Source organism: Aestuariimicrobium sp. T2.26MG-19.2B (assembly GCF_950101875.1).
GTDB lineage: Bacteria > Actinomycetota > Actinomycetes > Propionibacteriales > Propionibacteriaceae > Aestuariimicrobium > Aestuariimicrobium kwangyangense.
In genome coordinates this window covers 1,428,531-1,541,668 of sequence record NZ_CATNLW010000001.1, presented here as the reverse complement: position 1 = coordinate 1,541,668, position 113,138 = coordinate 1,428,531, and the positions used below count along the sequence as shown (strand labels likewise).

General features: G+C 68.7%; 108 protein-coding genes, 1 tRNA gene and 1 riboswitch (2 of these 110 cut by a window edge). Of the genes, 43 read left to right on the top strand and 66 right to left on the bottom strand.

Features of this window, described 5'->3' with window-relative positions:
- From QQZ11_RS06925 to QQZ11_RS06860, 14 genes are all read right to left on the bottom strand, one after another.
- Positions 1 to 70, bottom strand: partial view of a GerMN domain-containing protein gene (locus tag QQZ11_RS06925; RefSeq protein WP_284549501.1) — the beginning only. 977 nt of this gene lie to the left of the window's left edge; 70 of the gene's 1,047 nt are visible here — the first part of the coding sequence; its start codon is at positions 68 to 70; its stop codon lies off the left edge, out of view.
- Positions 70 to 615 carry an RNA polymerase sigma factor gene (locus QQZ11_RS06920; RefSeq protein ID WP_245558931.1) on the bottom strand — a complete coding sequence of 182 codons (546 nt, stop codon included), beginning with the start codon at positions 613 to 615 and terminating at the stop codon, positions 70 to 72. The genes QQZ11_RS06925 and QQZ11_RS06920 overlap by 1 nt, the downstream gene beginning before the upstream one ends.
- Before the next feature lie 109 nt (positions 616 to 724).
- Positions 725 to 1,765 (bottom strand): c-type cytochrome biogenesis protein CcsB, encoded by a 1,041-nt coding sequence (gene ccsB / locus QQZ11_RS06915; RefSeq protein ID WP_022911132.1) that lies wholly within the window; start codon positions 1,763 to 1,765, stop codon positions 725 to 727.
- Entirely contained in the window at positions 1,762 to 3,348 is a 1,587-nt protein-coding gene (gene resB, locus QQZ11_RS06910; protein WP_284549500.1) for a cytochrome c biogenesis protein ResB, read from the bottom strand. Before resB ends, ccsB begins: the two co-directional genes overlap by 4 nt.
- Positions 3,348 to 4,073, bottom strand: coding sequence for a cytochrome c biogenesis CcdA family protein (locus tag QQZ11_RS06905; RefSeq protein WP_446698839.1), 726 nt, complete (start codon positions 4,071 to 4,073; stop codon positions 3,348 to 3,350). Before QQZ11_RS06905 ends, resB begins: the two co-directional genes overlap by 1 nt.
- A gap of 47 nt (positions 4,074 to 4,120) precedes the next feature.
- Positions 4,121 to 4,732, bottom strand: coding sequence for a TlpA family protein disulfide reductase (locus QQZ11_RS06900; protein WP_284549498.1), 612 nt, complete (start codon positions 4,730 to 4,732; stop codon positions 4,121 to 4,123).
- 2 nt (positions 4,733 to 4,734) lie between these two features.
- Positions 4,735 to 5,406, bottom strand: coding sequence for a histidine phosphatase family protein (locus QQZ11_RS06895; RefSeq protein ID WP_446698818.1), 672 nt, complete (start codon positions 5,404 to 5,406; stop codon positions 4,735 to 4,737).
- Entirely contained in the window at positions 5,403 to 6,779 is a 1,377-nt protein-coding gene (gene hemL / locus QQZ11_RS06890; protein WP_284549494.1) for a glutamate-1-semialdehyde 2,1-aminomutase, read from the bottom strand. The genes QQZ11_RS06895 and hemL overlap by 4 nt, the downstream gene beginning before the upstream one ends.
- A 17-nt stretch (positions 6,780 to 6,796) precedes the next feature.
- Complete coding sequence (hemB, locus tag QQZ11_RS06885; RefSeq protein WP_284549493.1) at positions 6,797 to 7,822, bottom strand: porphobilinogen synthase; 1,026 nt, start codon at positions 7,820 to 7,822, stop codon at positions 6,797 to 6,799.
- Positions 7,823 to 7,865: 43 nt separating this feature from the next.
- Positions 7,866 to 9,440 (bottom strand): uroporphyrinogen-III synthase, encoded by a 1,575-nt coding sequence (locus QQZ11_RS06880; protein ID WP_284549492.1) that lies wholly within the window; start codon positions 9,438 to 9,440, stop codon positions 7,866 to 7,868.
- A gap of 10 nt (positions 9,441 to 9,450) precedes the next feature.
- Positions 9,451 to 10,461, bottom strand: coding sequence for a hydroxymethylbilane synthase (gene hemC / locus QQZ11_RS06875; protein WP_022911140.1), 1,011 nt, complete (start codon positions 10,459 to 10,461; stop codon positions 9,451 to 9,453).
- The gene (gene hemA / locus QQZ11_RS06870; RefSeq protein ID WP_284549490.1) at positions 10,458 to 11,825 is read right to left on the bottom strand and encodes a glutamyl-tRNA reductase; all 1,368 of its coding nucleotides are present in this window, start codon (positions 11,823 to 11,825) and stop codon (positions 10,458 to 10,460) included. The genes hemC and hemA overlap by 4 nt, the downstream gene beginning before the upstream one ends.
- Positions 11,822 to 12,274 (bottom strand): glutaredoxin family protein, encoded by a 453-nt coding sequence (locus tag QQZ11_RS06865; protein ID WP_284549488.1) that lies wholly within the window; start codon positions 12,272 to 12,274, stop codon positions 11,822 to 11,824. Before QQZ11_RS06865 ends, hemA begins: the two co-directional genes overlap by 4 nt.
- Before the next feature lie 21 nt (positions 12,275 to 12,295).
- The gene (locus tag QQZ11_RS06860) at positions 12,296 to 12,397 is read right to left on the bottom strand and encodes a 30S ribosomal protein bS22 (protein WP_002550589.1); all 102 of its coding nucleotides are present in this window, start codon (positions 12,395 to 12,397) and stop codon (positions 12,296 to 12,298) included.
- Between the two features lie 149 nt (positions 12,398 to 12,546).
- Here QQZ11_RS06860 and QQZ11_RS06855 point away from each other — a divergent pair, with 149 nt between their 5' ends.
- Positions 12,547 to 13,143 (top strand): DUF1707 SHOCT-like domain-containing protein, encoded by a 597-nt coding sequence (locus tag QQZ11_RS06855; RefSeq protein ID WP_284549487.1) that lies wholly within the window; start codon positions 12,547 to 12,549, stop codon positions 13,141 to 13,143.
- A 303-nt stretch (positions 13,144 to 13,446) separates the two neighbouring features.
- Here QQZ11_RS06855 and proC read toward each other — a convergent pair whose 3' ends face one another.
- The 3 genes from proC to QQZ11_RS06840 all read right to left on the bottom strand — a co-directional run bounded on the left by proC (position 13,447) and on the right by QQZ11_RS06840 (position 15,872).
- Positions 13,447 to 14,295, bottom strand: coding sequence for a pyrroline-5-carboxylate reductase (gene proC, locus QQZ11_RS06850; RefSeq protein ID WP_284549485.1), 849 nt, complete (start codon positions 14,293 to 14,295; stop codon positions 13,447 to 13,449).
- Positions 14,292 to 15,314: an aspartate-semialdehyde dehydrogenase gene (locus QQZ11_RS06845; protein WP_284549484.1), complete on the bottom strand. Its 1,023-nt coding sequence runs from the start codon at positions 15,312 to 15,314 to the stop codon at positions 14,292 to 14,294. The genes proC and QQZ11_RS06845 overlap by 4 nt, the downstream gene beginning before the upstream one ends.
- Positions 15,315 to 15,383: 69 nt before the next feature.
- The gene (locus tag QQZ11_RS06840; protein WP_284549482.1) at positions 15,384 to 15,872 is read right to left on the bottom strand and encodes a hypothetical protein; all 489 of its coding nucleotides are present in this window, start codon (positions 15,870 to 15,872) and stop codon (positions 15,384 to 15,386) included.
- A 341-nt stretch (positions 15,873 to 16,213) separates the two neighbouring features.
- Here QQZ11_RS06840 and QQZ11_RS06835 point away from each other — a divergent pair, with 341 nt between their 5' ends.
- Positions 16,214 to 16,711, top strand: coding sequence for an O-acetyl-ADP-ribose deacetylase (locus QQZ11_RS06835; RefSeq protein WP_284549480.1), 498 nt, complete (start codon positions 16,214 to 16,216; stop codon positions 16,709 to 16,711).
- An 18-nt stretch (positions 16,712 to 16,729) separates the two neighbouring features.
- Here the strand turns inward: QQZ11_RS06835 and QQZ11_RS06830 are convergent, their stop codons facing one another.
- From QQZ11_RS06830 to QQZ11_RS06815, 4 genes are all read right to left on the bottom strand, one after another.
- A complete protein-coding gene (locus QQZ11_RS06830; RefSeq protein ID WP_284549478.1) occupies positions 16,730 to 17,632 on the bottom strand; it encodes a glucose 1-dehydrogenase in 903 nt (300 codons plus the stop codon).
- A 90-nt stretch (positions 17,633 to 17,722) separates the two neighbouring features.
- A complete protein-coding gene (locus QQZ11_RS06825; RefSeq protein WP_284549477.1) occupies positions 17,723 to 18,517 on the bottom strand; it encodes a CPBP family intramembrane glutamic endopeptidase in 795 nt (264 codons plus the stop codon).
- A gap of 5 nt (positions 18,518 to 18,522) precedes the next feature.
- Positions 18,523 to 19,428, bottom strand: coding sequence for a proline dehydrogenase family protein (locus QQZ11_RS06820; RefSeq protein WP_284549475.1), 906 nt, complete (start codon positions 19,426 to 19,428; stop codon positions 18,523 to 18,525).
- 90 nt (positions 19,429 to 19,518) lie between these two features.
- Positions 19,519 to 20,460, bottom strand: a complete 942-nt coding sequence (locus QQZ11_RS06815) for a sugar phosphate isomerase/epimerase family protein (RefSeq protein ID WP_284549473.1) — start codon at positions 20,458 to 20,460, stop codon at positions 19,519 to 19,521.
- A gap of 121 nt (positions 20,461 to 20,581) precedes the next feature.
- On the opposite strand from QQZ11_RS06815, the gene QQZ11_RS06810 reads away from it, so the two are divergent.
- The 3 genes from QQZ11_RS06810 (at position 20,582) to disA (ending at position 23,784) form a co-directional block, all read left to right on the top strand.
- Complete coding sequence (locus tag QQZ11_RS06810; RefSeq protein WP_284549471.1) at positions 20,582 to 21,220, top strand: VOC family protein; 639 nt, start codon at positions 20,582 to 20,584, stop codon at positions 21,218 to 21,220.
- A 64-nt stretch (positions 21,221 to 21,284) separates the two neighbouring features.
- Positions 21,285 to 22,733 (top strand): DNA repair protein RadA, encoded by a 1,449-nt coding sequence (radA, locus tag QQZ11_RS06805; protein WP_284549470.1) that lies wholly within the window; start codon positions 21,285 to 21,287, stop codon positions 22,731 to 22,733.
- Positions 22,726 to 23,784, top strand: coding sequence for a DNA integrity scanning diadenylate cyclase DisA (gene disA / locus QQZ11_RS06800; RefSeq protein WP_284549468.1), 1,059 nt, complete (start codon positions 22,726 to 22,728; stop codon positions 23,782 to 23,784). Before radA ends, disA begins: the two co-directional genes overlap by 8 nt.
- Before the next feature lie 5 nt (positions 23,785 to 23,789).
- Here the strand turns inward: disA and QQZ11_RS06795 are convergent, their stop codons facing one another.
- Positions 23,790 to 24,542: a hypothetical protein gene (locus QQZ11_RS06795; RefSeq protein ID WP_284549466.1), complete on the bottom strand. Its 753-nt coding sequence runs from the start codon at positions 24,540 to 24,542 to the stop codon at positions 23,790 to 23,792.
- Between the two features lie 77 nt (positions 24,543 to 24,619).
- Between QQZ11_RS06795 and QQZ11_RS06790 the strand changes: the two genes are divergently transcribed.
- The 9 genes from QQZ11_RS06790 (at position 24,620) to QQZ11_RS06750 (ending at position 33,151) form a co-directional block, all read left to right on the top strand.
- On the top strand, positions 24,620 to 25,513 hold the full coding sequence (locus tag QQZ11_RS06790) for an A/G-specific adenine glycosylase (protein WP_284549464.1): 894 nt from the start codon (positions 24,620 to 24,622) through the stop codon (positions 25,511 to 25,513).
- 208 nt (positions 25,514 to 25,721) lie between these two features.
- A complete protein-coding gene (locus tag QQZ11_RS06785) occupies positions 25,722 to 26,651 on the top strand; it encodes a carbohydrate ABC transporter permease (RefSeq protein WP_284549462.1) in 930 nt (309 codons plus the stop codon).
- Positions 26,648 to 27,544, top strand: a complete 897-nt coding sequence (locus tag QQZ11_RS06780; RefSeq protein ID WP_284549461.1) for a carbohydrate ABC transporter permease — start codon at positions 26,648 to 26,650, stop codon at positions 27,542 to 27,544. Before QQZ11_RS06785 ends, QQZ11_RS06780 begins: the two co-directional genes overlap by 4 nt.
- Before the next feature lie 67 nt (positions 27,545 to 27,611).
- Positions 27,612 to 28,958 (top strand): ABC transporter substrate-binding protein, encoded by a 1,347-nt coding sequence (locus QQZ11_RS06775; protein WP_284549459.1) that lies wholly within the window; start codon positions 27,612 to 27,614, stop codon positions 28,956 to 28,958.
- 25 nt (positions 28,959 to 28,983) lie between these two features.
- A riboswitch (TPP riboswitch) is annotated at positions 28,984 to 29,092 on the top strand.
- A gap of 42 nt (positions 29,093 to 29,134) precedes the next feature.
- Positions 29,135 to 29,812, top strand: coding sequence for an ECF transporter S component (locus QQZ11_RS06770; RefSeq protein WP_284549457.1), 678 nt, complete (start codon positions 29,135 to 29,137; stop codon positions 29,810 to 29,812).
- A gap of 24 nt (positions 29,813 to 29,836) precedes the next feature.
- Positions 29,837 to 31,267, top strand: coding sequence for an ABC transporter ATP-binding protein (locus QQZ11_RS06765; protein ID WP_284549454.1), 1,431 nt, complete (start codon positions 29,837 to 29,839; stop codon positions 31,265 to 31,267).
- Positions 31,264 to 32,016 carry an energy-coupling factor transporter transmembrane component T family protein gene (locus QQZ11_RS06760; RefSeq protein WP_284549452.1) on the top strand — a complete coding sequence of 251 codons (753 nt, stop codon included), beginning with the start codon at positions 31,264 to 31,266 and terminating at the stop codon, positions 32,014 to 32,016. Before QQZ11_RS06765 ends, QQZ11_RS06760 begins: the two co-directional genes overlap by 4 nt.
- The gene (locus QQZ11_RS06755) at positions 32,016 to 32,543 is read left to right on the top strand and encodes a cobalt ABC transporter (protein WP_284549450.1); all 528 of its coding nucleotides are present in this window, start codon (positions 32,016 to 32,018) and stop codon (positions 32,541 to 32,543) included. Before QQZ11_RS06760 ends, QQZ11_RS06755 begins: the two co-directional genes overlap by 1 nt.
- 35 nt (positions 32,544 to 32,578) lie before the next feature.
- Positions 32,579 to 33,151 (top strand): hypothetical protein, encoded by a 573-nt coding sequence (locus tag QQZ11_RS06750; protein ID WP_284549449.1) that lies wholly within the window; start codon positions 32,579 to 32,581, stop codon positions 33,149 to 33,151.
- 27 nt (positions 33,152 to 33,178) lie between these two features.
- Here QQZ11_RS06750 and QQZ11_RS06745 read toward each other — a convergent pair whose 3' ends face one another.
- Both QQZ11_RS06745 and QQZ11_RS06740 read right to left on the bottom strand, forming a co-directional pair.
- Positions 33,179 to 34,066, bottom strand: a complete 888-nt coding sequence (locus QQZ11_RS06745) for a TIGR01777 family oxidoreductase (protein ID WP_284549448.1) — start codon at positions 34,064 to 34,066, stop codon at positions 33,179 to 33,181.
- Positions 34,067 to 34,098: 32 nt separating this feature from the next.
- Entirely contained in the window at positions 34,099 to 35,841 is a 1,743-nt protein-coding gene (locus QQZ11_RS06740; RefSeq protein WP_284549446.1) for a pyruvate dehydrogenase, read from the bottom strand.
- Between the two features lie 40 nt (positions 35,842 to 35,881).
- Here QQZ11_RS06740 and QQZ11_RS06735 point away from each other — a divergent pair, with 40 nt between their 5' ends.
- From QQZ11_RS06735 to QQZ11_RS06720, 4 genes are all read left to right on the top strand, one after another.
- Entirely contained in the window at positions 35,882 to 36,784 is a 903-nt protein-coding gene (locus QQZ11_RS06735; RefSeq protein WP_284549445.1) for a phosphatase PAP2 family protein, read from the top strand.
- Positions 36,785 to 36,833: 49 nt separating this feature from the next.
- Positions 36,834 to 37,547, top strand: coding sequence for a PIG-L deacetylase family protein (locus QQZ11_RS06730; RefSeq protein WP_284549444.1), 714 nt, complete (start codon positions 36,834 to 36,836; stop codon positions 37,545 to 37,547).
- Positions 37,548 to 37,622: 75 nt separating this feature from the next.
- Positions 37,623 to 38,495: a phytanoyl-CoA dioxygenase family protein gene (locus QQZ11_RS06725; protein WP_284549443.1), complete on the top strand. Its 873-nt coding sequence runs from the start codon at positions 37,623 to 37,625 to the stop codon at positions 38,493 to 38,495.
- Between the two features lie 60 nt (positions 38,496 to 38,555).
- Entirely contained in the window at positions 38,556 to 39,041 is a 486-nt protein-coding gene (locus QQZ11_RS06720) for a glutathione peroxidase (RefSeq protein ID WP_284549442.1), read from the top strand.
- 25 nt (positions 39,042 to 39,066) lie between these two features.
- Here the strand turns inward: QQZ11_RS06720 and QQZ11_RS06715 are convergent, their stop codons facing one another.
- The gene (locus QQZ11_RS06715) at positions 39,067 to 39,714 is read right to left on the bottom strand and encodes a DUF4386 domain-containing protein (protein WP_284549441.1); all 648 of its coding nucleotides are present in this window, start codon (positions 39,712 to 39,714) and stop codon (positions 39,067 to 39,069) included.
- 136 nt (positions 39,715 to 39,850) lie between these two features.
- Between QQZ11_RS06715 and QQZ11_RS06710 the strand changes: the two genes are divergently transcribed.
- From QQZ11_RS06710 to QQZ11_RS06700, 3 genes are all read left to right on the top strand, one after another.
- Positions 39,851 to 40,498: a TetR/AcrR family transcriptional regulator gene (locus tag QQZ11_RS06710; RefSeq protein WP_284549440.1), complete on the top strand. Its 648-nt coding sequence runs from the start codon at positions 39,851 to 39,853 to the stop codon at positions 40,496 to 40,498.
- A 74-nt stretch (positions 40,499 to 40,572) separates the two neighbouring features.
- Positions 40,573 to 41,979, top strand: coding sequence for an HNH endonuclease signature motif containing protein (locus QQZ11_RS06705; protein ID WP_284549439.1), 1,407 nt, complete (start codon positions 40,573 to 40,575; stop codon positions 41,977 to 41,979).
- Between the two features lie 94 nt (positions 41,980 to 42,073).
- A complete protein-coding gene (locus tag QQZ11_RS06700; protein ID WP_284549437.1) occupies positions 42,074 to 42,454 on the top strand; it encodes a hypothetical protein in 381 nt (126 codons plus the stop codon).
- A 2-nt stretch (positions 42,455 to 42,456) separates the two neighbouring features.
- On the opposite strand, the gene QQZ11_RS06695 is transcribed toward QQZ11_RS06700, so the two are convergent.
- From QQZ11_RS06695 to QQZ11_RS06665, 7 genes are all read right to left on the bottom strand, one after another.
- Entirely contained in the window at positions 42,457 to 43,176 is a 720-nt protein-coding gene (locus tag QQZ11_RS06695; RefSeq protein WP_284549435.1) for a hypothetical protein, read from the bottom strand.
- Complete coding sequence (locus QQZ11_RS06690) at positions 43,173 to 44,057, bottom strand: hypothetical protein (RefSeq protein ID WP_284549434.1); 885 nt, start codon at positions 44,055 to 44,057, stop codon at positions 43,173 to 43,175. Before QQZ11_RS06690 ends, QQZ11_RS06695 begins: the two co-directional genes overlap by 4 nt.
- Entirely contained in the window at positions 44,054 to 45,970 is a 1,917-nt protein-coding gene (locus QQZ11_RS06685) for a hypothetical protein (protein ID WP_284549433.1), read from the bottom strand. The genes QQZ11_RS06690 and QQZ11_RS06685 overlap by 4 nt, the downstream gene beginning before the upstream one ends.
- Before the next feature lie 317 nt (positions 45,971 to 46,287).
- Entirely contained in the window at positions 46,288 to 47,247 is a 960-nt protein-coding gene (locus tag QQZ11_RS06680) for a PD-(D/E)XK motif protein (protein WP_284549431.1), read from the bottom strand.
- Complete coding sequence (locus tag QQZ11_RS06675; RefSeq protein ID WP_284549429.1) at positions 47,244 to 49,871, bottom strand: Z1 domain-containing protein; 2,628 nt, start codon at positions 49,869 to 49,871, stop codon at positions 47,244 to 47,246. Before QQZ11_RS06675 ends, QQZ11_RS06680 begins: the two co-directional genes overlap by 4 nt.
- 35 nt (positions 49,872 to 49,906) lie before the next feature.
- Complete coding sequence (locus QQZ11_RS06670) at positions 49,907 to 50,287, bottom strand: very short patch repair endonuclease (RefSeq protein ID WP_284550187.1); 381 nt, start codon at positions 50,285 to 50,287, stop codon at positions 49,907 to 49,909.
- A 17-nt stretch (positions 50,288 to 50,304) separates the two neighbouring features.
- On the bottom strand, positions 50,305 to 51,756 hold the full coding sequence (locus QQZ11_RS06665) for a DNA cytosine methyltransferase (protein ID WP_284549425.1): 1,452 nt from the start codon (positions 51,754 to 51,756) through the stop codon (positions 50,305 to 50,307).
- 705 nt (positions 51,757 to 52,461) lie between these two features.
- On the opposite strand from QQZ11_RS06665, the gene QQZ11_RS06660 reads away from it, so the two are divergent.
- A complete protein-coding gene (locus QQZ11_RS06660) occupies positions 52,462 to 53,994 on the top strand; it encodes an FG-GAP-like repeat-containing protein (RefSeq protein ID WP_284549423.1) in 1,533 nt (510 codons plus the stop codon).
- An 81-nt stretch (positions 53,995 to 54,075) separates the two neighbouring features.
- On the opposite strand, the gene QQZ11_RS06655 is transcribed toward QQZ11_RS06660, so the two are convergent.
- Positions 54,076 to 54,738 carry a DUF6766 family protein gene (locus QQZ11_RS06655; RefSeq protein ID WP_284549421.1) on the bottom strand — a complete coding sequence of 221 codons (663 nt, stop codon included), beginning with the start codon at positions 54,736 to 54,738 and terminating at the stop codon, positions 54,076 to 54,078.
- A 372-nt stretch (positions 54,739 to 55,110) separates the two neighbouring features.
- Here QQZ11_RS06655 and QQZ11_RS06650 point away from each other — a divergent pair, with 372 nt between their 5' ends.
- Positions 55,111 to 56,304, top strand: coding sequence for a zinc-dependent alcohol dehydrogenase (locus tag QQZ11_RS06650; protein ID WP_284549419.1), 1,194 nt, complete (start codon positions 55,111 to 55,113; stop codon positions 56,302 to 56,304).
- Positions 56,305 to 56,369: 65 nt separating this feature from the next.
- Here the strand turns inward: QQZ11_RS06650 and QQZ11_RS06645 are convergent, their stop codons facing one another.
- Entirely contained in the window at positions 56,370 to 58,871 is a 2,502-nt protein-coding gene (locus QQZ11_RS06645) for an ATP-dependent Clp protease ATP-binding subunit (RefSeq protein WP_022911183.1), read from the bottom strand.
- Between the two features lie 164 nt (positions 58,872 to 59,035).
- Here QQZ11_RS06645 and QQZ11_RS06640 point away from each other — a divergent pair, with 164 nt between their 5' ends.
- The 5 genes from QQZ11_RS06640 to QQZ11_RS06620 are packed head-to-tail and all read left to right on the top strand — an operon-like array spanning position 59,036 to position 63,179.
- The gene (locus QQZ11_RS06640) at positions 59,036 to 59,788 is read left to right on the top strand and encodes a DUF4129 domain-containing protein (RefSeq protein ID WP_284549418.1); all 753 of its coding nucleotides are present in this window, start codon (positions 59,036 to 59,038) and stop codon (positions 59,786 to 59,788) included.
- On the top strand, positions 59,785 to 60,291 hold the full coding sequence (locus QQZ11_RS06635; RefSeq protein ID WP_284549417.1) for a hypothetical protein: 507 nt from the start codon (positions 59,785 to 59,787) through the stop codon (positions 60,289 to 60,291). Before QQZ11_RS06640 ends, QQZ11_RS06635 begins: the two co-directional genes overlap by 4 nt.
- Before the next feature lie 5 nt (positions 60,292 to 60,296).
- On the top strand, positions 60,297 to 61,268 hold the full coding sequence (locus QQZ11_RS06630; RefSeq protein WP_284549416.1) for an AAA family ATPase: 972 nt from the start codon (positions 60,297 to 60,299) through the stop codon (positions 61,266 to 61,268).
- A gap of 16 nt (positions 61,269 to 61,284) precedes the next feature.
- Positions 61,285 to 62,625, top strand: a complete 1,341-nt coding sequence (locus tag QQZ11_RS06625; protein ID WP_284549414.1) for a DUF58 domain-containing protein — start codon at positions 61,285 to 61,287, stop codon at positions 62,623 to 62,625.
- Positions 62,622 to 63,179 (top strand): hypothetical protein, encoded by a 558-nt coding sequence (locus QQZ11_RS06620; RefSeq protein WP_284549412.1) that lies wholly within the window; start codon positions 62,622 to 62,624, stop codon positions 63,177 to 63,179. Before QQZ11_RS06625 ends, QQZ11_RS06620 begins: the two co-directional genes overlap by 4 nt.
- Before the next feature lie 81 nt (positions 63,180 to 63,260).
- On the opposite strand, the gene QQZ11_RS06615 is transcribed toward QQZ11_RS06620, so the two are convergent.
- Positions 63,261 to 63,578 (bottom strand): histone-like nucleoid-structuring protein Lsr2, encoded by a 318-nt coding sequence (locus tag QQZ11_RS06615; RefSeq protein WP_026378220.1) that lies wholly within the window; start codon positions 63,576 to 63,578, stop codon positions 63,261 to 63,263.
- Positions 63,579 to 63,752: 174 nt separating this feature from the next.
- Between QQZ11_RS06615 and QQZ11_RS06610 the strand changes: the two genes are divergently transcribed.
- Entirely contained in the window at positions 63,753 to 64,916 is a 1,164-nt protein-coding gene (locus QQZ11_RS06610) for an NADH-quinone oxidoreductase subunit D-related protein (RefSeq protein ID WP_284549410.1), read from the top strand.
- Positions 64,917 to 64,979: 63 nt separating this feature from the next.
- Here the strand turns inward: QQZ11_RS06610 and QQZ11_RS06605 are convergent, their stop codons facing one another.
- From QQZ11_RS06605 to QQZ11_RS06570, 8 genes are all read right to left on the bottom strand, one after another.
- Entirely contained in the window at positions 64,980 to 65,651 is a 672-nt protein-coding gene (locus QQZ11_RS06605) for a hypothetical protein (RefSeq protein WP_157438993.1), read from the bottom strand.
- Between the two features lie 74 nt (positions 65,652 to 65,725).
- Positions 65,726 to 66,244: a DUF3180 domain-containing protein gene (locus QQZ11_RS06600; protein ID WP_284549408.1), complete on the bottom strand. Its 519-nt coding sequence runs from the start codon at positions 66,242 to 66,244 to the stop codon at positions 65,726 to 65,728.
- Positions 66,241 to 66,780: a 2-amino-4-hydroxy-6-hydroxymethyldihydropteridine diphosphokinase gene (gene folK, locus QQZ11_RS06595; protein WP_284549406.1), complete on the bottom strand. Its 540-nt coding sequence runs from the start codon at positions 66,778 to 66,780 to the stop codon at positions 66,241 to 66,243. Before folK ends, QQZ11_RS06600 begins: the two co-directional genes overlap by 4 nt.
- A complete protein-coding gene (gene folB / locus QQZ11_RS06590) occupies positions 66,770 to 67,138 on the bottom strand; it encodes a dihydroneopterin aldolase (protein ID WP_284549404.1) in 369 nt (122 codons plus the stop codon). Before folB ends, folK begins: the two co-directional genes overlap by 11 nt.
- A gap of 2 nt (positions 67,139 to 67,140) precedes the next feature.
- Positions 67,141 to 68,007, bottom strand: a complete 867-nt coding sequence (gene folP, locus QQZ11_RS06585) for a dihydropteroate synthase (protein WP_284550185.1) — start codon at positions 68,005 to 68,007, stop codon at positions 67,141 to 67,143.
- Positions 68,008 to 68,033: 26 nt separating this feature from the next.
- Positions 68,034 to 68,612, bottom strand: a complete 579-nt coding sequence (gene folE / locus QQZ11_RS06580; protein WP_284549403.1) for a GTP cyclohydrolase I FolE — start codon at positions 68,610 to 68,612, stop codon at positions 68,034 to 68,036.
- 7 nt (positions 68,613 to 68,619) lie between these two features.
- Complete coding sequence (gene ftsH / locus QQZ11_RS06575) at positions 68,620 to 70,713, bottom strand: ATP-dependent zinc metalloprotease FtsH (protein ID WP_342395064.1); 2,094 nt, start codon at positions 70,711 to 70,713, stop codon at positions 68,620 to 68,622.
- A gap of 114 nt (positions 70,714 to 70,827) precedes the next feature.
- Positions 70,828 to 72,201: an NAD-dependent succinate-semialdehyde dehydrogenase gene (locus QQZ11_RS06570; RefSeq protein WP_284549402.1), complete on the bottom strand. Its 1,374-nt coding sequence runs from the start codon at positions 72,199 to 72,201 to the stop codon at positions 70,828 to 70,830.
- Between the two features lie 92 nt (positions 72,202 to 72,293).
- On the opposite strand from QQZ11_RS06570, the gene QQZ11_RS06565 reads away from it, so the two are divergent.
- Both QQZ11_RS06565 and QQZ11_RS06560 read left to right on the top strand, forming a co-directional pair.
- A complete protein-coding gene (locus tag QQZ11_RS06565) occupies positions 72,294 to 72,656 on the top strand; it encodes a YidH family protein (protein ID WP_022911197.1) in 363 nt (120 codons plus the stop codon).
- A gap of 2 nt (positions 72,657 to 72,658) precedes the next feature.
- Positions 72,659 to 73,018, top strand: coding sequence for a DUF202 domain-containing protein (locus tag QQZ11_RS06560; RefSeq protein ID WP_022911198.1), 360 nt, complete (start codon positions 72,659 to 72,661; stop codon positions 73,016 to 73,018).
- On the opposite strand, the gene hpt is transcribed toward QQZ11_RS06560, so the two are convergent.
- From hpt to dacB, 4 genes are all read right to left on the bottom strand, one after another.
- The gene (hpt, locus tag QQZ11_RS06555) at positions 73,009 to 73,533 is read right to left on the bottom strand and encodes a hypoxanthine phosphoribosyltransferase (protein ID WP_446698838.1); all 525 of its coding nucleotides are present in this window, start codon (positions 73,531 to 73,533) and stop codon (positions 73,009 to 73,011) included. The two genes, QQZ11_RS06560 and hpt, sit on opposite strands and share 10 nt — an antisense overlap.
- 135 nt (positions 73,534 to 73,668) lie before the next feature.
- Entirely contained in the window at positions 73,669 to 74,745 is a 1,077-nt protein-coding gene (gene tilS / locus QQZ11_RS06550) for a tRNA lysidine(34) synthetase TilS (RefSeq protein WP_284549399.1), read from the bottom strand.
- Positions 74,745 to 75,767: a zinc-dependent metalloprotease gene (locus tag QQZ11_RS06545; protein ID WP_284549398.1), complete on the bottom strand. Its 1,023-nt coding sequence runs from the start codon at positions 75,765 to 75,767 to the stop codon at positions 74,745 to 74,747. Before QQZ11_RS06545 ends, tilS begins: the two co-directional genes overlap by 1 nt.
- Positions 75,767 to 77,212, bottom strand: a complete 1,446-nt coding sequence (gene dacB, locus QQZ11_RS06540) for a D-alanyl-D-alanine carboxypeptidase/D-alanyl-D-alanine endopeptidase (RefSeq protein WP_284549396.1) — start codon at positions 77,210 to 77,212, stop codon at positions 75,767 to 75,769. Before dacB ends, QQZ11_RS06545 begins: the two co-directional genes overlap by 1 nt.
- 68 nt (positions 77,213 to 77,280) lie before the next feature.
- On the opposite strand from dacB, the gene QQZ11_RS06535 reads away from it, so the two are divergent.
- Complete coding sequence (locus QQZ11_RS06535) at positions 77,281 to 77,841, top strand: inorganic diphosphatase (protein WP_022911203.1); 561 nt, start codon at positions 77,281 to 77,283, stop codon at positions 77,839 to 77,841.
- Between the two features lie 315 nt (positions 77,842 to 78,156).
- The gene (locus tag QQZ11_RS06530) at positions 78,157 to 79,206 is read left to right on the top strand and encodes a TRM11 family SAM-dependent methyltransferase (protein WP_284549394.1); all 1,050 of its coding nucleotides are present in this window, start codon (positions 78,157 to 78,159) and stop codon (positions 79,204 to 79,206) included.
- 21 nt (positions 79,207 to 79,227) lie between these two features.
- Here QQZ11_RS06530 and QQZ11_RS06525 read toward each other — a convergent pair whose 3' ends face one another.
- Positions 79,228 to 80,277, bottom strand: coding sequence for an acetylxylan esterase (locus tag QQZ11_RS06525; protein WP_284549392.1), 1,050 nt, complete (start codon positions 80,275 to 80,277; stop codon positions 79,228 to 79,230).
- Between the two features lie 57 nt (positions 80,278 to 80,334).
- On the opposite strand from QQZ11_RS06525, the gene QQZ11_RS06520 reads away from it, so the two are divergent.
- A complete protein-coding gene (locus QQZ11_RS06520; RefSeq protein ID WP_284549391.1) occupies positions 80,335 to 80,817 on the top strand; it encodes a SixA phosphatase family protein in 483 nt (160 codons plus the stop codon).
- Positions 80,818 to 80,836: 19 nt separating this feature from the next.
- On the opposite strand, the gene QQZ11_RS06515 is transcribed toward QQZ11_RS06520, so the two are convergent.
- The gene (locus QQZ11_RS06515) at positions 80,837 to 81,703 is read right to left on the bottom strand and encodes a zinc ribbon domain-containing protein (protein ID WP_284549389.1); all 867 of its coding nucleotides are present in this window, start codon (positions 81,701 to 81,703) and stop codon (positions 80,837 to 80,839) included.
- A gap of 139 nt (positions 81,704 to 81,842) precedes the next feature.
- Here QQZ11_RS06515 and QQZ11_RS06510 point away from each other — a divergent pair, with 139 nt between their 5' ends.
- Positions 81,843 to 83,225, top strand: a complete 1,383-nt coding sequence (locus tag QQZ11_RS06510; protein ID WP_284549388.1) for an ammonium transporter — start codon at positions 81,843 to 81,845, stop codon at positions 83,223 to 83,225.
- Positions 83,222 to 83,560 (top strand): P-II family nitrogen regulator, encoded by a 339-nt coding sequence (locus QQZ11_RS06505; RefSeq protein ID WP_022911209.1) that lies wholly within the window; start codon positions 83,222 to 83,224, stop codon positions 83,558 to 83,560. The genes QQZ11_RS06510 and QQZ11_RS06505 overlap by 4 nt, the downstream gene beginning before the upstream one ends.
- Before the next feature lie 88 nt (positions 83,561 to 83,648).
- Here the strand turns inward: QQZ11_RS06505 and QQZ11_RS06500 are convergent, their stop codons facing one another.
- From QQZ11_RS06500 to topA, 9 genes are all read right to left on the bottom strand, one after another.
- The gene (locus QQZ11_RS06500; RefSeq protein ID WP_284549386.1) at positions 83,649 to 84,995 is read right to left on the bottom strand and encodes a flavin monoamine oxidase family protein; all 1,347 of its coding nucleotides are present in this window, start codon (positions 84,993 to 84,995) and stop codon (positions 83,649 to 83,651) included.
- A 124-nt stretch (positions 84,996 to 85,119) separates the two neighbouring features.
- Positions 85,120 to 85,192, bottom strand: a tRNA-Thr gene (locus QQZ11_RS06495).
- 109 nt (positions 85,193 to 85,301) lie between these two features.
- Complete coding sequence (locus QQZ11_RS06490; protein WP_284549384.1) at positions 85,302 to 86,978, bottom strand: alpha/beta hydrolase; 1,677 nt, start codon at positions 86,976 to 86,978, stop codon at positions 85,302 to 85,304.
- Between the two features lie 21 nt (positions 86,979 to 86,999).
- Entirely contained in the window at positions 87,000 to 88,013 is a 1,014-nt protein-coding gene (locus tag QQZ11_RS06485) for a DoxX family protein (RefSeq protein WP_284549383.1), read from the bottom strand.
- A 104-nt stretch (positions 88,014 to 88,117) separates the two neighbouring features.
- Positions 88,118 to 89,371 (bottom strand): DNA polymerase III subunit delta', encoded by a 1,254-nt coding sequence (locus tag QQZ11_RS06480; protein ID WP_284549382.1) that lies wholly within the window; start codon positions 89,369 to 89,371, stop codon positions 88,118 to 88,120.
- Between the two features lie 146 nt (positions 89,372 to 89,517).
- Positions 89,518 to 92,061, bottom strand: coding sequence for a DEAD/DEAH box helicase (locus QQZ11_RS06475; protein ID WP_284549380.1), 2,544 nt, complete (start codon positions 92,059 to 92,061; stop codon positions 89,518 to 89,520).
- Positions 92,058 to 92,723, bottom strand: coding sequence for a dTMP kinase (tmk, locus tag QQZ11_RS06470; RefSeq protein ID WP_284549379.1), 666 nt, complete (start codon positions 92,721 to 92,723; stop codon positions 92,058 to 92,060). Before tmk ends, QQZ11_RS06475 begins: the two co-directional genes overlap by 4 nt.
- Positions 92,720 to 94,135: a hypothetical protein gene (locus QQZ11_RS06465; RefSeq protein WP_284549378.1), complete on the bottom strand. Its 1,416-nt coding sequence runs from the start codon at positions 94,133 to 94,135 to the stop codon at positions 92,720 to 92,722. The genes tmk and QQZ11_RS06465 overlap by 4 nt, the downstream gene beginning before the upstream one ends.
- 2 nt (positions 94,136 to 94,137) lie before the next feature.
- Complete coding sequence (gene topA / locus QQZ11_RS06460) at positions 94,138 to 96,933, bottom strand: type I DNA topoisomerase (protein ID WP_284549377.1); 2,796 nt, start codon at positions 96,931 to 96,933, stop codon at positions 94,138 to 94,140.
- Positions 96,934 to 97,166: 233 nt separating this feature from the next.
- Here topA and QQZ11_RS06455 point away from each other — a divergent pair, with 233 nt between their 5' ends.
- The 5 genes from QQZ11_RS06455 to QQZ11_RS06435 all read left to right on the top strand — a co-directional run bounded on the left by QQZ11_RS06455 (position 97,167) and on the right by QQZ11_RS06435 (position 102,682).
- Positions 97,167 to 98,495, top strand: a complete 1,329-nt coding sequence (locus tag QQZ11_RS06455) for a VCBS repeat-containing protein (RefSeq protein ID WP_284549375.1) — start codon at positions 97,167 to 97,169, stop codon at positions 98,493 to 98,495.
- Between the two features lie 189 nt (positions 98,496 to 98,684).
- Positions 98,685 to 99,686, top strand: coding sequence for an ABC transporter ATP-binding protein (locus QQZ11_RS06450; RefSeq protein ID WP_284549374.1), 1,002 nt, complete (start codon positions 98,685 to 98,687; stop codon positions 99,684 to 99,686).
- Complete coding sequence (locus tag QQZ11_RS06445; protein ID WP_284549372.1) at positions 99,683 to 100,537, top strand: ABC transporter permease; 855 nt, start codon at positions 99,683 to 99,685, stop codon at positions 100,535 to 100,537. Before QQZ11_RS06450 ends, QQZ11_RS06445 begins: the two co-directional genes overlap by 4 nt.
- An 8-nt stretch (positions 100,538 to 100,545) precedes the next feature.
- Positions 100,546 to 101,346, top strand: a complete 801-nt coding sequence (locus QQZ11_RS06440) for an ABC transporter permease (protein WP_284549370.1) — start codon at positions 100,546 to 100,548, stop codon at positions 101,344 to 101,346.
- Between the two features lie 88 nt (positions 101,347 to 101,434).
- On the top strand, positions 101,435 to 102,682 hold the full coding sequence (locus QQZ11_RS06435) for an FG-GAP repeat domain-containing protein (RefSeq protein ID WP_284549368.1): 1,248 nt from the start codon (positions 101,435 to 101,437) through the stop codon (positions 102,680 to 102,682).
- Positions 102,683 to 102,713: 31 nt separating this feature from the next.
- On the opposite strand, the gene QQZ11_RS06430 is transcribed toward QQZ11_RS06435, so the two are convergent.
- Positions 102,714 to 104,231: a DUF7059 domain-containing protein gene (locus QQZ11_RS06430; protein ID WP_284549366.1), complete on the bottom strand. Its 1,518-nt coding sequence runs from the start codon at positions 104,229 to 104,231 to the stop codon at positions 102,714 to 102,716.
- 120 nt (positions 104,232 to 104,351) lie between these two features.
- Between QQZ11_RS06430 and QQZ11_RS06425 the strand changes: the two genes are divergently transcribed.
- Positions 104,352 to 106,643, top strand: a complete 2,292-nt coding sequence (locus QQZ11_RS06425) for a DEAD/DEAH box helicase (protein ID WP_284549364.1) — start codon at positions 104,352 to 104,354, stop codon at positions 106,641 to 106,643.
- A gap of 45 nt (positions 106,644 to 106,688) precedes the next feature.
- Here QQZ11_RS06425 and QQZ11_RS06420 read toward each other — a convergent pair whose 3' ends face one another.
- Together QQZ11_RS06420 and QQZ11_RS06415 are read right to left on the bottom strand one after the other, a co-directional pair.
- Entirely contained in the window at positions 106,689 to 108,071 is a 1,383-nt protein-coding gene (locus QQZ11_RS06420) for a VOC family protein (RefSeq protein WP_284549362.1), read from the bottom strand.
- Between the two features lie 80 nt (positions 108,072 to 108,151).
- The gene (locus QQZ11_RS06415) at positions 108,152 to 109,483 is read right to left on the bottom strand and encodes an MFS transporter (RefSeq protein ID WP_284549360.1); all 1,332 of its coding nucleotides are present in this window, start codon (positions 109,481 to 109,483) and stop codon (positions 108,152 to 108,154) included.
- A gap of 80 nt (positions 109,484 to 109,563) precedes the next feature.
- On the opposite strand from QQZ11_RS06415, the gene QQZ11_RS06410 reads away from it, so the two are divergent.
- A complete protein-coding gene (locus tag QQZ11_RS06410) occupies positions 109,564 to 110,223 on the top strand; it encodes a helix-turn-helix domain-containing protein (protein ID WP_284549359.1) in 660 nt (219 codons plus the stop codon).
- Here the strand turns inward: QQZ11_RS06410 and QQZ11_RS06405 are convergent.
- The 5 genes from QQZ11_RS06405 to QQZ11_RS06385 form a co-directional block, all read right to left on the bottom strand.
- Entirely contained in the window at positions 110,189 to 111,430 is a 1,242-nt protein-coding gene (locus QQZ11_RS06405) for an AAA family ATPase (RefSeq protein WP_284549356.1), read from the bottom strand. The two genes, QQZ11_RS06410 and QQZ11_RS06405, sit on opposite strands and share 35 nt — an antisense overlap.
- Before the next feature lie 29 nt (positions 111,431 to 111,459).
- The gene (locus QQZ11_RS06400) at positions 111,460 to 111,813 is read right to left on the bottom strand and encodes an Rv3654c family TadE-like protein (protein ID WP_284549355.1); all 354 of its coding nucleotides are present in this window, start codon (positions 111,811 to 111,813) and stop codon (positions 111,460 to 111,462) included.
- A gap of 23 nt (positions 111,814 to 111,836) precedes the next feature.
- Positions 111,837 to 112,220: a TadE family type IV pilus minor pilin gene (locus QQZ11_RS06395; RefSeq protein ID WP_284549353.1), complete on the bottom strand. Its 384-nt coding sequence runs from the start codon at positions 112,218 to 112,220 to the stop codon at positions 111,837 to 111,839.
- A 112-nt stretch (positions 112,221 to 112,332) separates the two neighbouring features.
- Positions 112,333 to 112,575 (bottom strand): DUF4244 domain-containing protein, encoded by a 243-nt coding sequence (locus tag QQZ11_RS06390; protein ID WP_022911230.1) that lies wholly within the window; start codon positions 112,573 to 112,575, stop codon positions 112,333 to 112,335.
- 226 nt (positions 112,576 to 112,801) lie between these two features.
- A protein-coding gene (locus QQZ11_RS06385) for a type II secretion system F family protein (protein WP_284549351.1) crosses the window boundary here: on the bottom strand, positions 112,802 to 113,138 show its final stretch. The gene runs 437 nt beyond the window's last position; the window shows 337 of its 774 coding nt (coding positions 438-774); its start codon lies off the right edge, out of view; its stop codon occupies positions 112,802 to 112,804.

Genomic DNA, 113,138 nt, shown 5'->3' with positions numbered 1-113,138 from the left:
GCAGCACCTGGCGCAACAGTTGGGTGTACTCGTCCTCCGGCAAGTCGCCCAGAGGCATCGGTTCGTCCATCACCGCCCCTCCCTCACGACCGGCGCCAGGGACTGGCGCAATGCCTGCATGCCGCGGTGGGCGTGTGACTTGACGGCGCCCTTCGAGATGCCGAGGGTCTCCGCGATCTCGGCCTCGCTGGCCTGGGAGTAGAAGCGAAGGATCAACACCTCTCGCTGGCGTTGGGGGAGCGTTCGCAGAGCCATCATCACCTCGTCATGGGTCTCGCCTCGGTCGAGGGCTGCCTCGGGGGTCTCGACCCCGGCCCGTGGGTCGGGACGATACCGGTTCACCACGGCCCGGTGGCGGTGCACCGACCGGCAGCGGTTGACCACGGTCATCCGCAGGTAGGCGGCGGCGTGTTCCATCGAGTCGAACTGTTCCCGCCGGTGGTGCACCGCAACCAGGCCGTCCTGCACCACTTCCTCGGCCTGGTCGGACGAGCCGAGCAGCAACGAGGCCAGGCGCACCATGCCAGCCCAGTGGGCGGTGTAGAGGTCGCGCAGCCAGACCTCGCCGGTGGTGTCACGATCCATCGGACGCCTCGTCCACACGGTGGTCGTCACCGGTCGTTCCAGCAGGATCGTCACACCCCGGCAACGTCCGGGACACGGCTGCGGTTGTCATCGGGAGGAGTTTTCCAGTTGGGGGGTTCGTGCAACCGGTCGGTCGCGCTCAGATCCCCGCGTACGAGTGCAACCCGTTGATGAACAGGTTGACGCCGATGAAGTTGAACCAGAACGAGGCCATGCCCACCAGGGCGATGATGGCCGCATTGCGGCCCTTCCACCCGGCAGTGGCCCGCGCGTGCAGGTAGCCGGCGTAGACCACCCAGGTGATCAGGGCCCAGGTCTCCTTGGGGTCCCACCCCCAGTACCGCCCCCAGGCGTACTCGGCCCAGATCGACCCGGCTGCGACGGTGAAGGTCCACACGGGGAAGCCGAACGCGTGCAGCCGGTAGGCGAGGGTGTCGAGCCTGTCGAGGGAGGGGACCCGGGCCAGGAAGCCGGTGAGCACCGGGTCGGTCCGCTGGCGACGACGGCTGCGGGTGAGCACCGCCGTGGTGCCACCGGTGGGCACCACCTCGGTGTGCGAGGCCGGGAGCGACGACCCCGGCTCGCCGCCCTCGTCGCTCACGACGGGTGCGGTGGGCGTCGCCCGGTTCACGGCCCGCGACTTGAGCAGGTAGACCAGGGAGGCCAGTCCGCCGACGTTGAAAGCGGCCGCGGAGATGCAGGCGGCGACGATGTGGATCACGAACCAGATGGAGTGCAGGGCGGGTACAAGCGGGGCCACGGCCACGTAGAAGACGGTGGCGGCAAGGCCCTGCCCGATCGCCAGCAGCAGGGTGACGGGGCCGCCGAGCCACCGCAGCCCGAAACGCCACACCCCCACCAGGAAGGCCATCACCACGAAGGCCAGCGCCGAGATCACGAACTCGTACATGTTGCCCCACGGCGCCCGACCGGCCGCCAGCCCGCGCGTGACGACCCCGAACAGGTGTGCGGCAGCCGCCAGCACCGTCAACGAGATACCGAACCGCCCGGCCTGGTCACCGCGCAGGCGGGCCGGGTCGTGGTCGTCGGCCTGGTCGGCGTTCCCGGCAACGGGCACCCCCCGCAGGAAGGCCCACTCGGCCGCGTGGCAGAGGAAGGCGACCAGGTAGAGCACCGCGGAGGTGACGATCGCGAGCGCGGAGTAGTTGGTCAACGTCATGGCGTGGCCTCCTGATCGGTCGGGTTGTCGGGGTCGGCGCCGGTGGCGACCAACAGGTCGGCCACGTCGTCGGAGAGTCCCAGGCGGGAGTCGGCGCGGTCGAGACCAGCCGCCTCCACCAGCAGTGTGCCCGTATCGGCTTCGCGGCGCAGCTTCACGAACAGTCGACGGGGTCGGACGAACAGGCTGAGGCAGATGCCGAACACCCCCAGGGCGAGCGATCCGAAGACCAAGGGCAGCCCCGGCGCGCGGGAGAACTGCATCTTCGTCCAGCGCTGGTAGCCGCGGAAGGTGATCGAACCCTGCTTGTCCGGCAGCTGGTAGGTGTCGCCGGGCTTGAGCCGCAGCCGGAGCAGGTCGTTGCCGTTCTTGATCTGGGTGAGGCCGGTGGTGTCGAGCACGTAGACGTTCTCGGGACGACCCGTCTCCTGCTTCGGCTTGCCCGACCAGGCGTTGAGGAAGAGTTCGGGGTTCAGGGCGTCGGGGAACAGTGAGCGCGGGCCGGCGGCGTCGACCGTCGCGGTCGGCAGCAACCAGCCCTCGAAGGCGAGCCGCTCGGGCCGGGCGTCAGGGGCCTTGATGACTCCTGCCGACTTGAAGTTGCCATCCTGGGGCAGGAACACCACCGGGCCCGCGAACGCCAGGTTGCCCGAGCCGTCGCGCACCTCGACGTTGGCCGCATAGCCATGGCTGATCAGGTGGATCGTGGTGCCGTGCACGTTCAGGGGGTGGTTCACCTCGATGGTGCGTCTGCTGCTCGAGGCGTCACCGCTGGCCGACTGCTCGGTGACGGTGACGTCGGCGCGGAACTCGCGGGCGGCCCCGGTCTGCACCGGTCCGGTCTCGAAGGTGGCGGTGAACCGGTTGAGCACCAGCGAGAAGGGGGGCAGGTGGTCGGTGTTCACGGCGGCCCCGGCGTGGAACTCGTCGTACTGGGTGATGTTGTTCGAGAAGCCTTGTCCCTCGACCACGATGGCCGATCCCTTCGATCCCCACAGGGTGTTCCAGGCGACGCCGACCAGCACCACCACCAGGCTCACGTGGAAGAGCAGGTTGCCGAACTCGCGCAGGTAGCCGCGCTCGGCGCTCAGTCCGACGGTGCCGTCGGGCAGGTCGGTCCTGCGCGTGCGGAAACGCTTGCGGCGCAGCCACCCCTCGGCCGCGGCCACGACCTCGTTCGCCTCGACGCCGGTCAGCTCCCCGCGTCCCCACTCGGGCAGCCGGTCGAGTCGGCTGGGCAGCGCCGGAGGGGGGTTGCGCAGGGCGCGGGCGTAGACCATGACGCGCGGCAGGATGCAGCCGACGAGGCTGACGAACAGCAGCAGGTAGATGGCGGAGAACCACACCGAGGTGAACACGTCGTACATGCCCAGGAAGCGGTAGACCTTGTCGAGCCCCGGCTGGTCACGCGCGATCTGGGCGACGCGCGAGGGCGAGGTCGACGACTGCGGCACCAGCGATCCGGGGATCGCGGCGAAGGCCAGCAGGAACAGCAACACCAGGGCCGTGCGCATGCTGGTGAGCTGGGTCCACAACCAGCGCGCCATGCCGACGAAGCCGATCTCGGGTGCTTGGTCACTCATCAGATCGGTGTCCCCCAGTTGACGACGACCTGCCGTAGTTCGGCCATGGCCCGGTCCCACACCCCACTCACCAGGGCGATCCCGACCAGCACCATCAGCGCTGCTCCCCCGACTTGGAAGACCCGTTGGTGCCGCTGGACGAAACCGACGAGCCGGCCGAAGGAGCTGAAGGCCACGGCGGCCAGCAGGAACGGGATGCCCAGCCCCAGTGCGTAGACGAAGGCGAGCAGGGCACCGCGTCCGGCGGAGCCCTCCGTGAAGGCCAAGGAGAGCACCACCGACAGCGCCGGGCCGATGCAGGGTGTCCACCCGATCGCGAAGACCAGTCCCAGCACGGGGGCCATCGCGACCCCCACCTTGGGGGCGCGGCTCAGTTTGATCGTGCCCTGCCCGATCGGCAGCCAGCCGGCGAACAACAGACCCAACCCGATGATCACGACCCCGGCGATGACCGAGATCAGGCGCTGGTGCACCAACAGGGTTCCGCCGAGGCCGCCGACGGTCGCCCCGGTGAGCGTGAAGACGACCGCGAAGCCGAGCACGAACAGGGCGGTGCCCGCCACCATCCGGCCGCGGGGGGTTCGTCCGGCCGAGATCTCACTGACGCCCAGACCGGTGGCGTACGACAGGTAGCCCGGCAGCAGGGGCAGGCAGCACGGCGAGAAGAAGCTGACCACCCCGGCCAGCAGGGCGACGGGCAGGGCGAGCAGCAGCCCACCCTGGATGGAACTCTCGATCCACCCCTGCAGGGGAACGAGCACCTGGAGCGGCGTCACTTGCCCGCCACCAGGTCACCGATGGCAGTCACCAGGGTCGAGGTGGACACCTGACCGAGCACTCGTCCGGCAATTCCGCCGCTGGGGTCGACGAGCAGGGTCGAGGGGATGGCCTTGGGGGGCAGATCGGTCAGCTTCATCAACAGCGCACCGTCGGGGTCGTAGAAGCTGGGCCACGTGAGCCCGAACGAACGGACGAAGCTCTGCGCGGGCGCCCGGTCGAGGTCGCGGGTGTTGATGCCGATGAAGTCGGCGACGTCGGCGGTCTTCCTGGCCGCTTCGAGCAGGTGACCGGCCTCGGCCCGGCAGGGCGAGCACCACGACCCCCACACGTTGATCACCAAGACCCGACCCTTGCGGCCCTGTGTGGTGAGCGCCAACTGGTCGAGGTCGTGCCCCGACAGCACGGGCAACTGCTTGCGTTGGCCCACCGCCACCCGGGTGAAGCTGCCGTCGCCCTGCGCGAAGCCGGTGTCGGAGCTCGCCGACGGATTCGAGGAGCACGCCACCAGACCGAGCGAGGAGGCAGCGGCCAGACCGGTCAGCAGACCTCGACGCGACAGCGAGCGCGCGGCACCGGGCCGGGGCGCCCGGAGGGGTTCGACCATGGTCACGATCCCGAGCTGAAGCTCTTGCCGCGGTCCTTGGCCTTGACCAGGTCGCCCGCGGGCTCGGTGTACGAGACCCGGACGACGCGCCCCTCGCGCAGGTGCAGCGTGGTCACCGAGGCGACATTGCACTGGCGCTTGCGGGGGTCGTGCACCAGCCGGCGACCCTCGGCGTCGAGTCGTGCGATCCAGATCGGCAACTGGTGGCTGACCACGACCGCCTGTCCCCCCTCACCGGCCGCGACCGCGGCCTCGGCCACCGCCTCGACCATGCGGTCGCGCACGTGGGTGAAGGGTTCACCCCAGCTGGGACGCAGCGGGTTGCGCAGCTTCCACCAGTTGGCGGGCTTGCGCAGTGCCTGGTTGCCAGCGCCGAAGACCTGCCCCTCGAAGTCGTTGACGGCCTCGATCACACCGGGCTCCGCGACCACCTCGAGTTCGGGGTGGGCGGCCGCGATCGGGGTGATCGTCTCGCGGGCACGTTCCAGCGGTGAACAGCGCAGCGCGGTCAGGGGGACGTCGGCGAACCACTCCCCGAGCCGGTCGGCCATGGCTCGTCCGTTGTCGGAGAGGTGGAAATCGGGCAGGCGCCCGTACAACACACCGGTCGGGTTGAACACCTCGCCGTGGCGCACCAGGTGCACCAGTGTGTCCGTGGGCGGAGCCACCTTCACTGCTGTCGCCGTCCCTTCTGGTCGATGGCGTGCCGGGCTGCGGCTGCGGCCGCCGGCAGTGCCCCCACGATACGTGCCACCGCCGAATCGTCATGAGCAGCGCTCAGGAACCAGCACTCGTAGCCGCTGGGGGGCAGGTAGACCCCTTGGTCGAGCATGGAGTGGAAGAACGCGGCGAAGGCCTCGGACGACTGTTCGCCGGCCTCGACGTGGTTGGTGACGGGCCGCTCGGTGCCCACCTCGCCGTCGAACAGGAAGACCGAGAACATCGACCCGGCCGAGTTGATGGTGTGCTGCACCCCCGCCGCGGTCAGTGCCTGTGAGGCAGCGGCACGCAGGGTGTCGGCGGTGCGGTCGAGGTGCTGGTAGACCTCGTCGGTGGCCAGCCGCAGGGTGGTCGCACCGGCGGCGCAGGCCACTGGATTGCCCGACAGGGTGCCCGCCTGGTAGACCCCACCGACCGGGGAGAGGTGGGCCATCACGTCGGCTCGGCCCCCGAAGGCAGCGGCCGGGAACCCGCCACCCATCACCTTGCCGAAGGTCATCAGGTCGGGCACCACGCGGTCGAGGCCGTACTGGCCCTGGCTGCTCACCCGGAAGCCGGTCATCACCTCGTCGGAGATGAACAGCGCACCGTTGGCGCGGGCGACCCGGGCGAGGAAGGCGTTGAAGGGCTCCGGGCTGCCATCGGGTCCGGGAGCGGTCGACGGGGGCAGGCAGCCGGTGTTGCCGGGAGCCGCCTCGGTGATCACGGCGGCGACCTGGCCCGGGTGGGCCGCGAACGCTGCCTCGACCCCGTCGCGGTCGTTGTAGGTGACCACGATGGTGTCGTGGGTCGTGGCCTCGGTGACCCCGGGGGACGAGGGCACGGTCTGGTCGCCGGCCTCTCGCAGGGTCAGCAGACCCGAACCCGCCTGCACCAGCAGGGAGTCGACGTGACCGTGGTAGCAGCCGGCGAACTTGATGATCTTGGCCCGGCCGGTCACGCCCCGGGCGAGCCGGAGCACGCTCATGGTGGCCTCGGTGCCCGAGTTCACCAGGCGCACCTGTTCGACGGGGGTGCGCTCGACGATCAGTTCGCCCAACTCCACCTCCGCCCGGGTGGGGGCGCCGAAGCTCGTCCCGTGCGCGGCGGCCCGTCCGACGGCGGCCAAGACCTCGGGGTGGGCGTGGCCGAGCAGCATCGGCCCCCAGGAGCAGACGAGGTCGACGAGGCGGTTGCCGTCCTCATCGGTGACGTAGGCACCCTTCGCGGAGGCCATGAAGCGCGGGGTGCCACCGACGGAGCGGAAGGCCCGCACAGGCGAGTTCACCCCGCCCGGGATGACACGCTGGGCACGGGCGAAGAGTTCGGCCGAGGTGGAGTCGATCATGGTGGTGTCCCTTCGGGTCAGCGGTGGTTGCGGTGCCAGTACTGCTCGGCCCACTCCAGCGCCCAGTAGCTGAGCACGGCGTCCGCCCCGGCGCGAACGATCGACAGCAGGGTCTCGTCGATGGCGCGACCACGGTCGAGCCACCCGTTCCGGGCGGCGGCCTCGACCATGGCGTACTCCCCCGACACGTTGTAGGCGGCCACCGGCACCTCGACGGAGTCGCGCACCCTGGCCAGCACGTCGAGGTAGGGCAGGGCCGGCTTGACCATGATCATGTCGGCCCCCTCGGCGATGTCGGCGAAGACCTCGCGCAGGGCCTCCCGGGTGTTCGCGGGGTCCTGCTGGTAGGTGAGCCGGTCGCCGGTCAGGGACGACGAGACCGCCTCCCGGAAGGGCCCGTAGAAGGCGCTGGCGAACTTCGCCGCGTACGCGAGGATGATGGTGTCGGTGTGCCCGCTGGACTCAAGGGCCTGCCGAATCGCGCCGACCTGGCCGTCCATCATGCCGCTGGGAGCGACGACGTGGGCACCGGCCTCGGCGTGCAGGGTCGCCATCGCCGCGTAGATCTGCACCGTGGAGTCGTTGTCGACCACCCCGGCGCGGTCGAGAACGCCGCAGTGGCCGTGGTCGGTGAACTCGTCGAGACAGACGTCGGTCATCACCAGGGTCTGGTCGCCGACCTCCGATCGGACGGCCCGGATCGCGCGGGTGAGGATGCCGTTCTCGTCCACGGCCCCGCTGCCCCGGGCGTCCTTGTGCTCGGGCACGCCGAACAGCATCACCCCGGCCAGGCCGGCCTCGGCCGCCCGCTGAGCGGTGGCCTTGAGCGAGTCGAGGGTGTGCTGCACCACTCCCGGCATCGAGGTGATGGGCCGGTCGTCGGTGATGCCCTCGGCGACGAAGACCGGGAGGATCAGCTGGCCCGGATGCACCCGGTGCTCGCGCACCATGCCTCGCACCACCGGGTTGCTGCGCAGGCGCCGCGGACGATGGGCCAGTTCGAGGGCGAACTGGTGGGGATCGGTGAACTGGTCAGCGGGCACAGGAGGACGGCCAATCGGTGGGGTGCGGTCGGGCGGAAGGGGGTCAGGAATTCTCCTGGAGCCTCCGCAGGGCCGCGGGTTGACGCCCGCGGCGGGGCTTCAGGGAGGGTCGGACGTTGGGCTTGCCCTTGGCAGCCAGTTGGTCACGGCGCTCCTCGGCGAACCGGGCCAGCGCGTCGGCCAACTCGATGGCACTGGGGTGCTCGGCCTGCACGTCCACCCGCAGTCCGTGCTCGCGACAGGTGGCGGCGGTCTGCGGGCCGATGACGGCGATCACGCTGGCATTGTGCGGCTTGCCGGCGATGCCGACCAAATTGCGGACGGTCGATGACGAGGTGAAGACCACGGCGTCGAACTGTCCCGTCTTGATCATCTCGCGGGTGTCCAGCGGCGGCGGGGCGGCCCGCACGGTGCGGTAGGCGACCACGTCCTCGACCTCCCAGCCCAGGTCGACCAGACCGTGGGCGAGGGCGTCGGTGGCGATGTCGGCCTTGGGCACCAGCACCCGGTTGATCGGGTCGAAGAGTTCGTCGAACGCGGGGAACTCCGCAGCGAGCCCGGCGGCTGACTGGTCCTCGACGGGCAGCAGGTCGGCCTTGAGCCCCCACTGGAGCAGCGCCTCGGCCGTGGCGGGACCCACGGCGGCCAACCGCAGCCCGGAGAAGACACGGGCGTCCAGTCCCCACGAGATGACCTTCTCGCGCAGGGCTCGGACGGCGTTGGCCGAGGTGAACGCGATCCACTGGTAGCGGCCCTCGACGATGCCCTGCACCGCCTTGTCCATCTGCTGGGGGGTGCGCGGCGGTTCGACGGCGATGGTGGGAACCAGGTGGGTGTCGGCGCCGTAGGTGGCCAGCCGACGTACCAGCGGGCCGGCCTGGTCCTGGGTGCGGGGAACGAGCACCTTCCAGCCGAACAAGGGCTTCGACTCGAACCAGTCGAGTTGGGCACGTTCCTGGCCGCCGGCCGATCGTCCGATCACCACCACCACGGTGGTGTCGTCGGCGACGGCGAGCGCCGTCACGGTGGCGGCGATGCTGCCCACCGTCGTGCCCCGGCTGGTCTGCGAGGTGGATCCTGCCCGCACGGTGACGAGGGCTGGCTCGTCGGCGCTGGGCCTGGAGGCGAGGGCGATGCGCTCCACCTCGGGCATGTGGGAAGCGGCACCGATCACCACGAGGGTTCCCTCGGGGGCCCAGTGGGAGTCCTCGTCGACCTGGTCGTGCAGCGTGATCAGCTGGACCTGGGCATCGGAGAGCGAGACACCGGCGAACTCCGCCATCGCCGTCTTGCGGGGGATCCCGGGGATGACGTCGATGTCGTAGCCGGCCTTGGTGCACTCGCGGGCCAGCGCGGTGGCCCGGGCGTCCATCAGGGGGTCCCCGTCGACCATCACGGCCACCAAGCCGTCGTCCACCACGTGGTCGAGCAGGGTTGATCCCTCGGCCATCAGGGTGACGGAGGCGTCCCCGAGATCGAGGTCGCGCAGCAGTTCACGCTGTTCCTCGTGGGCGAGGAGCACCGTGTCGGCTCGCTGCAACACCTCCACGGCAGCCAGCGTCAGCAACGCGGGCACCCCGGGCCCGGCGCCGACGAAGGCGATTCGTCCGCGATGCATGCCCATCACCTCACCTCCGTGAGTCCTGTGAGGGGCCTTCGAGTACCCCCGGACGAGACCCATCCAACCGCGACAACACCGTTTCGGCCAAGTCCTGACCGAGGTGACGATGCCGGGTCGAGTCGCGCCAGGGTGCCCGTCCCTGCAGTCGGACGAGGCCTCCGTTGTCGGCCACGCAGACCTGCAGCTCGAGTTCTTCGCCATCGACGTGCGCCCACGCCCCCACCGGCGCCAGACAACCTGCCTCCAGCGTGGCGAGGAACTCGCGTTCGGCGGTGACCGCCGCCCGCGTGGCAGGGTCGTCGAGATCGGCGAGCAGCCGGCGGATCCGTTCGTCCGACTCGCGACACTCCACCCCCAGGGCGCCCTGCCCCGGGGCCGGCAGCACCTGGTCGAGGCCGAGTTCGGTCAGCCGCACCGTGGCTCCCGACGTGGTGCCCAGGTCGGCGGGCAGCGGGCCTTCGGCCGGCACCTTGCCCAACCGGGCCAGACCAGCCCGCGCCAGGACGGTCGCATGCACGGCCGGCTGCCCCGTCGCCGGTGCGTGGTCGTCGTCGACGGTGACGAGGTTGAGTCGGGTGTCGACATTGCCGCGCACCGACACGAAGGTCGGGGCGATTCCCCGGTCGGCCGCCAGGGCGGCCAGTTGGGCCTGCCGACGGGGTGACCCGGTGCCGACGACGGTGGCGTCGTCCCACTCGTCGATCGGACGACCCACCAGCACGTCGTTGACCCGTTCACGGGTCGGGGTGGCGGCCACCACCAGGCCGGGGTGGGGGGCCACCGGTAGGTCCTTCAGCGAGTGCACCGCCAGGTCGATGGAGCCGTCCAGCAGCCGGGCACGCACGGCGGCGGCGAACACTCCCGTGCCACCGATCTCGGTGAGGGCTCGGCGGTCGGTGTCGCCCTCCGAGGTGATGCCGACGAGGGTGACCTCGTGTCCTCGGCCGCGCAGCAGCCCGGCGATGTACTCGGCCTGCACCACGGCCAGCGGGGAACGACGGGCACCCAGGTGGATCATGACAGCTGCTCCGCGATCGGGTCGGTGAGGCCCAGTCGCGGTGAGGCCACGATCAGCGCCGCATGGGTGTCACAGTGCTCGGGGGCGGCGGCGGCGGGGTCGGCCACCTCGTCGAGGTCGAGCCGGAAGAGGCGGCGCAACATGTCGGCGTAGTCGGTGGCCACATCGGTGCCGGCCAGCTGGCGGGCCTCGACGGAAGGTGCGTGCACCAGCTTCTCGGCCACCCGCTGCAGGGCCTGCGAGACCTCGTCGAGTTGGCGCTCCGACAGCGGTTGCCCAGCCGACTGGCTGCGCCGCACGAGTCTGGCCCGTTCGGCCTCGACCACCTGGTCGGCCATGGCCCGCAAGGCGACGACGGCCGGAGTGACCGCCTTGGACCGGTCGGCGCGCAACTGGTCGGCGACCTCCTCGGCCACCAGGGCGCGGGCGGCGGCCACCTCGGTGTCGTGGCTGTGATCGCCCTCCGAGGCTGCTGCCAGGGTGGTGAGGTTCACCAGGGTGGTGTGCTCGGCCACCGCGTCGTCGACATCGGCTGGCAGTGCGAGGTCGATGATCACGTCGGGACGATGCTCGAGCCCGGCCAACAGGCGGGGATCGATCAGGCTGTGGGCGGCCCCGGTGCAGGTGATGACGACCTCGGCCCAGCCCAACAACTCCGGCAGGTCGGACAGGTTCGCCGCGCGTCCCCCGACCTCGCCGGCCAGCCGGTCGGCCTTCTGCCGGGTGCGGTTGATGCAGACCAGGTCCGCGCCCCGGGCATGCATCCCCCGGGCGGTGAGCCCCGCCATCTGGCCGGCGCCGATCACCAGCGTGCGCCGGCGGTCGAGCGAGATGCCCTGTGCCTGCGCCAGGTCGAGGGCCGCGGTGAACACGGATCGTCCGGCGTGACCGATCGCGGTCTCGGACTGCACCCGCTTGCCCACCCGCAGGGCGTTCTGGAAAAGCGAGTTGAGTTCGCGGCCGACCGCGTGGCGGCGTTGGCCCCGCAGCAGCGCCTCGCGTACCTGTCCGATGACCTGGCTCTCCCCGACCACGAGTGATTCCAGTCCCGCGACCAGGTTGAAGACGTGGTGCACCGCCGCCTCGTCCCAGGCGACGTCGCAGATCTCGCCGAGCGATTCCCGGTCGAGGCCGGTCTGGGAGCCCAGGGCGTCGGCGATGGCGTCGAGGCCGGTGTGGAAGCGGTCACTGATCAGGTGCACCTCGGTCCGGTTGCACGTCGACAGCACCAGGGCCTCGCTGATCCCGGGGTTGGTCAGCAGGCGGGCCTGCACCAGGTCGGCGGCGCGGCCGTCGAGCGCGACCTGCTCGACGGTCGAGATGGGGGCGGTGCGGTGCGAGATCGACAGTGTCAACAGGTTCACTGTTGCTCCTCCTCAGCACGGTGCACCAAGGCGCTGGTCAGATCACCTGGGGCGAGCCTCCAGCGGGCGATGATGCGGCCGTCGACGATCACCACGGGTACCTCGGTGGTGAAACGATCGCGGGTTTCGCGGTCGTCATCGATGGTGACTCGGGCATGGCCGACACCCAAGTCGGTGACCACCTGCCGGACGACCTGTTCGGCCTCATCGCACAGGTGGCAGCCCTCCCGTGTCAGCAGGACGACGCGATGGTCGCGGCTGGCGGCCAGCACGGGGGCGGGCAGGGGCGCCTCATGGGCGAGCGCCCCGGTGGTGGGTGGATCCTGGTGGATCCGGTCGGGGGTTGACGAGAGAGCCCCGGGAACGCCAGAACCCGCACCCACCGAGGTGGGCGCGGGGCCAGCTTCGCGGGAGCCGTCAGCGCCGAGGAGTCGGCGCCACCAACCCACAGCCGTCGCCCCCGGCGTCGATCACTTGCCGGCGCGACGACGCTGGATGCGCGTCTTCTTCAGCAGCTTGCGGTGCTTCTTCTTCGCCATGCGCTTGCGACGCTTCTTGATGACAGAACCCACGTCAGGCCTTTCAATGAAATGTTGGGGCGGATCCCGTCGCAGCAGCGACAGGGTCCGGACACACCGGGACACGGCCCGGCGCAGACACGTCACTGTACCCGCACGACTCCGCTGCGGGGAAATCGACACCATGCGGCAGACTGAACCCCGTGAGCCTTCCCGACCTCCCTCACCACCCCGTCTGGACACAGTTCCGGATCGATCCCCGCCAGGCCCCGCAGATGCGGCTGGCCGACCGTGATCGTGACGTCGCCCGCGAGGTGCTGGCCAGTGGTTACGCGGACGGCCAGCTGAACCACGAGGAGTACCTGCAGCGCCTCGACCAGGCCAGTGTCGCGAGCACCTTCGGCGAGCTGATGCCCCTGGTCGGCGACCTGACGATGGTCTCGTCGGGCCCACCGACGAGGTCGTCCGAACCGGTGTTCGCGGAGCCGCAGGCGACCGGGCGGCGTCGAGGGCTCGACGTGGCGGTGGACGTGGTGGCGATGGTGGGCGCCGGCGTGGTCGGGATCAACGTGGCGATCTGGGCGTTGGTCGCGCTCAACCTGGGGTCGAACTGGGTGCACCTCTACTTCTGGCCCGTCTGGGTGGCCCTGGCCATGGCCATCCCGGTGGCGGTGTTGCTGATGGTGCGCGGTGCCACCGACACCGAGCAGGACCAGGTCAACCGGGAGCACCACCGCGCTCGCCGACGGAGCCTGCGGGCCAGACGGCGCCAGCGCCGTCGCGAGCTGGGACGCCGCTGAGACAGGGAGCGAGCCCTCGGGTGGGCTCGCCTTCGGGGCGTGGTCGAATCTGCCCGGCTTCGGCGCACCTGCCCCACTTCGGGACACCTGCCCGACTTCGGGACAAGCTGCCCGCCTTCCGCGCACCTGCCCTATCCCTGTCCAGGGGCAACTGCTCCCAACCGGGGCAACTGGTGCGGAACGAGGGCAACTGGTGCGGAACGAGGGCAACTGGTGCGGAACGAGGGCAACTGCTGAGGAACGAGGGCAAGGGGGCGGCCAGGCGCGGGGGATCGTGCGGCACGGGGCGCCCGGCCGTCGCCCTCAGTGCTCGTCGCGGAGGTTCTCGGCGAGGGCCTGACTGCGGTTGCGGGCGGCCTCCATGGCGGTCATGAACGCGGCGCGCACCTTGTGGTCCTCGAGTTCGCGGATGGCCGCGGCGGTCGTCCCACCGGGAGAGGTCACCTGCTCGCGCAGCACTGTCGGGTGGGTGCCCGAGTCCCGCAGCAGTGTTGCCGACCCGAGCATGGTCTGCACCACGAGTTCGGTCGAGACGTCGCGCGGCAGGCCGAGGTGCACACCGGCCTCGATCATGGCCTCCACCACGAAGAACAGGTAGGCCGGGCCCGATCCCGAGATGGCGGTGACGGCGTCCTGGTACTTCTCGGGGACGACGATCGCCTTGCCGACTGCCCGCATCAGGTCGACAGCGCGACCGACGTGCTCGGCCGAGGCGTGCACCCCACCCGAGATGGCGGCCATCCCCTCGCCGACCATGGCCGGGGTGTTCGGCATCACGCGGACGACCGGCGCGCCCTCGGGCAGCTTCGACTCGACCAGGTCGGTGGTCACCCCGGCAGCGACCGTGATCACCAACGCATCGGGGGCCAGCACCGGACGGATCTCGAGCAGCAACTCCGGCAGGTCCTGCGGCTTGACGACGAGGACGACGGTGTCGGCGCCCCTCACCGCCTCGGTGTTCTCGAGGCAGACGATGCCGTAGCGGGATGACAGTTCCGACCGTCGGGCGGCGCGGCGATCCGTGCCGACGATGGTGGAACGGTCCCAACCTGCGTCGATGAGCCCGGAGAGGATCGTCTCGCCCATCACACCGACGCCCAGGATGGCCAGACGCTGCGGACGGGCCGAGGTCACCTCGTCCGAGGAGGTCACGAGCGGGCCACCAACTCGGCGATCTGGATGGCGTTCAGGGCCGCGCCCTTGCGCAGGTTGTCGTTCGAGACGAACAGCACGAGCCCCTTGCCGTCGGGCACCGACTGGTCGACCCGGATGCGTCCCACGAAGCTGGGATCGGCGCCGGCGGCCTGGCGGGGGGTGGGGACGTCGCTGAGTTCGACCCCGGGGGCATCCGCCAGCAGGGCCCGGGCCTCGTCCGGGGTGATCGGCTCGGAGAACTCGGCGTGGATGGCGAGGCTGTGTCCCGAGAACACGGGCACCCGCACACAGGTGCCGGCGACCGCCAGGTTCGGCACGTGCAGGATCTTGCGTGACTCGTTGCGGAGCTTCTGCTCCTCGTCGGTCTCCTCCGAACCGTCGTCGACCAGCGCCCCTGCCAGCGGCACCACGTTGTGGGCGATGGGCTTCACGTAGGGGGAGGTGTCGCCGTCGGCGAAGACCGTTCCGTCGTGGGACAGTCGCTCGGGATGGGGGGTGTTCGCGATCTGGCGGGCCAGCGCGTCGACTCCCTTCACACCCGAACCCGAGACGGCCTGGTAGGTGGCGACCACCAGCCGGGTGAGTCCGGCCTTGTCGTGCAGCGGACGAAGCACCGGCATCGCGGCCATGGTGGTGCAGTTGGGGTTCGCGATGATCCCCTTGGGACGCTGGGAGATGTCCTCAGGGTTCACCTCGCTGACCACCAGCGGCACCTCGGGGTCCATCCGCCACGCGGACGAGTTGTCGACCACGACGGCCCCCGCGGCCGCAACCTTGGGCGCCAGTTCGAGGGAGGTTCCCTTGCCCGCCGAGAATAGGGCGATGTCGAGACCGGCGAAGTCCGCGGTGGCGGCGTCCTCGACGGTCACCTGCTTGTCACCGAACTCGATGACCGTGCCCGCCGAGCGGGCAGAGGCGAAGAACCGCACCTCGTCCAGCGGGAACTGGCGCTCCAACAACAGGGTTCGCATGACTCCACCGACCTGGCCGGTGGCTCCGAAGACTCCAACTCGCATGGGGTGATTCTACGGGCGGGCCACCCGACCGCCCCGCCGGTCCCGCGGGCTGGGTCGGTCAGCGGCGGCTCACCTCCTCGTCCACGTGCACCGACGCGACTCGAAGTACTTGTCGCTCTTCGCGATCGTCACGATCGCGGGGCCGTTGCCATTGGCCACGATCGCCTCGAGATCGCCGCTCGCATTGCTCAACCTGGCCCAGTAGCAGGTCGAGCCGGTCCCCCGGTAGGTGCCGGCCTGGAGGTCCACCCCGATCTCGTAGATCCCGTCCTCCTCGATGGCAGCGGCTGGCGGTGCAGGTTTCGCCGTCACGGTGGTCTTGACGGTTCTGGTCGTCTCAACGGTCGCGGTGGCCGTGACGGTGGCACCGGGCGCACCCGGCTGGGTCACGGCCTTCGTCGCGGTCACCGTGGTGGTGGCGGTCGTCGTGGGCCCGGCAGCCGCAACCCCGGACGAGGAACCGCCCCCGCCGGCGGAGGCACCCACCGCCAGCCCCACCACGCCGGCGGCCACTGCGACGGCGACCCTCGACGTGTACCAGTGCCCGGGACGCTTCACCGGAACGGGCGGGGCAACCCAGGCGGGTGCAGGATTCTGAGGACCCCAGACGGGCCCATTCTGTTGTGACATTGACATTCCCCCATCGTGCGCATTCCGCAGGCTCTGATCGTGCACCATTCATCATTGAATGGTGACAGCAGGAATGTTACGCACGATGGCGGGTCAGCAATAGACCGATTGACCACAAATGTTGAATTCTTCGCTGGAATTGATGTGCGGGGAGCATTTCGGTCGGCTTTGGTTCGGCCATGGATTTTCGACACGGCCCCTTCGTTCCCCACCCGACCAACCGGAGGCCACTGGCCCACCCAGCCGCCGAGGAGGTGCAGACTGGATCCATGGTGCAGCTCAGCGCAGTCCTCGGCGACATCACCACCCAGACCACCGACGCGATCGTCAATGCCGCCAACCGAGCCATGCGTGGCGGAGGGGGCGTCGACGGAGCCATCCATCGCGCAGGCGGGCCGTCCATCCTGGCGGAGTGCATCGAGCAGTTCCCCCACGGCCTCGCCACCGGTGACGCGGGGGCCACGGGCGCTGGACGCATGCCCGCCCGATGGGTGATCCACACCGTCGGCCCCAACCACGCGGCCGGGGAGACCGACCGCACGCTGTTGGAATCCTGCTACCGGCGATGCCTCGAGGTGGCCGACGAACTGGGTGCGCGCTCCATCGCCTTCCCCCTGGTCAGCGCCGGGATCTACGGGTGGCCCCTGGACGATGCCATCGCCGTTGCCGTGGAGACCATCTCGTCGACCCCGGCCAAGGTGGAGCGGGCCCTCATCGTCGCCCGTGACCGGGACACCCTGGCCGGGGTGGAGCGCCACCTGGCGTGACGCCCACCCGATCGCCGGTCAGGGGCTGGTCTCTCCCCCGTTGACGTGCAGGGTCGAACCGACGACGTAGCTCGACTCGGCCGAGGCCAGGTAGACGTAGGCGGGTGCCAGTTCGGCGGGTTGCCCGGCCCTGCCCAGAGGAGTCTTCTGGCCGAACTTCGGCACTGCTTGCGGCGGCTGCCCGCCCGAGACCTGCAGCGGCGTCCAGATCGGCCCGGGGGCAACGGCATTCACCCGAATTCCCTTGGGTGCCAATTGGGCGGCCAGGCCCTTGGTGAAATTGTTGATCGCCGCCTTGGTGGTCGCGTAGTCGAGCAGATGAGGGCTGGGGTCATAGGCCTGGATCGAGGTGGTGTTGATGATGGAGGCGCCTTCCGACAGGTGCGGGAGGGCCTCCTGGGTGATCCAGAACATGGCATAGACATTGGTGCGCAGCGTCTTGTCGAACTGGTCGCTGGTCAGCTCGGAGAGGTCCTCGCAGGACTGCTGGTAGCCGGCGTTGTTGACCAGGATGTCGAGACCGCCCAAGGCGCTGACCGCATCGCGGACGAGTCCACGCGCTGGCTCCTCGAAGCTGATGTCGGCCGGCAGCAGCACGGCCTTGTGTCCGGTCTGCTCGATCAGGGCAGCCACCTCCTCGGCATCGTCCTGCTCCGAGGCGACGTAGTTGAGGGCCACGTCTGCACCCTCGCGGGCGAAGGCGATGGCGACTGCTCGTCCGATCCCGGAGTCGGCACCCGTGATCAAGGCCTTGCGCCCCAGCAACCTGCCACTGCCGCGGTAGGTGGACTCACCGTGGTCCGCCTTGGGGTCCAGTTTGTGGTCGAATCCCGGCCATTCATGGGTCTGCTCGGGGAATTCACCCGAGTGGTACTGGGTACGCGGGTCGGGAAGGTCGGGGGTGGTGGGCTGATCAGGCACGGTGGTCTCCTCGAAGTGGGGTGGTCCGGCTGTTCTTCTCCTCCACCCTAGGCACGCGAACCACCCGGGCACACCCCCCAATGGGCGCAATCACAGCCAGCTGACTCGTCCGGCGAGGAAGGAGTAGCCCACGAAACTGGCGACGTCGAGCAGGGTGTGCGCGATGACCAGCGGCCAGATGCGCCTGACCTTGACGAAGAAGACCCCGAAGATCAGCCCCATCACCAGGTTGCCGACGAATCCGCCGAAGCCCTGGTAGAGGTGGTAGGCCCCTCGGATCAGGGCAGAGCAGGCCACCACCACCCACGTGCGCCAGCCGGCCTGCAGCCACCGGGTCACCAGGTAGCCGATCATGACGACTTCCTCGAGCACCCCGTTCATCGCGGCGGCCAGTACCAGCACCGGCACCGTCCACCAGTTCTCGCCCAGGTTGGCCGCCTGCACGGTGGTGTTGATCCCCAGGGCGCGTGCACCCAGGTAGAGGCCGAGCCCCGGGATTCCGATGCCAGCGGCCACACCCACTCCCCACACGAGGTCCCGTCCGACTCTCCTCGGAGAGGTACCCAGCGCCGCGGCGACGCCGCCTCGGGGGACGAACCTGCTGGCCAGCAGGTGGACGGCCAACAACGCGGGCACGATGCCGAAGCCGACATTGGCCAGTTGGTAGGCGAGGTCCAACCACGGACGATCAGGGGTGGCCGAGGTGTTGAGCTGGGAGGTCTGCTGTGCCAGCGGCACCGCCCGGGTGAGGCGCTCGATGATGCTGAGCACCGAGTAGACCGCCGACTGCCCCAGCGAGATGGCGAGCACGATCGCGGTCTCGACCAGCAGGGTCCGTCGGCGCCGCTCGGTGGCCAGAACCTCGAGGACCGGGACACCGGTCACGGTGGTCAGCGCCGTCCGATCAACTGGCGTGCGAACAACGACACCGTGGCGGGCTTCTCGGCCACCCGGCGGGTGAAGTAGCCGTACCAGTCCGTGCCGTAGGGCAGGTAGACCCGGCACTGGTGACCGATGTCGACCAGTCTGCGCTGCTCGATCGGGCGCACCCCGAACAACATCTGGAACTCGAACGACCCCGGGTCACGGTCGAGTTTGCGGGCCAGCGCCATCCCGATCTCGACCAGCCGCGGGTCATGGGTGGCGATCATCGGATGTCCGGGACCCTCCATCAGTACCCGGAGGCACCTGGCATAGGAGAGGTCGATCTCGTGGCGCGACTGCAGGGCGACCCCGGCGGGCTCGGAGTAGGCGCCCTTGCACAGTCGTACCCGCGACCCTTCGGTCGCCAGGGCTCGACAGTCGGACTCGGTGCGCCGGAGGTAGGCCTGCAGCACGGCACCCGTCGAGGGGAAGTCCTGCCGCAGTCGCTCGACGACGGCGAGTGTGGCATCGGTGGTGGTGTGGTCCTCCATGTCGACCGTCACGGTCGCCCCGACGGCGTCAGCGGCCTCACAGATGCGGCGGGTGAAGTCGTGGGCCAGGTGCTCACCGGCGCGCCCCAGCTGCAGCCCCACGGCCGACAACTTGACCGAGACGTCGACCTGGTCGGCCCATGGCTCCTGCGCCACCAAGGCCAGCAGGTCGAGATAGCCCTGGGTGCACTCGGCTGCCTCGTCCTCGTCGGTCGCGTTCTCGCCCAACCGGTCGAAGGTCACCTGCAGACCCTTGCTGGTCAGGTCGTCGGCCACGGCGACCACCTCGGGAGCGGTCCGTCCGGCCACGAACCTGGACACCAACTCATCGGTTCCCGGGGCGGACTCGACACGTGAGCGCACCCTCGGGTCGTTGGCCATGCGCAGCAGGCTTCGTCGCAGCATTGCTCTCCCTCACAAGCGGGGACGCCCACCCCCGGGTCGTCGCCCGGTCCGTCTCGGCGTCGGTCGTCAGTGTTTCACGCCACCGGAGCGGCTGAGGTCGAAGTGGGGCCCATCGGTGAACGGCAGGTCACCTGCCACCAGGTCGTGCGGAGCCGTCTGCTCCTCCTCGTGCGCGTGGCGCGTCTCCGTCTCGGTGGTCTCCGACACCGGCTCGCCCAGGCGCTCCCGCATCGCGATCAAGGAGTCGCCGAGCCTGGCCTCTCGTCCCGCCCGGCCACCGGAGCGTCGCGAGTTGACCTCGAGCACGATGTCACCGGTGAACCCGGCCAGCCGCAGGTCGTCCAGGAGTTCCAGGGATTCCTGGGTTCCCTCCCCGGGGAAGAGGTGGTCGTCCTTGATGGAGCCGACGCCGTCGGTCAGGTGCACATGGTGCAACCGGTCGCCCCACTGGGCGGCCAGGTCGCGCGAGCGCATCTGCGCCGTCGAGGCGTGGGAGCAGTCGAGCACCAGGTGGTTGTAGGGCAGCTCGCTGGGATCGTAGGCCGGCAGGTAGGCCTGGAACGGACGTGCGAACGAGCGCCACGGGTACATGTTCTCGACCGCGAAGGTGACCCCGGGGAACTCGTGGTTCAGCCGGGCGATGCCCTTCACGAAGCCGGTGGCGTAGGTCTTCTGCCACCTGAAGGGTGGGTGGACGACGACCGTGGTCGCCCCCAGCCGCTCCGCGGCCTCGCCGGAGCGCTGCAGTTTCGCCCAGGGGTCACGCCCCCAGGTCTTCTGGGTCACCAGCAGGCATGGAGCATGCACCGAGGTGACGGGTACTTGGTGGGTGTCACGCAGCCGCTCGACGGCGTCGACGTCAGCGGCGAGCGGGTCGATGCCGACCATCAGTTCGATGCCGTCGAAACCGAGTGCAGCGGCGACCTCGAAGCCCGCTTCGACGCCGTCGGGATAGACGGATGTGGTGGACAACACCACCTTGGACTGGCTTGCTGGAGTGCCATTCACCCGTGCCACGCTACTCCCCGCGCGACAACGGCGGACCCGAATCCCCGCGGCTGCGCCACCGCTGGACCGCTTGGAGGGGGCCGGTTTCACGTTTGTCGGCAGGTCGGTCCATGATGAACCCATGCACGTCGACCACTTGATCTTTGCCTGCGGACCCGAGGGGCTGCATGCCCGCGTCGAACAGCTCAGTGAGCTGCTGGGCGAGAAGTTCAAGGACGGTGGCTTCCATCCCCGTTTCGGCACCCGCAACCACATCCTGCCGTTGACCGACGGGCGCTACCTCGAGGTGGTCGAGGTGCTCGACCACCCGGCCAGCGAGAAGGCCGTCTTCGGCCAGGCCGTGCGCGCCCGCTCCGAGATGGGGGGTGGCTGGCTCGGCTGGGTCATCAGCGTTGACGACCTCGCACCCTACGAACAACGCCTCGACCGCAAGGCCGTGCCCGGATCGCGTCACTTCCCCGACGGTCGCCTGCTCGAGTGGGAGCAGATCGGCATCAAGGGCCTGATGGCAGACCCGCAGCTGCCCTACTTCCTGAAGTGGCAGTCGACGCCCGACCTGTTGCCGAGCGCCCTGCAGGGCGACATCGCGCTGCGGGGTCTGGAACTCGCCGGCTCCAAGGATCGAGTCGACGAGTGGATCGGCGAGGAACTCGGCTCCGATCTGGACGGTGTGGGCCTGAACTTCACCAGTGAGAACGGCCAGCCCGGTATCCAGTCGGTGACCTTCGAGGTGCCCGGCAAGGGAGTCGTCCGCATCTGAGGTTCGCGGTCGCCGTCCCGCCACCGACGCTGAATTGTCGGCGCCCTCCCCTACAGTCATCGGCATGGCCAAGGCGAAGACCCAGGACGCGTTCCAGTGCACCGAGTGCGGCTGGACGAGCGTGCGCTGGGTGGGTCGATGCGGCGAGTGCCAGGCCTGGGGTTCGGTGGCCGAGCGTGGCGCCCCGAAACTGCAACAGGTCACCAGCAGCGTGCCTTCGACCAAGGCCATCCGGATCTCCCAGGTGCCCGCCGGCCAGGCCGACCGGCAACTGACCGGCATCGGTGAACTCGACCGGGTGCTCGGCGGCGGGTTGGTGCCGGGAGTCGTCGTCCTGCTCGCCGGCGAGCCCGGGGTGGGCAAGTCCACCCTGCTGCTGGAGGTGGCCGCGAAGTGGGCCCGCGGCGAAGCAGCCACGGCAGGCGATGGTCGGGCCGGTCGTCCCACCCTCTATGTGACGGGCGAGGAGTCAGCCGCCCAGGTGCGGTTGCGGGCCACCCGCACCGACGCCCTGGCCGACGATCTCTACCTAGCGGCCGAGACCGACCTGGGCACCGTGCTGGGTCACATCGAAGAGGTGGAACCCAGCCTGCTGGTGGTCGACTCGGTGCAGACCATCGGCACGGCCGAGGCCGACGGTTCCCCCGGCGGCATCACCCAGGTCCGTGAGGTGACCGGTGCCCTGGTGCGGGTCGCCAAACGGCGGGGGATGGCGGTCGTGATCATCGGTCACGTCACCAAGGACGGGAGCATCGCCGGCCCCCGACTGCTCGAGCACCTGGTCGACGTGGTGCTGGCCTTCGAGGGCGACCGGCACTCCGGCTTCCGGATGGTGCGGGCCACCAAGAACCGCTACGGACCTGCCGACGAGGTGGGCTGCTTCGAGATGTCCGAGACTGGCATCAACGAGGTCACCGACCCCTCTGGGCTGTTCACCAGCCACCACACCGAGCCTGTCCCGGGCACCTGCGTCACGGTCACCGTCGAGGGCCGACGACCGCTGCTCGCCGAGGTGCAGGCGCTGGTGGCGCCCTCCCCCTACCAGACCTCACCGCGCCGGACGACCTCGGGCATCGAGTCCTCGCGGGTGGCGATGATCCTGGCGGTGCTCGAACGCAAGGCCAGGGTGCCCCTCTCCCAGCACGACGTCTACGTGTCCACCGTGGGCGGGGCCCGGGTCGGCGACCCTTCGGTCGACCTGGCGGTGGCGATCGCGGTGGCCTCTGCGGCGGTCGACCGGAACTTCCCGCAACGGGTGGTGGCCCTGGGCGAGATCGGTCTCGCCGGCGACCTGCGTCGGGTGCCGGGGCTGGAACGCCGCGTCGGCGAGGCAGCCCGGTTGGGGTTCGAACTGGCGATCGTCCCGGCCAATTCCCGCGATTCGTCCCAGAAGATCCCGCGCATGCACGGGCTCAAGGTGGTCGAGTGCGCCACCCTGGCCGACGCCTTGGGGGTGCTCGACCTTCGCCGCAGCGGTTCGGATTCGTCCGACTACAGTGGTCGCCGTGGCTGACGACACCCGCCTGCGCAAGTACCAGGCCCTCCTGGCACCGGGCAGCGCGATGCGTGACGGGTTGGAACGCATCCTGCACGGGCGAACCGGTGCCCTGATCGTGCTGGGCAACAGTCGGAGCGTGCTGAACGCATCGTCGGGCGGGTTCGAGATCGACGTCGACTTCACTCCCCAGGCGCTGCGGGAACTGTCGAAGCTCGACGGCGGCATCATCATGTCGACCGATCTCGACCGCATCGTCCGGGCCGGGGTGCACTTCGTGCCCGAGGGATCCCTGCCCACGGCAGAGACCGGCACCCGGCACCGCTCGGCCGACCGGATGGCACAACAGACCGGCGTCCCGGTGGTGACGGTGTCGGCATCGATGTCGACGATCGCCCTGTTCATGGACGGCCAGCGGCACCCGGTCGAACGGCCCGAGCAGATCATCAGCCGCGCCTCGCAGGCTTTGGCGGCCCATGCCTCGTACCGTCAGCGGCTCAACGAACTGACCGCCCAACTGACCTCCCTCGAGGTCGCTGACCAGGTGACCGTGCGCGACGTCACCCTGGTGGCCCAACGACTCGCCATGCTGCGGCGGCTGGGAACCGAACTGTCGGGGTACGTGACCGCCCTGGGTATCGAGGGACGCCTGCTCGAACTGCAGGTTCGCGAACAGAACCAGGGTCTGGACGAGTTGGCCGATGCCCTCGCCGAGGACTATCGGCCAGCCGAGAGCGACGCCCCGTTCGGGTGGGCGGGGCTGGGAGCGCTGCACACCGACGGACTGTTCGACGTGCTGGAGGTGGCGCGAGTGTTCGGTTTCAGCGCCGACCAACTCGACACCGGCATCACCCCCCGCGGGTACCGCCAAGTGCAGGCGATCCCACGACTGCCCCAGTCCGTGGTGCACCGCGTCGTCGAGCACTTCGGCTCGCTGCAGGCCATCATCGGTGCCACCATCCCCGATCTGCTCGAGGTCGACGGCATCGGCGACCAACGGGCCAGACTCATCCGCGAGGGTGTGCTCAGGATCGCGGAACACGCCCTGCAGGACTCCCGCCGGGGCTGACCGGTTCAGCCCAGGTAGAGCACCGTCCGGTAGCTGGCGCTCTGGCTGCCGAAGGTGGCCTTCGCCCAGTAGGTGCCGCCACGCAACTGCTGCTTGACCAGTGAGCATCCCGAACCGGACCGCTGCGTCGTCCACGTGATCGGGAAGACCCGCTCGGCACCGGCCTTGATGCGCAGGGTGCCGTGCGGGCCCCAGGTCGCACAGTCAGCGGTCGTCCAGATGTTGTCGGTGCCCGAGGAGATGGCCAGCGTGATCGGCTGTCCGGCCAGGGGGATCGCGCAGTCGGCTTCCGAGGTGTTGACCACCCGGATGCGGTAGGTGGTCGTGGCACCCGACTTCACCTGGCGTGCTCCGGCCAGTGCGATCCGCAGGTCGTCGACGGAACAGGTCGGTCTGGTCGGGGTGGGCTTGGTCGGCGTGGGCCTGGGGGTCGGCTTCGCACTGGGGCTGGCGGAGGTGCCGGCGGGCCCGGGTGTGGAACTGCGGGCGGCAGCGGGGCTGACACTCGCGGCGCTGGTGGTGGGCTCCGCACCCGAAGCCGTGGCGGACGTGCGGGTCGCTGACCGGCTCGCGGTCGTGGCGGAGGAGACAGGCGCGTTGGCCCGGATCGTGGCCGAGGAGTCCCCTCGTCCGGCGATGACGTCGACCACACGGACGGCCAACGCCAGCACCACCAGGGCAACCACCACGGCGAGGCCACGTCGGAGCCAGTAGGTCCGCGACGACTCCGGCCCTTGGGGGTGAAGCCATGGGTTCATGACCGCATGCTAGGCAGCCGACCCGTGCGAGGTGTCAGTACACGCCGAGCGGCAGCCAGCCGACTAGGCTTTTCACGATGGACGAGCCCCCACCACAGCCCGCCGACCCCGATCTCGTGGTCGACATCGTGCTGCATTGGTACACCGAGCACCGGCGCGACCTGCCGTGGCGGAGCGCCGAGCGCACCCCGTGGGGCGTGCTGGTCAGCGAGGTGATGCTGCAGCAGACGCCGGTCGTGCGGGTCCTGCCGGTCTGGCTGGAGTGGATGGCCCGATGGCCCGAACCCGCCGACCTGGCCTCGGACCCCAGTTCATCGGCCGTGGCGGCCTGGGGACGACTCGGCTACCCCCGCCGAGCTCTGCGGCTGCACGCGGCTGCCACCGCCATCGCCACCGACCACGACGGACGTGTTCCCTCAGACCTGGCCACCCTGCGCACGCTCCCCGGTGTCGGCGAGTACACCGCCGCCGCGGTGGCCTCGTTCGCGTTCGGACGGCGCGCCGTGGTGCTCGACACCAACGTGCGCCGGGTGTTGGCGCGGGTTGCCGGCGGGGTGGAGTTCCCCGCCGACCACCTCACCCGTGCCGAACGCGACCTCGCGGCCGCCTGGACCCCGGACGATCCGCGGGTCGCGTCCACCTGGGCCGTCGCGGCGATGGAACTGGGAGCGCTGGTCTGCACCGCGAAGGCCCCCGCCTGCGATCGCTGCCCCGTGAGTTCGTCCTGCCGCTGGTTCCTGGCGGGCCGGCCAGCCCACCAGGGCAAACCGCGCCGCGGCCAGGCCTGGCACGGCACCGATCGGCAGTGCCGTGGGGTGATGCTGGCCGAACTGCGCGAGAGTCCTCGTCCGCTCGGCACCGACGAGCTGCTGGCCCTGTGGACGCGCGATGCCGACCAGGCCCAGCGCTGCCTGGACTCGCTGTCGGCCGACGGGTTGGCCCGACGGAGCGTCGACGGTTGGACCCTGTGATCGGTCCTGGCGTCTGAGATGCGGGGGCGGTGCCGAACCTGACCCCCAGGTGTCGCCCGCGTGACAGTTCCGGGACGCCCGACCCACCTTCGGTGAACCCTCGGCGAACCTTCACCACGGAAATCGTTTGTCGTCTTGTAGCGCCCACGGGGCCTTGGTGGACTCGCCGAGGACTCGCCACCGGGTGGGTCCGGAAGGTTGCCCCTCGATGACTGTCGCTGCACCCGCACCGACCACCGCCCGCAAGCGGCCGTATTTCGCCAGCCCGCGCAATCGTCGCGACGCGTTGATCTTCACCGTGATGGCGCTGCCCAATGTGGCGCTGATCGCGGCGTTCACCTACCGCCCGCTCATCGTGAACCTGCAGTACTCCACTCTCGACTGGCAGCTGGGCTCCCGCACGGCCACGGTGATCGGCCTCAGCAACTACGTCGAGTGGTTCACCAGTGGGGACGCTGCCCTGGTGCTGCGCACCACCGGCCTGTTCGCCCTGGCCACGGTCGGTGGTTCGATGCTGCTGGGCCTGTTGGTGGCCCTCGCCCTCAACACTGCCGTGCCGGGACGAACCTTCGCGCGGGCCACCGTCTTCGCCCCCTACGTGCTCTCGGGTGTCGGGGTCGGCCTGATCTGGTCGTTCATCTTCGACCCCACCTATGGCGTGCTGTCGTTCTACCTGCGTGGGATGGGGCTGAGCAGCCCGCAGTGGTTCTCCGACCCCGGCTTGTCGCTGGTGATGGTGATCATCGTCTACGTCTGGAAGAACCTCGGCTACTGCGCTGTGGTGTACCTCGCCGGGCTGCAGTCGATGCCCTCCGACGTGATGGAGGCCGCGTCCATCGACGGTGCCTCGGGATGGTCACGGTTCCGCCACATGACCCTGCCGCTGCTGGGCCCCACCACCCTGTTCCTGACGATCACCACGATCCTCAACTCGCTGCAGGCCTTCGACCTGATCAAGATCATGACCCCCGCCTCGGACGGCACCCGCGTACTCATCTACGAGGCCTACCTGCAGGCCTTCGGCGCCTACCAACGGGCCGGTTATTCCGCTGCCGTCTCCGTGATCCTGTTCGTCATCCTGCTGGCGCTCACCGTCATCCAGCTCGCCTGGGTCGAGAAGAAGGTGCACTACGCATGACCAGCACCCCCGTCGCCGACCGTCGCGCGCTGGTCGAGCAACCACTCCCCGGCATGTGGACGCTGAAGAACCTCGTCGCCACCCTGCTCGGCGGTGCCCTGCCGCTGCTGCTGGCCACCCTCGTGGTCGCCCTTCCGCTTCTCTACATGGTGTTGTCGAGCTTCAAGACGGTGCACGAGATCGTCACCCTCACGCCGAAACTGCTGCCCGACCACTGGGCGTTCACCAACTACTCCGAGGCGATGCGCAACGTCCCCTTCGGGCGCATCTTCCTGAACTCGGTGATGTTGACCACGGTCGGGTCGTCCATCAAGGTCGTGCTCGCCCTGCTCACCGCCTACGCACTGGTGTTCGTGCGATTCCCGTTCAAGAACGTGATCTTCGTGCTGGTGCTGGTCGCCTTGATGGTGCCCAGCCAGGTCTCGATCCTGCCGAACTACGTGCTGATCGCCTCCATGGGGGGCGAGAACACCTACTGGGGAATCCTGCTCCCGGGGCTCGGCACCGCCTTCGGTACCTTCCTGCTGCGCCAGCACTTCAAGACCCTGCCCACCAGCATGCTCGAGGCCGCCGAGGTGGACGGTGCAGGTCACTGGCGAAGGCTGTGGCAGATCGTTGTCCCCGTGTCGGGGCCCAGCATCGCCACCGTGGCGCTCGTCACCATCGTCAGCGAGTGGAACGAGTACATCTGGCCGCTGATCATCACGACCGACCCCAACAAGATGACCCTCCCGGTCGGACTGACGTTGCTCGCCTCGAACGAGTCCGGACCGCAGGGCTGGGGCGTGATGATGGCCGGCTCGGTGCTGGTGATCCTGCCCGTGCTGGTCGTCTTCTCGATGCTGCAGCGCTACATCGTCGCGGGCCTCACCCAGGGCTCCCTCTCCAACTGAGCCCACCCACCACCCACAAACCCACCCCTGCACCAACCACGTGAGTCAAACCATCGAAAGGTCCGTCATGTCCCTCCCCGAGTTTGCGAACCTCAACCGTCGCGGCTTCATCGGCCTCGCCGGTGCTGCCGCCGGAGTCACCGCGCTGGCCGCGTGCGGTGGCCCCTCGACCTCGGGCGGCGCCTCGGCGTCGTCTTCGAGCGAGTCGGTCGACTGGAAGTCGGTCAAGCCGGCCAAGGAGATCCAGTTCTGGTCGAACCACCCAGGCAAGTCCAAGGACGTCGAGACCGCGATCGTGAACGCGTTCAACTCCTCGCAGTCCGAGACCAAGGTGAGCCTGGTCACGGCGGGTGCCTCCTACGAAGAGGTCGCCCAGAAGTTCCAGACCGCCCAGACCGGCGGTCAACTGCCGGGCGTGATCCTGCAGTCGGACGTGTGGTGGTTCCGCAACATGATCAACGAGCTGATCATCCCCCTCGACGACCTGATGAAGGCCATCGAGTTCGACGCCACCGACTACCAGGACTCCCTGGTCAAGGACTACCAGTACGGCGACAAGCAGTGGGGCGTTCCCTACGCCCGGTCGACCCCGCTGTTCTACTACAACGCCGAGATGTTCAAGGCTGCCGGCGTGCAGGCCCCCAAGACCTGGCAGGAACTCGAGGAGATGTCGACCAAGATCAAGTCGGCCAACTCGGGCATCCAGTCGGTCTACCAGCACCCGGCCCCCGCCGACTACGATTCCTGGACCCTGCAGAACAAGATCTGGGCCTGGGGCGGCGAGCTGTCGAAGGACTTCGACATCACCTGCAACAGCCAGGCCGTGATCGACGCCGTCACCTTCTCGAAGAACTCCGTCGGCAGGTGGGCCGGGGTCTCGGCCAAGGATGCCACCGCCGACTTCTCGGCGAAGGCCGTCGCCTGCACCGTGGGTTCGACCGGTTCCCTGGTGGGCATCCTCGAGGCCGCCCAGTTCGAGGTCGGGGTCGCCTTCCTGCCCGGTGGCCCCAAGGCCACCGACCAGGTCTGCCCCACCGGTGGTGCTGGGCTCGGCATCCCGAAGAACCTCAAGCCCGAGCAGCAGTTGGCCGCCGCCAACTTCTTGAAGTTCATGGGCCAGCCCGAGAATGCCGCCAAGTTCGCGCAGGCCACCGGCTACATGCCTGTGCGCAAGTCGGCCGACATGTCGTCGGTCTTCAAGGAGCGTCCGCAGGCGCAGGAGGCCATCAAGCAGCTCGCGCACACCCGCGTGCAGGACACCGCACGCGTGTTCCTGCCCGGCGGAGACCGTGAGATCGGCATGGCCAGCTCCGACGTCATGACCGGCAAGGCTGAGCCGCAGGCTCGTTTCGACCAGCTCAAGACCACTCTCGAGGGCATCTACACCAAGGAGGTCAAGCCGAAGCTCGGCTGACCGGCAATGCGGGGCGGTATGCTCTCCTCAGCAACACGGGAGTCCGGGGAACCGGACTGAGAGGAGGGCTGCCGCCCTCGACCGTCGAACCTGATCTGGGTCATGCCAGCGCAGGGAGATGATCTCGCCGCGCCGAAGGTCGGCGCCACCCGTGCCCTGATGAATCGGAGGCACACATGTCCAACCCACACACCAATCCCATCACCAAACCCGACGACATCAACCCGGGCGCCACCCAGCCCGCGGCGGTGGACCAGACCAGCCCCGTCACCCAGCGGGGCTGGCGGGTCGTCGACATCGTCGTCGCAGCCGTCCTCGGCGTGGCCATCGGGCTGGTCTTCTGGATCTGGAACTCCATCGGAGGGGCCCTCTTCGGCACCCTCGACGCGATCACGCCCGGAGTCGGCGGCCTGGTCGTCGGACCCTGGCTGCTCGGCGGTGTGCTGGGTGGTCTGATCATCCGCCGCCCCGGTGCCGCGCTGTTGGTCGAACTGGTCGCGGCCATCGTCAGCGCCGCCATCGGCAACCAGTGGGGCTGGTCGACCGTCGTCTCGGGCCTCTTCCAGGGTCTCGGGGCCGAACTGGTCTTCCTGGCCTTCCTGTATCGCCGCTTCACGCTGCCCGTCGCCGCCCTGGCCGGCGCGGCCGCTGGAGCCGGTGCCTGGCTCAACGAGTTCATCTTCTTCGGCAACCGAGCCAAGTCGGCGGTCTTCAACCTCACCTACCTGGGCTGCCTGCTGGTCTCGGGTGCCGTCCTCGCCGGCGCCCTCGGTTGGGCCCTCACCCGAGCCTTGGCGGCATCGGGTGCCCTGAACCGTTTTGCGGCCGGACGCGAGCACCGGGCGAGGGTCTGATCCCGCACCCAAGACTGCCCTGACATGAGTGCACTGATCGAGGCGCGAGGGTTCGGCTGGCGGCATGCCGCCCGCCGGACCTGGGCGGTACGCGACCTCACCTTCACCATCGAGGCCGGCGAGCGGGTGCTGCTGCTGGGCCCGTCCGGGTCGGGCAAGTCCACCGTGCTGCGTGCCCTCGCGGGGGTGCTCGGTGACAGTGACGATGGTGAATCGGCCGGTCAACTGCTGATCGACGGACGCCACCCGACCCGCACCATCGGTCACCAGGCGCTCGTGCAGCAGGACCCTGACTCCCAGATCGTGCTCGCTCGGGTGGGCGATGACGTGGCCTTCGGCTGCGAGAACCTCAGGGTTCCGGCCGAGCAGATCTGGCCCCGGGTCGACGATGCGCTCGTCCGGGTCGGTCTCGACGTCGGACGGGACCATCCCACCGCCCACCTGTCGGGCGGTCAGAAGCAGCGGCTGGCGTTGGCCGGGGCCATCGCGATGCGCTCCGACATCGTCCTGCTGGACGAACCCACGGCCAACCTCGATCCCGCCGGGGTCGACGAGGTGGTCGACGCAGTGGCGGCCCTGGTCGCCGACCGGCATCGCACCCTGGTGGTCGTCGAACACCGGGTCGAGGCCTGGGCGGGGCTGGTCGACCGGGTGATCGTGTTGTCGTCCGAGGGCACCGTGCTGGCCGACGGGCCCATCGGCCGAGTGCTCGCCGACCAGCGTCGGTCGCTGCTGGCGGCCGGGGTGTGGGTGCCGGGTGTGCCCGTCGACGTGGACCCGCTCGACCATGACCGCCCCGCATCGGGACCCGCCCCCCTGCTGGCCGACGACCTGGTGATCGGCCGCGACACCGCTTTGCGGGAGCCCATGACGGTCGCTGTCGAACGGCTCTCGACCGTGGTCACCGGACCCAATGGCGTCGGCAAGTCGACCCTGGCGCTGACCTTGGCGGGACTGCTTCGTCCCATCTCGGGCAGCGTTCGCGCAGACCCGCAGCTGCGCGGCAGCCTCTCCCCCGACCCGCTGCGCTGGAAGTCGCGGCAACTGGCCGGTCGGATCGGTTACGTGTTCCAAGAGCCGGAACACATGTTCGTCACCTCGACGGTGCGAGAGGAACTGGCCCTGGCCGCCACGACCGGGGCCGAGGTCGACGAGCTGCTGGCACGACTGCATCTCGACCACCTGGCCGCGGCCAATCCGTTCTCGTTGTCGGGTGGTGAGAAGAGGAGGCTCTCGGTGGGGGTGGTGTTGGGCGCTCGTCCGCAGGTGATCATGGTCGACGAGCCGACCTTCGGGCAGGACCGCACCACCTGGCACGACCTGGTGCGTCTGCTGATGGGGCTCGCCCACGACGGCCACGCCCTCGTGCAGGTGACCCACGACCAGCCCTTCATCGACGTGATGGGGCAGCGGCGCATCGACCTCCGCAACCGGGAGCGGGTGTCGGCACCATGAGGTCCCCGGTGCTCGAGAAGCTCAATCCCGTCACCTCGCTGGCCATCGGGCTGGTGCTGCTGCTGCCGTTGGTGGTCACCATTGACTGGCTCTCGGCGACCGTCGTGCTGGCAGCACTCGTGGTGACGGTGGTCGCGGCACGGGTGCCCATCGTGCCCCTGCTGCGCCGAAGCGTTCCCCTGCTGGTCGTGGCCCCGATCGGTGCGACCTCGATGGCTCTCTACGGACAGGTCGGGGGACACGTCTGGTGGCGTCTGGGACCGGCCGTCGTCTCCGACCAGTCGCTGGTGCTCGCCGCCGCGGTGGTGCTTCGCGTCTTCGCACTGGGTTGGTCGGCGATCGTGCTCGGCTCAGCCATGGACGCCACCCGGCTCGCGGACGCCCTCTCACAGGTACTGCGGTTGCCGCCGCGATTCGTGCTCGGCACCGTCGCCGGAGCGCGCATGGTGGGCCTGTTCACCGAGGACTGGCAGGCCCTCGCCCACGCCCGGCGCGCCCGGGGACTGGGTGACGCGGGCCGCCTGCGCCGCTGGTTCACCATGTCCTTCGCCCTGCTGGTCTTCGCGGTCCGCCGGGGCAGCGTGCTCGCCACCGCGATGGAGGCCCGCGGCTTCGGCGGCGCGCCGCGTACCTGGGCCCGTCCCTCCCGGTTGGGCCGGATCGATGCCATCGCCTTCGGTCTGGCGCTGCTGGTCGCGATCCTCGCTGTCGTCGCCGCTGTCGGGTTCGGTACGGCGTGGGTCTACTGATGTCCGGCGCAGCGCCCTGGCCGGGACTGGCCGCCTGGGTGGAGTCCCGCCGTCCGACCGGTGGACGAACCGTGGCGATCATCGACGGCGGCTCCGGAGCCGGCAAGACCAGCCTGGCGAGCCGACTGGCGGACGACCTCGGGGCGCAGCTGGTGAGCCTCGACGCGGTCTACCCCGGCTGGCACGGGTTGGCGGCGGCGCAGCAGTGGCTGCCGGGCATCATCGCCGGCGAGGGGCACCCCACGTGGGACTGGGAGCACCACTGCCGCTCGGGATGGGTCGACGTGTCCGCCGACGGCGACCTGGTGATCGAGGGGTGCGGTGCCCTCACTCCGGCCAGCGCGGCCCTGTCCACCGCCACGCTCTGGTGCGAACTGGACGCCCATACCCGCAAGCGCCGGGCCCTCGAGCGGGACGGGGACGGGTTTCGTCCATGGTGGGATGTCTGGGCCGACCAGGAACATGACCACTGGCGCAGGCACCAGCCGTGGCGGCTGGCCCGGCTGGTGCTCCCGATGCCGGCCTGAGGCGGGTTGGGGACGGCCCTAGAGTGGAGAGCACGATGAGTGCAACCCAACCTCCCCCACCGGTGCCCCTCGGGGAGTTGCCTCCGCCGCACGTGGGTGGCGGGGGGCCCCAGCAGGGCTCGTGGGCACTTCGTCCGGCCATGCCCCGACCCCGGTCACGTCCGCTGCGGGTCTTCGGTGTCGCGTGGGTCTGCGTCAGCGTTCTGGTCCTCGTCGGAGGGCTCGTCCTTCCGTTCGTGCAGCCACCCTCGGCGACCAGTCGTTGGTCGGGCGGCCCCACCCTGTCGCAGTTCCGCCCCCACCTGCTGGGCGACAAGGCCGGACCGGTGGTCGTCTACGTGGCCATGTTCCTCGCCCTGACCGGCATGTCGCTGGTGCTGCTGGCCGGGCTGGCCAGGCTCGTCGGGCAGGTGTTGTGGGTGCTCATGATCATCTGCAGTGTGCTGCTGGCCGGCTGGTCCGGGCTGTTGCTGATCGGGCTCAGCGCCACCGACGGGGCGAGCGCGGGGCTGGGCGCGATGGCCGTTCCGGTCGGCGCCCTGGCCAGCTTCCTGTGTTGCGTCATTCCCGCGGTCAAGGACGCATGGGTTCGTCCCCGCCCCTTCTGAGCCCCGCGACGGGTGACGGGTGACGGGTCAGCCGAACAGGTGGGTCAGTGCCTGGTCGACGGTGGTGTCCTGGAACTGGTGGCCGATCCGTCCGAGAACCGCCGGACGAACGCGCTGGCTCGCCACCATGGCCGTGCTCACCATCTCCTGGCCGAACGCCGCGCGCGCCACCGGCAGCGGAAGGGGCAGCACGGTCGGACGATGGAACACCCGCCCCAGGGCCTTGGTGAACTCGATGTTGCGGACGGGCTCGGGGCCGACCAGGTTCGCCGGACCGTGGTGCTCGGCGGTGAGCAGCGCCTCGGTGGCGGCGACGTGGTCGCGCAGGGAGATCCAACTCACCCACTGCTGACCGTCGCCGATCCGCCCACCGAGACCCAGGCGATAGATGAGCGCCTGCTTGCCGATCAGGCCACCGGTGGAGGCAAGCACGTGCCCGGTGCGCAGGTTGACCACCCGGACGTGCTCGGGAGCGCGGTCGGCCTCGGCCTCCCAGTCGCGGCACAGTTCGGCGAGGAAGTCGTCGCCGACCGGGCTGCTCTCGTCGAGTTCACGGTCACCGCAATCGCCGTAGATGCCGATGGCCGAACCCGCCAGGAAGACCCGGCACCGCTCGGACTCGGTCAGAGCCGCGGTGATGGTGCGGGTGGTGTCGATCCTGGAACTGCGCAGGTCGCGCTTGCGGGACTGCGTCCAACGGGCATCGGCGATGCCCGCCCCGGCCAGGTTCACCACCGCGTCGACGTCGGTGAGGCCCGGGCCCTCGATGGTTCCCCCGGACGGGTTCCATGCGCGCTGGTCAGGTGAGATGGGTTCCGATCGCACCAACCGGACGACCTCATGTCCGCTCCAACGGAGGCGCTGGGTGAGGGCGTGACCGATGAGTCCGTGGGATCCGGCGATGGCGATGCGCATGCCGCCCACTGTAATCAGCCCGTGGGCAGGCCTCAGCGGGGAATGTTGCGCAGGTTCGACCTGGCCATCGCGACCGCCTCACCGGCGCCACGGTTGAGCACGATCTTGCTCATGGCCGTGGCGAACCCGAACAACTGCTCGCCCGTCACTCCCGGCGGCACCGACAGCGCGTTGGGATCGGTGATCACCTCGACCAGACTCGGCCCATGGTGCTTGAGCGCCCTGGCGAGCGCCTCCCGCACCTGACGGGGATCGTCCACCCGTTGCGCCTGGAAGCCGATCGCCTCACCCACCTTGGAGTAGTCGACCATCGGCACGTCGGTGCCGAAGTCGGGCAGGCCGTCGACCAACATCTCGAGCTTGACCATGCCGAGGGTGGAGTTGTTGAAGACCACCACGGTGACCGGGAGGTCGTAGGCGGCCACCGTCACCAGTTCACCGAGCAGCATGGCCAGTCCGCCGTCACCCGAGACCGAGATCACCTGTCGGCCGGGGTGCGACACGGCAGCGCCGATGGCGTGGGGCAGGGCGTTGGCCATCGACCCGTGCAGGAAGGAGCCGATCAGGCGGCGGCGTCCGTTGGGATTGATGTAGCGGGCCGTCCAGACATTGCACATGCCGGTGTCGGCGGTGAAGATGGCGTCGTCGTCGGCCAACTCGTCGAGGATGGAGGCCACCCATTCCGGGTGGATGGGCTTGTGGCGCTCGACATTGCGGGTGTAGGCGCCGACCGCCTTGGTCATCAGCTTGTCGTGCCGCTTGAGCGTGGACCTGAGGAACCGGTCGTCCTTGCTGTCGACCAGGGGCAGCACCGAGGTGACGGTCGGCAGCACGTCGGCGTGGATGGGCAGGTCGACCCCGGTGCGGCGACCCAACACCTCGCCGTGGCAGTCGACCTGCACGGTGGCCACGTCGGGCAGGAACTGCTCGTAGGGGAAGTCGGTTCCGAGCAGCAGCAGCAGGTCGGCCTCCTGCATGCCCTCGGCGGCGGCTCCATAGCCGAGCAGCCCGGTCATGCCGACGTCGAACGGGTTGTCGTACTGGATGAAGTCCTTGCCGCGCAGCGAGTGCCCGATGGGGGCGTTGAGCTTGGCCGCGAGGGCGATCACCTCGTCGTGTGCGCCGTCGACGCCGGCCCCGGCGAAGATCGCCACCTTCTTGGCCTTGTTGATCATGGTCGCCAGTTCGTGGACGACCTCGTCACCAGGCACCAGCGTGGGACGCGCCGCCGGCACGTACTTGGGGGCGACGCCGACGCTGTCGCGGTCGGCGAGATCCCCCGGGAGGGTGATCACCGACACCCCCCGCAGGGTGACGGCGTGGCGGATGGCCGATGCCACCACCCTCGGTGACTGCTGGGCGGACGAGATCATCTCGGAGTAGACCGAGCACTCGTTGAACAGTCGGTCGGGGTGGGTCTCCTGGAAGTAGCTCATGCCGATCTGCTGGCTGGGGATGTGCGAGGCGATGGCGAGCACGGGGGCGTGGCTGCGGTTGGCGTCGTAGAGCCCGTTGATCAGGTGCAGGTTGCCGGGCCCGCAGGAGCCGGCGCACACGGCCAGTTCGCCCGTCAGCTGGGCATCGGCGGCCGCCGCGAAGGCGGCCGCCTCCTCGTGCCGCACGTGGATCCAGTCGATGCCGCCCTTCGCCGAACCGCCGGTTCGACGCACGGCGTCGACCACCGGATTGAGTGAGTCGCCGACGATGCCGTAGATGCGGCGCACCCCGGCCTCGACGAGTTGCTGCACGAGTTGGTCTGCAATCTTGGTCGCCATGAGCCGATCCTAGGTTGCCCGTTCGGTCGATACTGGTGCGATGGAGTTGACCAACCGGCCGTTCGAACAGTCCATCGGCGCACGTGACCTCACCCATTGGCGCACCCCCATGGGCCGATGGCTCGCCCGGGTGGTGATGAGGGCCGGCCAGCTGACGACGTGGCGGCTGGTGGCATGGGCCCTGGCGATCGGCGGGACGGTGCTCGTCCTGGGACTCGTCTGGTTGGCCAGCGAGGTCTACGAGCAGATCAAGGGGGTCGGGGCCTTCTCGCCGCTCGACCAGCCGATGCTGCACTGGGCGGTGCACCACCGGCCCGGCGGCGTCGCCCAGGCAGTCACGTGGTTCACCGACATCGGCGGACCCATCGTCACTCCCGTGGTGGCGGTGGTGAGCCTGGGGCTGATGACATGGAGGTGGCGCACCCCCACCCCGATCGTGTTGGGGCTGCTGGCCGGCGCCGGGTCGTTGGCGATCACGCTCGGCGGCAAGCTCTCGGTCGGACGAGCCCGTCCCCCACTGGTCGACGCGGTGCCTCCCTACGAGCGATCCTTCAGCTTCCCCAGCGGGCATGCCACCAACGCGGTGGTGATCGGCGGGATCATCGCCTACGTGCTGCTGACCCGTGCCAGCCGCAAGACGACGCGCGTGCTGATCATCGTGCTGGCCGTGCTCTACGCGGCGGCCATGGGGTTCAGCCGCGTCTACCTCGGCCATCACTGGGCCTCGGACGTGATGGCTGGCTGGCTGATCGGGTCGGCATGGCTGGCGTTGGTGATCACTGCCCATCGCCTGCAACTGACCCATCACCGCTACCACGAGCAGGTCGCCGAACTCGAGCGGGACCAGGCCGAGAAGGATCGTCTGGAGAAGGAGGGCGCCGGCAGGCGTCGGGCCGCCAAGGAAGGGGCCGGGAAGCACGATCGCGACCAGGCCCGCGGATAGCCACCATCGCGACCTCGCCGTGACCGCCACATCGCGTAGCGTCCACCGCATGCAGATCGAGACCTTCACCGCCGAGGTCAAGCGCGTGTTGTGCGTGGTGGCCCATCCCGACGACATGGAGTACGGCGCCTCAGCGGCGGTGGCCCATTGGACGAACTCCGGCGTTCACGTCGCCTACCTGCTGCTCACCCACGGCGAGGCGGGTATGCAGCGCTCCCCGGACGAGGCGGCCCGGGTTCGTCCCGAGGAGCAACGCGCGGCCTGCGCCACCGTCGGGGTGGACCAACTCACCATCCTTGACCATCCCGATGGCGTGCTCGAGATGACGCTCGACCTGCGCCGTGACATCGCGCGCGAGATCCGGCGGTTCGAACCGGACACCGTGCTGACGAGCACGTGGGACGTGGAACCGACGTGGGGAGGCCTCAACCAGGCCGACCACCGCGTGGCCGGGCTGAGCGTGGTCGACGCGATCGCTGCCGCAGGCAACAGGTGGATCTTCCCCGAACTGATCGCCGAGGGCCTCCAGCCCCACGCCGTCACCCGGCTGCTGGTCACGGGTTCCACCCCCACCCACGCCGTGGTGGTCGACCGGGCCGACGTCGACCGTGCGGTGGCGTCCCTCCAGTGCCACGCGGCCTATCTCGCAGACCTGCCGAATCACCCCGTTCCGTCGGAGTTCATCCCCGAGGCACTGGCGGGTGCCGGGCAGATCGTCGGAGCCGATCACGCCGTCGCGTTCCGCGTCTTCGAGATGCGTTGACGAGTCGGCCATTCACCCGGCCGCCCCGTCGGATCGTCCATGTGTGAGCTCTTTCACTCGACTAGCGTTGATGGCATGACAGACACCATGGAGCAGCAGATCGTGCGGGGAATCTCGCAGGCCGAACTCGACCAGTTCAACCGCGACGGGTACACGATCGCGCGGGGACTCTTCGATGCCGAGGAGATCGAGCGCTTCCGCGAGCACTACATGCAGCTCAATGCCGAGGGCACCCACGACGGCGATTACGCAGGGGTCGAGGGCGGTGGCGAGTTCGACCCGCTGAAGCGGTACCCGCGAATGATCCACATGCATCGCTGGGACGACCTGTCGCGAGAGTTCCTGCTCGACCCGCGCGTGTTCGATGCACTCAACGCGCTGCTGGGCGGGGATCCGTACGCCGTCCAGACGATGCTCTACTTCAAGCCTCCGGGCGCGCGCGGTCAGGCCGTGCACCAGGACAACTTCTACCTGCGCGCCGAGCCCAGCACCTGCTGCGCGGCTTGGCTCGCGCTCGACGTGTGCGATGCCGACAACGGGGCCCTGATGGTGGTGCCGGGGTCGCAGACCTGGCCGCTGCTGTGCACGGTGAAGGCCGACACGTCCGCCTCGTTCACCGACGTGACGGTGCCGCTGCCCGAGGGGGTCAGCCCGGTGACGATGACGATGCAGCCCGGCGACATGTTGTTCTTCAACGGTCAGGTGGTGCACGGCTCCACGCCCAACTCGACGGACGACCGGTTCCGCCGTTCGCTGATCGGCCACTACATCCAGGGCGACGCCGAGAAGGTGTCGAAGTTCTACTCCCCCATGCTGCGCCGCGACGGGTCGGAGTACGCCATCGGCATCTCCGAGGGCGGCGGCTCGTGCGGGGTCTGGGTCGACCGCGACGGAGTTCCCGTGATCGAGGACCAAGGCCTGGAGGGCAACACGCTCGAGCACGAGTGAGGCTTCATCCTCTGGCGAACGGACGAGAGTGGCCCCGCCGACCCCGCGTAGCCTCGCAGCATGAGCCTTTACGACATCCCCCTCACCCGCCTCTCGGGGGAGCCGACCACCTTGGCCGACTACTCCGGACGGGTGCTGCTGCTGGTCAACGTTGCCTCGAAGTGCGGGCTGACCCCTCAGTACGGGGCGCTGGAGAAGTTGCAGGAGGAGTACGCCGACCGCGGTCTCACCGTGGTCGGCTTCCCCTGCAACCAGTTCGGTGGGCAGGAGCCGGGCACCGCGGAGGAGATCGAGGAGTTCTGCTCGCTCACCTACGGCGTGACCTTCCCGATGATGAGCAAGATCGAGGTCAACGGTCCCGACCGTCATCCCGTCTACCAGGTGCTCACCGAGACCAAGGACGCCGAAGGCGAGGCCGGTGACATCCAGTGGAACTTCGAGAAGTTCCTGGTCAGCAGGTCGGGTGACGTGGTCGCGCGTTTCCGTCCCGGCACCACCCCCGACGACCCGGCCGTGGTGACAGCCGTGGAGGCGCAACTCGGCTGACCCCGGCCGTCCCTGCCGGAGACCCTCACGCTGGCTGGGCAGCGCGGATTCGGAGCCCCGTGGCGATCAGCCAGACGGCCCACGAGATCTCCCACGCGAACACCGGGATCTCCGCTGCCGCCCCCTGGGGCAGCCCGAACATGACTGCCAGGTTCGCGAGCCCCACCAGCGGGCCCCCGACGACGCCGAGCGCCGCTATCCATCGGGGCGCCAGCCGGGTGCGCCACAACCACCCAGCGAGCAGCGCCGTGTGGAAGGGCACGACCAGTCCGGGCCCGACCAGGAACGTCCAGTCGTGCACTGCCTTCAGCGCAGTGCTGATCTCGGACGACAGCGCGGGCGCGGCGGTGGTTGCCGGCAGTGCCACGATCGGGAGCAGCACCACGACGCCGACCAGGATCACCGACGCCTCCAACGTTCGCAGCGCCAGATAGCCAGCGCCGACCACAGACGACCGCCGACGCAACAGGGCGAAGACGGTGATGCCCGTGCCGGTCACGCCAAGAGCCAGCAGGATCTCGAGCGCTGCACCGAGGAGCACACTGGTTCGCCCAGCGAGGGGCGCAGTCGGGTCGGTCGTCGACCCCCCGTAGAGGAACACGGCGGCCACCGAGGTCACGTGGGTGAGGAAGTACAGCAGGCCGGTCAGAACCTCAAGGCGTCGCGATGGCATGGTGTCTCCCTGTGCGTGGCGGGTGTACGGCGTACACCTTTGATGGATCGAGGGTAGGTGTACGGTGTCCACCACGTCAACAGCCGTCTGGGCCACGGGTACATGGCACGTGTCGCCCCCAGGAACCGAGAGCACCATGCCCACCCCACGCGTCCCCCTCACCCGATCCCGCGTGCTCGCGTCGGCCATCACGCTGGCTGACGCCGAGGGGCTTGAGGCCGTCAGCATGCGCCGGCTCGCGGAGACCCTGTCGGTCGTCCCCATGGCCCTCTACAAGCACGTCGCCGACAAGGAAGACCTGGTCAACGGGATGGTCGACTCCGTCATCGAGGGATTCACCGCGTCGGAGCCTGACTCGGATGATTGGCAAGGCGTGGTCAGGGAGCGGACGATGGCAGCCCGCGCCGGGGTGCTGGAACACCCCTGGCTACGCCGCGCCATCGAGACGCGCACCACCCGGACGACCGCGGTGCTCAGACACATGGAGGCGCTGACCTCGGCGATGTTGGCCGGCGGGCTGGACGCGAATCTGGTGCACCACGCCATGCACACCCTCGGGAACCGCATCTGGGGGTTCAGCCCTGAGATGTTCGACGAGACCCGTCCACCCACGTCCAAGCAGGCAGGGCCACCACCTCACCCCTCGGAGTTCCCGGGGATCATGGCGGTGGCCATGGACGCGCAGGGGCGGCGTCCCGGAAAGGCGTGTGACGAGGAATTCGAATTCGAGTTCGCCCTCACCCTGATCCTCGATGGAATTGCGCGGCTGGCTGCGACCGAATGATGGCTGCCATGCGGCGGTGATTCGAGTCCCATCCGCCACAGAAAAATGTCAGAGGCTGCGCGCAGAATGAGGTCATGGGGATGGCCACAGACGACGAACTCACCGACCAGATGCTTCGCGGCATTCTGGACGAAGCGGTCGTCGCGTCGAATCGACGACGTCGCGCCGAGGCGGACGAGCTGGTCCACGCCCTTCACTTCGCCGAAGCCTGCGCCTCACGTCATCAGGGGGACGAGGACCGCGAGCGCCGAACGCGGTTGGCCAGCGATGGCACGCCCGAGGTGCCTGAGTTCTGCCACCTGGAGTACGCGGCGCGACTGGGAATGCGTCCGGAGTCTGGCTTCTCGGTCATCGCCACTGCACTTGACCTGCACCATCGGTTCCCCGACGTGTGGGATCTGGTCCACCGTCTGAGCATGCCCGTCTGGGTGGCGAAAAAGGTGGCCCACGCCACCACCGAACTCCCGCTGGACCAAGCGCGACGCCTGTCGTCCACGTTGCCGGCCGAGTGGAGGCGACTGTCCCCCACGGCCTTCATCGAGCACGTCAAGGCCTCCGTGCTCATGCTCCAGGCCCCGCGCGAGGTGGCGGCCGGCGATCAGGAGTTGGCGAGTCGCGGCGTCGCCTTCGTCCAGAATCAGCGCACGACCGAGCTGCACGCGCGACTCTCGAAGGCCGACGCCGCCTTCCTTGAGGCACAGCTCAACAGGTTGGCGACCGAACTGGGACGCGCCGGTGACACCAGCAGTCGGGCGGTGCGACTCTCGAAGTCCTTGGGGCTGCTGGCCACGCCGGCGCGCGCGCTGCAGATCCTGCAGGGCGCGATCGCTGACGAGGCCGACGTCCTGCCGTGGGGACTCGAGACCGAGGAACAGAGGGAGTGCCCGTCGGCGGGTTTCCGGGGTCATCTGTGCGGACAGGTGACAGTTGATCCCGACCGTCTGCTCCCCAGGATGGAGCTGGTGGTGCACATCGCCCAGGACGCGCTGGCGAGCGGGGACTCCGCAGTGGCGCGCACGTCGCACTTCGGGCCGCAGTTGGTCGCCACCGTACGACAGTGGCTGGGGCATGGCCGGGTCACCGTCCGCCCGGTACTGGACACGGCGTCGGTGCTGCCGTCCAGTGCCTACGAGGTGCCCGGACGAATGCGCGAACTGCTCGATATTCGGAACCCGACCTCGGTGTTCCCCCATTCGACCAGACGATCGCGGCGACTCGATCAGGATCACACCGTGCCCTATTCGACGAGTGGGCCTGCGGGGCAGACCCGCCCCGACAATCTGGGGCCGCTCACTCGCCGCGAGCATCGGGCCAAGACCCTCGGCGGGTGGCGGGTCACCCAGACGAGTCCCGGGGTGTTCGAGTGGGAGTCACCCCTGGGTTATCGCTACATGCGCACCCCGGATCACACCTCCATGATGAAGGATCCTGATGCACAGTCGTGGGTGGAGCGGATGCTGGTGGCGTTGCTGCGGACGTGAGTGCCAACCGTTGGGGTGAGAAATGGCCACTCCTTTTCCCATCGTTCGCGCCAGGCGCGTTGGTTCTGACACACCCACCTGGAACACTGCTGGGGTGGACGAGAATTCCCGCCCCGAGGGCCTCTATGACGAGCTTGTGACGTCGAAAGTCGAGCGCGATCTCGCCCGGCTTCTGGGCGGGTCCATGAGCGCCGAGTACCGAGAGGTGGGAAACGCTGAGGCATACAGAATGCGGGTGGACCCAACCGAGGTGGATTGCTTCTACCAGGTTGTGAGGCCTGGCCGGTGTCACCGGGTCGTCACCTCGCTCAACCGGCACGCGGACAACGACGGACAGTCCTATCTCCACCTGAGCTCTTTTGGCTCCGACTCCCGGATCAGCCACCCCAAGAGCAGCCAATCCCTGCAACTCAATCAGTCCGTTGCCCAAGAACTGATTCGGGTCCTCCGGGAAACGTTTCCCGGAGTCAGCTGAGCTCACATCTCGTCCAGCACTCGGCGCGCCTGCTGGCGGATCAACTGCTTCACCCTGCCTTGGGACAAGACGCCCAGATCACGAGGTCCGGTGAGTCGACCGACGTACTTCATGAGCGGTCGCGTGAAGGAGTCGGGGCGATTGGGTAGGCGTTGTTCGAGGATCACCTCAGCACACGCCTGTGCGACGTGTGGGATGCGCGCCAAGGCCGACCTCTCCGCCAGCTGGACCAACTCGTCCTCACCCAAGGGCGCCTCCTGCCCATGAATGAATGGGCCCAACAGGATCTCGCGTCCGTACGCTCGCCAGAGAAGGTTCCGAAACGGCTTCCCCAAGCCGCGATCGTCAGGGAGGTCCGGGAACCGGACCTTCAGCACGTCCGGGAACACCACGACCGTGAGGAACTGCCACATGTACCTCTGGGCTGCTTGGGAATCGGAACAAGGGAGGTGGTCAACCAAGCTCCGTCCAAGGGTCGCATCCAATTCGCTGTGCCTCACTCGATGAGGCCCGAGCAGATCCCCGACATCGGCCATGACGCGATCACGCAACTCCCTGATGTCGTCAGGAGTGGCCCTCGTGCCACCGGTCGCGACAGGCACAGCACGCCTGTGCCCGTACTGCACTCGGTCTCTCAGGGATCCGCCGTCGTTGCGGTACTGATGGAGGAGTTCCCTGGCAGGGCCATCGGGAAGGTGCGGCATCAACAGGTTCTTCGTCACGAGGACAGCCCCGTCAGGTACTTGAGTTTCCCTCGCACGATTGATCGCCCCTCGATCGGGCTCTCTCGCCAGATCGCGAGCATGGAGCCGAGGTCTCGCTTGAACCGCAACTGACACTGCCCGTCCAGGACGGCCCACACCGACTCGGGATCCGGGTTGGTGGGAGGGTCCAGTTCGGGCCTGCGCGCAATGTCGTCGAGGAACGTCTCGAAGTAGTCAGACTCAACCATCACTCGCAACGCAGGAGTGGTCTTCGCCTTCTGCGCGAGAAGCGTGGCAGACGCTTCATGGTCGGTGTTCACGTACAGCACGAAGGCGGCCACCATCGGGTCATCCAAGTCGGTGTAGTCCAAGTCGAACCTCCAAGGCGCCCCCTCGTAACGACGTCCACTGAACGACATGGCCTCGATGGGGAAGCGACCGCCGTCTCCCTCGACCCTGACTCTTTTGGCAACGTCACGGGCCAGCCAACTGCCAGCCGGAATCGCTGGCTCCCAGTGCTCATTGCACGCCACCACCGAACGAACGAGCGAAATTCGATCCGCCACCGATCCGGGGGGCAGGTGCAGACTGACCGTGACTCTGCCCTCCCCATCTGCAGCAGCCAACCACGTCTGGGCAGACCATTGCCCGCGTGTGGCAGCGCAGTCGACGGTCAGCTGCAAGGCCAAGGCGGTGACGTCCGCCACAGCCAAGTCCCTACAGACGCCTGCACGGTCGTAGCGCAGCGAGGTTGCCAGCTGAATGGAAGCGGAGTAATCCCAGCCATCCATCGCACTCTCAAGCGGAATCACCTCGCCCTGACCGAGTTGTGATGTCCAGGCACCCCAGTTCAGGGAGCCGGACCGGATCACCCGGTGTGGCATCACCTCGAAGCTCACGTCTTCACCTCCTCAAACTTGACCGACAGCGCAAGGTCCGCGTCACCTGCCAGACGCAGCCACAACTGTTCCCCTGAGCGGAACGTGGCCGGCAACAGTGGGAACTCAGGTTCAGACATGAATTCAGGGACGTCAGGACCCGAGTCCCATCCACACACGTACGCTGCCTCCTCATCACGGTCGTCGTCGCCGATCTGGCGGATGGAGACCACAGGAACGAACGTCGTCTCCGGTCCTTGGCCTTCGCACTGGACCAGAAGGCGCCACTCCCTCCCGCCATCGTCGAACACCTCACTCGCCTCCCAGTCCACGACCGAGAGCCGCAGCTTTCGAGAGGAGCTCTTGGAACCCTCGCGGCCACCACTGCCCTCCGACGTGACACGGTTCGACGTGACGCCTGCCACGAGCCCGGCGAGTGCATCCGCCAGTGCTGTGACGGACGGTCCGGTCACCGGACCAGCCGCCACCGTCGGGGGCGTCACAAACTGACCGACCGCTGTGTCAACGTTCTTCAACGCGATGTTCACGATCGACTTCAGCTTCTTGTCGTTGACCGAGGCCGGCAGCCAGTCGTCGTGGGTGGGAGGTTCTGACTTCGAGAACGCGTCATCCACGGCATCAACCGGCTTGAACACCCCTGCCCACGCCACGTCGCCCGTCGCCTTGGCAGAGCCCTTCTTGTAGCGAACGACGAGTTCGGCCTTTCGCATCCAGCAGGTGCTGTCGCCCAGGCTCAGGTCGGCCCCGTCCGAGCTCGCCATCCCGGGGAGTGACAGGTAGCTGGTGAAGGCCACATGCCCGACCACCTCGCTCGAGTACGGGCCGCGAACCTCATGGACCTCTGTCATGGGACCCAACGAATAGGGCGACCCACCCTGCTTCGAACGGACGGCGTGCAGACTCGACACGTAGTGCTGGAGGACGGGGTGTGCCGCCGGATTGGGGACCGGCAATTCCGTACCGTCCAGGAACACCCGGAGTTCGAACGGTGTCGCACGCGGATCCCTCACCAACTTCGGCCAGAGATTGGTCAGCGCGGCGTCCACGAGTCGCTGGGCGTACTGACGTGGTGAGTCCTCGCCGAAGTCAGGGCTGACGATCAGGAGTGAGGTCCCGCGTTCACCCTCCTCGAACGACCTGGCGAACACTGCGTCGTGCAGTCTCTCGGCGGGTTCCCCCGTGAGTGGCTCCACCCGGTCGTCCTGCGTCACGACTCCCCACCAGTGGCGACCCGTGTAGCGGTAGCTGCCGTGCTCGTAGTGCTGACCGATGCCCGATCCGATGAGGCGATGCTCGAGACCGTGGTGCAGAGTCCGCGAGGAGATCAGGACGACGCCCGAGAGGCTCGATGTGTAGGCGATCGTCTTGCCGTACCCGTAGGTCCCCCCGCCGAACTCCTGATCGCGCGGAGCCCCCAACGTCAGCACGAAGTCCGCGAAGTTCGTGGTCACATCGGGGGGCACGACGATGTCGTTGCGGACTGGGCCTCCCAGGCCCACGGTGCCCCGGTCCGTGATCTCGAGGACCCAGACGTCCTCCGGCTTCGTCAACTCCCTCGCAATGCCAAGCGATTGAGCGGGTGGAAGTTCCGGGAAGACGTGCTGCCGGAGAACCTGTCGCTGTTGCGCCGTCAACCTGTGAAGGTGCAGCCCGAATTGCACTCCACGGCCAGTCTTGTCCCGAGCATCCCAGCTGTTCTGGGCCGTCTCGCGGACCAACACCTCGACCTGGTCGTACTTCGAGCGACCCAGGAGGTTGAGCACCCCCGAGCCGTCGATGTCACCCTCCCCGTACCTCTTCGGTTTGTGGACCAACTGGGCGAGTCCTCCGGTGGAGGGCTCGCTCGAGACCGCCCAGTGGCCTGAGGGTTGCAGGTGCTCTGCAACATCCCCGAAGTGCGGCGCTTCAGCCACGACCTCTTCACTCGGGAGCGCTCTCGCGGGCGAGGACGAAACCCCTCCCGGCGCGGGCGTCGGTACGCCTGCGCGCCGAGGAGCCGCACCAGCAGGTGGCCTTGCCTCTGCTTCACGCACGGCGGCCTCGATGGCCTTCGGGAACGCGTATCCGTCCTCGATCTGCCTCTTGGCCACATCGGCGAGGCCTGGATCGGGCGCGATCGAGTGAGACCGCAGCCATGCTGCAACCAAGCTCTCGAAGGTCAGTTCGGCGCCTCGGTGGTGCTCTGCCACCGGCGCCAACCACGCTCGCATGTTGGTCTGGCTGAATTCCGTCACAGAACCGCCAATCCCTCGTCGAAGTCCTCGTGACGAGCGCTCGCAGGCATCGACCCGATTGCCACGGCATATGCGAGCTCACTGACTCCGTCCCTGACATGGACCGGCAGTTCGGAGTACCGCACGAGCGGGAAGCCGGGGTCGTCCATCCGCCACGCACGGGTCGCGACCACGTGCAGGCGCATCTCCTTGGCTCGACGCGAATCATGCCGGTACCCGGCGGCGAGCAGTCTTTCCAGCAGTGAGCCACGATCGGTGACGGAATCAAGCACACCTTCCACCAGCTCCGCCAAACTCTGGCCTCCGGGGCTCTCCTCGACCTGCAACACCGCAAGAGTCGTGGGCCCGGTCGGGCTGCCCTGCCAGAGACCGTGGATGACGACCCGGCCGACGTCCAATGATTTGGTGGTCTTCACCTCGACACTGCCATGTGGCCCCATGAAGTCGTGCCTTCGGTTCGACACCGCGCCCCACAAACTGACTGCTGGCTCCCCGCGCAGGCCGATGAGTCGCTCGAGAACGGTGACTTCCCCGAACAACCCGAGCACGGCCTCCTCTGCCATGTCCTGCGGCTCCCGGAACAGATCCTTCATGAGCCGCAGGATCCGCAGTCCGGCACTCAGAGCTGAGTCCCCTTGGTCAACCGCCACCAATGTCTCGGACACCACCCAAGCAAACGCTGCCTCGGCCGTGGGCTCCGAACACATCATGTCCACGTACTGCCCGGTCGTCCCTTGGTGCACCCACTCACGGGTGCTGATGGACACCGACCCGAATCGCTTGCTGCCTTGCAGCGCTTCCTCGGATGGGAGGAGTACGTGAACTGCCCCGTCGCGCCCCACTCCCAGCAGCGACGGCCCCTCGAACTGGGTGGCGTTGAGTTGCTCACCCTCAAGGCTCCACACTTCGGCACGCAACTGTCTCCATGCGGCCACCGCCGCCTCATCCCTGCTCATGCCGGCACCTCCATGTCCGGCTCATCGTCCTCATCATCAAAGTCGACGTCGGTGTACTCGGCCATGTAGGTCGGCTTGACCGCCACGTATCCCGCGTCGCGTCCGTCCGTCGAGCCGTCCAGCTTCGGGAAGACCAAGCCGTACCCGACCAAGTTCATGTCCTCGGGGGCCTGCATGGCGCGACGTGAGGCAACACCCGCACTCTGCTTGGGGACACTCCTCCCATCGATGGGCATCAGGATCAGCATGCCGTCTTTCACCTGGTCGGAGGCATGGCGGCGGTCCTTGGCGGACCCCTTCGATGGGGCAGTGCCATCAGGAAGATCCAGCAACCAGTCCGACTCCGAGAGGAGAGCCTTGATGTTCGCCACTCCCACCGGAGACACCTTGAGCGGAGCACGACGATGGAGTCCGATCTCCCCCAGAGAACCCAACGAGACGCGTGAGGTCGCTTGGCTGTTGGAGGGCAACACCACGTTCCAGGTCCTGTCGGCAGCAAAGTTCCTGATCCAACCGACCATCGCTGGGACGTTCATGCTCGCTTGGGCGGGATGGAGCTCGAACTGCTTGATGAAGTTGAGGACCGTGGACAGCTGGGCGTCACGGGAGATCCATCCGCGGCCCCTCGGTAGCGGCTGCCAGGAGAGCTTCTCGGTCGTCTCCTCGAGCAAGTTCCAGTTCCCCTCCAGGACGCCCCTGTCGGTCTCGTGAAGGATGAACGACTGCTCACGTTCCCCGTTGTATGAAACTTGGAGCACTTGTGCGTGCCTCATCTTCGCCGCTGTGGTGATGCTCAGACGACCGGGATGGGTGCGGACACGCACGCCAACGTCCTTGGGAGTCTTGAACGCCTTGGACATCTCATGGATCGCGACTCTCAGGTCTGCCTCCACCAAGGCCAGGAATCGGAAGTCCTGTTGAAGCGAGTCGGTCATCCAGATTCGAGGAAGCTCCTCATATCCGGGGCGGTACCCGAACCATCGGGCCATCTGGAGGAGCGTGTCGTAGGTACTGGAGGTCCGGATGAAGTAGCTGACCACCAGACCCTCAAGGGTCAGGCCTCTGGAGAGCGTTCCACCGCCGATGGCGACAACTGTGGAGTTGAGTCGGTGGCCGGCCTCGTCGCGGACCTCGTAATCCAGGCGATCGTTCGACGATCCGTTGTCCACGATGACTCGAAGGTCCCCCAGAACGAGTGGGAGTTGCTTCGCCAAGGCTGAGAAGTGCGGGGTCGGCTGTGTGGCGACTTCCAAGGCCTTGTCGTGCTCCAGTCGCCACAGGCATTCGTATTCATCCATCGCTCCTTGGCCCACTCGGTTCGCTTCGTGTGTCACCCAGGCGTCCACCGCATCCTTCATGGCGAAGTGCGGGTCGACGAAGTGTGTGGTGTGGATCAGCATCGAGCTCGGAGCCTCGTCTCCGCGCTCCCGTCTGACTGCCGTGGCGAGTGCGAACCATCTCAGGGCGTCCACCAGCGAGGGGACGATGTCAGGAACATAGGACTCCTTCTCGGAAGGGCTGACGCGAAGCGACTCCTCGTCGAGCACCGGCACCGTGCGCACCATGTCCAGCCCGTCGTCAGGATCGTCATTCTCATCCAGCTGTTCGCGACCGAAGATCCTTTCGGCCCCGAAATACTCCTTGGACCGAGGGAGCTCGACGATGAAGTCCTCCGGGTAGAAGTCCTCCTCGTCCTCGGGAGACATGAACACGTTGGCGAATGGGGTGGCTGTGTAGCCGACGTACGTACCCGAGAGAACCTCGTTCCACACCTGCCTGAGGATCTTGTTGATCGCGGTCTGCTTGTCGATCGCGGTTGAGGAGTTGGGTGTGGCTTGGTCAGCCTCGTCGTCGATGATGAGGATAGGACAGCGCTCGCGAACGTCTCGGGGGATGTCCCGCAACCACTTGTGAAGCCTCTTGAGTCGTGACCCGTTCTTCTTCACCACGGCCAACACACGATTCTGGGGCACACCGAGAATCGCCTCGCCTTTCTGGATCTGCAACCCGAAGTCATGGTCCGCGTCAGTCATCTGAATCCAAGACGAGGCACCGAGGTCCCGATCCAGGCGGCGCTGGGTCTGCTGTCTAAGATTGTTGTGCAGACCGGCGAGGACGATGACCATTTTGTAGCCCGCGTCAGCAGCCTTGGCGATCACCGCAGCATAGTTGGCGGTCTTCCCCGACTGGACGTGTCCGAGGACCAAGCCCTTCTGACGCAAGTTACTGACGTGAGGGTTGGCCAGCTGCGCCACGATCTTGGTCGAGGCCTGGTCCACACTGTCGACCACGTCCACCGGGCTGTTCTCGAGCATCTGCCGCCTCAACCGGTTCCAGCGCAGGTGGGTGTCGTTCGGCCCCGTGTACCACTGGGCGAGCTTCACCTCGTTCTGGAGGCGAAGCTTGGATACGCCCGCAGGCACATCGAGGATTGTGTGGCTCGCGGCCCGTTCCTGCAAGGTGCCAACAACTCCCGGCATGATCTCGTCGGCACCGGGAATTCGCAATTCCAAGACCCTGAGGGCCGCCTCGTGCAGAGGAATCTGCAGACTCGTCTGGAACATCTGCACCAGATCAATCAGTCTGTCGGCAATCAGCGCCTTCTCGGCCCGCTCGTCAGTCACGGCAACATCCTGGCAAGTGATCCTGACAATTTGCGTCAGGGTCCGAGATTCGCCGTGACGCGTCCCACCATTTCCATCAAGGGCTCATGCTCCCAGCACCTCACCACCGTCCAGCCCGCCAACTCCAGCAGGTCCGTCGTCTCGCGGTCACGAGCCGAGTTGGCCGCCAATTTCGCCTGCCACCAATCCGGGTTGGCTTTCGGTGGGACACAGTGGAGGGGGCAGCCGTGCCAGAAGCAGCCGTCCACGAACACAGCCACCCTCTTGCGGGTGAAGGCGATGTCGATCGTGCGCTGAGGTCGCCCCGGCACGGGGTGGCCCACCCTGAACCTGAGACCCAGCCGGTGCAGCTCGCGGCGCAGTGCTAGTTCGGGCGACGTGCCCGCCCGCTTCTGCGAGGACATGCGCCGACGCACCCCCTCGCTCGGTGGGATCAGGTCTGCCGGCACCTCATGATCTTCTCAACGATCTCGGCGATCTGGAAGGCCAGGTAGGGCGGGACAGCATTACCGACTTGGTGGTACTGGGCAGTGCGGTTGCCCATGAAGAAGTAGTCGTCCGGGAATGTCTGCAAGCGGGCGGCCTCACGCACGGTGAGGCTCCTCATCTGTTCCGGGTCCGGGTGGATGAAGTGGTGACCGTCCTTCGCGATGTGGCTCACGATGGTCCCGCTGGGTCGTCCTCCGAAGACGACCTTGAACCGGTCCGCGAAGGGTCGGGATGCGGCGCCGACATTCCTGTGGTGGGGAAGGAGGTGCCCCGGTAGGTCATGGACACTCGGAGCCTCCCCCCTCGTCCTGGCCAGCTCAGCCATGTACGCGTACCTCTGCAGATCCATGGCCATGTGCGATCGGGGTTCGTGCTGACGAACACCCTCGAGCCCCGGACGCCTGAGCCAAGCGGCCAACTCCCGGTCCTCCGATATCGCGCCACCAGTCATGTAGGTCGTCGCCAACGGCGGAACCGGAGCAGCGCGGCTAGTGCGTCGAGCCAACTTCCATCCGATTTCCCGAGCCGTTTTCCAACCTTCCTCGGAGTCCATCCGGCTCACCGTCGAGCGCGCTGGCGGAAGTGTCAGGACCACGTCAGCCGACACCTCTCTCGCCCGGGGCTGCAATCGGAGACGATCCACGTCATCCACGTGGATGTCGTGGCGCACGCCGAGAAGGATCACGCGGTGTCGACGCTGTGGGATCCCAAATGACTCTGAGCGGATGACGAAGTCAGAAGGTGCGGGGGCGAGGGAATCAACCACCATGGAGTGAATCGCGTAGGTGCCATCCATGCTCAGGTCACTGAAGATCCTGTCGAACATGGAATACCCCGAGTGCGTAGCGGAAAGCAGGCCTTTGACGTTCTCCATCACGAAGACGGCGGGCTGGTGCTCCTCGAGGATGTGCAGATACTCCCGGAACAGGAAGTGCTTCTCGTCGTCGGCGAAAGTTGCGTCATTGGCCCTGCGCGATCGTCCAGCGAGTGAGTACGCCTGACACGGTGGGCCGCCGATCAGCACGAAGTCACGTCGACCGCCGAGCGCGGCCCTGATGATGGCGTCAGACTCCCCCCGGGTGTCCTCGCCGAGCTTGACCTGGTGGACGACCTCATCCGAGGCAAGCCACGCCGCCTTCCACTCGCGCTGCGACAGGAGGCTCTCGACGGGCTCATCCGAGTTGAGGAACCGCAGGTAGCGCTCGGGCAGGTCACCGCCTTGGCCGAGCGCCCGAACCGCGTGGCGCAAGCGCAGAGTGGCGATGGCGTTGGACTCCATTTCGAAGGAGCCGAGTACGTCGAAGGCGGGTGTCCCTTGAGGACTCATGGCCCGGGAGAATCCCTCATTGAGGCCCCCCGGACCCGCGAAGACGTCAATGACGGGAAAACTGTTCATGGTCGAGCCAGGATACCAGGCGCCCCTGACACAAGTTCACACCTGACGAGCGATGGCAGCCGGCTCGTGCCACGACGCCCAGCATGAGCCACCACTCTGAAGCTGCCAAGCCGCACGGGCCATCATTCCGACCCGAGCACGGCCAGTGCGCAGCTGGATCTGATCGGAGCGACGGCGGGTGTGAGTGGCGGCAAGCCCACGAAGCCCTGCCTGCTCAGCGGTCGCGCGCACGCCTTGGCTGCGCCCAGTAAGGTCGCCTCGTCGTTCCGGTGCGGCGCGGGCCGCCTCGTGGAGTCACCGGATGTGCCTCGGTCCCACTGCCTCTCTGTTGGAGCCTTCACAGATCCGCTCTCCGTCGCCATCGAGCTCAGCTTCATGAATTCGGCAGGGAGAGGGAACGTGGAGTGGATCTGCTTGGTTCGGTCCACCATCCGTCCACCCCCGACCTTGGACCTCGTGTGTGCAATCGGCACGCTGATCCGTCTGTCTCCCACAAGGGTGAGAAACCTATCGCGATCACCTATCTCCTGGATCGCGGAATGCCCGTGGATGTGTTCCGCGAGGCATCAGTCACTGCATCTTGAGAGTCGTGTCCTTCACACATTCTCACGGTGGAGCGTTGGCCCAATTTCCACCCCCGATTGCGGGCAGCTATCGTTTGCCGTGCCTCCCCTCATCGCATTCGCCCCGAATGGACTCCCCCACATGCGCCCCCTCGCAGGCCTCCTGACCTCCGCACTGCTCAGCCTCGCCCTCCTGGCCCAACCACTCCCCGCCGCCGCAACCACTGTCAGCGTCCCTGACATCGAATTGCGCACCTGTGTCAATGACACTCTCGGGCAGGCCGCGAACGCACCCATCACCGACGCACAGATGCGTACCCTCACCACCCTCGACTGCTTCGGCGCCTTTTCCAACATCACCGGACTGCAGTACGCCACCAACCTGGTCACTCTCGACCTGGCATTGGGCGACCTCTCGGGCTCGCTCACGGTGCCGAAACAGTGGACAAAACTGAAGTCGCTCAGCATGTGGGGCAACCGGCTCACCCAAGTGACCATCCCCGGCACACTCACCAGCCTGCTTGAGATCGACCTGTCGTCCAATGACCTCACCTCCTTCACCCTGCCCAACACCTTGGTGCAGGTGCAGCAGATCGACGTGTCGGGCAACCACATCGGCAGCCTGCACCAACTCAGCTGGCTGCCCACCCAGACCAGGGTGTGGGCCTTCGACCAGGTCGTCGAACTGCCCGCCTGGACCACTGGTACCGCGTACCCCCTGGTCAGTCGCCGCCGCGATGGCAGCAACACTGCACTCAGCCTCCCAGCCGGTGTCATCCGCACCTCGTCCGGTCTGGTGTACGCGAAGGCCGGCAGCTACTCGATCAGCTTCAACGGCGACGACGAGACCCACTGGACCACCAGTTTCGACGGACGGTTCGTGCAGCGGGTGACCACCACGTCGACCACCGCACCCAGCGGCGCCAAGGGTGACCACACGGGCGATCGGATCGCCGACGTCTACGCCGTGGACTCCTCCGGCGCCCTGCAGTTCTACCGTGGCAGCACCTCGTCCGGTTTGACCTTGGTCGGCTCCCGCGGGAGCGGGTGGTCGGGCATGAGTTACCTCACGCAGGTCGGCGACATCTCGGGCGACGGATGGTCCGACCTGATCGCCCGACGCCGCAGCGACAACTCCCTGTGGCTCTACAAGGCGGGGGCGGGTGGCCACGTCTCCGGAGCCGTGCAGATCGGACGGAACTGGGGAGGCATCGACCAGATCGTCCCCGTCGCGAACCTCGCCGGCACCGCCACCCAGTACGTGGTCGGACGACAGGCCTCCACGGGAGCCCTCTACCGCTACACGCTCACCCCGACGGGGCTGACCGGCACCACCCAGATCGGACGCAACTGGAACGGCATGCGCCAGATCATCGGACTGGGCGACTTCACAGGAGACGGACGAGCCGATGTGCTTGCCATCCGCACCGATGGCACCCTGTGGGCCTACCAGGGCACCACGCAGGCCACCATCGGTGCGGGCAAGCAGGTCGGACGAGGGTGGGCCGGCTTCCGGCAGGCCTTCTCGGCCGGAGACATCTCCGGCGACGGGCGTCCTGACCTGTTCGGCCAACGCGACGACGGCGCGGTCTACGTCTACAACAACCTGACGGGCTCCTGGTCGTATCCCCGCCGTGTCATGACCGGCACCCAGACCATGGCACTGTTGGCCTGATCATGGCCAGGCTCTTGTCTGCGCGATGGCCAGGTGCTCGTCGATGACGGCACCGGTCCGGTCATTCGTTGAGGTCGAGCCTCACTCGTGCGCCTCATGCGGTGAGCCGACCTTCTTGCTCTCCGACGATCCCCGCTCTCGCAGGAAGATGGCGAACACCGTCATCGAGGTGACCGCCAGGAACTCGGACTGCCAGTTCTGCAGGCTGCGGTCCCAGAAGTCAGGTTCACTCACGTACTTCAGCCACGTCCACGACGGGAGCCCGGCCTCCTCACGCTGGGCGTTGTAGGCAGCATGCCCAGCCACCGACTGGGCGAACCACGAGCCCAGGAACAACAGGCCCATCAACAGCCCCAGGGAATGGGAGTACAACGACAGGCGCCATCCGGCCGCACGCGCCCATCGGGGCGAGTCGGGGCCGGCGAATCGACCCACCTTCTGTTCCTCGTCTGACTCGAGACCCTCGTCCCCGGGCTTCTTCGACTCCGATGACCCCTTCTGAACCAGCCAGACGGTGAGCATGATCAGCAGGAAGAACTGCAGGTACTCGCTCTGCCAGTTCTCGGCCACGTCCGCGGCGAAGTCCGGGCCCTTCAGGTACGTGCCCAGCGGCACCGTGGGACTGCCGCCCATCATCTGCTCCTGGTTGAAGGCGGCATGCCCCACCAGGGCCTGCCCGACCAGCGTCGCCAGGAAGAGCACGAAGAAGAACAGGGTCAGCCCGTGGTTGCGCAGCCTCTTCACGACACCAGTCCGATCACGATCATCACGGCCAACGAGACCACGACGAACCCGAGCACCACGCCGAACAACACCTTCACGCTGAACTCCTGCACTGTCCCTGGTTGAGCTGCCAGTCGATTGGGCGGCCAGTCGATGAGGCCACCTGTCGGGGGGCCAACAGTCGATCCTGCCGGGACGAGACTATGCCCGGCCTCACCCCCAAGGAGGGAAGATCACCCCATCGCGGCACCCCGCCCGGACCCGATCTAGTGTCGAAGGAACCGCCAGCTCGGCGGCCGGCCGCCCCGACGGCCCATCAAGCCCCGACGGCCCATCAAGCCCCGACGACCCATCAAGCCCCGACGGCCCATCACGCTTTTTCAGGAGACAGACATGCGAGCACTCACGTGGCAGTCACCGGCCACCGTCGCCGTCATCGACGTGCCTCGACCCGCCCTCGTCCACCCCACCGATGCGATCGTCCGTGTCACCTCGACCGCCATCTGCGGGTCCGACCTGCACCTCTACGACGCGCTCGGCCCAGCCATGCGGAACGGTGACGTGCTCGGTCACGAGTTCATGGGCGTGATCGAAGAGGTCGGCTCCGAGGTCACCCGGCTCAAGGTCGGCGACCGGGTGGTCGTCCCCTTCAACATCTCGTGCGGGCACTGCTGGATGTGCGATCGCGGCTTCTACAGCCAGTGCGAGACCACCCAGAACACCGACCAGGGCACGGGGGCGTCCCTGTTCGGCTACAGCACCCTGTACGGCGAGGTGCCGGGCGGCCAGGCCGAGTTCGTCCGGGTGCCACACGCCGACTTCGGACCGGTGCTCGTACCCGAGGGTTTCGCCGACGAGCGGGCCCTGTACCTGTCCGACATCCTGCCGACCGCCTGGCAGGGAGTGACCTGGGCCGATGTTCCCCAGGACGGCTCGATCGCGATCATCGGCGCCGGGCCCGTCGGCCAACTCGCGACCCGGGTGGCGCGCCACCAGCGGCGGGCGTCCCGGATCATCGTCGTCGACCTGGTCGACGAACGCCTCGCCGTGGCCCGCGAGTGGGGGGCCGAGACCATCGACCTGCGTGAGGTCGACTCCGTGGGCGACGCCGTGCGCGACCTGACCGACGGCCGCGGTGCCGACTCGGTGCTCGATGCCGTCGGCATGGAGGCCCACGGCAACCCGGTCACCGCCGCCATGATCGCCGCCGTCAACCACCTGCCGGGGCCGATGGGTCGTCCGTTGCTGAAGCGCGCGGGGATGGACCGCACGGCAGCCCTGCTCAGTGCCATCGATGCCGTGCGCCGATCCGGAACGGTGTCGATCAGTGGCGTCTACGGGGGCAACCGCGACGTGCTTCCCCTGTTCGACATGTTCGACAAGGGACTCACCGTGCGCATGGGCCAGTGCCACGTCCGCCAATGGACCGACGAACTCAGCGCCATCCTCTTCCAGGACGAGGACGTGCTGGGGGTGGAGACGTTGGCCACGCACCACCTCGGACTCTCCGAGGCCCCCGCCGCCTACGAACTGTTCCGCAGCAAGCAGGACGGCTGCATCAAGGTGGTGCTCGACCCGACCCGCTGAACGGAAGAAGGGCGCGACCCCCGCGGGGGTCGCGCCCTTCTGTCGTCAGTGAGCCAGAGCCGTGCTCAGGCCTGGCCGTCCATCGCCAACTCGGCGGTGTCGGGCACCACGGACTTCTGGTTCCCGGTGAAGGTGAAGGGCAGTTCCGCTCCCTCGGGAGCGACGTCGACCACCACCACCTCGCCGGCCTTGAGCTCGCCGAACAGGATCTTCTCGGCGAGGATGTCCTCGATGTCGCGCTGCAGCGCACGGCGCAGCGGACGAGCACCCAGCACCGGGTCGAAACCGCGCTTGGCGATCAACGACTTGGCAGCGGGGGTGAGCTCGATGCCCATGTCCTTGTCCTTCAGGCGGCCCTCGATCTGGGCGACCATCAGGTCGACGATCCGCTCGATGTCCTCCTGCGTCAGCTGGTGGAACACGACGATCTCGTCGACACGGTTGAGGAACTCGGGACGGAAGTGCTGCTTCAGCTCGTCGGCAACCTTCGCCTTCATCCGCTCGTAGCTCGTCGCCTCGTCACCGGAGCGGCTGAAGCCCAGGTTCACCGACTTCGAGATGTCGCGCGACCCCAGGTTCGTGGTCATCACGATCACCGTGTTCTTGAAGTCGACCACCCGGCCCTGCGCGTCGGTGAGACGACCCTCGTCGAGGATCTGCAACAGCGAGTTGAAGATGTCGGGGTGGGCCTTCTCGATCTCGTCGAACAGCACCACTGAGAACGGCTTGCGCCGCACCTTCTCGGTCAGCTGTCCACCCTCTTCGTAGCCCACGTACCCGGGCGGCGACCCGAACATGCGCGAAGCGGTGTGCTTCTCGGAGTACTCCGACATGTCCAGGGTGATCAGGGCGTCCTCGTCGCCGAACAGGAACTCGGTGAGCGCCTTGGTCAGCTCGGTCTTGCCGACGCCCGAGGGGCCGGCGAAGATGAACGAACCGGAGGGACGCTTCGGGTCCTTCAGCCCGGCACGGGTGCGACGGATCGAACGCGAGAGCGCCTTCACCGCGTCGTGCTGGCCGATGTAGCGCTTGCCCAGCTCCTCCTCCATGTGGAGCAGTCGAGCCGACTCCTCCTCGGTGAGCTTGAACACCGGGATGCCGGTGGCGCTGGAGAGCACCTCGGCGATCTCCTCCTCACCGACCTCGGCCGGAACCGAGTCGTCACCCGCGCGCCATTCCTCCTCGGCCTTCTCGCGCTGGCTGAGCAGTTTCTGCTCGTCGTCCCGCAGCGAGGCGGCGCGCTCGAAGTCCTGGGCGTCGATGGCGGCTTCCTTCTCGAGCCGCACGGCAGCGATCTTGTCGTCGAACTCGCGCAGGTCCGGCGGGGCCGTCATGCGCTTGATGCGCAACCGGGCACCGGCCTCGTCGATCAGGTCGATCGCCTTGTCGGGCAGGAAGCGGTCCTGGATGTAGCGGTCGGCCAGGTTGGACGCCGCGGCCAGGGCCTCGTCGGTGATGGTGATGCGGTGGTGGGCCTCGTACCGGTCGCGCAGACCCTTGAGGATGTCGATGGTCATCGCGATCGACGGCTCGGCCACCTGGATCGGCTGGAAGCGGCGCTCCAGCGCGGCGTCCTTCTCGATGTTCTTGCGGTACTCGTCGAGAGTGGTCGCGCCGATCGTCTGCAGCTCACCGCGCGCCAGCATGGGCTTGAGGATGCTCGCCGCGTCGATGGCGCCCTCGGCGGCACCCGCACCCACCAGGGTGTGGATCTCGTCGATGAACAGCATGATGTCGCCGCGGGTCTTGATCTCCTTCAGCACCTTCTTGAGGCGTTCCTCGAAGTCACCGCGGTACCGGGAACCGGCCACCAGCGCACCGAGGTCGAGGGTGTAGATCTGCTTGTCCCGCAGCGTCTCGGGCACGTCACCACGGACGATGGCCTGGCTCAGGCCCTCGACCACGGCGGTCTTGCCCACGCCGGGCTCACCGATCAGCACCGGGTTGTTCTTGGTGCGACGGCTGAGCACGGTCATGACGCGCTCGATCTCCTTCTCGCGTCCGATCACCGGGTCGAGCTTGCCCTCGCGGGCGGCCTGGGTGAGGTTGCGGCCGAACTGGTCGAGCACGGTGCCCGAGGTCGGCGAGGGTCCGGTCTCCGGCGCACCCGAGGTGGCGGACTCCTTGCCCTGGTAGCCGCTCAGCAACTGCAGCACCGTGTTGCGCACCCGGTTCTGCTCGGCACCCAACTTGATCAACACCTGCGCCGCGACGCCCTCGCCCTCACGAACCAGCCCGAGCAGGATGTGCTCGGTGCCGATGTAGGAGTGGTTCATCTGCAGGGCCTCGCGCAGCGACAGCTCCAGCACCTTCTTGGCGCGCGGGGTGAACGGGATGTGGGCGGTGGGGGCGGTCTGCCCCGGGCCGATCATCTCCTCCACCTGCTCCCGCACGGCCTCGAGCGAGATGTCCATCTGGTCGAGCGCCTTGGCCGCGACCCCGTCGCCCTCGTGGATGAGGCCGAGCAGGATGTGCTCGGTGCCGATGTAGTTGTGGTTGAGCAACTTGGCTTCGTCCTGCGCCAGCACAATCACGCGCCGCGCACGGTCAGTGAATCGCTCGAACATGAATCTCCTTCGTTGGTGAATCCACCAGTGGACCCAGTCTAGTGAGCGCCCACGTCACTCCCCAGCTTCCATCATCCGCTGAGAGCACAACGAGGGCAACGACATTGCGCACCGGCTTGTGAGCCCGGCAATCGACCGCGACCCGGCCCGACTAGGGTGGACCCGTGACCGACGCCGATCCGACCGCTCGAGGTGACGGATTGCGCCCCCTGCTGGTGATCGTGGGGCTGGTGGTCGGCCTGCTGGTCGTGGTCGGGTTCGCCTCGACCAGCAGCCTCGGACGACTCGGTGAGATCCTGCCCGCGGCGCCGATCAGCATCACGCTCCCCACCCAGACACCGCAGACCCGACCGACGGTGTCGTCCTCACCGTTCCAGATGCCCGACCAGGGCCCACCGGTCCAGCTGCCCGAGTGGGCCCGCAATGCCATCCCCTTCCTGATCGCAGCCGCCGCGCTGGTGGCCATCGCGATCCTGGTGCGGTTGGTCGCGGGCAATCTTCGGGGCAAGGCCCTGCACAAGGCTGGCGGGGTCCACACCAGCGGGGTGGCGATCCCCGAACTGGACGCCGACCAGGTGGCCAGCGAATTCGACGAGGCGCTCGACCAGCTGCGCTCGGGTGTCGGGGTGGACGATGCCATTCTCGAGTGCTGGCGAAGGCTCGAACGGGTGGCGGCCCGCCAAGGGGTGGAACGGCGTCCCGAACAGACGGCGGGAGAGTTCGTCACCGACTTGTTGGCCGGCACCACGGCACCCGCCGACGCCCTGGACGAACTGGCCCGCCTCTACCGGCTGGCCATGTTCTCGACCCATCCCCGCACCGAGCACGACCGTGCCCGGGCCATCGCCTGCCTCGACCGACTCAGCCACGCCCTGCGCCCCACTCCCCAACCCATCGAGCCGGTGGTGACCCCGTGACCGGCGCCTTCGAGGGACTCGTCACCCACGTCGTGGTGGCGCTGCTGGGCGTCGGACTGCTGATCGCCGCCAGCCCCTTGATGGGGCTTCGCCTCGAAGTGCTGCCCTGGCTGGTGATCGCGCTGGTCGGTGGGGTCGGTGCCTGGTTGTTGCGGCGGGGATGGGACCCGGCACCGCATCCCACCTGGGTGGAACACCAGGCCGAGGTCGGCACGGCTCGTCCGCAGGCCGACCTACGCACCTCACGCCTGGCCGACGCCATCAGCTCGGCCCAACCGGGGCGTGCGTTCACCACCCGCACCCTGGTCGGGGCCCTGCACGAGGTGACCGCCCAGCGACTCGTCCGCAAGCACGGGGCCGATCCCGAACACCCCTTCGATGATGTCGAGGGCCTGCTCAGCCCCGCCCTGCTCGCCTACCTGGCCACCGCCGACGACGACCACAGCCCCACGGTCACCCGCGCGACGGTGCACCGATTCCTGAAGGAGATCTCCGAACTGTGAACACGATGCCTGTGAACGAGGCCACCGAGGCCGCCCACCGGGTGCTCGACCAGGTCGAGCGCGCCGTCGTCGGCAAGCGGGCCCAGCTGACGCAAGTGCTCGCCGGGGTTCTGGCCGGCGGCCACGTTCTGCTCGAGGACCTGCCCGGGCTGGGCAAGACGCTGGCTGCACGCACGCTCTCACAGGCGCTGGGGCTGAGGTTCACCCGCGCCCAGTTCACCCCCGACCTGCTGCCCAGCGACCTGACGGGGTCGTACCTGTTCAACCAGAACACGGGCGAGTTCACCTTCCGCGAGGGACCGATCTTCACCGGCCTGCTCCTGGCCGACGAGATCAACCGCACCCCTCCCAAGACCCAGTCGGCGTTGCTCGAGGCGATGCAGGAACACCAGGTCACCGTCGAGGGCCACACCTTCGGCCTGCCTCGTCCGTTCCACGTGCTGGCCACCGCCAACCCCATCGAGCACGAGGGCACCTATCCCCTGCCCGAGGCCCAACTCGACCGCTTCCTGCTGCGGCTGAGCTTCGGCCACCCCACCGTCGACCAGGAGTGGGAGGTCGTGCAGCGACGGATCGCCCGCCGCACCGAGGACCAGCACGTCGACGCCGTGCTCGACGCCGAAGGACTGCTGGCCGTGCAGGCGACCGTCGAAGGGGTGCACGTCGCGGAATCAGTGGGGCGGTACGCCGTCGCCCTTGCCTCGGCCACCCGTCACCACGCCTCGGCGCTGGTGGGCGCCTCGCCCCGTGGTTCGCTGGCACTCGTCACGGTCGCCCGCGCCATGGCCCTGCTCGACGGACGCGACTTCGTCATTCCCGAGGACGTGAAGGCACTCGCCATCCCGGCCCTGGCCCACCGGGTGAGCGTGCGTCCCGAGTTGTGGCTCAACAACGTCACCTCCGAGGCGATCGTCGGCTCCGTGGTCGAGCAGGTGCCGGTGCCGGACGCCTCCGACGTGCGGCCGTCGGGCCGCTGACGAACCGACGACCACCATGTCCCCGCCCAGCAGTCCTGCCAGTTCCCCAGGGGGAGGCTCCCCCCCGACCGCGTTCGACCCCACCAGTGCCTTCGCCCGCTCCACGGGCCTCTCGCTGCTGGTGCTGCTGCTGGCTGCCGCCCTGGCCCGTCCCGACCTGGCCCTGCTCGCGGTACCCCTGGTGGTGCACGCAGCCTGGGGCTGGTGGAGGCGACCGGACCCCTCCCTGCCCGACCCGACCGTCGTGACCGTCCCGCAACGAGTCGGCATCACCGAGGGTGAGGTCGTCGACCTGGGGTTGCACGTGCCCGACCTGCCCGCACACCACTGGCTGAGCGCCCAGTGGACGGGGCTCGTGCAGACCACCTGGGACCCGCCGCTGGGTGCGGTCGTCGACTCGGCACCGGACGGAACAGTGACCGTCGGTCTCGAGCCCGCCCGCTGGGGGCGGTACGAGACGGGACACCCGGGGTTGCAGGTGGTGGACTCATCGGGAAGTTGGCGGGCCGAGCTTCGTCCGGCCTCGTCGCTGGTGACCGTACGGCCGCTGGCGGCGACCCTGCACGGTGCGAGCGGGGTCGCTCGTCCGATCGGGTTGACGGGGGCGCACACGTCATCGGTGCGAGGGGACGGCACCCAACTGGCCGACATCCGCGAGTACCGCACCGGCGACCGGCTGCGGCGCATCAACTGGCGGGTGACCTCACGCACCCAGCGCCTGCACGTCACCTCCACGTTCACCGAACGTGACACCGACGTGCTGGTGGTCACCGACACCCTGCGCGACCTGCCCGACCCGCATCAGACCTCCACCAGCCTCGACGCCACCGTGCGAGCCGTGGCAGCCATCAGCCAGCACTACATCGGTTTCGGCGACCGGGTGGCGGTGCACGACCTCGGACGCCGCCTCGGACACGTGCGCGCCGCGACCGGACCACGACAGATGAGACTCATCCTCGAGGTGTTGTCGCGTACCGTCCGCGAACTGCCTGACCACGTCGCCCTGCGACCGGTCGCCTCGGTGCGCTCGGGGACGCTCGTCTTCTTCTGCTCACCCCTGCTCGACGACCGGATCATCGACCAGTTGGTACGGCTGCGTCAGCTCGGGGGCGAGGTGATCGCCGTCGACACCATGCCGGCTGCCCTGGGCACCATCGAGACGCTGCGTGGCAGCCGCAACCGTGCCTTCCTGGACGAGGCCTGGGTGCTCCGGCGGCTGCAGCGAGACGAGGTGCTGGCCGGTGTCGAGCGGCTCGGCATCCCCGTCACCGCCTGGCGTGGACCCACCAGCCTCGGTTCGGTGTTGTTGGCCATGGAGGCCGCACGCAGCGCCCCCCGTCGGACGGTCGGACGATGAGGGGCCTCGCCGAGTGGATCGCCGAGCAACTGCTGAGGGCGGCGCGCACCTCACCCCTGCAGTGGACGCTGCGCGGGCTGGTGCTGCTCAGCGGGCTGGCGGCGCTGCTGCTGTCGTGGCAGTGGCTGCACGTGTTCTTCGGGCCGGCCCTGTTCGTGATCGGGGCGCTCGTGCTGGTGGCCGCCACGCTGTTCCCCGATTCGCCGGCACCGGCCGCCCTCCTGGTGGTCGTGGTCGGGTGGTGGCTGATGGGTGGCTTTGACGCTCCGTTGTGGCAGGCAGCGGTGGTGGCCGTCGCGATCGCCGTGCTCCACCAGGCTGCGGCATGGGCCGCGCTGGGTCCGAGCCACGGCGTGGGACGAGCGCGGCTGGCCCGGCCGATGGCCCGGACCGCCGTCGGTTACCTGGTGGCCGTGGTCGTCGGTCTCGGCCTCGTGCTGGCCGTGGTCGCGGTGCCCGAGTCCGCTGTGCCACGCGGCTGGGTGTGGCTGGTGATCACCGTGGTGGCCGTGGCCGTGATCAGCAGTCGCCTGTTGCCCGGCCGTCGGGAATGACCACAAAGGCCCCCACACACAGGAATCGGGGCACCCGACTCCCGTCGAATGCCCCGAAACCCTGTTTCGAATTCAGATGCCTCAGTGAGCGCGCTCGTAGGCGTCACGAACCTCGGACGAAACCCGTCCGCGATCCGAAACCTTCATGCCCTGGGCGCGAGCCCACTCGCGGACCTCGTTGGTTGATCCACTGCCGCGGCGGGGACCACGGGCCCGAGGAGCCTTGGCCTTCCTGCGGGCGTGGGAGACCCACGGCGCCACTGCGTCGCGGAACTTCTTGGCGTTGGCCTCATTGAGATCGATCTCGTAGCTGGCGCCGTCAAAATCAAAGCTGATGGTCGAGGCGGCCGGAGAACCATCGATGTCGTCTTCCAGCACCACGTGCACTCGCTGTGCCATGGGATGTGTCCTCTCGGTTGGGATTTGCGGGTTCGCAGGGTCAACTGTGACAAAGGGGGGCCACATATTCAAGTAATCCGAGTCGAAGCTTCAGCAATGTGCACGGCCAACGTTTTCCACTTTTCTCCAGAGCGTGGGGATTCATGCCATCGCGAGGACTGTCACACTTGCACCATGGCCCTCCTCGAAATCGGTGCCCTGGCCGCAGCCGACCGCGCTGTCGATCTCGGCCCCGAACACCCCAGCCGGGCCGGGCTGGTTCGCTTCCACGTGTCCACCGATGGGGGCGGGCCTCAGGCCTTGATCACCCGGGTCGACATCCAACCGGGCCTGATGCACCGTGGCGCCGAGAAGCTCTTCGAGGTGCGTGACTACCGGCAGGTGCTCATGCTGGCCGACCGTCATGACTGGCAGGCCCCGTTCGTGGGCGAGTTGGGGGTGGCGCTGACCTGTGAGCGCCTGCTGGGACTCGTACCCCCCACCCGGGCCACGGTGCTGCGCACGTTGCTCGCCGAGGTGGCGCGGCTGCAGTCACATCTGGGCTATCTGACCTTCGTGCCCTTCCACCAGCGTTGCCCCGAGGTCGCCGCATTGGTGCGCGAGGCCCGCGACCGCGGTCGCGACCTGATGATGATCTGGACGGGGAATCGGCTGCACCCGATGATCAATCGGCTGGGCGGTCTGGCCAGTGATGTCGGACCCGAGTGGTTCCGGGCCCTCGACGAGTGGCTGGCGCTGCTCGACCGCGTGACGAATCGAATGGCCGGCCTGATGGACGAGGATTCCTGGCAGTCGGCTGCTGGGATCGCGCCCGTTGATGGCGACATCGCGAGAAGGTACGGACTGTCGGGGCCGACAGTTCGTGCTGCCGGAATCCTCCTGGATTTGCGCACGACGACCACGATGCTGGATTATGCCCAGATCGGTGCCGACGAGGTTCTCGCGGTGAACCCCGACGCGCAGGCCAACGCTCAACAGCAGCGGGGAACCGCTTCGGACAGATTCCGACAATGGCTCGTCGAATTGGCTCAGTCGGCGCAGTTGGTGAGACGTTCCAGCATGCGCGCACGTGAGGTCACCGGTCCCGTGAATGTGCCGCTGTCGAAGATCATCAAGCTGCCCGACGCCGAGGAATGGATGGAGTTCGAGGCGCCCCTGGGCGTGGCCGGATTCCATCTCGTCTCGCGGGGGGGCACGACACCCTGGCGGCTCAAGTTGCGCACTCCCTCGTTCGCCCAGGTGAATGCCCTGCACACGTTGCTGGTGGGGGTGCCTCTCGACCGGGTCGCCCTGGTCGTGGCCAGCATGGGCTACACCGTGGGCGACCTGGACAAATGACAGCCCCGCCCCGGAGTGCTCGGAGCGGGGCTGGTCGATGGAAGGTCGGTGGCGGGCCTTCGGTCAGATCGCCTGACGGCGCACGGGCCGGCCACCCGCCAGCAGTGCGACGTCGAGGGCCTCGAGGTCGACGTCGGTGGGGTGCTCCCCATTGGTCCACAGCTCGGCGGCGGTGGGAACCCGCTCGGCCATGGTCTTGCGGGCGATACCGCGGCTGGGAAGGGTGACCACCTCGGACTCGTCCGCAGTCAGCGCCTCGAGGTGCTCCAGCCTCTCCTGCAGGGCGCTCAGCTGCGCCTGCAGGTCGGCGATGGTGCGACCCTTCGCCACGGCCTCGGCGCGCGCCGAGACCAGGTTGCCGCGGACGGTCGACAGCTCCTGCTGCAGACCGGCCATGTCACCGCGCAGGTCGTCGACCTGGGTGGCGTGGGCGAGGTAGCGGGTCTTGAAGGTGTGGATGAGTTCCATCGACTCGGCGTGGTGCGCCCGGTCGGCGGCGGCACGTGCGAGGCGCTCGGTCTTCAGTTCCGTGTGGTGCAGCACCTCCATGCGTGACAGCTCACGGAACGCGAACCAGACCGAACCGACGGCGCCGAGCACGGAGACCACCAACCCGGCGCGGACGACCCAGATGGGCCCGAACGCACACGCCAGGGCGATGACGGCTCCGACGATCAGCACGATGAGAGCGGCCTTGCGCTCTCGGGACATGACGGCTTGATGCTTTGCACTCACGGGGTCGAGGATACGGTCCGACTGGGGGAATCCCCAGCCGACCAGCCGAGTCTTGGCACAATCTCAGGCTCGGGTCACTCCACCCGTACCGACCGTTCCGCCAGCCAGCCGCCTGCCGCCAGCAGCAACGACGAGACCACGGCGATGGATCCGAAGATGACCCGCTGGCGTGGCATCGGGATGGCCCACTGGCCCACGTTGAGCAGCACGTAGGTGAGGTGCCCCCCGGCGAGCAGGGCGCCGGTGAAGATCATGGTCTTGCCCAGGGCCAGCATGAACACCCCTGCGGTGGCGGCCTGGTCGGGGTGCCGACGCAGGTAGCCCTTCACCTGCACGCGGGCACGCCAGCCGACGACGACCCCGACGAGGGCCATCAGCACCGACATGGCCAACGGGGTCACCGGCACGATCTGGTCGAGGGATCGCATCGTCTCGACCACGAACCACCCCACCACCACCCCGACGAGGCAGGCGACGGCGAACTGGAACCAGGTCGTGGGGCCCAGACCGGGCGAGTGCTGACTGGGGGGTTCAGGGCTGTCGGGGGACGAGGCGGGTCTCTCGTCCGGCTCGTCGTCGAAGACGCGGGTCACGGCAGGTCGATGCGCTCGTCGATCCTGGTGACCCCGCTGGTGTCGAGTCCGGCCACCAGGTCGGCGAGGGTGCCGTGACCGGCCAACTCGCCCAACGGGTCGGCCTCGAGCCAGGGCACCAGCACGAACGCACGCTCGTGTGCGCGCGGGTGCGGCAGCACCAGCCGGTCGTCGGCTCGCTCGCGCTTGCCGACCATGATCAGGTCGATGTCGAGGGTGCGTGGGCCCCCCGGCTGCTCGCGCACCCGCCCGAACGCGCTCTCGAGGGCTTCGGCCCGTTCGAGCAGGGTCAGCGGTTCGAGGGTGGTCTCGGCGACGAACACGAGGTTGTAGAAGTCGTCCTGGTCACGCACGTCACCCACGGGGGCGGTGAGATAGACGGAGCTGAGGTCGACCGGGATCAGGTCGGGTGTGGTGGCCAGTTCGTTGATGGCCGACTGCAGGATCTCGAGGCTGTCGCCCACGTTCGATCCGAGGCTGAACACCACTTTGGATATGGGTCGCAGGTTTCCCAGCGTGTCGACGTCAATCACCATGGGTACTCCTCGTGACGGTCACCGAGACATCGGTGAAGGGGGTCGATAGGGGGGCGTGCGGTTTGTGCACCGTCACCTGCGCCTCGCGCACTCGGGGCAGGGCGGCCAGGTCGTCGGCGATGCGGCTGGCCAGGGTCTCGATCAGGTTCACGGGGTCGCCCCCCAGACGGTGCTCCATGCGGGTTGCGACCTGCCCGTAGTCGACGGTGCCGGCCAGGTCGTCCGAGCTGGTGTCGCAGTCGACGAGCAGGACGGCGTCGGCGGTGAAGACCTGCGGTTGGTCGCGCTCGAAGTCGAACCAGCCGTGTCGTCCGGTGGCGGAGACACCGCTGAGTCGGATGGTCACTGGCTCGGTCACGATCACCTCCCGGGGTCGGGTGCTGCGCCAGTGAGACTACCGGAGTCGTCGGCACCCCCCGCGGGGTGGGTGGTCGACGTGGAACGCAGCCGCGCGACCACCTCCACGGCGTCCCGCTGGCCGCGAACCTCGTGGGTGCGAACCGCCCACACCCCTTGCAGGGCGCACAGGGTGGTGAGCGCCTGGGTGGCGGCATCGCGCCGTTCAGCCGGACGAGGGACACCGTCGGCGGCCAGCAGTTCACCCAGGAAGCGCTTGCGGCTCACGCCCACCAGCACTCGGTGCCCGTGCTGGAGGAAGGACTCGTTGTCGGCGAACAACTGCCAGTTCTGCTCACCGGTCTTCGAGAACCCGTAGCCGGGGTCGAGCACGAGCCGATCGGCCGCGATGCCTGCGGCCAGGGCGGCGTCGCGGCGCTGGAGCAACTCGCGGGTCACGTCGGCGACCACGTCGTCGTAGTGGGCCTCGGCGTTCATCGCCGATCCGTGTGCACGCCAGTGCATGGCCACGTAGTCGACGCCGGCGTGGGCGGCGACGGTGGCCAGCATCGACTCGTCGGCCAGGCCGCCCGAGACGTCGTTGACGATGCTCGCGCCCGCCCCGATCGCCGCGCGGGCCACCTCCGCCCGCATGGTGTCGACCGAGATGGGGACGCCGAACCCAGCGATGGCCTCGACCACGGGTACGACCCGGCGCAGTTCCTCGTCCACCGAGGGACGGGTCGAGCCGGGCCGGGTCGACTCCCCGCCGACGTCGATCAGGTCGGCCCCGTCGTCGACCATGGCCCGGGCGTGCTCGACGGCTCGGGCCGCAGAGGCCCATCGTCCACCATCGCTGAAGGAGTCGGGGGTGACGTTGAGGATCCCCATCACCAGGGTGCGGGCGGGTGTGCGGGTCACGAGCGGCCGGAGTTGATCAGGCTCATGGCCTCGGCGCGGGTGGCGGGTTCGCGCATCCGTCCGCGGACCGCCGAGGTGATCGTCCGGGCACCGGGCTTGCGCACCCCACGCATGGTCATGCACTGGTGCTCGGCCTCGATCACCACCAGCGCGCCGTTGACCCCCAGATGGGTGACCAGGGCGTCGGCGATCTGGGCCGTCAGCCGCTCCTGCACCTGCGGGCGCTTGGCGAACAGGTCGACCAGTCGGGCCAGCTTGCTGAGCCCGGTGACGCGACCGTCGCCGGCCGGCAGGTAGGCGACGTGCGCCACCCCGGTGAAGGGCAGCAGGTGGTGTTCGCAGACACTCCACACCTCGATGTCGCGCACCATCACCATCTCGTCGTGGTCGACGGCGAAGGTGGTGGCCAGCAGCTCGGCGGGGTCGCAGTGCATGCCGGCGAAGATCTCGGCGTAGGCACGGGCCACGCGGGCCGGTGTCTCACGAAGTCCGTCGCGGTCGGGGTCCTCGCCGACGGCGAGCAGGATCTCGCGAACGGCTGCCTCGATGCGCGGGTGGTCAACCTCGGCGGTCATCGCGGACTCAACTCCACTGGGCGGGGGTGGGTCCCTGGGGGCCCTGCCATCCCGGTGCCTCCCAGCCACCGTGGCCGTCGCCGTGGGCGCCGGGGGGCAGTTCGGTCGAACCGGGTTGGCCCGGGGGCAGCTGGATGCCGCCGGGGGGGACGACGTCGCCCTCGTCGCCGGTCTCGATCTCGGGCGACTTCGGGGGGTCGATCGGGGGCACGTCGGAGGGCACGCGCCGATCGGATCCGGTCCAGGTGCCGCGCTCGGAGCGGCGACGCAGGTTCGCGAAGATGCGTTCGACCTCGGGCTTCTGCAGGGTCTCCTTCTCGAACACCTCCCGGACGAGCACGTCGAGTACGTCGCGGTTCTCACGCAGCGCCTCGAAGGCCTCCTGGTGGGCCTCCTCGAGGAGGGCGTTCATCTCCTCGTCGATGGTCCGCGCGGTCGCGTCGGAGTAGTCCACGTTGCGTCCGGTTCCGGCCATGCCCAGGAAGGGTTCCTGCTCACCGCCACCCAGGGTGATCGCACCCAACTTGTCGGAGAAGCCGTACTGGGTGACCATCGCCCGGGCCACCTTGGTGGCCTTCTCGATGTCGTTGCCGGCACCGGTGGTCGGGTCACCGAAGATCAGTTCCTCGGCGGCGCGGCCACCCATCATGTAGGCCATCTGGTCGAGCAGTTCGCCGCGGGACTGGGAGTACTTGTCCTGGTCGGGCATCACCATGGCGTAGCCGAGGGCACGCCCACGGGGAAGGATGGTGAGCTTCTGCACGTTGTTGCGGGTCGCCGGCATGGCGGCCGCGACCAGCGCGTGACCGCCCTCGTGGTAGGCGGTGACCAGACGTTCGTGTTCGTTCATCAGCCGGGTGCGCTTCTGCGGACCCATCAGCACGCGGTCGATGGCCTCGTCCAACTGCCCGTTGCCGATCAGCGGCAGGTTCAGGCGGGCCGTCAGCAGCGCCGCCTCGTTGAGCACATTGGCGAGGTCGGCACCGGTGAATCCGGGTGTGCGCCGGGCGACGGATTCGAGGTCGACGTTGTCGTCCATCGGCTTGCCCTTGGCGTGCACCTTCAGGATCTGGGCGCGGCCCTTCATGTCAGGTGCCTCGACACCGATCTGTCGGTCGAAGCGTCCGGGTCGCAGCAGGGCCGGGTCGAGCACGTCGGGACGGTTCGTGGCGGCGATCAGGATGACCCCACCGCGCACGTCGAAGCCGTCCATCTCGACCAGCAACTGGTTGAGGGTCTGCTCGCGCTCGTCGTGTCCGCCACCCATGCCGGCGCCGCGGTGGCGTCCGACGGCGTCGATCTCGTCGATGAAGACGATGGCGGGGGCCGCGGCCTTGGCCTGCTCGAACAGGTCGCGCACGCGGCTCGCGCCGACGCCGACGAACATCTCGACGAAGTCCGAACCCGAGATCGAGAAGAACGGCACCCCGGCCTCACCTGCCACCGCACGGGCGAGCAGGGTCTTGCCGGTTCCGGGCGGCCCGTAGAGCAGCACGCCCTTGGGGATCTTGGCCCCCACGCGCTGGAACTTGGGCGGGTCGGCGAGGAAGTCGCGGATCTCCTCGAGTTCCTCGATCGCCTCCTCACAGCCGGCGACGTCGCTGAAGGTGGTCTGCGGGGTGTCCTTGTTGGCCACCTTCGCGCGGGACTTGCCGAAGCCCATCACGCCGCGGCCACCGCCGGCACCCTGCACCAGGTTCATGACGACGAAGAAACCGATGATCAGCAGCAGGAAGGGCAGGAAGTTGTAGAGCAGTGAGGTCCACAGGCTGGGCTGGGGGTTGCGGCCCTGCCAGGTCTCGAGGCTCTTGTCGGCCACGCGCTGGTTGAGCCGCTGCACCAACTGGTCGGACTGGTTGCCGATCCACACCGACCGGTACTTCTTGTTGTCGCTGCCGGTGATCTGGATCGACTGCTCCCCGTCGGTGAGCACGACCTCCTTCAGCTTGGTCGTGCCGTTGATCATGGCGACGGCCTGCGAGGTGGGGATCTCCTCCTCGCCCGTGGCGCGACTCGCGACGTTGACCGCGAGCACGATCAGCATCACGGCGATCATGATCCACACGAGCGGACCGCGGAACACCTTCTGGAGATTCTTCATTGCCTGCCTTGCAACCAAAGGGCTCGCTGACGCGAGATGACGGGGCGGGATGAGCCTACCAGCGGGGTTTCAGTCACCCCGGGGAGCGATGTTCGCGGGCGGAGGAAGGCCCGCTCACCAGGCCACGGAGAAGTACTGGGTCTCCTGGAACTCGCGCAGCCCCTCGCGGGCTCCCTCGCGACCCAGCCCGGACTGCTTGAACCCGCCGAAGGGTGCGGCGGGGTCAGAGACCAGACCACGGTTGATGCCGACCATGCCCGCCTCGATCCGCTCGGCCAGGTGGAGGGCATGGCCGAGTTCGGCGAAGACGTAGGCGCTGAGCCCGAACTCGGTGTCGTTGACGCGGGCGACCAGGTCGTCCTCATCGCTCCATCGCGTCACCGAGGCGACCGGTCCGAACACCTCCTCGGCGAGCAGGCGGGAGTCGGCGGGCACGTGGTCGAGCACCAGGGGACGAACGAACCAGCCTTGGCCGGGTGGCTCTGCACCCTCGCCCACGACCACCGCCCCGGCCGCAACCGCCTCGTCGACCACCCGGGTGATCCGGTCACGCGCCGCCGGGGTGATCACGGGGCCGATGGCGCACCCGGACGATGCGGGGCCCACGGTCAGTCGTCCGACCTCGCTCGACAACCGCGCCACGAACTCGTCCGCGACGGACTCGTGCACGAAGATGCGGTTGGCCGCGGTGCAGGCCTGACCGCCTCCACGGAACTTCGCGGTCATGGTCCCCTCGACCGCGACGTCGAGATCGGCGTCGGCGCAGACCACCACCGGTGCATTGCCGCCCAGTTCCAGGGAGGTGTTCACCACCCGGTCAGCGGCCTGCCGCAGCAGGTGCCTGCCCACCGCGGTCGACCCCGTGAACGACAGTTTGCGCACCCGCCGGTCGCGCAGCCAGGTGCCGACCACTCCCTCGGCGTCGGTGGTGGTGACCAGACTGACGACTCCGTCGGGCAGACCCGCCTCGGACAGCAGCGCGGCCACGGCCAGGGCGGTGAGCGGGGTCTCCGCGGCGGGTTTGAGCACGACGGTGCAACCTGCCGCCAGGGCGGGCGCCAGTTTGCGGGTGGCCATCGCCGCCGGGAAGTTCCACGGGGTGACCAGCGCCGCAACGCCCACGGGCACGTGCCGGACGATCGTCCTGGTGCCCCCCGCGGGGGACTCGGTGTAGTCACCCTCGGAGCGCACCGCCTCCTCGGAGAACCAGCGGAAGAATTCGGCGGCGTAGGTGACCTCGGCGACGGCATCGGCTGTCGACTTGCCGTTCTCGGACGAGATCAGGTCTGCCAGGCGATCCCTGTCGCGCAGCATCAGGTCGAAGACCCGTCGCAGCACCTCGGCGCGCTGTCGTGGCGGTGTCGCGCGCCACCCGGACAGGGCGGCGGCCGCCGCGTCCACGGCTGCGGTCGCGTCGTGGGGGGTCTGGTCGTCGAGTCGATGCAGCACCTGGCCGGTGGCCGGGTCGAGCACCTCGAAGGTGGTCATGCCGCCACCCTAATCCGGCTCCGGAGGGCCGCGCTGTGTAGGTTGTCGCTGACAGCGACGAGGCCCTTCCACCCCCAGACAGGCACGCCCCCATGGACGACAAGCGGTTCCCCACCCGGGTCTACTCCCACGGCAGCGAACCCGACGCCCGGTTCAGCCTGGCCAACGAGCGCACCTTCCTGGCGTGGGTGAGCACTGGTCTGGCGCTGGTGTCGGTGGGGGTCGGCCTCGAGGCCTTCGGGCTGTCGCTGCAGCACGGGTTCAGGTTGGCCACGTCGGCGTTGCTGGTCTGCCTGGGGATCGCCACGACGGTGCACGCCTGGTTCAACTGGATGCGGGTGGAGTCGTCGATGCGCGACCACCGTCCGCTCCCCTCCATGGCCAACGGACTGGTGCTGGCGATCGGGCTGTCGGTGGCCGGTGTGCTGGTGCTGATCGGAATCGTCACGGCCTGACCATGACGACCGAACGCGTCTGGGACGCCGGCCTGCAACCCGAACGGACAGCCCTGGCCTGGCGCCGGATCGGGCTGGCTGTCATCGGGGTGGGCCTGGCGGTGCCCCGACTGACCTGGCCGAGCCTGGGCGCGTGGTCGATCCCGGCCGGACTGTGCGCGCTGGTCGTGGGAGTGGTCGCGCTGCACCAGTCACTGCACCGCTATCGACGCGCTCACACCACCCTCACCACCGAGGACGTACCGCGACTGCCCAGTGGGCGCGGGCTGCTGATGGTGATGCTGACCGTGTTGCTGACGGGCCTCACCGCCCTGGCCGCACTGGTGGTGCAGGCCCTGGGCCTGGGAGCGGCTCAGTTGTAGACCGACGGGCTGAGCACGCCCACGTCTCGCAGGTTGCGGTAGCGGCCGGCGTAGTCAAGGCCGTAGCCGACCACGAACTGGTTGGGGATGTCGAAGCCGACGTACTTGACGGCCACGTCGACGGTCAACGCCTCGGGTTTGCGGAACATGGTCATGATCTCGAGGCTGGCAGGCTCGCGGCTCTGCAGGTTCTGCACGAGATAGCTGAGGGTCAGGCCGGTGTCGACGATGTCCTCGACGATCAGCACGTGCTTGCCCGAGATGTCGGTCGTGAGGTCCTTGAGGATGCGCACCACACCGGAACTCTTCGTGCCCGAGCCGTAGCTCGAGATGGCCATCCAGTCCATCGTGCAGTGACTCTTGAGCGCCCGACTCAGGTCGCTCATCACCATCACGGCGCCGTTGAGCACCCCGATCAGCAGCAGGTCCTTGCCGACGTAGTCGGCGTCGATCTGCGCGGCCACCTCGGCGAGGCGGGCTTCGATGTCGGCGCTGGTGTGCAGCACCTCGGTCAGTTCGGAGGAGAGATCAGCGGCATCCACGCGGCGACTCTACCGCGCCCCCGACCTGCAGAACGTGCACCCGAATGCCCGATCGCGGCTCGATCGGGATGCGAGGTGCCGTTCAGGTGCGCGGGTTGCAGGTGGGGCTCACGGGCGCACGATCACCAGGGCGGCCGGCCCGCTGGCGCCTCCCCGCCGGCGGACGCTGGCTCCCGGAAGGTCGACACCGGCCTGTCCGTGCCAGTCGACCACGAGGTCATGCACGGCCAGCACCTGCTCCCTCGACGGCGTGACCCCCCGGCCGACCAACCAGGCACGAATGACCCTGGTGGCCCGGGCGAGCGGCACCCCGACCAGCGAGGACACCACCAGGTCGTCCCCGTCGGTCGCCTCGGCGAGCCACTCACCGGTGAGGCTGTCGAGCAGGTCGGCGTCCTCGCGCAGCAGGTCGGCCGTGCGGGCCAGGGCAGCCGCCACCCCTGGCCCGAGTTCGGCCTCGAGCACCGGCATCACCCGCCGCCGGACCCGTGAGCGAAGAAACCGCGGGTCGTCGTTGTGCGGGTCGTCCCACGGGGTCAACCCCCAGTCGGTGCACGCCTGCCGGGTCTCGGCGCGGGTCACGCCGAGCAAGGGACGAACCATCCGCAGCCCGCGCCCGTCACCCTCGGACCAGATCTGGACGGGAGGGATCCCCGCGAGCGAGCGAGCACCGGAGCCGCGGGCCAGGCCCAGCAACACCTGTTCGGCGACGTCGTCACGGGTGTGCGCCAGCCACACCGGGGCTCCCCCCGCCGCCTCTGCCAGCAGTTCTCGCCGCAGGTCACGGGCGACTGATTCGGGTCCACCTGGGGAGTCGGCCCTCACCGACCCGCGCACGACTCGGGCCGGCAGGCCGAGCCCGGCCAGCGTGGCAACGGTCGCCTCCGCGACGAGGTCCGAACCCTCCTGCAGGCCGTGGTCGACCACCACGGCCCCCACCCGGGGGAGGGCCGCACGGTGACGGGTGCGGGATGCCATCTCCCAGCCCACGGCCGCCGCCATGGCGAGCGAGTCGGCTCCCCCGCTGACCGCCAGCAGCACCCGGCCCCCCGACTCTGGACCCCCCGACTCTCGACCCCCCGCCTCTCGACCCAGCGCCTCTCGATCCCCCGCCTCCCGACCCAGGGGCGGACGGACGGCACGCACCACGGCCAACTGGGCGTCTGTGAGGTCGCGAGCCGCCATCAGCCGCCCACCCGGCGCAGCCATCCCATCGGGTCGGCCAGTTCGTGGCGCCGGGGAAGGTTGCGTGGTTGCTGCCAGACCAGGTTGAGCCCGGACAGTCCGGCCGTGGAGATCACCGCACGACAGAACGAGGCACCGTCGCGGTACTGGGCGAGTTTCGCGTCCATCCCGAGCAGGCGTCCGAAGGCGGCACTGGCCCCGGTCGCCGCCCGTCGTCCCTCGAAGCGCTCGCGAATCCTGGGCAGGCTGTCGACCAGGCCCGCGGCCGCCTCGTCCATCATCACGTCGGCGTGGCCCTCGAGCAGCGACATGACGGCTGTGATCTGGTCGACGATGCGGCGTGCCTCGGGGCTCGAGGTGATGTCGAGCACCACCCCGTTGCTGGGCTCGTTGTCGCGCCCCGACAGCCGGACCCGCCCCCGCTGCAGCATGGAGGTCAGGTTCTGCTCCCCTTCCGCGGCCAACACGTCGCCCACCAGACCGATCACGTGGTCGACCAGCCAGGGAGCGGCCAGGAACTGGGCCCGGTGGGTCTGCTCGTGCAGGCACACCCACAGCCTGAAGTCAGCCGGGTCGAGCCCCAGCGAGCGCTCCACCTCGAGCACGTTGGGTGCGACCAGCAACAACCCGGGACGATCCGAGAACGGGTCGTACTGCCCCAGCACCCGACGACTCACCAGCCCCAGCACCCCACCCAACTGCACGGCGCGGGCTCCGCCGGCGGCGCGGTCGGCGAGATTCCTCGGACGATCGGGGTGCCCCAGTCGGCCCAGCACCGTCATCGCCATCCGGGTGTTGTTGGCGACCCAGGTGCGGCGGTCGACCACCAGGACGCGCATGGAGTCGGTGGCCACGGTCAGCGGCAGCTCGGCCGCGCGGGCGATCAGGGCGGGGGCGAGGTGAGCCCCCGCGCGCAGTTCTGCCACCAAGTCGTCCCGCTCCCTCGCCGAGGCCTGCGGACCGGTGCCGGTCAGGCTTCGTCCGACCTTCTCGGCGGCGAAGGCGTCGATCCAGTCGAGCATCAGCGGCATCCGCAGCCGGTGACGGTGGCGGCGACCTGGTCGATCCATACCCGGGCGAACCAGTCGTTCTTGGAGTCATTGACCATCACGGCCAGCACGACGGGTTGACCGTCGGCCGTCACCGTCCAGCCCGACAGTGACGAGACGCCGGTCAACGTGCCTGTCTTGCCGTGCACCCAGCCGCGCCCGGCCTGGGCCCCCTGGGCGAAGCTGAACCGGTCGGTCAGGGTGCCGCTGACCCCGGCGATGGGGGTCGAGACGAGCAGTCCCTGCAACTGCTGGTCGCTCGAGATGTGCTGCCAGCCGAGGGCCAGCATGCGAGCGCTGACCCGGTTGGAGCGCGAGAGACCCGACCCATCGGTGGCGACGGCACCCGTGCGCCACAGTCCGTCGCCGGTGAGCACGGCGCGCAGGGCCTCCGCCCCGCCGACGAAGGAGGCTGGACGATGCTGGGCGAGGGCCAGTTGGCGGAACAACACCTCGGCCCCGAAGTTGTCGGAGTGCACCATCACCTCGGTGGCGATGTCGATCAGCGGCATCGAGCTGACCGAGGCGACCACCTCGCCAGTGCCGGTCGTGGGGGCGGGGGTGGGTGCGATGGCGCCGGTGACGGTGATGCCGGCCGCCTTCAGTTGCTGGGCGAAGGCCGTTGCTGCCTGCCGCGCCGGGTCCTGCGCCAACGGGGTGCCCGGCACCCTCGCGCCGGTGGCGTCGAGGGTGCGTCCGGCCCCGAGGGACAGCGCGGAGATGCGCGCCACCTGGTCGGAGTAGTCGGCTGGCCAGGTGGGGTGCCAGGCGGGCCCGCTGAACAGGCTGGCGTCGTAGCCCAGGGTGACGCTGGTGACGCCCTGCTGCTTGAGGCGGGCGGCGGTCGCTGCGGCCAGTTGGGCGGTGGTCGCCGCCCGGGGACGGTTGGGGTTGGCGACCCGTTCCAGGTAGGGGTCACCTCCACCCACCAGCACCAGGTGACCAGGCGAGGACGAGGCGACGGTGGTGGTGAACCTGTGGTCGGGCCCCCACGCCTGCAGGGTGGCGAGCATGACCAGGGTCTTCAGGTTCGAGGCAGGGATCATCAACGTGTCACCTCCCCGATTGACGAGCACCCGGCCGGTGGCGTGGTCGACCACCAGCACGGAGGATCGTCCCTTGAAGTTCGGCTTGAGCGCGTCGATGCGTGGGAGCAGGCCGGACGAGGCGAGGGTCGCGCTGGGGGTGATCGGGTCGGGTTCGGCGACCACGCCGTCACCGGACTGCTGTCCCGCCGCCTGCGAGGGGGTGGGCGGGGCGAAGATCGAGGGAGCGATGGTGCTGGGCTGCAGACCGGCGCTGCGGAGGCCCGTCGAGCGGGCGATGGGCGAGGCGAAGGCGATCAGGGCGGTGATGACGATGCCGACGACGAGCCCGGCCAAGGAGAGCCCCATCACGGTCCCCGAGCTGCGCCGCATCCATTCCCCCTGTTCAGGCGCTATTCTTGAGCGCGCAACGGTGCCCCAATCATAGAGAGAGTGCGCGCGTGACCGACGAGTTCCAGCGGGTAGAGCTGTCCGCTCCCCCGGCAGGTCTGACCTTTGATGTCACCATCGAGATTCCCAAGGGCACCAAGAACAAGTACGAGATGGATCACACCACGGGCCGCATCCGCCTCGATCGCACCTTGTTCACCTCGACCCAGTACCCCTACGACTACGGCTTCGTCGAGGGAACCCTCGGTGAGGACGGTGACCCGCTCGACGCGCTGGTGCTCGTTCCCGAGCCCACCTTCCCCGGTTGCCTGATCGAGTGCCGCGCCGTCGCAATGTTCCGCATGAAGGACGAAATGGGCGGCGACGACAAGGTGCTGTGCGTGCCGGTTGCCGACCACCGCCGCGATTCCCTGGTCGAGATCGAGGACGTCTCGGAGTTGATGTTGCTCGAGATCGAGCACTTCTTCACCGTCTACAAGGACCTCGAGCCGGGCAAGTCGGTCGAGGGCGCCACCTGGACCGGTCGCCCCGCCGCGGAGGCGGAGATCCACAACTCGTTCGAGCGGGCCAAGGGAACCCCCTTCGAGCACCACCACGTCAACCTGCACTGATCTCGACCAGTTCCTGATCCAGCACCGCTGGCCCCTTCTGGGCCAACCCGAGCCCCCGCCCTGGTGCGGGGGTTCTTGCGTGTGACGCCGGTTGCTCGGCGGCCAATCGTGCCGATCGTGTGCTCCTGTACCAGATGTTGCCTCCCGGGGGCCACGATCGCTGTGACGGCACACGATCCGCACGATTGAGCCGCAGGCCCTGACTCGACTGGCCCTGACTCGACTGGCCCTGACTCGACTGGGCCTGACTCGACTGGGCCTGACTCGACTGGGCCTGACTCGACTGGGCCCGCATCCCCGGGGGACACTGGTGCGGTGACCCGATCCGCACTGCTGCTCTCACCCTCCGCCAACCGCGTCTACGCCGGCGAGGCCGCCGCCCTGGCCGCGGGGGAACTGCGCATCTGCGTGCCGGAGGGTCGTGAGGTGGCCACCTCGACCATCGCCGGCGTCGACTACCTGACCTTCGAGCACCCCGATGCGACAAGTGGGGGCTGGCCGGACGACCTGGCGGAGGCCATCGCGGGGCTGTCGGCGACCCTGGCGGTGTTCGACCTCGTGGACGATCCCGCCAACGCGGACCAGCCCTTGCTGCGACCGGTGGAGTTGCCGCGGCGTGACTGGCTCGACGACGATCTCGTCACCATTCCCAAGTACCCCGGCAAGACCAATGAACAGTTCACCCGACTGCTGGTCAACGTCACCCTCGCGGCGATGGTGCGCGAGTCCGAGCCCGGCCAGCCCCTGAGCATCCTCGATCCCCTCTGTGGACGAGGCACGACCCTGTTCACCGCCTGGCTGCTCGGCCACCACGGTTACGGCGTCGAGGGCGACACCAAGGCCGTCGAGCAGATGGCGGCCTACCTGAAGACGTGGCTTCGCCGCAAGCGCCTCAAGCACACCGCTGAGGTGTCGCCCGTGCGCCGCGAGGGCAAGGCGATCGGCAAGAGGTTCGACGCCGAACTACGCCTGCCGGATCGTCCCGCCCTGAACCTCGGCGTGTTCACGGGTGACACCCGCACCAGCCGTGAGCTGTGGGGCAGGAAGACCTTCGACGCCATCATCACCGATGCTCCCTACGGGGTGGTGCACGGCTCGTCCACCGACGTGCGCGGGGTCACCGGCAAGCGGGACCGCTCCCCCGCGGGCCTGCTGGGTGAGGCCGTGCCCGTCTGGGCCGGACAGCTCAAGCCCGGCGGTGCACTCGGACTGTCGTGGAACACCCACGGGCTCAGCTACGAGAACCTGGCCGAGGTGATGGAGTCGGCGGGGCTGACCGTGTGCGAGGGCGAGGAGTGGCAGGGCTTCAGCCACCGCGTCGACTCGAGCATCCAGCGCGACCTGATGGTGGCCGTCAAGCTCTGACCCGAGAGCCCCTGAGCAGGCTCAGGAGGCCGAGCGACGGCCCCGGCGTGGCGCCTTCGCCGGCTTGGCCTGCAGCTGCACTCGGTCGCGCAACCAGCCCAACTGCTCCCAGCGCTGGATCTGCTGACCACCCTCGTGCCCGTTGTAGGGGTAGACGTTGATGGCCGACTCGGGGGCGGTGTCTGCCTTCTGTCCCCACTGGTTGTAGGCGGCGTAGACCGTGCTCGGTGGGCAGACCTGGTCCATCAGCGCCACCGAGAACAGGGTCGGGCAGGTGGCCCGGCGGGCGAGGTTGACCCCGTCGAAGTAGCTGAGGGTGCGCATCGACTGCTCGATGTCGCGGGGACGGGTGCAGAAGTACTCGCCGATCTCCTTGTAGGGCCGCGAGTCGGTGAGCGTGAGGGCGCGTTCGAAGTGGCACAGGAAGGGCACGTCGGGCAGGGCGCCGGCCAGGGTGATACCGGCCATCGGGGCCAGCCCAGCCGCTGCGATCGTCATCGCCCCACCCTGGGACCCGCCCGCCACGAAGACCAGGTCGGGGTCGATCTGGGGCACCTGCTGGGCGACCTCGAGCAGGCGCACCACGTCGACGTAGAGACGCCGGTAGTAGTAGCGGTCGGGATCGTCCAGACCGGTGGTCATCACGCCGGGCACGTTCCCGCCCGCGTACTCGGACGAGTCCGGGGTGCCCTCGAAGATGCTGGCCGTCGACCAGCCCTGACCGCGGGTGTCGAGCACCAGGTGGGCGTAGCCAGCATTCACGTACTCGCCGGGGAAGGGCATGCCGCGGCCGCCGGAGTAGCCGTGGTACTGCACGACGACCGGGACGTTGTCGTGGTCGGCGGGCACGAACAGCCAGGCCTTGACGTCCTGACCGCCGAAACCGGCGAAGGTCACGTCATAGGTGTCGTGGAGGGTGGCGCGGGCATCGATCGGCTCGAGCCTGAGGTTGAGGTCGTGCCGTCTGGCCTCATCGAGGGTGCGCTGCCAGAAATCGTCGAAGTCCCCCGGTTCGGAGACGTCGGGGCGGTACGACTGCAGTTCCTCGAGGGGGAGGTCAAACAAGGCCATGCGCCGAATCCTATGCTGCCGGGGACCCGCGGCGACCATCGTCCCTAAGCTGGGAGCGTGCCCACCCTGTTCCTGCTCAGACACGCGAAGACCGAGGCCGTTCATTCCGGGGGCGACAAGGCCCGGGAGCTCACCGATCGGGGACGCGCGGATGCCCGGGCCGTGGGTGCCCAGCTGCGCCAACGCGGCATCGACCTGGTGCTGTGCTCATCGGCGGTGCGCACCCGCCAGACGGTCGAGGAACTGGGGCTCGATGCCCGGGTCGAGAGCATGGACGCGCTCTACAACTGCGATGTCGAGACGATGCTGCAGCGGATCGGCGAGACCGACGACTCGGTGTCGCACCTGCTCGTGGTGGGCCACTCCCCCACCATCCCGGCGGCTGCGGCGGAACTGGTGTGGGCCTCCCAGCCGCGCGAGGCCGACCAGTTGGCGTGCAGCTTCCCGACGGCGGCGTGGGCCGAGATCACCTTCGAGGGCACCTGGGCGGACCTGGAACGGGCCAGGCTGGCGGCGGTGCATCGTCCCCGGGACGTCTGAGCGTGGGACGAAGCCCTTCTCACAGGGGCTGCAGCAGGATGCGGACTGACCTGCCGCCGGTGCAGACGATGAAGTCCGGGCGGGTGCACGACAGGGTGTAGGTCTGCTTGGTCACCGGGCTGGTGGCCACCACGGTGAACGGTCCGGTGCGGGTGCGGTCGACCTGGGCGAGCACCGTCCGGGCGAAGGCGCACGAGGTCTGGCGGTTGACGGCCACGTCGGCGCCGCAGGGTGTGGCGGAGGCAGGCCACGGCAACCGGGTGGGCGTCGGTCTGGGCGTGGGCGTGGGCGTGGGCCTCCGGCTGGTCGAGATGGACGGCGCGGAACTGGCCTTGGGGGTGGACGACGGGGCCACCGACGGCACCGTCGGGACAGCAGTCACGGAGGCGGATGGGCTCGGATCGGCCGACGGGCCGAGGTTGAAGAACGACCACGAGACGATCACGATCGGCACCACCGCCACCAGCAGCGCCATCGCCAGCACGACCAGGGCGATGCGGTTGCGCCGGGTGTGTTGTCTGGACGAGGCCGCCCGCACGTGTCGTTGGGCCGCGTCGGCGCGCACCTGCTGGGCCCGTTCGTCGAACAACCGGGGGTCGATCGGGAGCTCGTGGGTGGCATCGGTGGGAGTCGAGGGGGCTGCGGCCGTGGTGGACCCCACCCGGTGGTCGGCAGGCGGAGGAGGTGGCGTCGATACGTCGTGATCGAGCTGCAGGGGTGGACGGATGGCCGTCTCGACCAGCTCCTCGGGCAGCTCGCGGACGATCTCGGCGCGGGTCATCGGCCGGGTGAGTCGGACCGCTCCCGAGCTGCGCAGGTCGGCACCGCACCGGGGGCAGTGGTCGGCGGTCGCCAGGATGGGGCCACCGCACTGGCTGCAGAACATTCACACCTCCCTCGCCGACCCTACGTGCCCGCTCCGCACGCGCGGGGCGACATCTGCTCGTAACACAGACCGCCATCTCGTCACATGACTGTGACCCGGACGCGACTCGAGTGAAAAACCCGCCAGCCAGAGTACTGGCATGACCATTCTCGAGCTCAACACCGGCGACACGGCCTGGGTGCTCATCTCAGCTGCGCTCGTGCTGTTGATGACCCCCGCCCTCGCCTTCTTCTACGGCGGCATGGTGCGCTCCAAGAGCGTCCTGAACATGATGATGATGTCGATCGTCACCATGGGCATCGTCAGCATCCTGTGGGTGCTCTTCGGCTTCTCGATGTCGTTCGGCAACTCCTGGCACGGGCTCGTCGGTGACCCGCTGCAGTTCGCCGGCATGAAGGGCACCTTCGACACCCTCGTCGGTCCCGAGGGGCACCAGATCCCCTTGCTGGTCTTCGTCGGGTTCCAGGCCGCCTTCGCCATCATCGCCGTCGCCCTTGTCTCGGGCGCCGTCGCCGACCGCATGAAGTTCTCGGCATGGATCGTCTTCGCCACCCTCTGGGCGGTGCTCGTCTACTTCCCGGCCGCCCACTGGGTCTTCGCGTTCGACGGCTTCGTGGCCGAGCGCGGCGGTTGGATCGCCAACCAGGTGAAGGCCTTCGACTTCGCGGGCGGTACCGCCATCCACATCAACGCCGGCGCCGCCGCACTGGTGCTCGCCCTGGTGCTGGGCAAGCGGCTGGGATTCGGAACCAAGCCGATGCGCCCCCACAACCTCACCCTGGTGATGCTGGGTGCAGGCCTGCTGTGGTTCGGCTGGTTCGGCTTCAACGCCGGTTCCGCTCTGGGAGCCAATGGACTGGCCGGCCTGGCGTGGCTGAACACCCTGGTCGCCACCGCGGGCGCCATGCTCGCCTGGCTCGTCGTCGAGAAGGTCCGCGACGGTCACCCCACGTCGCTGGGTGCCGCCTCGGGCATCGTGGCCGGCCTGGTCGGCATCACGCCGGCGTGCGCCACCGTCACCCCGCTGGGTGCCATCGCCATCGGCGTGCTGGCGGGCATCGCCTGCCCACTGGCCCTCAGCCTGAAGACCCGCTTCGGCTACGACGACGCGCTCGACGTGGTCGGCGTCCACCTGGTCGGTGGCCTCGTCGGCACCCTCGCCATCGGACTGTTCGCCAAGGGCTCGCTCACCGGTGGTGTGGCTGGCCTGTTCTACGGGGGCGGCTTCGAGCAGCTCGGACGCCAGGCGATCGGCGCCTTCGCCGTGATGGCGTACTCGGGTCTGGTCACCCTGTTGATCGCGCTCGCCATCAAGTACACGATCGGCCTGCGCGTCTCGACCGATGACGAGGTCAGCGGCGTCGACATCACCGAACACGCCGAGAACGGCTACGACTTCAGCCGGGTGGGCTACTCGTCCTACCGGGTGCAGCAGACCCTGGTGATCCCCGCCGCCCCGGTCAGCCCGGTCGACTTCGAGACCACCGACGCCCCCGACCGCATCAAGGAGGAGGTCAAGTGAAGCTGATCACCGCGATCGTCCAGCCCACCATCCTGCAGACCGTGCAGGTGGCCCTGGCCCAGTACGGAGTGACCGGAATGACCGTCTCGGAGGCCAGCGGGTTCGCCCGCCAGCGAGGCCACACCGAGGTGTACCGCGGCACCGAGTACACCATCGACTTCATCTCCAAGGCCCGCATCGAGGTGCTGGCCACCGACGAGAAGGCCGACCGCATCGTCCAGGTGATCTGCGACGCCGCCCGCACCGGTTCGGTCGGCGACGGCAAGGTCTGGGTCAGCACGCTCGACCAGGTCGTGCGCATCCGCACCTCAGAGACCGGGGACGACGCCATCTGAGCGGACCCTTGTACCCGATGTGACGGTACGTCCCCGTAAAGCAGGGCCCCGGCCAGGTGTGGTCGGGGCCCTGTTGCGTGGTCGCGGGTCAGGCGAGCGCCTGCAGCACCTGGGCGGCCCCGGCCAGCCCCGAGCGCACCGCGCCCTCCATGTAGCCGTTGAAGGTGGTGGCGAACTCGGCGCCTGCGAAGAACTCGCGTCCGTTCGGCTCCGCCAGGGCGGGCCCTGAGGCCGTCCAGACACCGGGGGCGAAGTGGGCCCCGTGGCAACCGCGGGTGAACTCCTCCGACGACCAGTCACGGTCGACGTACTCCAGCGGCTCGTCGGGTGCGGGTCCGAAGGCGGCGGTGACGGCGTCGGTGAAGGCGCGCTGGCGCAGGTAGACGCTCTTGGTACCCCAGCCGTCGGCGTCGGGGCCGGAGAAGAAGCCGAGCAGCACTCCTCGTCCACCCTCCTGGCTGGAGTCGAAGCTCACCCGCACGGGGCCGGCGTCGGAGCCCATCTGTCCCGAGTGACCGCGCTCGCGCCACCACGGCGTGGGGTAGACGAGGAAAGCCTTGATGACATTGCCCGCTGGCACCTTGGCAGCCAGGTCGAGGCGCCATTCGGGCAGCGCGGGTTCGTGGACGAGACCCACCGCCAGCTTGGGCGGGAGGCAGTTGACCACCGAACGGGCCTGCAACTGCTCGCCCGAGGCGAGGGTGACGGTGACCCATTCGTCGGACTGGGCGACACCGGTGACGACGCAGCCGAGTCGGATGGCGTCCCCCAGATCGGCGGCGAGGCGTTCGCAGATGGCGGCAGCACCGCCAGCGACCCGCCGCTGCCTGACACCGCCGTTGACGGCGATCATCGTCTCCATGTCGGTGCCCGAGTTGGCGCGGTGGAGGGCCTCGGTCAGCGAGATCTGGTCGGGCTCCACGCGGAAGCTGGCCCGGAAGACACGCAGGAACCACTGCTGCGCGGCGGGGGTGCGCAGGTTGGAGTTGACCCATCGGACGAGCGCCCGCGACAACCACTTCACGTTGCCCTCGGCCCACGCGGGGTCATCGGCGATGCGCTCGGCCAGGTGACGGAACCGGGCCAGACCCTCGCCCAGATCGGCCAGTTCGAAGGGGTTCAGGCTGGCTGCCAGCTCGTCGCGGGTGGGCAGCTTCGAGACGTTGCCGCCCATGCGGACGGCGACGTCGCCAGCGCTGGGTGCGACGAGTTCGAGGTGCAGACGGGCCACCAGTTCGTGCATGCGGGTGTGGCCGTCGGCGATCCACTGCCCGCCGAAGTCGACCACCTGTCCGTCGCCGAGCACCCCGGCCTCCACCCGGCCGCCGATGCGGTCGCGAGCCTCCACGACCACGACGGAGCGGCCCTTGGCGACGAGTTCGGTGGCGGCGCTCAGCCCCGCGAGACCAGCTCCCAGCACGATGCAGTCGAGCATGCGGGGTCCTTTCCGTGGGTCGGAGCGTGGCGGATGCCACATCTCAGTGCGGAGTTGACCCTACGCGCCCCGGCCACCGGGCCGACCGCTGGGGGTGCCCATTGAGACCCCTGGGCAGCGTGGGAGCCGCCTACGGGAATCGAACCCGTGACCTACGCTTTACGAGAGCGTCGCTCTACCATCTGAGCTAAGGCGGCATGCTGAGCAACCAGCGCGGGAAACCTTACCAACGCAGGGCCGAGCCGCGCACCTCAGGCCGATCCCACCCCTTGCAGGTGCCGGCGTCAGCCCTTGCAGGTGCCGGCGTCAGCCCTTGCACGTGGTGGCCTTCGGCACCGTCCCGTCGTTCAGGTAGGCCTCCACCGGCCGCCGGACGCAGGCCCCACCCAACTCGTAGGCGGAGTGCCCCGCACCCTCGCGGGTGATCAGCACGGCATGGTCGAGTTGCTCGGACATCCACACCGCCTGCTGGTAGGGGGTCGCCGGGTCGATGGTCGAGCCCAGCACCACGATCGGCGCCGATCCCTTGGCGGTCAACCGCAACTGTGGGGCCGGACGGGCCGTCCAGACCGGACAGGTCAGGTTCACCCCGAACCAGAAGCCGAAGATCGGGGCGCGTCCGCGGTCGACCACCCATTGGCGCCGGGCGCCGGCCACGCCCGCGTCGGCCCAGTCGACGCAACTGATCGCGGGGAAGGCGTAGGCCAGACTCGAGTACGAGCCGTCGGTGCGGCGTCCGATCATCGTGTCACCGGCCTGGGCGATGTAGCGCGGCTCGTGGCTGAGCACCGCCCACTGCAGGGAGTTGTAGAGGTTGCGGTACCCGGGCACGCCGGCGTACATGAAGGCGGCGACACCGGTGATGGCGGCGATCGACCCGAAGGTGTGACCGTTCACCGTGAGCGGCTTGGTGTCGAGCCCTGCGACCCAGGCGTTGATGGTCGTGACGACGGCCTTCTGGTCCGCCCCGAGGGCGCAGTCTCCCAGTCGCACGCACCAGGCCGCGAAGTCCTTCAGCGACGCGTCGAACCCCATCGCCTGGATGACGGATTCGTTGTCGGTGATGTTGACCGCCGAGTCGAGCACCATCCGACCGACCCGCTGCGGGTACAACTCCGCGTAGGTGGCCCCGATGAACGTGCCGTAGCTGATGCCGAGGTAGCTGAGCTTGTCGTCGCCCACCAGCCAGCGCAGGTAGTCGAGGTCACGGGCGGTGTCGATCGTCGAGATGTGGTCGAGCAGCACCCCGGACGACGCCCGACACTGCCGCGCGAAGGCTTCGCTGGCGGCCTTCAACCTCTCCAGTTCGGCCTCGTTGCGGGGGGTGGGGTCGGCGGCGTTGAACGCGTCGGTCTGGGCGGTGGAGCCACAGACCACGGGAGTCGAGCCGCCGGACCCGCGGGGATCCCATCCGACCACGTCGTGGCCCGGATAGGGGCCCAGGTCGAAGTTGGCGGCCATCGAGGTGCCCGAGACACCCGGACCGCCGGGGTTCACGAAGAGGGTGGCACGGTGGGTGCCCGTCCCCTGCTTGCGGGCGATCGCCAACGTGATCGCCTGCCCATCGGGTTCGTCCCAGTCGAGCGGGACCAGGACACTGGCACAGTCCACCCCGGGATGTTCGGGGCAGGGCGACCAGGCCGGGGGCTGGTCGGCGTATCGCTGCAGGCCGTGGCCCGCCGGCGGCTCGGCGAACCCCTCGGGAGTGGCACTCGAGGTCGCGGCCGCGCCCGTGGACAGGCGGTCGGGGGAGGTGTTCTTCGTCCAGGTCTCGTGCTGGGCGGGGTCGAACTCGCTGAAGGTCGCCGGCCGACCGGTGGGGGTCGCCTGGGAGGCTCGGGCCGGTGACGGGGACGGGGCAGTGGCCCGGGGCTGGACGAGGCTGCAACCCGCCACGGCGACCACCACCCCCAGCACCGCCACCGCCAGCCTCCGCGTCCGCGCTGCGGGCGTCTGACTCGCTGGCGACTGCGGCTGGGTCATGCCGCCCAGCCTAGTGCCGGCTCAGAGACCGGCCTTGCGGCGGGCCCGTCCACGGCGGATGCCACCGTCGATGCCCCAACCACCGCCACCGAGGCAGAACAGCACCAGGCCCACGGCGGCGAGCAGCAGTTCGAACTCACCGACGAACCCGGACTCCCCGGCGCGGAACGGGTTCTGCGAACCCCATCGGACGAAGACGAGTGCGCCGATCGAGATGGCCATCACCCCGAGACCGACGATGCGCACCAGGAACCCGAAGACCAGGGCCAGCGCACCCACGAGCTCGGCGATGCCGACCACCCAGGCGGCGTAGGTGGGGTACGGCAGGCCGATCTGCTCGAAGAAGCTGATGCTGGCGTTGATGTCGGTCACCTTCTGGTAGCCGTGCACGGCCAGGATGCCGGCCACGACCAGGCGCAGCACGAACAGTCCGAAGGCCCCCAGGAACTTGTCGGTCGAGCGCTTGGTGAAGGCGTACGGAGCCACCTCGCCGGTCTGGTCGACCGACTCCTCGCGATTGATGTTGCCCAGGGCGCGGTCCCTGGCAGCCAGTTCCTCGCGACGACGATCCAGGGCTGCACGACGCTCCGCCTCCGGGTCGATCACCGGGGCCATCAGCTGGGTCGGCTCGTGGCTGGAGTCGAACTGGCGTCCCGCATCGAACTGCTGGGTGGGCTCGTCGGCGTACTGGTCGTACGGCTCCCGCTCACCGTGCTCGGTCTCGGTGTTGATGGCGTTCTCGGTGTTGATGGCGTTCTCGGTGTTGATGGCGTTCTCGGGCGGCACCGCCGCGAACTGCTGAGTGGCCTCGCCGTCGTCAGCGGTCCGATCGGCATCCTCGGCAACGACCGGCTGCTCGTGCGGATGCACCTGCTGCCCCGCTCCCGAGGGCTCGGTGCCCTCCTGTTCCGTCCCCCGGCGAACGGACTCCTCGCGAGCGAGGTTCTCCCCCAGCGGTGCGTCGGCGAGTTCGTCGGCCAGGGTGGGCCGGGGTTCGCTGTCGTAGGACGGACGGTCCTTCTCGTGGTCGGTCATCGTGTCCTCCGTGGTCGGCGTGGGTGCACGCGTCGGCTGAAGGTGCCGACACTCCGAGTCATTGAAACACCTGCCCTCGCGACGTCACGGGAGAACACGCGTGGTCAGCGAGGGTTGGCCAGTTGCACCATCATCGCCTCGAGCGCCAACAGGGCCGAGACATTGGCCTCGAGAGCCTCCCGGCACGCGAGGATGGCGTCGCTGCGGCGCAGGGTCTGTTCGGGGGTCGAACTTCGCGCCAGGCCAGCCAACTGGTCGCGGTGCTCGGCATTGATCAGGTGTGCCCCGTTCGCACCCACGTAGTTGGCGTCCGTCTCCAGCTGGGCCGACAACGCCCCGGTCTGCAGCCCCAGGACGTCGCGGTAGTAGCCGGTGAGCTCGGTCAGCACCCGATCGAGGGAGTCACGTTGGATGCGCTTGGCCCGCGCCTTCTGCTGGTCCTCGAGTTCCTTCAGTGCCGCCGCTGCGTGCTTGGGTCTGGCCCCCTTGGTTCCGAAGCCCAGACTCAGCTCCAGTTCGGCCCTCTCCTTGGCATCCCAGCCCGAGGTGGCCTGGGCGGCGTCCTCGGCGCTCGCCTTGACGAGGTTGTCGGCCGCGATCAGGCAGGCCCCCACCGAGGTCAACGACCCCGGCAACCGCAGGACCTCGTTGCGGCGGTTGCGGGCATCCTCGTTGCGGGCCAGGGCACGGGCTCGTCCGATGTGGCCCTGTGCGGCGCGGGCGGCATAGGCGGCGACCGCCGCGTCGATGCCGTCGCGGGTCTGCAACAAGGTGGCGACGGCCTCGTCCGAGGGGGTCGCGAGGTGCAGGGAGCGGCAGCGGCTACGGATGGTGACGACCACGTCGTCCGGCGTGGGGGCGCACAACACCCACACCGTCCGAGGGGCTGGCTCCTCGATCGACTTGAGCAGCGCGTCGGCGCCGCGCTCGGTGACCCGGTCGGCGTCCTCGACGATCACGATCTGGTGACGCCCCGCGGACGGGTTCATCGCGGCCGCACGCACCAGCGAGCGCACCTCGTCGACCCCGATCGACAACTTCTCGGTACGCACCACCGTGACATCGGGGTGGGCGCCCGCCATGGTCGTCCGGCAGTCGTTGCACTCCCCACAGCCGCCTCTGGAACACTGCAGGGCGGCGGCGAAGGCGACGGCCGCGTTCGACCGACCCGATCCCGGTGGCCCCGTGACCAACCACGCGTGGGTCATCGCATGTCTGGCCGAGCCCTCGCGGTGATGGGCAGCCGCCACCGCACGGCGCAGGGTGTCGACGGCGTGGGACTGCCCGACGAGGTCGGCCCAGACTCCCCCGAGAGCTGGGCTCGTCGTCGCTGCTGGGCTCGTCGGTGCTGAGCTCATCGGTGCTGGGCTCGTGGATCTCGACACGGTGCTCATCCCTTTCCCATCCCTGGCTCCTCGTTCATCCCGCCCATCGTGGCATCCCGCCCATCGTGGCATCCCGCCCATCGTGGCATCCCGCCCATCGTGGCATGCAGCCCCGACAGTCAGTCCATCCGGCGCATGGCGGTCGACACCAGCACCGCCGCACCCACCTCATCACTGGCATCGAGGTCGACCTCGGCCTCGATGGCCCAGTCGTGGTCGTGGTCAGGATCGTCGATCACCTGGCGCACCTGCCACACCCGCCCGCTGACCGTCACCTGGAGCAGGGCCGGAGACCGCGCGCCCTGGTCGATGCCGATGTCGGTGTGGTCGTCGAAGTAGGCGTCGAGGGCGTCGTCCCAGGCATCGGTGTCCATCACCACCTTGGCCGGCGGGTCGGTGAGTTGCGCCGTCCGCTGTTCCACCTCGGCCAGCTCGCGAGCCTTCTCCCGCGCGGCCAACTCCACCTTGTGGAACATGGCGTTGCGCACGAGCACCCGGAAGGCTCGTTCGTTGCCGGTCAACGGACGGGGCTGCTCCGGCAGGTCGGAGGGCGCCAACGCATCGGCCGGGTTGGCGAGGGCGTCCCACTCGTCCAGCAGGCTGGAGTCGGTCTGGCGGATCATCTCTCCCAGCCAGGCGATCAGGTCGTCCAGTTCCTCGGTGCGCACTGCCTCGGGCACGGTGTGGCGCAGGGTGCGGTAGGCGTCGGAGAGGTAGCGCAGCACCAGACCCTCGCTGCGCGCCAGCCCCAACGCCGCCACGAACTCGCCGAAGGTCTGGCCGCGCTCGTACATCTCCCGGACGACCGACTTCGGCGACAGCTGTTCGGGGTCGACCCACGGGTGGGACTGACGGTAGAGGCCCAGCGTGTGCTCGAGCAGTTCCGACAGCGGGGTGGGCCAGCTGATGCCCTCGAGCAACTCCAGGCGTTCCTCGTAGTCGTAGCCCTCGGCCTTGAGCGCCGCCACCGCCTCACCCCGTTCGCGCTTCTGCTGCGCGTACAGCACCGCACGGGGGTCCTCGAGGATGGCCTCGACGACCGACACCACGTCGCGGGCGTGTTCGGGCGCCTCGGGGTCGAGGGTGTCGAGCACGGCCAACGCGAAGGGGGCCAGCGGCTGGTTGAGCGCGAAGTCGCGTTGCAGGTCGACGGTCAGCTCGTGGCGGCGTCCGTCGGCGCCGGCGACGTCGAGCCTGCGGATGGCCCCGGAGTTGAGCAGTTCCCGCGCCAGCGTGACCGCTCGCCTGCGGAGCCTGCGCCGGGCCACCTCGTCGTGGTGGTTGTCGCCCAGCAGTTTGGCGGCGGCCGCCACGGGATTGCCCCGCCGTGCCAGCAGGTTGACCAACATCGAGTGGCTCACCCGCAGCCGCGGTTGCAGGGGCTCCGGTTCGGCGTTGACCAACCGCTGGTAGGTCTCCTCGGTCCAGCTCACCTGGCCCTCCGGTGGCTTGACTCGTTGCACGCGCCGCAGCTTCTTGGGGTCGTCCCCCGCCTTCGCCACCAGTCTGGCGTTCTCGATCACGTGATCGGGGGCCTGCACGATCACCCAGCCGACGGTGTCGAACCCGGCGCGACCGGCTCGTCCGACGATCTGGTGGAACTCGCGCGCCCGCAGCAACCGCTGCTTGGTGCCGTCGAACTTGGTGAGGCTGGTGAGCAGCACCGACCTGATCGGGACGTTGATGCCCACCCCGAGGGTGTCGGTACCGCAGATGGCCACCAGCAGGCCGTCCTGGGCGAGTTGCTCGACCAGCCGGCGGTACTTGGGCAGCATGCCCGCGTGGTGCACCCCGATGCCCGACCTGACAAGCTTGGAGAGTTGGCGTCCGAACCCGGTGCCGAACCGGAAGTGACCGATCCGCTCGCTGATCCGGTCCTTGCGGTTCTTGGTGATGGTGACCACGCTCAACAGCGCCTGCGCACGCTCGAGGGCGGCGACCTGGGTGAAGTGGACGATGTAGACCGGCGCCTTGTCGTCCCGGATCAGTTCGGCGATCGTCTCGGGGATGGTCTTCATCGACCAGCTGAACTGCAGGGGCACCGGGCGGGCGGCGCTGCTGATCACCGCGGTCGGACGACCGGTGCGCCGGGTCAGGTCGTCGGCGAGGGTGGTCATGTCGCCGAGGGTGGCCGACATCAGCACGAACTGGGCCTGCGGGAGTTCGAGCAGTGGCACCTGCCACGCCCAACCGCGGTCCGGCTCGGCGTAGAAGTGGAACTCGTCCATCACCACCATGCCGACATCGGCCTGGTCGCCCTCGCGCAAGGCGATGTTGGCCAGGATCTCGGCGGTACAGCAGATGATCGGGGCGTCGGCGTTGACCGAGGCATCACCCGTGACCATGCCCACGTTGTCGGCACCGAAGATCTCACACAGGGCGAAGAACTTCTCACTCACCAGGGCCTTGATGGGTGCGGTGTAGAAGCTCACCCGGTCGTCCGCGAGAGCAGCCAGGTGGGCCGCCAGTGCCACCATCGTCTTGCCCGACCCGGTCGGGGTCGCCATCACCACGTTCGACCCCTGCAGGATCTCCAGGAATGCCTCCTCCTGGTGCGGGTAGAGGTTCAGCCCTCGCTCCGCGGCCCAGTCGACGAACAACGAGTGGAGGGTGTCGGCGTCGGCGTGGTCGGGCAGGCGGTCGGCCAGGGTGGGTGGGGTCATGGTGGTGCCATTGTCCCCCCACAGCCGCGCAGTTCGAGGCCCAGCAGGTCGGCGACCCTGGCCCGCACCTGCCGGGCGATCCACTCGCGGGGTTCACGGGCCGGCAGCACCAGGTAGTGGTCCGGGTCGGCGGCGGCCAGACCCAGGAACCCCTCGCGGACCCGCTGGTGGAACTCCACCCCGGCGGCCTCGAGTCGGTCCTGCTCGTCCTTGGTGTGCACCGCGACGGCCGGGTCGACATCCAGCAGCACCGTGAGGTGGGGGCGCAGGTTGTGGGTGCCCCAACGCGAGATGGTGTCGACCTCGTCGACGGCCAGTGCGCGACCAGCCCCCTGGTAGGCCAACAGCGAGTCGGTGTAGCGGTCGCAGACCACCACCTGCCCGGCACCCAGGGCGGGACGAACCACCTCGTCGACGTGTTGGGCCTTGTCAGCGATGTACAGCAGGGCTTCTGCCCGGGGGGCGAGGTGTCCGGTGGCGGGGTCGAGCAGGATGGTGCGCATCTTCTGGCCGGCCTCGGTCCCGCCCGGTTCCCGGGTGACCACGTGGGGCACGTCGCGTTCGGCCAGCCATCCGGCCAGTTCACGCACCTGGGTCGACTTCCCGGCCCCGTCGCCGCCCTCGAAGACGACGAACAGGCCTCCGTCGATGGTGACGGTCACAGTCCACCCTCCGAGATCCTGGAGCGCAGCTTGGGCCACGCCTGGATGAACTCGGTGCGCGCCTGCCGGCGTGCTCGGGTGGCGTCGGCCGCCTCGAGCCCACGTCGGTACGCGGTTGGCCCGTCGAGCGCCGCCAGTTCGTCCGCGTCGGGCTCCTCGACCGGCACGACACAGGGCTCGAGTGCGGCCAGCAACTGCTTGAGCCGCTTGCGCAACTGCTTGCCGCGCTTGCCGAACAGGCCGCCGACCCCTTCGACACCCACCAGCAGCTGGGTGGCGGCCGCCTGCACGGCCTGCCACTGGTCGAGCGGGGCCTCGGGGGTCAGCCGGGTGATGCGGGTGGCCAGGATGCTCAGCCCTGACTGCGCCTGTTGCTGCAGCACCTCCCGGGCCTTGCGTTGTGACCAGTCGCCTAGTTGGGGGGCCCGGACTGCCTGCACCAGGGCGTCGAGCACCCCGTAGTAGCGATCGTCCAGTCGTGAGATCGGCAGGTCGCGCTCGCCGTGCACGAGGCTGACCAGTTCGTTCTCGAGCTTCTCCCGCCAGGCTGGCTCGAGCACGCCGGCGAGGGCGCGCAGTTGCACTGCCAGGGTCTCCAGTTCCGAGAAGACAGGTTCGGCCGAGAGCATCTGCCCGGGAGCGAGATCGGGGTCGGACGTGGCCCGCGCCTGCCGTGCCAGGTCACTGGCCCGCAGGGCCAGGTCGGCGCGCATCACCGATCGCAGCCGTTCGGCGAACAGACTCGAGACGAAGACCTCGAGCGAGGTGGACGAGTCGTACTCGCGCGGCTCCGGGAAATCGCTGAGCCCCGTCCCGGGAGCACCGAGCCGGTGCATGGCATCGGGGAACTCGTCGACCCGTACCCCGCCCACCGACAACAGTCCCTCGGCGAGGAAGCGTCGTTGCCCGGTCGTCATGGCGGGTCCGCACTCGAGGGTCGCCTCGCGGAACCTCGCCGTGGTCAGGCCGCCCCGACGGATGGTGATCTTCTCGTCGCGCAGGCTGCCCAGGGTGACGTCGTCGGAGTCCTTGATCGTGAAGACGTGACGTTCCTGGTTGATCGCGGCAACCGGCCCCAACGTCGCCAACCGCCTGAAGGGGCGGACCAACTCAGCCAGGTCTGCCGGCAGGTCACCGGCGGCACCCAGTTCGACGACATGGTCGACGGGCAGCCAGGGCTGCCATCCGGGGGCGTCGAGGTACCACTCCCCCAGCCCGGCCTGCACCCGGTGGGCCAGCATGACACCGGCCCGCAGCAGCCGGTGGTCGGCGGCATCCAGCAGGGTGGTTCCCAGTTCGAAGCTCTGCGTGGGGCTCATCGTCAGCCGGTCAACACCCAGGGCTGGGTTGACCAGCCGAGGAGCGTCGACGGTGAAGGGCAGTTCGAAGAACTCCTTGCGCTTCTTGGCCATGGTCAGCCCTGCGAGGCCGAGCGGGTGGTGGTGCGCTTGGCGCCCGTCGTCCCGGTCGCCGTGGTCCTGGCCGCCGTGGTCTTGGCCGCAGTGGTCTTGGCCGGGGCCTTCTTGGCGGGGGCCTTCCTGGCCGGCGCCTTCTTGGTGGTGGTCGCCCGTCGGGTGGTCGTCCGCTTGGGAGCAGGACCCTTCGCACGCTTCTCGGCCAGCAGTTCCGCGGCCCGTTCGAGGGTGATCTCCTCGACGGAGTCGTCCTTGCGCAGGGTGGCGTTGAACTCGCCGTCGGTGACGTAGGGGCCGAACCGTCCGTCCTTGACCTCGACCGGCTTGCCGCTGACCGGGTCGGCGCCGAGTTCCTTGAGCGGACCACGAGCCGCTGCCCGACCGCGGGTCTTGGGGGCGGCGAAGATCTGCTTGGCCTCGTCGAGACCGATGGAGAAGATCTGCTCCTCGCTGGTCAACGAGCGCGAATCGGTGCCCTTCTTCAGGTAGGGGCCGTAGCGGCCGTTCTGCGCGGTGATCTCCGCCCCGTCGTCGTCGGATCCGACCACCCGGGGCAGGCTCATCAGCTGAAGCGCTTGGTCGAGGGTGATCGTGGCCAGGTCCATCGAGGCGAACAGGCTGCCGGTGCGCGGCTTGGCCGACTTCGGCGCATCCTCGGGCAGCACCTCGGTGACATAGGGTCCGAAGCGTCCGTTGCGAGCCACGATGGGGGTGTGCGTCTGCGGGTCGACCCCGATCTCGCGCTCCTCGCCCGTGGGTGTGGCGAGCAGTTCTCGCGCCTTGTCGACGGTGAGTTCGTCGGGGGCCAGGTCGTCGTCGACGTTGGCACGCCGACCCTCGGAGTCCTCCAGGTAGGTGCCGAACTTGCCCACCCGCACCACGATGCCCGACTCCTCGCCCAGCTGGCCGGTGCCGATCGGGAAGGTGGAGATCTCGCGGGCGTCGATCTCGCCGAGTTCGTTCACCAACCGGTGCAGCCCCTCGCGTCCCGAGGGGGACGACGACCCGTCGGCGTCGCCGAAGTAGAAGTCGGTCAGCACGCCCAGTCGCTTCGCGTTCCCGCGGGCGATCTCGTCGAGCACACCCTCCATGTCGGCGGTGAACTGGTAGTCGACCAGATGGGCGAAGCGCTCCTCGAGCAGCCGGGTGACAGCGAACGCCAGCCAGGTGGGGACCAGCGCCGAGCCGCGCTTGAACACGTAGTCACGAGCGGTGATGGTGCGCAGGATCGAGGCGTAGGTCGAGGGCCGTCCGATCTCGAGTTCCTCGAGCTTGGCGACCAGGGTCGGTTCGGTGTAACGCGCCGGCGGTTTGGTCGCGTGCCCGGCGGGCACCACCTCGCGGGCGGCCACCTGCTGCCCCTGCTTCAGTTGGGGCAGGCGCGCCTGGGCATCGTCCGAGCTCTCGTCCTCCTCGACCCCGGCCACGTAGGCACGCAGGAAGCCCGGCTTGGTGATGGTGCGGCCCGAACTGGTGAAGTGGGCCACCTCGACGGGCTTGCTCGACTGGCTGATGGCGACGGGAGTCTCGGGGCGCGCCTCGAACTTGACCGTCAGGGTCTGTCCCTGGGCGTCGACCATCTGGGAGGCGATGGTGCGCTGCCAGATCAGTTCGTAGAGCCGGAACTGGGCTCCTGTCAGACCGGTCTGGGCCGGGGTGCGGAAGTGCTCACCGGCCGGACGAATGGCCTCGTGCGCCTCCTGGGCGTTCTTGACCTTGGAGGCGTACACACGGGGACGATCCGGGATCGCCTCGGGTCCGAACAACTGCACGGCCTGGGCCCGCGCGGCGGTGATGGCCGACGAACTCAGGGTGGTCGAGTCGGTACGCATGTAGGTGATGTGGCCGCCCTCGTACAGCGACTGGGCCACACGCATCGTCTCCTCGGCCGACATCCGCAGTCGACGTCCGGCGTCCTGTTGCAGGGTGGTGGTGCGGAAGGGCGCATAGGGACGTCTCGTGTAGGGCTTCGACTCGACGCTGGCGACGACGAACTCCCGCCCGCTCAGGGCCGTCGCGATGGCGGTCGCCGAGGTCTCATCGAGGGCGACGGCCTTGGCCGACTTCAGCCTGCCGTGGGAGTCGAAGTCGCCACCCTGGGCCACCTTCGCGTCGTCCAGTGAGACCAGTCGCGAGCCGAAGTCGGCGACCTCACCCGAGCCCACCAGAGTGGCGTCGATGTCCCAGTACGAGGCTGACGTGAAGGCCATCCGCTCCCGTTCGCGATCGACCACCAACCGGGTCGCGACCGACTGCACGCGTCCCGCGGAGAGCCTCGGCTTCACCTTCTTCCAGAGCACCGGTGAGACCTCGAAACCGTAGAGCCGGTCGAGGATGCGGCGGGTCTCCTGCGCGTCGACCAGGTCGAGGTCGAGCTCGCGGGGATGGGCGACGGCGTCGAGGATCGCGGGCTTGGTGATCTCGTGGAAGACCATCCGCTTGGCGGGCACCTTGGGCTTCAGTTCCTGCAGCAGGTGCCACGCGATGGCCTCCCCCTCGCGGTCGCCGTCGGTGGCCAGCAGCAGTTCGTCGGCATCCTTGAGGTGGTCCTTGAGGGTGCGGATGGTGGCCTTCTTGTCGGCCTGCACCACGTACAGCGGTTCGAAGTCGTGCTCGACGTCGACCCCGGTGCGAGCCCACTTCTCACCCTTGTACTTGGCGGGCACCTCCGAGGCCCCCTGCGGCAGGTCACGGACGTGACCGCGGGAGGACTCGACGATGTAGCCATCGCCCAGGTAGCTGGCGATCTTGGTCGCCTTGGTGGGCGACTCAACGATCACGAGGGTCTTCGACATGTCTGCCTTTGCTCGAACAACGGGTGCCTGGCGCCCATCACGCGACCGTGGTCACGAGGCGCCGCTCGTGTGCATGGTAGCCGCCGCCCGCGAAACCGTCGTCCTCCGGGTTCCGGGTGTGGGGTTCGGGTGTGGGCGAGGTGAGGATCCTCAGCTGAAGTTTCGTCGACCCGGGCAACCGAGCCGGTCATGGTGGGCGTATCCGGGGTGTCGTCACCACCCAGGAGCCAGCCATGCCAACAGCAGTCCAGCCAGCACCCGTCCAGCCAGCGTCCTCGCCAACAGGCACGTCGTCCTGGGCGAGGCACCGCACCCGCCTCGCACCCCTGCTCGCCCTTGCCGCCGCTGCCGCCGGGTCGATCGCGGTCGCGACTCCCGCCCACGCAGTCGGGGTGGAGGGCCCCTTCACCTCGTTCGGCTACGCCAGGACCTTCCAGGGCATCAAGGTGCAGGCCACGATGCCGCAGCCCGCCGGCGAGTCAGGCGTCTGGGAGACCTCGGTGAAGGTCTGCAACCACAGCGTGGGTTCCATACCGGTCGGACCCGAGAACTTCTCCTTCTCCCGCGATGCCAACACCTCCTACTACTTCGCCAAGCGCGACACCCCGGTGCACGCCCCGCTCCCCTCGGTCCAACTGGCCCCCACAGCGTGCGTGTCGGGAGCGCTCGCGACCGCCGCGTTCCAGCCCTACCAACTCGCATTCCACCAGCACAAGCTGGGCTTGAACGTCGACATCGTCCCCGCGACCGAGTTCGAGGGCACCTACGAACCGACGCGCTTCCCCCAGGCGATCGGCGCCACCTTCCACCCGAACGACTACGTCGGGGACCACGCAGCCGACGTGTACGCACTCACGGCAACCGGTGGCATCAATCTGTACCGCACCACGTCGACGGGTCTGACCCTGCAGCGGTCCGTGTACACCCCGATCCCCGGCGTGGTCGTCAACGGGCGCATCGCCAAGGCGGCAGACCTCGACTCCGATGGCATGACCGACCTCATCGTCGGCACCGTCGACGGACGACTGTTGGTGCTCCGCGCGATGGAGGGTGGCCGACTCGGTGTCCCCTATGAGATCGGCCGGGGCTGGGCCTCCACCTCCCTGGTCACGATCCTTCCCGGCAATGGCAGCACTCGACAGACGTTCCTGTTCGCCCGAACCAAGTCCGGTGACCTGATGCGCTACCGCCTGACCGAACGAGGACTCGAGTGGCCGCGGAAGGTCGGAACGGGGTGGGGTGCCATGACCCAGATGCTCAGTGTCGGAGACGTGACCGGCGACGGGGATCCCGATCTGATCGCTGTTCGCGCCGACGGCACGCTGTATCGCTACCAGGTCGACTCGAACGGGCAGATCACCTCCGCAGCCCGTATCGGTGGCGGCTGGCAGTCGATGCGTCTCGCCACCTCTCCCGGCGACATCAACCTCAACGGCAAGGGCGACATCCTCGCCGTGCGCTCCGACGGGACGCTGTACGCCTATCTGGGCTGGGGCAACGGCACCTTCACCGTGGGCAAGAAGATCGGCCAGAACTGGCAGTCCGTCTCCTCCCTCGCCTGAGTGCGTCAGCGCCCCCGGACGCGTTCATCCGCGGGCCTGGTGGAGCTGCCCGACCGATGCAACGGCACCGGTCGGGCAGGTGGCTTCTCGCGAACCACTGGCATCTGCGAGGTCGTCCTGAGAGGGTGTGCTGACGCAGGCATCCTCCGTCCGGGGGAGCTGGACGTGGCGTTCGCAGAGAGGCGGCCCATGAGCACGATCACCGTGCGAGACCTGCGCAAGACCTACGTGGTGCCGGTGCGCGAGGGTGGGGTGAAGGCGGCCCTGGGTGCCCTCGTCCGCCGGCGCACGCGTGAGGTGGAGGCGGTTCAACGGATCAGCTTCGACATCGCCGAGGGAGAGGTGGTCGGCTTCCTGGGCCCGAACGGGGCCGGCAAGACCACCACGCTGAAGATGCTGGCTGGGTTGCTGCACCCCACCTCGGGGGAGGCCTCGGTCGGTGGGCACGTGCCGTGGCGCCGGGACCACGGATACCTGCGCAGCATGGCCCTGATCATGGGACAGCGCAACCAGCTGCAGTGGGACATCCCGGTGATCGACAGCTATCGGCTCAACCGCGCGGTGTACCGCATCGCCGACGCCGACTTCTCCTCACGTCTCGACGAACTCACCGACCTGCTCGACCTCGGCTCGCTGCTCGACAAGCCGGTGCGCAACCTCTCACTGGGGGAGCGCATGAAGTGCGAGGTCGCGGGGTCGCTGTTGCACCAGCCCATGACCGTCTTCCTCGACGAGCCCACCATCGGGCTCGACGTGGCCATGCAGCGCCGCATCCGGTCGTTCATCGCCGAGTACAACCGGCGCACCGGCGCGTCGGTGATGCTGACCAGCCACTACATGGGAGATGTCGAGGCCCTCTGCCAGCGGGTGATCGTGATCCACCACGGCCGGCTGCTGCACGACGGTGACCTGGCGGGACTGGTTCGGACCTTCTCGGCCACGAAGACGATCACCGTCGAGTTCGACGCCGACGCCGACGTCGCGGCTGACCTCGGTGGCCTGCGCGACCACGACGACGTCAGCATCACCGACCAGTCGGCACACGGGTTGACCGTCGAGGTGCCCAAGGATCGCGCCCCGCAGGTGGCGGCCCGGATGCTGTCGACGCTGCCGGTGGCAGACCTGACGGTGGAGGAGCCACCCATCGAGGGTGTCATCGAGCGCGTCTTCACGAGTCAGGACGAGGCGTGAGCACCGGCTTGGGACTGCCAGCCGGGCGGTTCGCCCCCCGAGGTGGCTGGTCGTTCTTCTGGCAGATGTACCGGGGTCAGTTCGCCACGGCCTTGGCCACCCAGGTCGCCTACCGTGGAGCGACCCTGATCTGGGTGTTCACCTCGATCGTGCACCCGCTGGTCTCGATCGTGGTGTGGCGGTCCGTGGCGGGTGGCGGCCGGGTCGCCGGTTACGACGCCAGCGGCTTCGTCACCTACTTCGCCCTCGAGATGGTCGTCAACCACGTGACCTTCGTGTGGATCATGTGGGAGATGGAGTGGCGCATCCGCACGGGCGCCTACTCACCGCTGCTGGTGCGCCCGGTGCACCCGATCCACACCGACATCTGCCAGAACCTGGCCTACAAACTGCTCGGGCTGGTCGGCATCCTGCCCGCCGCCGTCCTGCTGGTGCTGCTGTTCGGTGGCGACCTCTCGGTCTTCACCACCGGGTCGGTGCTGGCCGGGCTGCTGGCGACCGCACTCGCGATGGTGCTGCGGTTCATGGTCGAGTGGACGTTGTCGCTGGCGGCCTTCTGGGTGACCAAGGTGTCGGCCATCAATTCCGTCTACTTCTCGCTGATCGCCTTCCTGGGCGGTGGCTTCGCACCCCTGGCCGTGCTGCCCGGGGCCGCGCAGACGCTGGCCTGGTGGACCCCCTTCCCGTGGGGCAACATCGCCTGGGTCAACCAGGTGGTCACCGGTCGTGCGGTCGGCGTCGACCTGGTGCGGGGTTACCTCGCCCAACTGGCGTGGATCGCGGTGGCGTTGGTGGTGCTGAAACTGGTGTGGGCGCGAGCCGTCCGCACCTACTCGGCAGTGGGCTCATGAAGGGGGTGGTGAATGCCGTGCGGCACCATCTGGCCGTGGTCGGCTCCTACCTCAGGGTGGGGCTGCTCAACTTCGTGCAGTACCGCACCGACTTCGCCGTCGCCGTGGCGAATGCGCTGGTCGGGCTGGTCACGCAGGTGATCGGCCTGGCGGTCATCTTCGGCCAGACCACACGACTCAACGGGTGGGACCACTCGGGGCTGCTGGTGCTGGTCGGCGTCTTCTTCATCTGTTCGGGACTGCTCGGGCTGGTGATTCGACCATCGATGCAGACGCTGATGGAGGCGATCAGGCTCGGCACCTTCGACTTCACGCTCACCAAGCCCGCCGACTCCCAGGTGTTGGCCAGCGTGCAGACGGTCGCACCGCAGGCGGCGACCGACCTGCTCGTCGGCGTGGGCGTCATCGCCTGGACTCTGGTCTCCGACGGCCAGGGACTGCACCCCTGGCAGGTGGGTGCCTTCCTGGTCGCCCTGGCTTGCGGGCTGGCGATCATCTACAGCTTCCTGCTGATGCTGTCGACGTTCAGCTTCTGGTTCGTCAAGCTCGACAACATCCTGGTCGTCTTCGAGGGCCTGTTCCAGTCGGCGGGTCGCTGGCCCGTGAGCATCTTCCCGCCATGGCTGCGCCTGGTGCTGACGTTCGTGGTGCCGGTCTCGTTCGCGGTGACGGTGCCGGCCCAGGCCATCGTCCTCGGGGTCGACGGGGCCACCCTGGCGGCCGCAGTCGGGGTCGCCGTGCTCTTCCTGACCGGCTCGCGGTTGTTCTGGCGGCACGCCCTGCGCCACTACACCGGAGCCTCCGCCTGAGGTCGAGACCTCACCCCCGGAGTTTCGGGTCTGGGGACCCTCGCGTGGCAGGATGACGGCATCCCCCCAACCCGTGTCGAGGTCTGTCATGTTCTCCACGTTGCGCACCGGCGCCCTCGCTGCGCTCGCCGTCGTCATCACCGCCAGTACCTCCCTGATGGGCGCGCTGCCCGCCCGGGCAGAGGCCGTCGGCCCCCAGGTCACCTTCGGTGTCGTGGCCTCGAGCCAGGGCATCGACCTCCAGGTGGGGTACCCCCGTCAGGTCGACGGGCAGCAGCGATGGGAACTGTCGGTCGCCCTGTGCAACCGGACCACCCGCACCATCCCCGTCGGGCCCGAGACCTTCAGTTGGTCGACCTCGGCCACCCGCTCCACGTGGTTCACGGTGGGGAGAACCACTCTGGGCCCGGAGCTCGGCAGCTTCCAGTTGAAGCCGGGTGGGTGCGCGTCCGGTGGCCTGTCGACCACCACCCTTCCCCAGCAGGTGGCCTTCCACGACCTCAAGCAGGGCCTGACCATCGACGTCGTCCAGGCCGGCAAGCCGTCGTACGAGCCCGCCGCCCGCCCCGTGTCACCCGGCGCGACGGGGGTGCACGGCGACGTGACCGGTGACCGGGTCGCCGACGTCTACGGTCAGCAGGGTTTGCTCACCCAGATCTACCGCACCGTCCCCGGTCCGGCACTGAGCGGTTGGAGGCTGGGGGGCACCAGTGAGATCGCCTACCGCTGGATCTCGGGCACCCCCGACCTCGACGGCAACGGGTATGCCGACCTGGTGGCGTCGACCACCGACGGGCGGATCCTGTACCTGCGGGTGATGGAACAGGGTCGCATCGCGCTGCCCATCGAGATCGGACGGGGCTGGGCCAGTTCGTCGCTGTTCGCTGTCACCCCCGGCACGGCGCCCGGGGCGCCGACCCAGATGTTCGCCCGGAACACTTCGGGTCAGCTGTTGCGCTACTCCCTGTCGGCGCGAGGGCTCACCTCCGGCCGGGTGGTGGGCACCGGATGGAGCGGGATCCGCTCCCTGTTCAGCATCGGTGACCTGACCGGTGACGGCATCGTCGACCTGCTCGCCGTGAGGAAGGACGGTGGCCTGTTCCGCTACGCCCTCAACGGCACGGGCAGCATCTGGAACTCGGCCAAGGTCGGACGGGGCTGGGGCGGCATCCGCACGGTCTCCTCCCCGGGAGACCTGAACGGTGACCAGCTCTTCGACATGATCGGCATCGCCTCGGACGGCACCCTGTACGCGTGGTTCTCACGCGGCAACGGCACCTTCAGCGTCGGTCACAAGATCGGGAAGAACTGGCAAGGGGTCGACGCCCTCGCCTGAGGCCCGCCGGGTCGTCCCCGCCTACGACAACTCACTCCAGGAATCCCTGCTCGACGGCACGGCGGAATCGGGGAAGCAGGTCGGCCGTGAGGTCGTGCTCGTCGACCTCGAGCAGCTGGGCCACGGCTGCCAGGATCTGGCCGAGGGTCAGGTCGCCGTCGCTGGCACCGAGCACCGCCGCGAGCGCCGTGTCGCACTCGATGGCCCGACGCAGCCCACTGGTCTGGCGCAGCACCAGATGTTCGGGACCCTCGGCACCGGGTCGTCCGGTGGTCTCCTCGATGACATCGTCACGCAGCCGCCACGCCCGGGTCAGGAGCGCTCCGGCGTCGACGCGACTGGCGGTCAGGTCGCGGCTGCGTCGTCCGAGCGCCTGCCCGACGGGCTGTTCGACCTGCCAGGGCCACGACTCCACGGTGACGTCGGGTTGCTCGCGACCGCTGAGGGTGAGCGTGATCCAGCCCATCGACACCGATTCGATGCCCAGCTCGCTGAAGTACCCCAGCCACTCGCGGTACCGCTGCCCGTAGTGGTGGCTGGTCGACAGACCCGCGTCGGCGAGCCACAGTTCGATGTACTCGAAGAGGTCGAGACGCTCCCGCTCGATCACCCACAGGTCTGCGCCCGAACCCGCGACCCAGTCGGCCAGGCGTTCGGTGGTGTCGCGGCCGGCCAGGTTGGCCCAGTTGCCGAGCACCTGCAGGCTGCCGCCCTCGTTGAGGTGGGCGGGTGCCTGCCTGACCACGGCCTCGACCAGGCCGTCGCCGGTGAAGGAGCCCTCGCGGTAGACCAGCCGCTCGTCCGTGGGTGGGCTCATCACGTACGGAGGGTTGGTGACGATCAGGTCGAACCGCTGCTCGGCGACGGGCTCGTACAGCGACCCCTGCCGCAACTCGACCCGGCTCGGGTCGAGCCCGCCCAGTTGCATGGTGAGTCGGGCGTGCTGCAGGGCACGAGGGTTGAGGTCGGTGCCGACGACCCGGTCGGCATGGCTGGCGAGGTGGAGCGACTGCACACCCGAGCCGGTTCCGAGGTCGAGGGCCGTCGCGACCGGTGCGCGGTTGACCAGCTGGGCGAGCGTCGTGCTCGCAGGTGACAGCCCCAGCACATAGTCGGGACGCATCGGCGCCACCCGTTGGTCGAGGCCGGGATGCAGGTCGGAGACGACCCAACCCGTGGCCCCGTCGTCCGGGCTCGAGAAGGGTCTGACGTCGACGCCGGCGCGCACCTTGTCGCCGGCTCCGGTGCGCTCCACGATGCCGGCCGCGAGCAGGGCGTCGAACAGCGGCCCCTCGAAGGGTGAGTGCGCCAACACCTCGGGCAGGGGTTGTTGGAGCACGAAGAGCCGCACCAGGCAGGCCAGTGGGTCGCGGGCGTCGCCGAGGTGGTGCAGGGCAGCCATCGTGGAGTTGCGCTGCAGTCCCGACTGACCCTCCTCGCCCACTCGCTCGATCACCCGGTCGACGGTGTAGTGCGCAGCCTCGAGTGCGCGACGCAACTGGTCGGCGCGGTCGTCGGTCAGCAACGGAGGCAGCGAGGGGGTGGCCATGCCCCAAGCATGCCCCCAACGCGCGACCGCTGGTCCAGCCCCGAGCCAGCCCCGGGTACGAGCCGACGGTCGGATGGACCTGATGGGGGAACTGTCGTAGGCGTGCGTCATGCTGGAGCGGTGGCGATTCCTGAGTGGTTGGGTACCGATGCGCGTGCCGTCGGTTTCCACCACCGTGCCCCCAGCGTCGGACGAACCACGGACTGGCCGACGTGGCTCCCCGATGACATCCGTTCCTCCATCGAGGCCACCGGCATACCCCGGCCGTGGGCCCACCAGCGTGACCTCGCCGATGCCCTGTTCGCCGGTGACCACGCCGCCATCACCACGTCGACGGCGTCGGGAAAGACCTTGGGCTACCTGTTGCCGATCCTGGCGGCGACTGCGTCGGGCTCCCCCCTGATCGGGGTGGACGTGCCGGCACGGCGAGGGCAGTTGTTGGCACCCACCCACACCGCGCTCTACCTCGCCCCGACCAAGGCCTTGGCCCACGACCAGTACCGGGTGGCCCGGTCATTGGCGCCCGCAGGTTTCAAGGTGGGCACTCTCGACGGTGACTCCGACGAGGCTGAGCGGCGGTTCGCGCGTGACCATGCCCGCTACGTGCTCACCAATCCCGACATGCTGCACCTGTCGATCCTGCCCAACCATGAGCGCTACACGAGGTTGCTGGCGAACCTGCGCTACGTCGTGGTCGACGAGGCGCACCGCTACCACGGCACCTTCGGCACCCACGTGGCGCTGGTGCTGAGGCGGTTGCGTCGGCTGTGCGCCCGCTACGGCGCCCACCCCACGTTCGTCCTGGCCTCAGCCACCCCCACCGACCCCGACCGGTCGGGTGCCACGTTGATCGGCGAGCCATCGATCACCGTCATCGACGATGACGCCTCCCCTCGTCCGGCCCGTGACGTGGTGCTGTGGCAGCCGACCGGCGCCCCCACCGACGATGCGGCCTGGCTGCTGGCCAGACTCGTGGACGCTCAGTTGCAGACCATCGCCTTCGTGCCCTCGAGGCGGCTGTCGGAGGTGGTGGCACTGCGAGCCGCCGACCAGGTCAAGGGCGAGGGACGGGTGGCGAGCTACCGGGCGGGCTACCTGGCCCAGGACCGGCGCGACCTCGAGGCGGGTCTTCAGACGGGTTCCCTGACGGGGGTGGCCGCCACCAACGCCCTCGAGTTGGGGGTCGATGTCTCAGGAATGGACGCGGTGGTCGTGACGGGCTTCCCCGGGACGCTGGCCGCACTGTGGCAACAGGTCGGACGGGCCGGTCGTCGCGACCGTGACGGTCTGGCGGTGCTGATCGCCCGCGAGGACCCTCTGGATGCCTACCTGTTCTCCCATCCGGAGCTGATCTTCGACGCGCCCGTCGAACGGACCGTGCTGCACGCCGACCATCCGCCCGTCCTGGGCCAACACCTCACCGCGGCCGCCCAGGAGTCGGCGCTGACGAGCGAGGACGCCCGCTGGTTCGGCCCCAGCATGGAGCAGTTGGCCGATCAGTTGGCGTCGTTGGGGGCATTGCGCAAACGCCCCACCGGGTGGTACTGGACCCGGCCCGACCGCGCCGTCGACCACATCGACATCAGGGCCGCCGGCGGGCACGCCGTCGAGATCGTCGACGGCGAGACCGGACGAGTGGTCGGCTCGGTCGACCGTACGGCCTCCGACCGCGAGCTGTTCGAGGGTGCCGTCTACCTGCACCAGGGCGACCAGTGGGTGGTGAGCTCCTACGCCCCCGAGGACGGGCAGGCCGTGGTGCGGCAGGCCCGTCCCGGATATTCCACCCAGGCCCTGGACAGCTCCGAGGTGGCGATCCGGCGATGGCAGCACACCCGCTCGTTCGGCCCCACCGCGGCCACCGTGAACGCGGGCACCGTGTTGATGTCGTCGCAGGTCACGGGCTACCTGCGCCGTGATGAGGTGACGGGGCAGGTGTGGGACCAGTCGCCGCTCGACCTCCCCCGACACTCCTTCCAGACCCGGGCGGTCTGGTTCACCTTCCCCGACGAAGTGGTCGCCGAACTGGGCTTCAACGACCTGCGGCTGGCCTCGGCCCTGCACGCCGTCGAACACTGCGGGATCGGTCTGCTGCCCATGTTCGCCGCCTGCGACCGGTGGGACCTGGGCGGTCTCTCGACACCCATGCACCCCGACACGGGAACAGCGACCATCTTCGTCCACGACGGACTTCGCGGAGGCTCGGGTTTCTCCGAACGCGGCTTCGAGACGGCGGAGTCGTGGCTGGAGGCGACGTGGAACCGACTGGTGCGGTGCGGGTGCGAGGTGGGTTGTCCCGCCTGTGTGGTCTCACCCAAGTGCGGCAACGCCAATCAGATGCTGGACAAGTCAGCAGCCCGACACCTGCTTGAACTCGTGCTGAGCGGCAGCGTGCTCGAGGCACCCACCCACTGACGCTTGGACCCACGGACGGTTTCGGAGGCGTGGAGCTCTCCCGGGTCAGTCGCCCCACGCCTCCTCGCGGCCAATGCTGGTCGACAGGTCGATCTCGTTTCCCTCGGGGTCGGCGATCGTCCACCAGAAGGGCGCCCGGTCGCGCAGCACCCGGCCGCCTGCGGCGACCGCGACCGCCACCCGTGCCTCGACCTCGTCGTCGGGTAGGAACAGGTCCACGTGGATGCGGTTGCGCTGGGCCCGTCTGGGCTGGTCGCCGCCGTCGATCTCCTGGAAGAACAGCGGCATGCCGATGCCGCGGGGGTCGATGATGTCGGTCACGTGCTCACGCGGGTCGGGCTCGTAGCGGAGTGTGGCGCACCAGAACCTGCGCAAACCCTCCACGTCGGCAGCATCGATGCCCAGCTGCAGGAACCGGGCTCGCTCACTGGCTGCCCGCAGCCCCAGGCCGCGTGCCGTGGCCTGGACGGCGGCGGCGAGCGGTGCCAGGTCGGTGTTCTCCCAGCCGTCCTTGCCGGTCGAGACCACCACCCAACCCGGTCGAACCGCCACCCGCAGTGGCTGGGCGGCCGTGTCGGCGAGCTCGGCGACGGCGGTCACGAACCGGACGATCGTCCCCGTGTCATCACAGGGGTACCAGGCCTGGGCGTCGAAGACCTGGCGCCAGTCGGACAGGTCGAGACCGTCGGCCAGCCAACGATCCTGCCCCTCCTCGCGCCACAGCAGGTCGGCCTCGTTGCCCTCAGCGTCGGTGACCAGGGCACCGTAGGGGCCGGCGTCGGTGGTGGCGGCACCGAGTTCGGGGATCACCTCGAGTGTTCGGGCGACCTCCTCGACGGTGGCGAGCAGGTCCAGGTGCAGGCGGTTGCGCAGGGGACGGGGCTCGTCCATCGGCTGGAACCAGATGGGGCTGAGCAGCCGGTGCGGGTCGCGCAGGTCTTCCTCGTCCCGGCGGTGACCGGTGACCTCGTGCCAGAAGGCCATCACGGAATCCGTGTCGACCGCGTCGAAGGTCAGCTGCAGGTCCTGGAGTGCCGAGGGATCGGCCCGCAGCCCCAGAGGTGTCGCCCGGGCCGTCACGGCCGCCGCGAGGGCGACCTGCTCGGGGGTGAAACCGGGAGGTCGCCACGGAAGACCCACCCTCAGCCCGTGCCCGCGCAGGTCGAGGTCTGGGGCGCGATGACCGCCTTCGGCGGCATCGGTGAGGATGTCCCGGGCCAGGGCCGCACCGAGCGCATGGTTCGGTGAACCTGGGGGGCCGGTGAAGAAGGCTGCCGCACCGTCGCCCAGCACGCGCCACTGCTCGGTACCCGGGGTGCGCTGGAACTCCCGTCCGGTCAGGGGCGCGGTTCGGTCCGACTGGTCCTGGTCGGGCTGGTCCTGGTTCAGGTCTGGTCGGTTCGGGTTCGGGTTCGGCTGGGCGTCCATGGTGGCCTCCTCGGTCGACTCGGCCGGGAGCCTCGGTCGACTCCCCGACGCTAACCCGAGACCGGGTCGACGGTGGTCGATCAGCGCACGTCGTCGGGTTCGTCCGACGGCTTCTCCCCGACGACGTGGCTGTCGGCGAGGGCGTCCAGCGAACGGGGCAGGTCGCGCATGGTGATGAGCGGCGAGAACACCACCGGCAGGGCGGCGCACAGGGAGACCGCGACGAAGATCCACATGGTCGGCACGATGCCGAGGTGTCGTCCGACCAGGCCGCCCAGGAAGGCGCCGATGGGCATGGGCCCCCAGACCAGGAAGCGGATCGAGGCGTTCATGCGACCCAACAGGGGTTTGGGGCACAGGCGCTGACGGAAGCTCACCTGGGTGATGTTGTAGACGACCACCGCCCACGAGGTGAAGAACTGGCCCACCATCAGCGTGGGCACCGCCGGGAGCACGGAGGCCAGCGGGATCGCCGCGATGAAGACCGCCCCCATCAGCGCCGACAGCGGGATGGCGCGACCCTCGCCCACGAGCCTGCTGAACCTGGCCGACGAGACCGCACCCAGCAGGCCACCGATGGCGCCGACGGACATGACCAGACCCAGGGTCGTCTCGGAGAAGCCGAGGGTCTTGATGACGTAGAGCACGAACAGTGCGAAGACGGCCGACGAGGCCAGGTTGGAACCGCCGGTGTAGGCCACGATCCGCCGCAGCAGGGGATGCTTGAGGACGAAGTCCAGTCCCTCACGGATCTCGTGCGCCAGCGGGCGTCGGGTGGTCGGGTCGTGGGGGGTCTCGCGGTGCCGGATCAGGCTGACCGACAACGACGAGAGGGCCATGAAGACGGCGGTGACGCCGATGGTGAGGGGCGATCCGATCAGCCTCACGAGGGCCGAGGCGGCCGCGGGGCCCACGACCTGGGCGGTCTGCTGGCTGGCCTGGAGCTTGCCGTTGCCCTCGCTGATCTGGTCACCCTCGACGATCTCGGGCAGGTAGGACTGGTTGGCCACGTCGAAGAAGACGGTGATGCATCCCACCAGGAAGGCGACCAGGTAGAGCTGGCCCATCGACAACCAGCCCGTCAGCCACGCGACCGGCAGGGTGATCAGCAGGGCAGCCCTGGAGAGGTCGCCGAGCACGATCACCCGCTTCTTGCGCCAGCGGTCGACCCACGCACCGGCGGGGAGACTGATCAGCAGGAACGCCAACGACTCCAGCATGGACAGAATGCCCATCTCGAAGGCCCCGGCGTGCAGGAGTTGGACGGCAAGCAGCGGCATCGCGAACAGGACGAACTGGGCGCCGAACACCGAGACGGTGTCTCCCACCCACAACTGACGGAAGTCGTGATGGAAGAAGAGGTCGCGGCGGGTCTTGTCCGGCGATGCGACGAGGGGTGTCTCGGTGCTCACGGGACGATCCTGAACGACCGATTGGGAAAAGTCAATCACTCTGCTGATATCTCCTGGGTCGAGCCAGTAGTGTCACGTGCATGGAGGTGCCACCAGCGGGCCAGTCGCCAGCCCTGGGCGAGTCATCAGACCTGGGCGAGTCATCAGACCTGGGCGGGGTATCAGGGCGGAACGAACCCTTCGTGAGGCGGATGGCCACCGACGCCGAGGCCAGGGCGCTCGCCTCGGGTCTGCGTCTGCGCATCCTGAGGTTGTGCCTGGATGAGCCCGCCACCAACCGCGAGATCGCCGACACCCTGGGTCTCAACCCGGCGACCTCCCTGCACCACGTGCGCACCTTGGTCGACACCGGCTTCCTCGAGGCCCTGCAGGCACGTCGCGGACGACGTGGCTCCCGGGAGATTCCCTACCGGACCACGGGGAAGTCCTGGTACATGGACACCCCCGTGACGGGTGCCTCGCTGCTGGAGGCCTTCCTCGCCGAGATCAAGGAGGTCTCCCCTGAGTACCGGGGCATGACCAGGTTGGGACTGAGGCTCCGCCCCGACGATCTCGAAGAGTTCCGGGAGCGGCTGAACGCCTTGTTCGCCGAGTACCACGACCGACCCCGCGACCCCGACGGCGAGCCATGGTCGTTGTTCGTGGCGCTGCACCCCGACACCAGCCAGCGGCAGTCGCCGGTGGCCGAGGCGGGTGGCCCGTCGCTCAGCGGGCCCCCCAATTCCACGGGGGACGACTGAGCAGCCCCTGGCCCTCCACAACCGTCTCGCCGAGGTTCTTGGTGAGACGGTGGTGCAGCACGGTGGCCCCGCCGTCGCGGGGCGCATCGTCGTAGCCCCGGCCGAGGGGATCCTGGTCGGGGGGATCCTGGCCGCCCGGATCCTGGTCGCCGAGCAGGTGGTCGACGATCGCGGATGAGTGGCTGACCACGATCACCTGCGTGCGGGAGGCGGCTCCCTGGACCAACCGCGCCAGCACGGGCAGCACGTCGGGGTGGAGGCTCGTCTCCGGTTCGTTGAGCACCAGCACCGCTGGGGGTCGCGGGCTGAGCAGGGCCGTCGCGAGCAGCAGGAACCGCAGCGTTCCGTCGGAGAGTTCAGCAGCGTTCAGGCTGCGCAACAGTCCCGACTGGTCGAACTCGATCTCGAAGCGCCCGTCATGGTCGGTGACCGCGATCCGGCCGCCGGGGAAGGCTTCCGCGATGGCCTGCCTGAATGGCCGCTCCCAACTCGACTCCAGGATCGACTGCACCGCGGGGGCGAGGTCGGCCCCGTCGTCACTGAGCACAGGTGTCCAGGTGCCCACGTGGGGTTGACGGGCGGGTGCATCGGCATCGGTGCGGAACCCGTCATAGAAGCGCCAACTGTTGACCTCTCGCCGCACCGCCAACACCTCGGGGTACTCCTGCGGGTCTCCGAGTTCGGCCAGCATGCTGGCACGATCGTCCAGGTCCTCGGCGACCACTCGCCACCCAGGGCCCGCGTTGACCCGCAGCGTGTGGTTCTTCCGCTCCACCAGGGACGACGCCGGTCGGTACAGCGGCGCCGCGAAGATGGCCTCCCGCTTGATCACGGGGTCACGGACGAAGGCCGTCGTCCTCGGCGTCGGCAGGCCGACGTCCACCAGGTATCCGAAGATGTCAGTGGCGAAGCCGAGGGCGAGGCTGATGGGACGACGCCGTGAGCCCGTCCCTTGGACCGGGACCTCGCCGCGCTTCATGGCGCCGGAGATCTCCTCGGGGCCGGCCCACATCACCCGGGACAGGCCTCCCTGCCCGGCCAGCGCCCCGACCAGTGATCCGCGCCCGGTGTCGGCGAGCAGCCGAAGCGACTGGTAGAGGCTCGACTTGCCCACTCCGTTGGCGCCGGTGATCACGGTCACCGGTGCCAACGGCAGCACGACTTCGCGCAGGGAGCGGTAACCGTGCACGGCCAGCAGGGTGAGCATGGCCCAAGGCTAGGGACGAGCGCCGACATTCACGGCATCGCGTTGGACGACCCCGCAAGAGCCGTGACCCGGACGCTGCGTGGGGCCCCGGGCAGGTGCACCGGCGGCCACAGCCTCGTCTCCGCCGTGACGGTGACGACGAAGCTGGTGGCATCGCCTGCCACCGAGCACGAGACGAGCGCGGCCCCGTTCCGGACCACCGTGTGTCGTGCCCGGGAACAGGCCTCGCCGGTCGCGGCGTACGCCTCACCGCCAGCGACCGCCGCAAGATCAGCCGCGTCGGCGGCGCGGGCATGGGCCCGCCACCACCCCAGCACCCACACCCCGGCCAACGTCCCGAGCACCACCAGCAGCATCAGCGCTGCAATCAGAATCGTTCCCACGCCGCGTTCACGGCCTCGCCCCCTCATGGCTGGGCGTTCGGCTCGAGCGGCAGGCTGGCCTCACCACTGATCGTGACCGGACCGATGGTCCCCCAGCCACGTTGTGCACTCACCACGACCGTCACCCAACCGTCCGTGGTGGTGGTGATGATCGTCGCCGCCCGGGGAGCGGCCTGGCGAGACCGGCGGGCGGCTGACTCGTCCCCTCGGGACTCCTGCCGTGCCACCTGGGTCGCGGTGTCCTCGCACTGCCCCTGCAGGATCGCCAGCCCGATCACGGCACTGCAGGCGAACAACACCAGGGCGGCGAAGATGAGACCGATGGCCAACTCGACGGTGACCATGCCCCGTTGGGGCGCCGGTCGACCCGATCCTCGGATCTGGGCAGGCCTGATTGATGTGGACATGTCCGGTTCCCCTCTCGCGATGTGGCGGGATGCGGGTGGGGACCCGCGGGGCGGGGTCGACCGGAGTCGGCCAACCGCATCCCGGGGTCCCCGTTCTGTCGGTGGGCGTGCCTCAGTTCATCTTCCCGGCGAAGTACTTGATGCCATCGAGCACCTTGGCGAGGATGAAGTCGGCGATCTTGTTGTTGGAGATGGTCGTGTACACGATCAGCGCGAACGCGATCACCCCGAGGATGCCCACGGCGTACTCGGCCGTGGCCAGGCCCCGCTGGGCCAGCCTGGTGAGAGCACCGTCACCGGACGTCCCCGCCGGAGCATGGGTGCTGGTGTCGAGCAGATCGATCTGGTTGGACATGCTGTTTCCCTTTCGGTTGGTGACCCACCCCGTGGGTTCATCTGCACTGTGGTCACGAGGGCTCGTCGTGCACCGCCCGGTTCCCGCGGCTGTGGACAACGGTTCGATCGCACCCCGCCTGTGGACAACCACCCAGCGACGACGCGAAGGAGCCCGGCCGAGGACCATTGATCCCCGACCGGGCTGCGTCCACCTCCCGCCGCCGTTGCGCCTCAGCCCTCGCACCTCACAGGTAGTGGAGGGCTAGCCCCAACACGATCGGCACCACGCCCACCGCGATGAACGCGGGTAGGAAGCACACCATCAGCGGGAGGACGGAACTCACACCCACTGCTCGTGCTCGCCTCTCCAGTGCCGCCTGCCTCGACTGTCGAGCCCTGCGCGCCTGGACACGCAGCACCTCCTCCACCGGCACCCCGTCGCGGGCACTGCGGGCGAGGTCCCGCCCGACAGGGCCCCACACCTCCTGCCACCTCGTGGAGGAGGCCAGACTGTGCCAGGCGTCGGCATCGCTGCGCCCGACCCCCGTCTCGGCGACCACCGACGACAACGCCGTCCGGCTG

What these genes read in the sequence shown, in the direction of transcription:
- hemL (WP_284549494.1), bottom strand. Translation starts at nt 6,779, where the DNA reads ATGATCGACTCCACCTCGGCCGAACTCTTCGCCCGTGCCCAGCGTGTC.
- QQZ11_RS06795 (WP_284549466.1), bottom strand. Translation starts at nt 24,542, where the DNA reads ATGAACCCATGGCTTCACCCCCAAGGGCCGGAGTCGTCGCGGACCTAC.
- QQZ11_RS06785 (WP_284549462.1), top strand. Translation starts at nt 25,722, where the DNA reads ATGACTGTCGCTGCACCCGCACCGACCACCGCCCGCAAGCGGCCGTAT.
- QQZ11_RS06500 (WP_284549386.1), bottom strand. Translation starts at nt 84,995, where the DNA reads ATGCTCGACTGCATCGTGCTGGGAGCTGGTCTCGCGGGGCTGAGCGCC.
- radA (WP_284549470.1), top strand. Translation starts at nt 21,285, where the DNA reads ATGGCCAAGGCGAAGACCCAGGACGCGTTCCAGTGCACCGAGTGCGGC.
- QQZ11_RS06725 (WP_284549443.1), top strand. Translation starts at nt 37,623, where the DNA reads ATGACAGACACCATGGAGCAGCAGATCGTGCGGGGAATCTCGCAGGCC.
- QQZ11_RS06610 (WP_284549410.1), top strand. Translation starts at nt 63,753, where the DNA reads ATGGCCCTCCTCGAAATCGGTGCCCTGGCCGCAGCCGACCGCGCTGTC.
- dacB (WP_284549396.1), bottom strand. Translation starts at nt 77,212, where the DNA reads ATGCGGCGCAGCTCGGGGACCGTGATGGGGCTCTCCTTGGCCGGGCTC.
- ccsB (WP_022911132.1), bottom strand. Translation starts at nt 1,765, where the DNA reads ATGACGTTGACCAACTACTCCGCGCTCGCGATCGTCACCTCCGCGGTG.
- QQZ11_RS06720 (WP_284549442.1), top strand. Translation starts at nt 38,556, where the DNA reads ATGAGCCTTTACGACATCCCCCTCACCCGCCTCTCGGGGGAGCCGACC.
- QQZ11_RS06845 (WP_284549484.1), bottom strand. Translation starts at nt 15,314, where the DNA reads ATGCGAGTTGGAGTCTTCGGAGCCACCGGCCAGGTCGGTGGAGTCATG.
- QQZ11_RS06900 (WP_284549498.1), bottom strand. Translation starts at nt 4,732, where the DNA reads ATGGTCGAACCCCTCCGGGCGCCCCGGCCCGGTGCCGCGCGCTCGCTG.
- QQZ11_RS06410 (WP_284549359.1), top strand. Translation starts at nt 109,564, where the DNA reads ATGGAGGTGCCACCAGCGGGCCAGTCGCCAGCCCTGGGCGAGTCATCA.
- tilS (WP_284549399.1), bottom strand. Translation starts at nt 74,745, where the DNA reads ATGGCGGCTCGCGACCTCACAGACGCCCAGTTGGCCGTGGTGCGTGCC.
- QQZ11_RS06780 (WP_284549461.1), top strand. Translation starts at nt 26,648, where the DNA reads ATGACCAGCACCCCCGTCGCCGACCGTCGCGCGCTGGTCGAGCAACCA.
- folK (WP_284549406.1), bottom strand. Translation starts at nt 66,780, where the DNA reads ATGGTGATTGACGTCGACACGCTGGGAAACCTGCGACCCATATCCAAA.
- QQZ11_RS06835 (WP_284549480.1), top strand. Translation starts at nt 16,214, where the DNA reads ATGGTGCAGCTCAGCGCAGTCCTCGGCGACATCACCACCCAGACCACC.
- QQZ11_RS06740 (WP_284549446.1), bottom strand. Translation starts at nt 35,841, where the DNA reads ATGGCGACCAAGATTGCAGACCAACTCGTGCAGCAACTCGTCGAGGCC.
- QQZ11_RS06450 (WP_284549374.1), top strand. Translation starts at nt 98,685, where the DNA reads ATGAGCACGATCACCGTGCGAGACCTGCGCAAGACCTACGTGGTGCCG.
- QQZ11_RS06490 (WP_284549384.1), bottom strand. Translation starts at nt 86,978, where the DNA reads ATGACCCAGCCGCAGTCGCCAGCGAGTCAGACGCCCGCAGCGCGGACG.
- QQZ11_RS06790 (WP_284549464.1), top strand. Translation starts at nt 24,620, where the DNA reads ATGGACGAGCCCCCACCACAGCCCGCCGACCCCGATCTCGTGGTCGAC.
- QQZ11_RS06650 (WP_284549419.1), top strand. Translation starts at nt 55,111, where the DNA reads ATGCGAGCACTCACGTGGCAGTCACCGGCCACCGTCGCCGTCATCGAC.
- QQZ11_RS06455 (WP_284549375.1), top strand. Translation starts at nt 97,167, where the DNA reads ATGCCAACAGCAGTCCAGCCAGCACCCGTCCAGCCAGCGTCCTCGCCA.
- QQZ11_RS06515 (WP_284549389.1), bottom strand. Translation starts at nt 81,703, where the DNA reads ATGTTCTGCAGCCAGTGCGGTGGCCCCATCCTGGCGACCGCCGACCAC.
- QQZ11_RS06680 (WP_284549431.1), bottom strand. Translation starts at nt 47,247, where the DNA reads ATGAGCAGGGATGAGGCGGCGGTGGCCGCATGGAGACAGTTGCGTGCC.
- topA (WP_284549377.1), bottom strand. Translation starts at nt 96,933, where the DNA reads ATGTCGAAGACCCTCGTGATCGTTGAGTCGCCCACCAAGGCGACCAAG.
- QQZ11_RS06730 (WP_284549444.1), top strand. Translation starts at nt 36,834, where the DNA reads ATGCAGATCGAGACCTTCACCGCCGAGGTCAAGCGCGTGTTGTGCGTG.
- QQZ11_RS06660 (WP_284549423.1), top strand. Translation starts at nt 52,462, where the DNA reads ATGCGCCCCCTCGCAGGCCTCCTGACCTCCGCACTGCTCAGCCTCGCC.
- QQZ11_RS06765 (WP_284549454.1), top strand. Translation starts at nt 29,837, where the DNA reads ATGAGTGCACTGATCGAGGCGCGAGGGTTCGGCTGGCGGCATGCCGCC.
- hemC (WP_022911140.1), bottom strand. Translation starts at nt 10,461, where the DNA reads ATGATCCACCTGGGTGCCCGTCGTTCCCCGCTGGCCGTGGTGCAGGCC.
- QQZ11_RS06480 (WP_284549382.1), bottom strand. Translation starts at nt 89,371, where the DNA reads ATGAGCTCAGCACCGACGAGCCCAGCAGCGACGACGAGCCCAGCTCTC.
- QQZ11_RS06545 (WP_284549398.1), bottom strand. Translation starts at nt 75,767, where the DNA reads ATGCTCGACTGGATCGACGCCTTCGCCGCCGAGAAGGTCGGACGAAGC.
- QQZ11_RS06645 (WP_022911183.1), bottom strand. Translation starts at nt 58,871, where the DNA reads ATGTTCGAGCGATTCACTGACCGTGCGCGGCGCGTGATTGTGCTGGCG.
- QQZ11_RS06820 (WP_284549475.1), bottom strand. Translation starts at nt 19,428, where the DNA reads ATGGCCAACGACCCGAGGGTGCGCTCACGTGTCGAGTCCGCCCCGGGA.
- QQZ11_RS06465 (WP_284549378.1), bottom strand. Translation starts at nt 94,135, where the DNA reads ATGGCCAAGAAGCGCAAGGAGTTCTTCGAACTGCCCTTCACCGTCGAC.
- QQZ11_RS06405 (WP_284549356.1), bottom strand. Translation starts at nt 111,430, where the DNA reads ATGCTCACCCTGCTGGCCGTGCACGGTTACCGCTCCCTGCGCGAAGTC.
- QQZ11_RS06810 (WP_284549471.1), top strand. Translation starts at nt 20,582, where the DNA reads ATGCACGTCGACCACTTGATCTTTGCCTGCGGACCCGAGGGGCTGCAT.
- resB (WP_284549500.1), bottom strand. Translation starts at nt 3,348, where the DNA reads ATGAGTGACCAAGCACCCGAGATCGGCTTCGTCGGCATGGCGCGCTGG.
- QQZ11_RS06770 (WP_284549457.1), top strand. Translation starts at nt 29,135, where the DNA reads ATGTCCAACCCACACACCAATCCCATCACCAAACCCGACGACATCAAC.
- QQZ11_RS06615 (WP_026378220.1), bottom strand. Translation starts at nt 63,578, where the DNA reads ATGGCACAGCGAGTGCACGTGGTGCTGGAAGACGACATCGATGGTTCT.
- QQZ11_RS06775 (WP_284549459.1), top strand. Translation starts at nt 27,612, where the DNA reads ATGTCCCTCCCCGAGTTTGCGAACCTCAACCGTCGCGGCTTCATCGGC.
- QQZ11_RS06485 (WP_284549383.1), bottom strand. Translation starts at nt 88,013, where the DNA reads ATGACCGACCACGAGAAGGACCGTCCGTCCTACGACAGCGAACCCCGG.
- QQZ11_RS06420 (WP_284549362.1), bottom strand. Translation starts at nt 108,071, where the DNA reads ATGGACGCCCAGCCGAACCCGAACCCGAACCGACCAGACCTGAACCAG.
- QQZ11_RS06620 (WP_284549412.1), top strand. Translation starts at nt 62,622, where the DNA reads ATGAGGGGCCTCGCCGAGTGGATCGCCGAGCAACTGCTGAGGGCGGCG.
- QQZ11_RS06510 (WP_284549388.1), top strand. Translation starts at nt 81,843, where the DNA reads ATGACCATTCTCGAGCTCAACACCGGCGACACGGCCTGGGTGCTCATC.
- QQZ11_RS06630 (WP_284549416.1), top strand. Translation starts at nt 60,297, where the DNA reads ATGCCTGTGAACGAGGCCACCGAGGCCGCCCACCGGGTGCTCGACCAG.
- QQZ11_RS06435 (WP_284549368.1), top strand. Translation starts at nt 101,435, where the DNA reads ATGTTCTCCACGTTGCGCACCGGCGCCCTCGCTGCGCTCGCCGTCGTC.
- QQZ11_RS06525 (WP_284549392.1), bottom strand. Translation starts at nt 80,277, where the DNA reads ATGGCCTTGTTTGACCTCCCCCTCGAGGAACTGCAGTCGTACCGCCCC.
- QQZ11_RS06760 (WP_284549452.1), top strand. Translation starts at nt 31,264, where the DNA reads ATGAGGTCCCCGGTGCTCGAGAAGCTCAATCCCGTCACCTCGCTGGCC.
- QQZ11_RS06395 (WP_284549353.1), bottom strand. Translation starts at nt 112,220, where the DNA reads ATGTCCACATCAATCAGGCCTGCCCAGATCCGAGGATCGGGTCGACCG.
- QQZ11_RS06715 (WP_284549441.1), bottom strand. Translation starts at nt 39,714, where the DNA reads ATGCCATCGCGACGCCTTGAGGTTCTGACCGGCCTGCTGTACTTCCTC.
- QQZ11_RS06565 (WP_022911197.1), top strand. Translation starts at nt 72,294, where the DNA reads ATGGACGACAAGCGGTTCCCCACCCGGGTCTACTCCCACGGCAGCGAA.
- QQZ11_RS06750 (WP_284549449.1), top strand. Translation starts at nt 32,579, where the DNA reads ATGAGTGCAACCCAACCTCCCCCACCGGTGCCCCTCGGGGAGTTGCCT.
- QQZ11_RS06665 (WP_284549425.1), bottom strand. Translation starts at nt 51,756, where the DNA reads ATGAACAGTTTTCCCGTCATTGACGTCTTCGCGGGTCCGGGGGGCCTC.
- QQZ11_RS06880 (WP_284549492.1), bottom strand. Translation starts at nt 9,440, where the DNA reads ATGCATCGCGGACGAATCGCCTTCGTCGGCGCCGGGCCCGGGGTGCCC.
- folP (WP_284550185.1), bottom strand. Translation starts at nt 68,007, where the DNA reads ATGGGGATCCTCAACGTCACCCCCGACTCCTTCAGCGATGGTGGACGA.
- QQZ11_RS06625 (WP_284549414.1), top strand. Translation starts at nt 61,285, where the DNA reads ATGTCCCCGCCCAGCAGTCCTGCCAGTTCCCCAGGGGGAGGCTCCCCC.
- QQZ11_RS06705 (WP_284549439.1), top strand. Translation starts at nt 40,573, where the DNA reads ATGGGGATGGCCACAGACGACGAACTCACCGACCAGATGCTTCGCGGC.
- QQZ11_RS06475 (WP_284549380.1), bottom strand. Translation starts at nt 92,061, where the DNA reads ATGACCCCACCCACCCTGGCCGACCGCCTGCCCGACCACGCCGACGCC.
- ftsH (WP_342395064.1), bottom strand. Translation starts at nt 70,713, where the DNA reads ATGAAGAATCTCCAGAAGGTGTTCCGCGGTCCGCTCGTGTGGATCATG.
- QQZ11_RS06755 (WP_284549450.1), top strand. Translation starts at nt 32,016, where the DNA reads ATGTCCGGCGCAGCGCCCTGGCCGGGACTGGCCGCCTGGGTGGAGTCC.
- QQZ11_RS06570 (WP_284549402.1), bottom strand. Translation starts at nt 72,201, where the DNA reads ATGACCACCTTCGAGGTGCTCGACCCGGCCACCGGCCAGGTGCTGCAT.
- QQZ11_RS06735 (WP_284549445.1), top strand. Translation starts at nt 35,882, where the DNA reads ATGGAGTTGACCAACCGGCCGTTCGAACAGTCCATCGGCGCACGTGAC.
- QQZ11_RS06745 (WP_284549448.1), bottom strand. Translation starts at nt 34,066, where the DNA reads ATGCGCATCGCCATCGCCGGATCCCACGGACTCATCGGTCACGCCCTC.
- folE (WP_284549403.1), bottom strand. Translation starts at nt 68,612, where the DNA reads ATGACCGCCGAGGTTGACCACCCGCGCATCGAGGCAGCCGTTCGCGAG.
- QQZ11_RS06710 (WP_284549440.1), top strand. Translation starts at nt 39,851, where the DNA reads ATGCCCACCCCACGCGTCCCCCTCACCCGATCCCGCGTGCTCGCGTCG.
- QQZ11_RS06390 (WP_022911230.1), bottom strand. Translation starts at nt 112,575, where the DNA reads ATGTCCAACCAGATCGATCTGCTCGACACCAGCACCCATGCTCCGGCG.
- QQZ11_RS06430 (WP_284549366.1), bottom strand. Translation starts at nt 104,231, where the DNA reads ATGGCCACCCCCTCGCTGCCTCCGTTGCTGACCGACGACCGCGCCGAC.
- QQZ11_RS06560 (WP_022911198.1), top strand. Translation starts at nt 72,659, where the DNA reads ATGACGACCGAACGCGTCTGGGACGCCGGCCTGCAACCCGAACGGACA.